We start from the raw sequence: 114,048 nt of genomic DNA, 5'->3' as shown, positions 1-114,048 counted from the left end.
AGCATCTATGTCAAACGTAATTAATTCTGTCTTAAAGGTAGTACCAATATTGGTACCAAGAATAATCCCAATTGATTGAGGAAAAGTCATGATTCTTGCGGAAATTAAGCCGATTGTAATAACCATTACCGCAGAACTGCTTTGCAGGAGTGCGGTTATAAATGTCCCGGTCAGCATTCCTTTTAAAGGTGTACTGGTTAGTTTAATCAGCCATGTCTTAAGTTTGTTGGCGGACAAATTAAATAGTCCAAATCTGATAATTGTCATGCCAAAAATAAATATTAAAATGCAAAGTACAAATAATAATATGTAAAGCATGGTCTATCCTCCCCTCCCTTCATTGTATGGTCAGATAGGGAGGGACATGCCATCTTTAAAAGGAAAATTAAGACATGCTAAAAAATTTTCTGCATAAAATGTACATTCCTTGTCACTTCAATGTGAAATACAGTTGACCTTGCACCTAGGTTATATTATAATTGCAAGGTACATGGATTGAATGTAAGTGTGTTGTGTTTCGGAGGGAGGGAAAGAGAATGTCTAAAACCGTTGTTCGTAAAAACGAATCGCTTGAAGATGCTCTTCGTCGCTTCAAACGTACAGTATCAAAAACTGGTACTTTGCAAGAGGCAAGAAAGCGCGAATTCTACGAAAAGCCAAGTGTAAAACGTAAGAAAAAGTCTGAAGCAGCAAGAAAACGTAAGTTTTAAGAGGGTGTAATAAATGAGTCTTCTCGAGCGTTTAAATAATGACATGAAACAAGCGATGAAAAACAAGGAAAAAGACAAACTTTCTGTTATTCGGATGATTAAAGCTTCGATTCAAAACGAGGCGATTAAGCTTGGTGTAAGTGAGCTGTCCGATGCAGATGAGTTAACAGTCCTTTCTCGCGAATTAAAACAACGCAAAGACTCCCTCCATGAGTTTGATAAGGCCGGTCGTGAAGACTTGGTTGAAAAATTGCGTACAGAGATCGCTATTGTCGAACTGTATATGCCGAAACAGCTTTCCGAAGAGGAACTTTCAGAAATAGTAAAAGAAACTATTGCTGAAGTCGGTGCAAAATCAAAAACGGAAATGGGAAAAGTGATGGCTGCTATAATGCCTAAAGTAAAGGGCAAAGCAGACGGGTCACTTGTTAATAAATTTGTACAACAACACCTTTCATAGTATTCTGACACTAAGACCATAGGTAAATGCCTGTGGTCTTTTACTTTTTAAATGAAACTTTCAGGCCAATAATCCGTAAATATTATTATGAGATGTAAAGAAAGGAGGGCTAGGATGGTTGAGTTTCTTATGAACCCTGTTGTTGTAACCGTTCTCCTGACGATTGGCGGAGTTGGACTGGTATTAGAGCTTTTTTCGCCAAGGTTTGGACTTTCCGGCTTAATTGGGCTATTGGCGCTTGTTTTATTTTTTTATGGGCATTTCATGGCAGGCTATGCCGGTGTTGGCACTCTGGTTCTATTTGCTGGGGGAATCCTGCTGCTTTTCTTTGAATTGTTTCTTCCGGGTGCAGTTGCAGGAACTTTGGGCCTGGCAGCTTTGATTTTAAGCTTCTTTCTTGCCGGGGAGGATGCATTACAAATGGGTGTTTCAATTTTAATTTCAATTTTCTTAACAACCCTCGTGTTCTTTTTAATGATAAAGGTGCTTGGGAAAAAGCTTGTTTTATTCAATAAAATGGTTTTATTTGATTCCGCCAAAAAAGAAGATGGTTATGTTTCCAATATTAATCGTACCGATTTATTGGGGAAAGAAGGAGTCGCATTAACTATTTTAAGGCCTGCTGGTACAGCAATTTTTAATAATGAAAGAGTTGATGTGGTAAGTGAGGGCGGGTTTATAGCCCAAAATGCAAAAATTAAGGTCATCAAGGTTGAAGGTGCACGAATTGTTGTCAGAGAGGTAATTTCATAACAGAAGGGAGTAATGGACTGTGGACGGATCTATTTTTATTATTGGCTTTGTGGTTATTGCCTTAATTTTATTTGGCATCCTGTTATCGTTTGTACCGGTTATGCTTTGGGTTTCTGCGCTTGCTGCGGGTGTTAGAATCAGTATTTTTACCTTAATAGGAATGAGGTTGAGAAGGGTAACACCAAGCAAGGTGGTTAATCCCCTAATTAAAGCCCATAAGGCTGGTTTAAATGTTACCACAAACCAACTCGAAAGCCATTATTTGGCGGGTGGGAATGTTGACCGTGTGGTAAATGCACTTATTGCAGCACATCGGGCAAATATTGAGTTATCATTTGAGCGTTGTGCTGCTATTGACTTAGCGGGACGTGACGTACTGGAAGCCGTGCAAATGAGTGTTAATCCGAAGGTTATTGAAACACCGTTTATTGCAGGTGTTGCCATGAACGGAATTGAAGTAAAAGCAAAGGCAAGAATTACTGTTCGTGCCAATATTGATCGCCTTGTTGGGGGCGCCGGCGAGGAAACGGTCGTTGCTCGTGTTGGCGAAGGCGTTGTCTCCACCATCGGTTCATCAGATAGCCATAGCAAAGTCCTAGAAAATCCTGATTTGATTTCGCAAACGGTACTGGCCAAAGGACTTGATGCAGGCACCGCTTTTGAAATTCTCTCAATTGATATTGCTGATGTCGATATCGGTAAGAATATTGGGGCTGAATTACAAACTGAACAAGCGGAGGCCGACAAAAAGATTGCCCAGGCGAAAGCGGAAGAACGGAGAGCTATGGCTGTCGCCCTAGAACAAGAAATGAAGGCCAAGGTGCAGGAAATGAAGGCAAAGGTAGTAGAGGCCGATGCAAAAGTGCCGCTTGCGATGGCTGAGGCATTGAAATCGGGCAATATCGGCGTCATGGACTATCTTAACTTTAAAAACATCTCCGCCGATACTGAAATGAGAGGGTCAATCGGGAAAATAACAGGGGAAAACAAAGATGGTCAGTAAAATTCATCTTAGGAGGCGGGTGTAATGGAAACGCTGCTTTTCCTAATCATTATTGGAATCATCTCCACGATTTTTCGCAAAGGGAAAAAACCAACGACAAAATATAAACCATTTTCTATGAATACCTTTGAAGATTTAAGAGCTCATTTTCAAAATGAGCCGGTTAAAACGAGTTTTAAACATTCTAAACAAAACAACGAAAAGGATATAGAAAAAGCTTATCAAAAGGCAAAACAGAAGATGGCAACCGGTTCAACCGTCAATCATAGTCAGGAAAAGCCTGCCGAAATCAGCCAGAAAGCAAAGGTAGATCATAATGTAGTTGAGGAGGAAACTGCCATTTCTGTGGAACCAACTCCGCAAAAAATAATCAACGGTATCATTTGGGCTGAAATTCTTGGTGAGCCACGATCTAAAAAAACGTATTACGTAAAAAAGGGTAGAGGGTAATGCCTTAAGAACGCAGAACCCAATACGAAAAAGATGTGCTAGAACCCCTATTCATTTCATAAACATGAGATGAAAGGGGGTTCTTTTTTTATGGCAAAAAAATGGGGCCAACGGATTCGCAACTGGATGGCTAATAAAATGGATCTTCCTCAAGACGTTTTGATGGATTTGCCCCGAATTACGATGATTGGACAAATCCATATTTATATAGAAAATCACCGAGGCTTGCTCGCCTTTACCGATAAAGAACTCCGTCTGCTATTAAAACAGGGGCAGTTACAGATAAAAGGAAAATCTTTCGTCATTAAAACCATCTTACCTGAAGAGATATTACTCGAAGGAAAAATAGATCAGGTTCTGTTTATTAATGATTAATCTGGGAGGAACAAAATGAAGAATTTGTGGATGGAATATTTATTTGGAATTGTCACAGTAAAAGTATCAGGTAAAGGGATGGAGCGCTTTATTAATGTCCTGATTAGGAATGGTTTTTTTATCTGGAGGGTAAAGCGGCATGGAACGGAAACCATTACGTTTAAAATGAGGCTTGAGGATGCCAAGAAAATCAGATATTTTGTTCGTAACAGCGGGTGCAGGGTTTCTTTTTTACGAAGAACCGGCATGCCCTTTTTATTTAAAAGAATGTTGAAAAACAGCGGCTTTTTGATAGGTGCGGGAGTCTTCCTGATCATAATTTTTGTTTTATCAAATGTCATTTGGGGAATCCAAATTAAAGGGGCTAAGCCCGCAACTGAGTATCAAATTCGCAAAGAACTGGACAAGATGGGCGTTAAGATAGGCAAGCTGCAATTTTCGGTAAAAAATGTTGAGGGAATTCAAAGACAGTTAACCAATAACATTGGTGATCTTACGTGGGTTGGTGTGGAATTAAAAGGGACAACCTATCATCTCCAGGTGGTCGAAAAAAACGAACCGAAGAAGCCTGAGCAACTATCTCCGCAAAATCTCGTCGCCAAAAAGAAGGCGATTATTGTTAAAAGATATATTGAAGAAGGACAACCAGTGGTGGATAAGAACGATCATGTGGAGGAAGGGCAATTACTCGTTTCTGGTGTAATCGGAGAAGGGGAAAATTCCAAAATGATCGCAGCAAAAGGAGAGGTATGGGGCGAAACTTGGTATATGAGCCATGTTGAGCTGCCGTTTGAAACCAGCTTTAAAGTCTATAACGGAAACGAGGAACAAAAGCATTCATTATTATTTGGAAAATTTGAGCTGCCAATCTGGGGCTTTGGTAAGCCTGATTTCAAGGAATCTGAAACCGAAACGGTTGAACATAAAATCCATTTCTTAAAGTGGGAGCTGCCCATCTCCTATGTTCATAAAACCATTCGGGAAAGAGAGGAATACACGAGAAATTACACAGAAAAAGAAGCGGAAGAAAACGCACTCGAATTAGCCAGAAAACAAATAAAAAGTCTTTTAGATGAGGATGCTATCATTAAAGATGAAAAAATTTTACACAAAGATAATAAAAATGGTAAGGTTATACTGGACGTTCATTTTAAAATCATTGAAAACATTGCAGTCGGACAACCGATTTCCAAGGAGACTCATGAATGACAGAAAAGTTAACAACCATTAAGGTACAGCTTGAAAATCCTGCAGAAGCAATGGCGCTGCTCGGAACTTCAGACCAACATTTAAAAATTATTGAACAAGAGCTTAATGTTTCGATTATTACAAGGGGTGAGTCGCTCAACCTCTCAGGAGATGAGGAGCAGGTTTCTCTTGCTGGGCAAATACTCGACCGCTTAATGTTTGTCATCCGAAAGGGGATTACCATTAGCGGGCGAGATGTCTTATATGCCGTGCAAATGGCTCAAAAGGGAACCCTTGATTACTTTGTGAATCTATATGAGGAAGAAATCGGCAAAAACGTTAAAGGAAAATCCATCCGTGTTAAAACGCTTGGCCAAAGGGAATATATCAACTCGATTAAGAAAAATGATTTAGTGTTTGGCATTGGCCCTGCTGGTACAGGAAAAACGTATTTAGCCGTTGTTATGGCCGTTAACGCCCTGAAAAATGGACAGGTTAATAAAATCATTTTAACTCGCCCTGCTGTTGAAGCAGGAGAAAGTCTTGGATTTCTTCCTGGCGATTTAAAAGAAAAGGTCGACCCATATTTACGGCCATTGTATGACGCGCTCCATGATATATTGGGGGCAGAACATACAGGAAGGCTTATCGAACGGGGGACAATTGAAATTGCTCCGCTTGCGTATATGAGGGGACGGACGCTTGATGATGCTTTCGTTATCCTGGATGAAGCGCAAAATACGACACATGCGCAAATGAAAATGTTCTTGACCAGACTTGGATTCGGCTCAAAAATGGTCATTACAGGCGACCGGACCCAGATAGACTTGCCTAAAGGAGCTAAATCAGGCCTAGTTGAGGCTGAGGAAATTCTACAAAATATAAAGGGTATTTCCTTCGTCTATTTTGAAGCGGTCGATGTCGTTCGCCACCCGCTTGTCGGAAGAATCATACTGGCATATGAAAAAAAGGAAAAATAAGATGGGCTTGAAAGGGACTCACTGCATATAAAAGTGATTCCTTTTTTTTTGAGGATGAAACTTGACGGAAAAACTGTTATCATTTTACATAAAGCAAGCTTTCATCTAAAATCAATAAATAACATACGTGTAAAGACTTGATCATTCAGGGAAACGTGGTTGGAGGGATATAGTTGGAAAAACTGCAGGAGCATTTCATTCGAATTCGCAAACTGCTGGATAATACATTCTTTCGTATTCTTTTTTTCCTGGTATTAGGAATTGTTCTTTTCACAGCTATGTTTAACAACGTAAAGCCGGAAAAGCTGGATATTGAATTGTTTTCAGTGGCAGGAAAAACGATACGGTCTCCGGGGACAGTCGAGGATAGGCAAAGCACGGAGAAGAAAAGAAAAGAGGCGCGCGACCAGGTTCAGGCTGTCTATACATTAAAAAATGAATATACGCAAAACCGCGTTGACCTAATTACCTCCATTTTCAGCGCTGCGGCTGAAGTAAATGATGAAGTAAAGGATAATAAAAAAAAGCAGGCTGCAGAGGCTTCTGAGGAGCCGCCACAAATTATAGAACCTAGTGTTTCAGAAAAAGTTACGATGCTTAAGTCGAAATTAACGCCGACGGTATCGAAGGATTTATCCGATCAGGTTTTTTCCGCATTAGTTCAGGCAAATAACGAAGAATTGTCCATTGCAAAAGATTTAACGGTTACCGCCATAAACAATGTAATGACAAAAAGAATATCTGCGGATGAAGTCGAAAATGCTAAAAAAAGGGTTGAGGAAGAGGTAAAATATTCAGCATTGAGCGAGAATATGAGAATTGCGGCAATTGATCTTGGCAGGTATGCTGTGATCCAAAATGAATTTTATGACCCTTCTGCAACCGAAGAACTTAGGAGGCAGGCGGCGGAAAGTGTTGAACCCGTTAAGATTCTACAAGGGCAAATTATTGTAGAAGAAGGGAAACTCATAAACCAGGATATTTACCGTCAATTGAAGCTTGTTGGACTGCTACAAAACGAAAAATCCTTTAAGCCGTTCATTGGATTAGTTGTTTTAATAAGTATTATACTTACATCGCTTTATTGTTACTTTTACCAAATGAAATCGCTCCCCGAAAAGAGACAAAACTTTTTGTTATTGTTCGGGATGATTTTCATTCTAACAATTTTTTTATTGAAAATACTCAGTATGCTGCAAGTATTTAATTATTCTGCGATTGGCTATCTATTTCCTGCAGCCTTGGCGGGGATGATGATAAAAATTTTAATTGATGAAAAGCTGGCTATTATGACCTCTATCATCCTTGCAGTTTGCGGCAGTGTATTATTTAATGAAGGCGTATCGGGGACATTAAACTTTTCAGAAGGTATCTATATTTTATTCAGTGCTTTGGGAGGCATATTATTTTTAAGTAATCAAAACCAGCGGTCAAAAATTCTGCAGGCGGGGATATTTTCTGCAGTAGTGAATCTGTTGACCATTTTGGCTTTAATGTATTTGCCAAACGGGCAATATTCCGGTTTGGAATATGGGTATTATTTTATTACAGCCCTTGTATCAGGTATTGCCTCTGCGGTGTTGACGATTGGCTTACTGCCTTTTTTTGAGGCAAGTTTCGGCATACTATCAACCATTAGGATGATCGAATTATCGAATCCAAATCATCCGCTTTTAAGGAAAATCTTAATGGAGGCCCCTGGGACCTATCATCATAGCGTGATGGTTGCAAATTTAGCGGAGTCTGCCTGCGAAGCTATTGGTGCAAATGGTTTGCTGGCAAGGGTAGGAAGCTATTATCATGATATAGGCAAAACACGGCGGCCAAACTTTTTTATCGAAAATCAAATCCACCATGATAATCCACATGACCGTCTGCCGCCGGACAAAAGCGCAAGCATCATCATTGCCCATGTAACGGATGGTTCGAATATGCTAAAGAAGTGCCATATGCCAAAGGAAATAATTGAAATCGCGGAACAGCATCATGGGACCACCTTACTTAAGTTTTTCTATCATAAAGCGCTTCAGGCCGATCCTGATGTAAGGGAAGATGATTTCCGTTATCCTGGTCCGAAGGCACAGTCAAAGGAATCGGCCGTAGTGGGAATTGCAGATAGTGTTGAGGCTGCAGTACGGTCCTTATCACAGCCTACGCCAGAGTTGATTGAGTCTCTTGTGAAAAAAATTGTGGCTGACCGTCTTCAAGATGGGCAATTAAATGAATGTGATCTGACCATGAAGGAAATTGAAACTGTCACTTTCACATTATGTGAAACATTAAAGGGGATCTTTCATTCTAGAATTGAATATCCTGAGCTAATAAAGAAGGTGAAACAAGCATGACATTACTTATTGATTCATTAGATGAAACAGAGCAGCTGTCTGACCAACAGATGCTTGATGTTGAAAGGTTACTAAATTTTGCAGCAAATAAGCTAAGTATTGAAGAACATAGTGAAGTTTCGGTTACCTTTGTGACAAATCAAAGAATCCAAGAAATTAATCGTGAATACCGTGATAAGGACGCGCCAACTGATGTGATTTCATTTGCCATGGAAGAGTTAGGTGAGGGAGAAATAGAAATTGAGGGCGCTGAGATGCCAAGGGTATTGGGAGATATTATCATTTCAATTCCTAAGGCAATGGAGCAGGCAGAAGAATATGGCCATCCTTTCGTAAGGGAACTTGGCTTTTTAGCTGTGCATGGATTTCTCCATTTATTAGGGTATGACCACATGACAGAGGAAGAGGAAAAAGAAATGTTCTCTCTGCAGAAGGAAATTTTAGATGAATATGGACTCGCTAGATAAGCCGAAACGCAGAAAATTTTGGCACACCTTTGCCTATGCCATAGAAGGAATTGTGACTGCCTTAATGCAGGAAAGAAATATGCGGTTTCATGCAATAAGCGCTGTTATTGTGATTGCCTTTGGCTTGTTTTTCTCTATTACTAAAATAGAATGGCTGTTTATTCTCGTTTCAATCGGCGGCATGTTTTCGTTGGAATTACTGAATACGGCCATTGAACGCGTAGTAGACCTGGTAACAAATGAGTATAAACCTCTTGCTAAACAGGCTAAGGACATTGCTGCCGGAGCAGTGTTCATTTTTGCCATTATTACACTTGTAATAGGAATCGTCATATTTTTACCCTATGTCTTGAAAATGTTTTTGTAAGCTTTTGATTATAGGATTTGAATTGGCCGCTTGATTTAGGTAAAATGACTAAACAGCTTCTTCTTAGAAAAAAGCTATTTTTAAGAATATTTCAACTATTTTAAATTTTTTATTTTTTTCTTTACAAATAATGTTTTTTTGGAAAATTTGAGGTAAAATAAAGAAACAGCAGGACTCCTGCTGGAAAGGAAAGAAGACTAGTGAACATCGAACAACTAATCGAAGAAGCTAAAAAAGCAAGAGAAAAAGCTTATGTTCCTTATTCTAAGTTTGGCGTGGGAGCAGCGCTTTTAACAACAGATGGTAAAGTATATCATGGCTGTAATATTGAGAATGCCGCCTACAGTATGTGTAACTGTGCAGAGAGGACTGCTATTTTTAAAGCGTTTTCAGAAGGCGACCGGCAATATCAAATGATGGCCGTTGTTGCTGACACTGATCGGCCATGCTCGCCATGCGGGGCCTGCAGGCAGGTCATTGCAGAATTATGCCCGAGGGAAATGAAGGTGGTTTTAACCAACCTTAAAGGGGATGTTCTAGAGACCACAGTAGAACAGTTATTGCCAGGTGCTTTTTCGCCGGAGGATTTAAATGGTAAATAATACGAGTTCAGGAACAGATTATAAATCAGGGTTTATATCCATTATTGGCCGCCCGAACGTTGGAAAATCAACTTTTCTGAATCGGGTAATCGGCCAAAAAATCGCCATCATGAGCGACAAGCCGCAAACAACGCGCAATAAAATCCAAGGAGTTCTGACCCTTTCAGACGCCCAAATGGTGTTTATCGATACCCCTGGTATCCATAAACCAAAACATAAATTAGGCGACTTCATGATGAAGGTTGCCCAAAATACTCTTAAAGAAGTAGACTTAGTTTTATTTATGGTCAATGCCGAAGAAGGTTTTGGGCGTGGTGAAGAATTTATTCTTGAAAAATTTCAAACCATTAATACACCAGTCTTTCTCGTCATTAATAAAATTGATCAAGTTCACCCTGATGAGCTGTTGCAGATTATTGAATTGTATAAAGAAAAGTATGCTTTTCAAGAAATTGTGCCAATTTCTGCACTGGAAGGAAATAATGTCGAAAGACTGCTTGAGCAAATTAAAGCGATTCTTCCTGAAGGGCCGCAATACTATCCTGCAGATCAGGTAACCGATCATCCGGAACGCTTTATCATTACAGAGTTAATTAGGGAAAAAGCCCTTCATTTAACAAGGGAGGAAATCCCTCATTCCTTGGCTGTTGTTCTTGATAAAATGGAACGGCAGGGGAATAAAGACATTATTCATGTCATGGCAACCATTATTGTCGAACGTGATTCACAAAAAGGGATTATCATTGGCAAGCAGGGAAGCATGCTGAAGGAAATAGGCAAGCGTGCTCGTGTTGATATTGAAAACCTTCTAGGTTCCAAAGTCTTTTTGGAACTGTGGGTAAAGGTTCAAAAGGATTGGCGCAATAGAATGTCCCAGCTTCGTGAATATGGCTTTAATGAAAACGAATATTAGTGAATCACTTTAACTAAAGTATTAACACTCTTTCAAGAATATGCATAATCAGTTTTAACAAAATTTACGTCTTATGATTAATGCGTAGGCAGGCTATGATAATTGTAAGGTTTGAACTGTAACGCTAGTCTAAATATCGAAAGGTGGGGTTTTCATGTTGGATTTTACGTGGAAAATATTTAGCCAAACAGGTAATATTGACACATATCTTCTCTTTAAAGAGCTTGAGAAGGAAAACCAAGAAATACCCGGTAATCTGAATGAAGAGCTAGCTCAAATCGATTTTCCAGTTTCATAAGCAAGTCACGCACCTGAAGAAGGTGACAATCATGCTTCAGAAATGTGAAGGCATCGTCATTAGAACAACAGATTATGGTGAAACAAACAAAATTATTACACTATATACAAGGGAATGGGGAAAGGTTGGCTTTATGGCCCGTGGAGCTAAAAAGCCTAATAGCCGTCTTTCAGCTATTACCCAGTTATTCACTCACGGTTACTTCCTCGTTCAAAAAGGAACAGGCCTAGGAGGCCTTCAGCAGGGTGAAGTCATTTCCTCGATGCGCTCGATTGGGGAAGATATTTTTCTAACCGCATATGCAAGTTATATTGTCGAACTAACGGATAAATGTACTGAGGAGAAAAAGCCTAATCCTTTTCATTTTGAATTGCTTTATCAGACCCTTCACTATATGAATGAAGGCTTTGATGCTGATATTCTTGTGAATATCTATGAGATGAAAATGTTGAATGTTTTAGGATTATATCCTATCTTGAATCAATGTTCCGTTTGTGGAAGCACAGACGGGCATTTTTCTTTTTCGATCCGGGAAGGCGGATTTATCTGTCACCGATGTTTAGCCAAGGATCCTTATCATATAAAACTGTCACAAGCAGCGGTAAAATTATTAAGATTGTTTTATTATTTCGATTTGTCTAGATTAGGGAATATCTCCGTTAAAGATGAAACAAAGGCAGAACTGAAGAAAGTTATTTCGGTTTATTATGAAGAATATTCTGGGCTTCATTTGAAGACAAAGAAATTCCTTGACTCAATGGGGCAGTTTCGTAATCTTTTATAAATGCGATGTTGACATTGTTAAAAGTTTTGGTTAATATTAGCTTTAAAATTAATATTTGCGTTGACAGAAAGTAGTACTTAGTCCCCTCTATAAAAGCGAACCTAGGATAGTGTAAGCTAGGGTATAGAGCATTAAGGAAGGCGTTCTTGAGCAAAGTTGTATTAAGGTGGCTGCTATTTAGGGCAGCAAATAGGGTGGAACCGCGGGTAACTCTCGTCCCTATGCTTATTATAGGCATAGGGACGGGAGTTTTTTTATTTATTAAGAATATGAAAAAGGAGTTATTACGATGAGTGTAACAATGGAACAGATTGTCTCACACGCTAAGCACAGAGGTTTTATTTTTCCGGGGTCTGAAATTTACGGCGGACTTGCGAACACTTGGGATTACGGTCCTTTAGGTGTCGAATTTAAAAATAATATAAAAGCTGCCTGGTGGAAAAAGTTTGTTCAGGAGTCACGATATAATGTTGGCTTAGATGCGGCAATCCTCATGAACCCGAGAACATGGGAAGCTTCAGGGCATATCGGCAACTTTAACGATCCAATGATTGACTGCAAAAACTGTAAAGCCCGTCACCGTGCTGATAAATTGATTGAAAATGCGCTTGAAGAAAAAGGAATTGAAATGGTGGTCGATGGCCTTCCGTTTGAAAAAATGGAAGAGCTGATTAAAGAGCATAATATCGCCTGCCCAGACTGCGGCAGCCACGATTTTACCGGCATTCGCCAATTTAATCTTATGTTTAAAACATTCCAGGGCGTTACGGAAACAAGTGCAAATGAAATTTTTCTTCGTCCGGAAACAGCTCAAGGTATTTTCGTAAACTTTAAAAATGTACAGCGGACAATGCGTAAGAAACTGCCATTCGGTATTGCCCAAATCGGTAAAAGCTTCCGTAATGAAATTACACCGGGTAACTTTACCTTCCGTACAAGAGAATTTGAGCAAATGGAGTTGGAATTCTTCTGCAAACCAGGAGAGGAACTAAAATGGTTTGATTATTGGAAGCAATTTGCGGAAAAATGGCTCATGACATTAGGTCTTAACCAAGAAAACTTAAGACTTCGCGACCATTCCGAAGACGAACTGTCCCATTACAGCAATGCTACAACTGATTTTGAATATAAATTCCCGTTTGGCTGGGGTGAGCTTTGGGGTGTTGCCTCTAGAACTGATTATGATTTGAAGCAGCATATGCAACATTCCGGTGAGGATTTCAATTATATTGATCCGGAAACAAATGAACGATATATTCCATACTGTATTGAGCCTTCCCTTGGTGCAGATCGGGTAACGTTGGCTTTCTTAATCGATGCATATGATGAAGAGCAGTTAGAAGATGGAACATCTAGAACAGTTATGCGTTTCCATCCTGCTCTCGCTCCGTTTAAGGCAGCAATTCTTCCGCTTTCGAAGAAGCTTTCCGATGGTGCACGGGAAGTATTTGAACGATTAGCAAAACACTTTAACGTAGATTATGATGAAGCAGGCTCTATCGGCAAACGATACCGCCGTCATGATGAAATCGGTACTCCATTCTGTATCACATATGATTTTGATTCCCAGGAAGATCAAATGGTTACCGTCAGAGACCGCGACACAATGGAACAAACAAGGGTTCCAATAGCGGAGCTTGCTGCATTCTTACAAGAAAAGGTATCATTCTAAGAAAAAGGTGCGGAAACCCGCACCTTTTCCTATTTGGCTAAAAGGGAATTATAAATTCAACTACGCCTCATGAACCGTCCTATCGGACTTGCCAATCGGCTAGTTTTCATTTGTAGTTCACAGCCGATTCATTTCAATTAGTTAGCATTTAGTATATAATATTGCTAAATAAGAGGCTTCCGGGATACTTTCAGGAATTAAAAGGGTGGTGAGGACAATCGAACTGACAAAACGCCAAGAGCTGATATTAGATATAGTAAAGGAAAATGGACCGATCACAGGAGAGCATATCGCCGACCAATTGAACTTAACCAGAGCTACATTAAGGCCGGATCTTGCTATTTTGACAATGGCTGGTTTTTTAGATGCCAGGCCCCGGGTCGGATATTTTTATACAGGAAAATCAGGAGCGCAATTATTAACGGAAAATCTTCAACGAATATATGTGAGGGACTACCAATCCATCCCGGTTGTCGTAAGTGAAAACGTCTCGGTTTATGATGCTATTTGCACCATGTTCCTTGAGGATGTCGGGACATTATTTGTGGTCGACCAAAATACTGTTTTGGTTGGAGTTCTATCCAGAAAAGATTTGCTTCGGGCAAGTATTGGGAAACAAGAGTTAACGACCATTCCTGTCAATATCATCATGACAAGAATGCCCAATATAACCATGTGCGAGCGGGATGACCTGCTTATTGAAGTTGCGAAAAAGTTAATTGAAAAACAAATAGATGCACTGCCGGTAGTGAGAGAAACCGAAAAAGGCTTTGAAGTGATCGGCAGAGTAACGAAAACGAACATTACCAAAGCCTTTGTTGCATTAGGTGATGATGAATAAATAAGAAGGAGTTGATTTGGGAATGGTCTCGCCAGTGATTTATGTGGTATCAGATTCAGTAGGTGAAACGGCCGAATTAGTAACAAAAGCGGCTATCAGTCAATTTAATGGATCCGGGATGACATTAAAGAGATTCCCTTATGTAGAAGATAAGGAAAATATTGATGAAGTCTTGTCACTAGTTTCTTTGGATCATGCAATGGTGGCATATACACTTGTCAAACCGGAAATGCGTACATACATGAAAGAAAGAACAGATATAGAAGGAATATCAGCTGTGGATTTAATTGGCCCGATTATCGATCAAATTCAAAGCTTCAGCGGCAAAGAACCATTGTGTGAACCAGGGCTTGTCCGCAAATTGGATGAGGATTATTTTAAAAAGGTGGAGGCAATTGAATTTGCTGTAAAGTATGATGACGGGCGTGATCCCAGAGGGATTTTAAAGGCAGATATTGTGCTAATAGGTGTATCTCGGACCTCAAAGACTCCTTTATCCCAGTATTTAGCCCACAAACGCCTAAAAGTGGCCAATGTCCCGCTTGTTCCAGAGGTTGATCCGCCGGAAGAACTTTATAAAGTCCCGAAAGAGAAATGCTTTGGCTTAAAAATTAGTCCGGAAAAGTTAAATAACATAAGAAGAGAAAGACTGCTTTCTTTAGGCTTAAATGATCAGGCTAGCTATGCAAACATTGACAGGATAAAAGAAGAGTTGGATTTTTTTGAAAAGGTAGTACAGAAAATTAATTGTCCTGTTGTTGATGTAACCAATAAAGCAGTTGAAGAGACGGCCAATGTTATTTTAAACTATATTCAAAAAGGCAGGCCATAGCACATAATCTTATGATTATGTGTTTTTTGCTTATTGGGTAAAAAAAATAATAAATAAAAAGTTATGGCAAAATGATAACGAATATACTATAATAAAAAATTGTGATAAAAATATATGTTTTTAGGTTTAGACTTGCATTTGAACGAATAAACTATTTACTGTGAGATGTCAAGGGGACCTACAAAAAAAAATTCGACATAAATCCTTTTTTTCACTCTAAGGAATTTTTTTTTGAAATTCTTATTTTATCGGGAAAATTTCTCCATAACCCGTTTGCCTGCTCGTAAATCGGCGAGTTTTCCCAATAAAATTAATCTGGAAAGAAGGAATATTCGGAGTGATGTAGAATTAATAAAATGGTGAGGGACCACCCGACAATTTATGTCGATGCTGATTCCTGCCCGGTCAAGGCGGAGATTGTCGAAATTGCAAAGAAATTCGCCATTGACATATTTTTTATCGCCTCCTTTGACCACTAAAACAAGGAAAAGTTCCTTAACGCGAAGGCTAGAAGGAAGGGAGTTTACGGTAAAGGTCCAAAACCTTTTCGATTAGCGGATCGGAAAAATTTACGGCGGAATTAACAAAAATTTTGTCGAAATTTGCAGGAATTTAAAATGAAGGTGTTGAATACCTGTATACCAATGGAGTTGTTTTCATGGCAGACCGTATTGCCGAAGAAAAAATAGAACAAATTCGTCAGGCTGTTGATATTGTCGAGGTAATCAGCGATTATGTCGGGTTGAAAAAGCAGGGGCGAAATTACTTCGGATTATGTCCTTTCCATGGAGAGAGCACCCCGTCATTTTCAGTATCGCCTGACAAACAAATCTTCCATTGCTTTGGCTGCGGTGCAGGCGGAAATGTTTTTTCTTTTTTAATGGAACTAGAGGGAATTTCATTTCAGGAAGCGGCTATGAAACTGGCTGCTAGAGGAAATATTAATCTTGAAATAAATTTATCCTCCACTCACTCCGAGAAAAAAATTTCTGATGAACTTCAGGCCATGCTTGATGCTCACGAGCTGTTACGTAAATTTTATCATCACTTGCTGGTAAATACAAAAGAAGGACAGCATGCATTAGAGTATCTGCTTGGAAGAGGATTTACACTTGAGTCGATTGAAAAATTTCAAATTGGTTATTCCTTGAATTCGTGGGATTTTGTTTATAAGTTCCTAACGAAACGGGATTTTTCTCCCGAATGGATGGAAAAAGCCGGACTCATCATTAAACGTGAAAAAGATGGAACATACTTTGATCGATTTAGGGACCGAATTATGTTTCCGATATTCAACAGAAACGGAAATACGATTGCTTTTTCAGGGAGAACACTAGGGGCCGATGAGCCCAAATATTTAAACAGTCCCGAAACAGCAATCTTTAATAAAAGCAAAATTTTATACAATTACAACTTGGCTAAGCCCAGCATAAAAAAATCCCAGCAGGCAGTTTTATTTGAAGGGTTTGCAGATGTGATTTCCGCTGACCGCGCCGGAATAGAAAATGGCATTGCGACAATGGGGACATCGTTGACTGATGATCATATTGCCCTTTTGCGTACAAGCGCGCAAACCATCACTATTTGCTATGATTCAGATAAAGCAGGAATTGAGGCAGCGTTTCGAGCAGGCAACCATTTGAACGATGCAGGCTTTCAAATAAAAGTAGCTTTAATGCCTGATGGCATGGACCCGGATGAATATATAAAGAAGAACAGTCCGGAGAAATTTCGCGGCGAGGTAATTGGAGCAAGTTTAACTTGGATGGCTTTTAAAATTCTTTATTTTCGAAGAGGAAAAAATCTTCAGAATGAAGGAGATAGGCTTGCTTATATCGAACAAATAGTAAAAGAAATCACCAAATTAACAAAAGCCGTTGAAAAGGATCATTATTTGCGGCAAATTGCAGCAGAGTTTTCCCTATCATTAGATTCCTTAAAACAGCAGGAACAGCAGATATATTTTGCGGAGAAGAAAAAGGAAATTGGTAAGAACGAACCAAAATCTAAGCCGATTCTAGTGCAAAAAAAAGTAAATGAATTAAAACCTGCGTATTATCGCGCAGAAAGATGTCTCATTGCCCATATGCTAAAAAGCAGGGATAACACCTATAAGGTACAGGAGTTACTACAGGGCGATACGTTTAACGAAGATGAACATCAGGCAATCATAACCTATCTTTTGGCATTTTACGAAGAACATATTAACCCTGATTCAAGCGCATTTTTATCCTATATTCATGATGAAAATCTAAGAAGAATAGTTGCCAACATCGAAATGATGTCAATTAATGATGAATTAAGTCATCAGGAATTAACTGATTATATCAAACAGGTGTTGAAACATAAAAAATTGTTAAAAATAAAGGAAAAAGAAGCTGAGTTAAAAGAAGCGGAGCGACACAGTGATTTTAGGCTGGCTGCTGCGATTGGAAATGAAATCAATCAATTGCGTAAATCACTATAGAGTAATTTAGTGTGTTTGATTAATTGAAGGAGGGGACCCCCGTATGGCTGCTGAAAAATCAGCACGTGCAAGCGAGGTCGAGAATGAATTGACCCTTGAGCAAGTGAAAGACCAGTTAACCGCATTGGGTAAAAAAGTTGGTGTCCTTGCCTATGATGATATTGCCGAGAAAATGGCAAATTTCGATGTGGAATCCGATCAGATGGATGAGTTTTACGAATTCCTTGGTGACCAGGGAATTGAATTAGTTGGTGATAGTGATGATGAGGACGATGATGATCCAAGCATCAAGGCGCTATCAAAAGATGATGATAGCGATGAATTTGATTTAAATGATCTGAGTGTACCTCCAGGTGTAAAAATCAACGACCCTGTTCGTATGTACCTAAAGGAAATTGGCCGGGTTGATTTGCTTTCTGCTGAAGAAGAAATTAACTTAGCCCACCGCATTGAACAAGGTGATGAAGAAGCAAAGCGGCGCCTTGCTGAAGCAAACCTCCGTCTTGTTGTCAGTATTGCAAAACGCTATGTTGGCCGTGGCATGCTGTTCCTTGACCTTATCCAGGAAGGAAATATGGGTCTGATCAAAGCGGTTGAAAAATTTGATTATCGTAAAGGCTTTAAATTTAGTACATATGCCACATGGTGGATTCGCCAAGCGATTACCCGCGCCATTGCCGATCAGGCGAGAACAATCCGGATACCAGTGCATATGGTAGAGACAATTAACAAGCTTATTCGTGTTCAGCGTCAGTTACTGCAGGATTTAGGCCGCGAACCAACTCCGGAAGAAATTGCCGAAGATATGGACCTGACACCTGATAAGGTAAGGGAAATTTTAAAAATTGCCCAGGAACCTGTCTCACTTGAAACACCAATTGGTGAAGAAGATGACTCACATCTTGGAGATTTCATCGAGGATCAGGATGCTACATCCCCTTCAGAGCATGCTGCTTACGAGTTATTAAAGGAGCAGCTTGAAGATGTTCTCGATACCCTGACGGACCGGGAAGAAAATGTTCTTCGCCTTCGTTTTGGGCTGGATGACGGCCGTACCCGTACCCTCGAAGAGGTCGGCAAGGTTTTTGGTGTCACCCGCGAGCGAATCCGGCAGATTGAAGCAAAAGCATTAAGGAAACTGCGTCACCCAAGCCGCAGCAAACGCCTTAAAGATTTCTTGGAATAAGGCTCAAAAGATAGTTTACTTCTTACAAGAAGTAAACTATTTTTTTTCCCTTTTTTGAAAGCACTTTCTCTTTGTTCTCTATTTTACTGAATTGTCTCTCATTTTGCAAATAGGCCAATTGGTGTTTTCTCCCAAATAACAACCTGATTATTATCGTAAAAAAGGTGAATTAAAGTCGATTTTTCCTGTTCAGATAAGGTTTGTAGTGCTAAATGCCCTACCTGAATGGGTTTATCATCCCATATTCAGATAATATTATATTTTCTAAAATTTATTAAAGTTGAGAATTGTCAGGTGAAAAGAATATAATATATTTGTAAGCGTATACATAGGTGATTAGGGGGAGATGGACTTGAACTTTGACTTAACATCTGAACAACAAATGATTAAAAAGACAATTCGCCAGTTTGCAGAAGAAGAGGTTGCGCCAGATGCAATAGAACGTGACAGAACAAAACAGTTTCCGACAGATGTGTTTAAAAAAATGGCAGAAATGGGAATGATGGGGCTTCCCTTCCCGGAGGAATACGGCGGGGGAGGGGCAGACACCGTTAGTTTTGCGATTGTGGTGGAAGAGTTAAGCAGAGTTTGCGGTTCAACAGGCATCACTTATTCAGCGCATATTTCCTTAGGGGGCGCTCCTTTAAACTTATTTGGTACAGAAGAGCAAAAGCAAACCTATTTAACACCCATTTGCACAGGCGAATCGTTAGGTGCCTTTGGATTGACAGAGCCAAATGCCGGATCCGATGCCGGGGGAACTAAAACAACCGCAAAGGAAACGGAAGGCAAGTTTGTCATCAACGGGAATAAATGCTTCATCACGAATGCCAGTTATGCCAAGCATTTGGCACTAACGGCTGTAACGAATGAAACAAACGGTAAAAAAGAAATCAGTGCCATCATTGTTCCGACGAATACAACTGGATTTACAGTTATTGATAATTACGAAAAAATGGGCTTAAATTCCTCCAATACAACTGAGCTTGTCTTAGAAGATGTCAAAGTACCTGTGGAAAACCTGCTGGGAAAACGCGGAGAGGGTTTTAAGCAATTTTTAATTACCCTTGATGGCGGCAGAATTGGAATCGGCGCCATGGCTGTCGGGATTGCTCAGGGTGCTTACGAGAAAGCGCTAGCCTATGCTAAGGAAAGAAAACAGTTTGGCAAATCAATTTCAACTTTCCAAGCTATTCAATTTAAGCTGGCTGACATGGCGATGAAAATTGAGCTAGCCCGCAATATGGTCTATAAGGCGGCTTGGTTAAAGGATCAAGGAAGAACATTTTCAAAGGAAGCAGCAATGTGTAAATTATACGCATCCGAAATATGTATGGAAGTCACCAGCCAAGCAGTCCAAATTCACGGCGGCTATGGCTATATGAAAGAATATCATGTGGAGAGAATGATGCGTGATGCCAAGCTCCTGGAAATAGGCGAAGGAACCTCCGAAGTTCAGCGGATGGTAATTTCAAGATTAATTGGTTGTTAAAACAGGCCCTATAAAGGCAAAATGTTATTTTTTACACTCTGTTGATTGGAGCGGAAGGGGCGAGACTCCTGCGGGAGTACGGGGCAGGGGAGACCCCGCAGGCGCTAAAGCGCCGAGGAGGCTCCCCGCAACGCCCGCGGAAAGCGAGCCCCTGAAGCGGAAATCAACAGACTATTCATAGCAAAAAAATAATTGGGAAATATAACAAAGAGGCTGAAATAAATAATTATTTTAGCCTCTTTGCTCTTTTTTTAAAAGATTATAGTGATAAAATAACATTAGGGCTTTTCCTTCTGTGCATTTTCAAGTAAAATAGTAGTTGTTTGTAGGCGGTTTTATTTATTTACAGATGTTCATACATAGGGAGGTAAAATTATGAAAAAGAATCCGGTGATTCCTTACATTCTCATCATGGTTTTTGGGATTGTCCTTATGTTCACTTTGTCTTTTAAAGGACTAGGGGATAGTAAGGAGCTTGCTGCTGAGAAAGGTGAAGGCAAAGGCAGTGAGAAAACAGAAGTGGCTGCATCCAAGCCAGAAGACATTTATAAAACAACTTGTATTGGCTGTCACGGCGATCAATACCAAGGGGTTGTAGGTCCTCCGTTAAAAGGTGTTGGCGACAAGCTTTCTAAAGAAGAACTTAAAAACATCGTGACTCACGGTAAAGGCGCCATGCCTGCAGGTCTTGTTCCCGAGGATAAAGCTGCTGCAATGGCAGATTGGTTATCGAAACTTAAATAATTTGACAAAAGGTCCTTTGCATCTGTAAAGGACCTTTTATATTATTAAGGCATACATATTGAAAAGCAGGTGTGTTAATTTGAATGCAGAAAAATTATCAATGCGTTTGACGGCTGTTGCGAAATACGTTCCAAAAGAGGCAAGATTAGCAGATATTGGTTCTGATCATGCCTATCTGCCTAGTTTCTTAGTAAAAAACGCTGGCATTCCGTTTGCCGTTGCCGGTGAAGTAGCGAAAGGTCCATACCAATCTGCAAAAAGCAACGTAATGGCAGAAGGACTTTCAGATAGAATTTCCGTCAGGATGGGAGACGGCCTCGAGGTTATCGAATCTGGTGAAATAGATTGCATTACGATTGCCGGCATGGGTGGCGCTTTGATTGCCAGTATTTTAGAAAATGGAAAAGAAAAGCTGGAAACCGTCAAGAGGCTTGTGTTACAGCCAAACATTAGCGCCATTTCCATCCGTTTATGGTTTTTGGAAAATGAATGGGAGTTGATTGCTGAAGAAATTCTTGAGGAAGACGGCAAAACCTATGAGATTTTAGTTGCTGAAAAAGGTAATGCAAAACGCCCTTATCAAAAGAATAAAATGGAGATGGAGCTGTTAATGGGACCATTTCTCATTCAGAACCAAAATGAGATCTTTAAGAAAAAATGGCTGTCTGAAAGCAGCAATTGGGAAAGAGTTAAAAAACAGTTAGAAAACGCTGCTGCGACCCCTGAAACAGTTGAGAAAAGAAAGGAAATAGAAGATAAGCTAAAACTTGTGGAGGAGGCATTGAAAATTGAAAAAAGCTAATGGTCATGAAATTATTCAGCTGTTTGAAAAATTTGCACCAAAGAGTCTGGCAATGGAAGGCGATAAAATCGGCCTGCAAATTGGACGCCTTAATCAAAAGGTAGAACGGGTAATGATTGCCTTGGACGTTCTTGATTCCGTCATTGATGAGGCTATTAAAAAAAAGGTTCAGCTTATTATTGCTCATCACCCGCCGATTTTCCGACCACTAAAAAATGTTATTACTGATACTGTTCAAGGGCAGATCATTGAGAAATTACTCAAACATGATATCGCCGTATACGCGGCTCATACCAACCTAGATGTGGCCAAGGGCGGGGTTAATGATTGGCTGGCTGAAGCTTTAGGGTTGGAGGATGCTGAGGTTTTAGTTCCAACTTTTGATACAAAACTAAAGAAATTAGTGGTGTTTGTACCTGTCAGTCATGCTGATGAACTAAGACACGCGCTAGGGAATGCCGGTGCAGGTTTTATTGGCAGCTATAGCCATTGCTCCTTTACGGCAAACGGTACTGGCCGATTTTTGCCGGGGGAGGATACGAATCCTTTTATCGGTAAGCCTGGGGAGCCAGAAACGGTCGAAGAGGTTCGGATTGAAACGATTGTCCCTGAGCCTATCTTAAAAAAGGTAATCACCGCGATGATTAAAGCTCATCCATATGAGGAAGTGGCCTATGATGTTTATCCGCTAGAAAATAAAGGAGAGGTACTTGGGCTAGGCAGAATTGGAAAGATCCCGGAAATGACGTTAGAGGAGTTTGCCAAAAAGGTAAAAGTGGCTCTTGAAGTGGACAGGGTCCGCGTGGTGGGCGATATGAAGGCAAGAGTGAAGAAGGCCGCCGTATTAGGTGGTGATGGCAATAAATATTATTCCCATGCCAAATTTAAAGGGGCCGATGTTTATGTGACAGGGGATATTTATTATCACACCGCTCATGATGCGATGATGGATGGCTTGAATATGATTGACCCAGGACATAATGTTGAAAAGGTCATGAAAAAAGGCCTGACCAAAACGTTGCAGACATTATGCCAGGAAGCAGGCTATGAAGTGGAGATTTTTCCTTCACAAATTCATACTGATCCTTTTCAATTCATATAAGAATAGGCTGACTTGTGTCAGCCTACTCACTTAGCTCTCTTTTTTTACCTTCGGCAAGATTTTTGCCAATGGAACGTTTTTCTTGCGTTCCCATGTAGCTTCATTATTTGGATCGAATTGTTCAAGGAACGCGATGACTTCCTTCGTAATTGGTGTCGGAGTTGATGCACCCGCAGTAACAGCCACGTTTTTGGCGTCCTTAATCCAATCGATGTTAAGTTCTGTAATATCAGCAATCCTATATGCTGTTGTACCAGCAATTTCCTCAGAAACCTGAGCAAGGCGATTAGAATTGTTGCTTTTTGGATCACCAACGACAATGGTGACATCCGCTTGTTTAGCCTGCTCGGCAACAGCTTCCTGACGGATTTGGGTGGCGTGGCAAATCTCATTAAATACCTCGACATGAGGATATTTTTCTTTTACCTTTTCCATCGTATCGAAAACGTCCCATTGGCTCATGGTTGTTTGGTTAGTGACAATGAGTTTATCATAATCGAGATTCAATGCTTCGACATCAGCAGGTGTTTCCACAAGGTGGACCATGCCAGGTGCCACTCCAAGTGCCCCTTCAGGCTCTGGATGCCCTTTTTTGCCGATGTAAATCGTTTGGTATCCTTCCCTGGCCTTTTCTTCAATAAGGTCGTGTGTCCTGGTTACATCCGGGCAGGTTGCGTCAATGGCGACTAGCCCTTTCTTTTTCGCAAGTTCCCTTACCTCTGGCGAGATACCGTGGGCTGTAAAAATAACGGTCCCTTTGTCAACTTTCTCTAAGATATCAAGACGATTCTTGCCGTCAAGGGTGATAATTCCTTCTTCTTCAAAGGCATCTGTAACATGTTTATTGTGAACAATCATCCCCAAAATGTAGATGGGACGGGGCAGCGTTTTATCTAATGCCGCATTCCTCGCAATGACCATGGCATCAACAACACCATAACAATAACCACGCGGCGAAATTTTAACGATTTGCATATATGAAGTCCTCCAAAAGGATTTTAGTAGATTATATGTCCATTATATAAAACTAATAGATATATTACAAAGAGACATTTTTCCTGCCCAAAATAGTAAAGAATGCCGGAGGCCGGCATTCTTATGTTAAATATATAATTTTGGTATCGAGGTTCCTTTTGGGTGCTGTCTTTTTTTCGGCGCACTGGTCTTGTGTGTTCTTTTTCTGCTGCTTCCCCTGTCGGAACTGGTTTGCTGGGTTCCTTTTCGGCTCGTTTTTTTAGATGAAGTTTTGGTTGTTCGATTTGTTGATGTTAAGCGGCTGCTAGAGGATTCTTCCCCTGACTGCTTTTTCTTTTCACTCGATTCTTCCTTATCTGAATCAGAGCTTTTTAAGCCGCGATATAACTTCCATAAGGCTGGCAGGTTTCTCACTAATGGACCATACTGCTGGATCATCGGGCCGATTGTCTGGGCCGTCTTTATAACCTGTTGAGTATTGTTAAGAATACTTGATAGTCCTCCCGGGTTAGACAAGGATTGGAGCAATCCGCCGCCTCCTGCGGCTCTGCCGGCACCCTGCATTCCCATCAGGCCGCCTGGTCCGCCGCCGCCCATCATTCCGCCTGGTCCGCCCATGCGGTTTCCTCCGCCGAAAAGCCTAGAGAGTAATCCGCCGCCTCTGCCCATTTGTTGTCCGCCCATTCCGCCAAAGGGATTTCCTTGCGGGCCCATCATTGGATTTCTTCCACCGCCCATCAGTCCACCGCCGGGTCTCATCATTTGATTTCCCCCGCCGAATAAACCGCCCGGTCTGCCCATCATTGGTCCACCGCCGCCAAACGGTCCCATTCCCCCTGGCATTGGGAATCTAGGTCCTGGTTGCATACCATAAAACCTCCTCTCGTTTCTCAGCACATGAAGACACCGTTTTCCCATAAAAAAGAAATTATAAAAGGAAAAAGTGCGGATGGGGAAAACTCTTGAACATGTGCGGAATTTCCACTTTTACCCTCTTGAATTACAATATGCATACACCTTGTTTTTGTTTAGGTATTATACTCAGAATCAAATGAAATTTATGGTTTTAAAACCTGCAGGAAAGTAAAAGATGATAATAACTGGAGATTTACCTTGAACTCTACTATAATTACTTGATGGACGCGAAAATCGCAGGTCTCCCGATCATTTGACTTAAAAATAAGATATTTTTATATAAGGAGTACGTAAATGAAAGAAACTAAATTTGAACGTTTTGATTTTCAAGGCTTTATTAATGAGGCGCTGAACAAGCTGGGCTTCACTCAACCGACGGAAATTCAGGAACGAATGATTCCGTTGGTATTAAAAGGGGAAAGTGCGATTGGCCAATCACAAACCGGAACGGGAAAAACATTTGCCTATGTGCTGCCAATCCTTGATAAGGTGGATGCTTCGAGACAAGTGGTTCAAGCAGTCATCACAGCACCTACCAGGGAGCTTGCCAGCCAGATTTATCAACAAATTTTAAAAATTACTGAGCATTGTCCCTCTGAGAAAACAATTACCGCTAAATTATTTACAGGCGGAACAGACAAGCAGCGGACGATCGAGAAATTAAAAATACAGCCTCATATTGTTGTCGGAACGCCTAGCAGAATTAACGACCTTGTAAAGGAACAGGCGCTATTAGTACATACAGCCCGGATTCTTGTCGTCGATGAAGCGGATATGATGCTGGACATGGGCTTTATTGAGGATGTTGACCGTGTTGCGTCAAGGCTGCCGGAAGACCTGCAAATGTATGTTTTTTCCGCCACCATTCCGGAAAAATTAAAGCCTTTTCTGAAAAAATACATGGAGAATCCAAAAAACATTCAGATTGAACCGACAAGGAAGGTAGCTGAAAACCTGGAGCATTATTTGCTTCCATCAAGACACCGCGATAAGAAGGGGCTTGTTCATGATACTCTTATCGCCTGCAATCCCTATTTAGCCATTGTATTTACAAATACGAAAAAAATGGCTGATGAGGTGGCGGATTATTTATATCAAAAAGGCTTGAAGGTTGGACGAGTCCACGGAGATTTAACTCCAAGAGAACGAAAAAAAATGATGAAGCAGATTCAAGATTTGGAATTTCAATATATTGTTGCGACAGATCTGGCTTCAAGGGGAATTGATATTGAAGGGGTAAGCCATGTCATAAACTATGAAATTCCTTCTGACTTGGATTTTTATATTCACAGGGTTGGCAGAACCGCTAGAGCAGGAAATGCCGGGATTGCCTTAACGATTTATGATTTATCAGACGAAGATGCTTTAATTCGTCTTGAAAAGATGGGCATTCAATTTAAGAATGTTGACTTGAAAAATAACGAATTTGTTGAACTAGAAGGTCGAAACCGCCGGAAAACACGAGTAAAGCCAGAGGATGAGATTGACCATCGTGTAAAGGCTGTCATTAAAAAGCCGAAAAAGGTAAAACCAGGGTATAAAAAGAAAATGCAAACAGAAATAGAGAATATCAAGAAGCGGCAGCGCAGATTAGATAAGAAGAAATAAGAGAGGGAGAGGAAATAATGTTAAAAATAGGGTCGCACGTTTCAATGAGCGGCAAAGAAATGCTTCTCGCTGCAAGTAAGGAGGCCATTTCTTACGGTGCCAACACCTTTATGATTTATACGGGAGCCCCGCAAAACACTAGAAGGAAAAAAATCGAGGATTTAAATATTGAGGCGGGAAGAAGACATATGGAGGAGAATGGAATTTCCGAAATAGTTGTCCACGCTCCCTATATTATCAATATTGGAAATACCACCAATCCGGATACATTTGAATTGGGCGTCCGGTTCTTACGGTCGGAAATCGAACGGACAGAAGCCCTCGGAGCCAAGCAAATAGTCCTTCACCCAGGTGCTCACGTCGGTGCCGGTGAGGAGGCTGGGATTAAAAAGATTATCGAGGGTCTTAATGAAGTGCTAACCGGAAAAGAACAGGTTCAAATCGCTTTAGAAACAATGGCGGGAAAAGGTTCGGAGTGCGGGAAATCATTCGAGGAACTTGCGACGATAATCAATAGTGTCAACTATAATGAAAAACTGTCAGTATGCTTTGACACATGCCATACCCACGATGCCGGCTATAATATCATCGAGGATTTTGATGGTGTTTTAAATGAGTTTGATAAAATTATTGGGGTAGATAAATTAAAGGTGCTCCATATCAATGACAGCAAAAATGCATCAGGTACAAGAAAAGACCGGCATGAAAACATCGGATTTGGCCATATTGGATTTAAGGCACTAAACTATATTGTTCATCATCCGCAATTGATGGATGTACCGAAAATCCTTGAAACTCCGTTTGTCGGTGAAGACAAAAACAATAAAAAGGCGCCATATCGCCACGAAATCGCCATGCTTCGCGAGCAGACGTTTGAAGAGGATCTACTGAATAAAATAATGCAGTCTTAAATTCCAAATAAAGAAGCTGTGCAGAAGATATGCACAGCTTTTCATTTTTTTACTAATTCTGCAAAAAGTTTATTGACCTCCCGGGCTGTTTGCGGGCCGGCGGCTTTGGCAATTTCCCTTACCAATTGGGCACGCTGCAGGTCATCAAAAATATTAATATTTTTTCCTCTTAAGTATTCGGCTATTTTTTTTGCCTGACTGCGGGTTATGGCTATATTAAATTGGTTTGCATATTTTAGCAGTTCATCGGCAGTGATGGTATTTATTTTATGATTGATAATACTTTCAAAAATCTTCACCTTAATCACTCCTCCATGCTAATTTATGAAAAAGAGGCTGGAGTGTGACAGTGACTTATAAAGGCGGTTAAATTAGACATTCGCGAATTGCTCTGCTTTACAAACACAAAATAACTATTGTATACTACATAAAGTTAAATCGGAATGATTCTTAAAATTAAAGTGAGAGTGCGAAATCTATGCAATCAATTATTGATATTAAACAGCTGTCCTATCGATATGAAAAGGACATAGTTCTTGAAAACATCAATTTATCCGTGGAAAAGGGAGCGTTTCTCGCCATTGTCGGCCCCAACGGTTCTGGAAAATCAACACTATTAAAGTTAGTTTTGGGATTGTTAAAGCTGCAAAAGGGAGAAATTTACCTATTTGGCCAAGAAATCAATAAATTTAAAAATTGGGACAAAATCGGCTACGTTTCCCAAAAGGCCAACTCCTTTAACACGGGTTTCCCGGCGACCGTATATGAGGTAGTGGCAAGCGGGTTAACAAAAAAGCTGGGCCTGTTGTCTTTTTTCAAAAAGGAGCACTCGGAAAAAGTATTAGCCTCATTGGATGCAGTAGGGATGAAAAAATTTAAAGACCGAAATATTGGCGAGCTTTCAGGCGGGCAGCAGCAGCGGGTATTTATAGCTAGAGCCTTGGTGAGTGAGCCAGAGCTGTTGATACTTGACGAACCAACCGTTGGGGTTGATGCAGAGAACATAAAGGCTTTTTATGAAATGCTTGATGTGTTAAATAAAAATAAGGCGATTACATTGGTGATGGTCACACATGACATCGGGACCGTTTCCGATAAGGTATCCCATGTAGCCTGTTTAAATAAGCATTTGCATTTTCACGGACTGACAAATGAATTTGAGCAGATGAGAATGGAAGACCTGTCATCATTCTATGGACATGATGTGCAATTGCTGACTCATCATCATGAACACGGAGGCGTATAGTATGATTCAAGGGCTTTTACATTATGAATTTTTACAAAACGCCTTCTTAACTGGAATGTTAATTGGCATCCTAGCTCCATTATTGGGAGTATTTATTGTGGTTAGAAGATTGTCTTTGATTGCCGATGCGCTTAGCCATGTAACTTTGGCAGGGATTGCGGCAAGTCTGTTGCTTGAGCGCTATGTTACCGCACTTACGGGCCTGAATCCATTGTATATGGGCATGGTTTTTTCGGTTGGCGGGGCCTTATTTATTGAAAAGCTAAGAGGAGTCTACAAGCACTATCAAGAGCTGGCGATTCCGATTATTCTTTCCGGAGGAATCGGGCTGGGGGTTATATTTATATCTCTTGCCAAAGGCTTTAATACAGATTTGTTCAGTTATTTATTTGGTAGTGTATCAGCCGTCAGCCGTACCGACCTTTGGGTGATTCTGGTAATCAGTATTGCAGTGGTACTGGCTGTGGTTCTCTTGTATAAAGAGCTGTTTTTATTGTCTTTTGATGAGGAATACGCCAAGGCTTCCGGTATTGCAGCAAAAAGCATCCATTTCATTTTCATTATTTTAGTGGCGCTGGTCATAGCAGCTTCAATGAGAATTGTTGGAATCCTGTTGGTTTCTTCGTTAATGACACTTCCTGTTGCAGCAAGTATCCGAATTGCCAAAGGGTTTAGGCAGGCCATTATTTTATCGGTTATCTTCGGTGAAGCTTCGGTGCTTGGCGGGCTGAGCCTTGCTTATTATTTGGACTTGGCTCCAGGTGGAACAATTGTCATGCTCTCTGTATTGATATTAATATTGGCGATATTTTATAAAAAAATCTTGGTGAATAAAGCATAAGCGAGGTGTGTAAATGATGAATGTACAAGAAGCACTTCAATTTTTAAAGGAAAATGGATTTAAGCAGACAGGAAAAAGGGAAGATATGCTTCAATTGTTTGCTGAAAGCGATAAATATTTAACAGCAAAAGATGTTTTAGATCTATTGAAGGATGATTACCCGGGCTTAAGTTTTGATACTATTTACCGTAACCTTTCCCTTTTTGTTAACATGGGGATACTAGAGATGACGGAGTTGTCAGGCGAAAAACATTTTCGGTTTTCCTGCTCACACACCCATCATCACCATCATTTTATTTGCTTAAGCTGCGGCAAGTCGAAAGAAATTGAAACATGTCCGATGGAGGGCCTCAGTGCAAATTTAAAAGGCTACGACATCTCCGGGCATAAATTCGAAATATATGGCCGCTGTCCGGAATGTGTACAATAAAAAGCTGACCCATGAGCGGAGTAACTGCTCATTTGGGACAGCTTTTTTTATTTTTATTTCATTGACCCAGCCATTTCTCGTATATGTTCCTGCTTCCTAAGCCAGTTCTCCACCCAAATGGCTGCTTCTGCCCAGTCGTTGACCCGGATGACACCTTGTGGAATGGGCTCTTGATTATAGGGAGTATCAAATAAAATGACCGGAATTCCGCATTCTTCATGAAGGGCAACGGCGTTGTCGTGTTTATCCTCAAAAAAGAGATCCACTTTCAGATTTTTAGCCGTATCAACCTTGTCATGAGAGCCAATCAGCTCAATGTGATGGAAGGTTAATCCATGCGCTGAAAACCACTTTTCGGTCACCTCGAGCAGATGCGGTCCACGGGCACTGATAAAAAACAATTCATGTTCATTTTTCCATTTATTTAATACCGGCTTTACGCCTTTAGCAAGTGGAGAACCTTCATATATAATCGGCTCATTTTCTGAAAACCAATGGGCAAATACTTTTTCATCCACTTTCACAAAAGGAGTTAAATCGTATTGGGTGATGTCCTCATAAGCAATGTTCATCCCAAATGCCTTGTTTATAAAAGGCAATAATGATGTAGGGCAGGTAACTGTTCCATCAATATCAATTCCAAATCTTTTTTTCATTTTTAAATTCACCTTCTGTTGTTTCCTCAGTTCTATTTTTATTTTACCAAAGACCGTGAACTGTTTGGCATGAAATATTTTGCGGAATATGAAATAACTAACTAGTTAAGACAAACATTGTCATAGTAAAAAGAATTTAATGACAAACAATAATAAATGCTCCTACATTGAAAGTGAGGGATTAAAGGATGGCAGATGAACGCGACACGAAGGTGCAAGAAGCTCTTCGTGGCCCAATTATCGGTGAAGATATACCAAATTCTCCATCGGATTATCGTGAGGCCACAACTTCCGAAATCGCAACACCTGTAACAACCCAAGCTTCCAAATATAATGAGGAAACGGCAGAGGAATTTGGAGCGTCTGTCCCAATGAGAGTATCTTTAAAGAAAGATGATCCGCCAATTGGGGCATCCGTGCCAATCCGTTCTTCCTATAATGAAGAAACCGCTGCCGAAATCGCTGCCCCCGTACCTATTATAAGAGGCAGGGAAAAAGACGATATTGGTGATAATGGTCGAGGACGTGCGGTCGGCGGTGCCGGACTAGGGACTGTCGCACTGGTCCTTTCCATTTTATCCTTGTTCGTAATGCCAATCCTGTTTGGTGCAGCAGGAATTATTCTGGGATTTGTTGCTAGGCGCCGCGGCTCCGAAGGGCTAGGAGCGTGGGCTATTGGGATTGGAGCGGTATCGATTATCATCGGAATCTTTATTCTTCCGTTCTTTTAACATAGGAGCAAAGAAAAGAGGCTGTCTTTCGGGACGGCCTCTTGTGACGTTTACCTATTTGTTTACCTTTTCTTCTGCTTCCTTCTTGCGGAAATATTCTTCGGCAAGCTGGTCAATTTCCTTTTTGAGTTCTTCGACCATTTGTGATTCTGGCACCTTCCGGACAATCTCGCCTTTTCTAAACAATAGACCTTCACCACGGGCACCGGCAATTCCAATGTCTGCTTCACGAGCTTCACCAGGTCCATTTACTGCGCAGCCTAGAACTGAAACCTTGATAGGTGCTTTAATATGGGAGATATATTCCTCTACCTCGTTGGCGATGCTAATCAGGTCTATTTCAATGCGCCCGCAGGTAGGGCAGGAAATTAAGGTAGCAGCATTGGAGGAAAGGTGGAATACCTTCAAAAGCTCACGAGCTACTTTAACCTCTTCAACTGGGTCTGCACTTAATGAAACCCTTACCGTATTACCAATACCTTTGCTGATAATTGCACCTAATCCAGCTGCACTTTTAATGGTTCCGGAGAAAAGTGTTCCGGATTCGGTTATCCCAAGATGCAATGGATAATCGAAGGTGCGGGCCGCTTTTTCATATGCTTCAATAGCCAGATTGACATCAGAAGCCTTCATTGAAACGATAATATCGTGGAAGTCCAAGTCCTCTAGAATTTTGATATGATGGAGGGCGCTTTCGACCATTCCATCAGCGGTTGGGTAGCCGTATTTATCAAGAATTCGTTTTTCCAATGACCCCGCATTTACACCGATCCGGATTGGAATTCCTTTTTCTTTAGCGGCTTTTACTACCGCTTCAACCTTTTCTTTTCTGCCGATATTTCCAGGATTGATCCTGATTTTATCAGCGCCGCCTTCAATCGCCTTTAGTGCCAATTTATAATCGAAGTGGATATCAACAACAAGTGGAATGTTGATTCTTTTTTTGATTTCAGGAATGGCATTTGCAGCCCTTTCATCTGGGCATGCGACCCGGACAATTTGGCAACCTGCTTCCTCAAGACGTTTGATTTCGGCAACAGTAGCCTCTACATCATGGGTTTTAGTGGTTGTCATACTTTGAATGATGATTTCATTATTGCCGCCGATGGTTAAATTGCCAACCTTAATCGGCCGTGTTTTCGTACGATGTATAATTTCACTCACGTGGAATTCGCTCCTTTAGCTGGATTCGAATATAGGATTAAAAACAATTCACCTTTTATTGTATCAGCCTGCATCTAATTTTGACAAGAATAAGGATTATCCTCATTAGTTTGAGTAATCCGGAAAATGATATGTAGAACCGATTTGGATTTTTTCTGGTGACTTTCCTGGATTTAATGCCTGAAAGTCTTCTATTAACTCAGAAATAGATACAGGAAGAGATTTTCCTAATTGGTGCTCGACAATGGAAATAACAGTTTGACCTGGTTTTACCTTTTCTGTAAAAGAAGGGATGCTGGTACTAGGTTTAGCGGTGTGATTAACATTTGCCTCTACCTGAATGTTTGCTGTAGAAGGTAAAGTGCCGACAGTTAAGTCGAAGTAAATCACATATATGACTAAAATGGCAATTAGAACACCAAACAATTTTTTCATTGGACAAGCCTCCAAACAAAAGTTTCTACAAACCTATGCTTGTCCACCTTTAAATAGAACTCATAAATGAAAAAAGCATCCATGGAATGGATGCTTTAACTACTTTTTTTCGGTTTTGGGATTTCATTTATCGCCAAATATAAAACAATGATAACGACAAACCAATTGATCCAAAAGCTGTTTGGTACGGCTGTTTTCAGTGCGGCCATTATCGTAAAAAATAATGTCGGCAATGTTTCACTGTATGCGGCCATTCTCCATAAATGGCGATAGGTAAGCTTTCTTCCGGCAAGATTTTTTAACACAAGTCCGATTAAAGCAAGAACAGAAACTTCAATGAAACTAGCGGCACTTGAAAACAAATAGATGAATAAGGAGACAATCGGGATAATAATTCCCTTTAGTCCACTAATCGAGTTAATAAAGTCAACGAGATCGTTCTTTGAAAGTTTCAGCCCTTCCATCATGGAATAGGGGTATGTATCGCTTTGGCCGCCGGCTGTCATAACAAACTCATCTTTTAACAGGGCGAACGTATTTCCTTGATCAGCCGCATCTTGACTAGAAACGGCGCCGGTAGGGTCCAAAATAATCGTAAAATTATCCTTATTAATCGTTACAGGGACCTTAGTATCTGCCTCTAATTGTCCATTCTTTATCGTAAAATCAGGAGCTTCCTTTTCCAGAAAGGTTTTGGCAGAATCCAATCCGGTTGTTAACGCTGTACTGAAATAAACAATCGACGGAAGGACGGAAATAAAAGTCAATAAGAAAACAAAAAGAATTGTTTTTCCGATACCTTGGAAACGAAATAAGGCTATGTCCTTCGGTGAGTAGATACTTTTAAATAATTGCTTGAAAATATTCATAATAACCACCTCATATAGATTCACCATTCTATTGTAGCTTTTGAAGCTATGATAGACAAGAACAAGGTAGTTAACACTTTAAATAGAACCGCCATAGAGGCAGATTCAATCAGTTTAAGCCGCAAATTTCCGCAGAACAGTTTTGGCAATCCACGGTTTGCTTGAGGTAGTTGAGATTTCTTATCGTAAATTTTTGATTGTCATAGGAGATAATGTTTTGCTCTCGTAATTCCTTGAGGGCGCGCTGAATCACTTCCCTAGTGCCAAAAGTCAAATTGGCCAATTCTTGGTGAGTCAAGGGTAAATCTATCAGGATCCCATCGGGTGTCATGACTCCATACGAATTACATAGACGGATAAGGATTGAGTAGAGGCCGCCTTTTTTACCGTTCATGATTAAATCCTGGCATTTCATCTGCACCTTCAAATAGCTTGTTGATAGCCATGTGGCAAGTGCTTGCATGGCTTCCGGATCCGTTAACACGAAATTTTCAAAGTCCTCCCGTTTGATGGCAATCACTTCACAATCCGTCAAAGTTTTGGCATAGAACTGATAGCGGGGATTTGTTTTAAAAAGCTGGTATTCAATTATTAATTCTTGGTCATTCACGATTTTTAAAATAAAATCCTTTCCTCTAACGTGCATTCGCCCTAAGGCAATACCGCCATTTAGGAGCAGATATATAAATTCGGCCGGATCTTTCTCATGGAACAGCACACTACCTGCTGTTATCTTTTGTACCGGCTCAGTCTTTTTAAAAAAATAATGTACTATTTCATAAATAGAAAGGCTGTTTTTCTGCATGTCCTGCCACTCCTTAAAACCATGTATATGATGATTAAAAGGAATAAAATCCATCTAGTCAATATGCTGTTTTACAAAATATGTAAATAAAAATAACTGCTATGACATAAATCGTTGACAGCATGCCGATTGCATGATTCATGACAATTTTTCGAAAAGTGGATAGGTGTGAAATGGTAATGTGAAAAAAACTGCATAAAACGCTGAAAAGTGGATATTTTATATATGGTGGTTTAAGCAAATTATTTGATACTTGCCACTCAACTTTGGTAATCTAAAGTCACAAAGCTTTGGAAATATTTTAAAATTCTTTGCGATGAATTTTAGTGTGCCAAGGCCTTTAAAAAATAGTACATAGGGAGGAATTTTTCATGGCATTTGAATTACCAAAATTACCTTACGCGGAAGATGCACTTGAGCCGCATATCGACAAGGAAACAATGAATATTCACCACACAAGACATCACAACACTTATGTGACTAACCTAAACAACGCTTTAGCAGGCAACGAAGAATTGCTTTCTAAGTCAGTTGAAGAAGTTATCTCAAACTTGGATGCTGTTCCAGAAGCAGCACGCACTGCTGTTCGTAACAACGGCGGCGGTCATGCGAACCACTCTTTATTCTGGCAAATTCTTTCTCCAAATGGCGGCGGTGCTCCAAGTGGAGAACTTGCTGATGCAATCAACAGCAAATTCGGCAGCTTCGAAGCGTTCAAAGAAGAATTCGCAAAAGCAGCAACTACTCGCTTTGGCTCTGGCTGGGCATGGCTTTCCGTTAATAACGGCGAATTAGAAGTATCCAGCACACCAAACCAAGACTCTCCATTGATGGAAGGCAAAACTCCAATCCTTGGCCTAGATGTTTGGGAGCATGCTTACTACTTAAAATTCCAAAACAAGCGTCCAGACTACATCGCTTCATTCTGGAACGTAGTAAACTGGGACGAAGTTTCTAAGCGTTACAGCGCAGCTAAATAATAATTTTTATATCTAACAAAAAGGCAGCTCTTTGCAGCTGTCTTTTTTCATCCCCAAATTTGAATAAGAACCAGCCGCTTGTTAAAGACTACCTTTTAAGACAAAGGGGAGTTTTTTATGGCAAAAAAATTTAAGTTTTTAGGGGATGTTGAATTAACAAAGGATTTAACCCTTTTACTGATGATTGGCGGCTTATATTCCTTAAGCGTTGCCTTATCCAACACATTCGTAAATATTTATTTATGGAAGCAAACTGGCCAATACTCCGATCTCGCCTTGTATAACCTTTCCATCGTCGTTTTGCAGCCACTCACATTTATCTTGGCAGGCCGATGGGCAAAGAAAATTGACCGCGTGATTGTTCTACGAATAGGAGTTACTTTTTTAGCGTTCTTCTATTTGGCCGTCTTACTAACTGGGACTAAGGCTGCCACTTATTTGCTGCTCTTAGGGGGACTGTTAGGAGTAGGGTACGGTTTTTATTGGCTAGCCTACAATGTGCTGACGTTTGAAATCACCGAACCGGAAACAAGAGATTTTTTTAATGGGTTTTTGGGAATATTATCTTCCTTAGGCGGGATGATTGGTCCGATCGCAGCAGGGGTGATTATTACCCGATTCGAAAAGTTTACAGGTTATACGATTGTTTTTGGCTTGTCGTTAGGATTATTTGCCCTTGCGGTGCTGTTAAGCTTTTCTTTGAAACCTAGACCAGCGAAGGGGAGATATTGCTTCAAACGAATATTGGAAGAAAGAAAACAAAATGAAAATTGGCGTCTTATCACGAACGCCCATTTTTTTCAGGGGCTCCGAGAAGGGACGTTTTTATTTGTCATTTCTGTCTTTGTGTATATTTCAACAGGCAGTGAAATGGCTTTGGGGACCTTCGGACTGCTAAATTCTGGAATATCGTTTGTAGCCTATTTTCTTGCTTCAAGGCTGATTAAAAAAAGTTATCGGAAAAAGGCCATACTCATTGGCGGACTTATGCTGTATGCCGCAGTCATTCTGATAGCCTGGGAAGTAAACTACGCAAAGCTTTTAATTTACGCTGCTATGATCGCGATTGCCTATCCGCTTTTGCTCGTTCCGTATATGTCAACAACGTATGATGTGATTGGATCGGGTTGGAAGGCAGCGGAAATGCGGATTGAATATATTGTAGTGAGGGAAATTTTCTTAAATGTTGGCCGTATTGTTTCCGTCCTTGCTTTCCTCGCAGCAGTCACCTTATTTAATGAAGAAAAAAGCATCCCATATTTATTATTGATTTTGGGGGCTGGGCATACATTGATTTATCTATTTATCAAAAGGGTCCGACTGCCTGCTGTATAAAGCGAATGAGCGAAGATTTGCTCATCGCTTTTTTATTTTGTAAAAATGGTAAGTCTTCTCCATAGAAAAAAACTACACTTTCTTATACAATTAATTAGGTTATTGACTTAGGGAGGTGCGTTTTGACCTTGAAGAAGAAAAAGAAGAAGCCGGCGGTTCCTTTTCGCTTAAACATGCTTTTCTTTGTCGTCTTTTTGCTTTTTTCCATCCTTGTTTTACGGCTTGGAGAATTACAAATTGTATTCGGAGAAGATTTTAAAAGGGAAATTGAACGAACAGACAATATTACGGTCTCAAATCCCGTGCCTAGAGGGAAAATGTATGACCGAAACGGGAATGTTATTGTAGATAATTCACCGCTAAATGCGATTACGTATACTAAATATCAAAATACAACACCGCAGGAAATGCTGGAAACAGCTAAAAAATTAGCAAAATTAATTACTATGGACACCTCAAAGGTCCGTGAACGTGATAAAAAGGATTTTTGGATCCTAATTCATCCGGACAAGGCAAAAGAAAAAATCACCGATAAAGAATGGACCGAATTTAAAAATAAAAAGCTGGATGATAAAGACATTTATAAACTACAGCTTAAGAGAATTACGGACGAAGATTTGAACAGTCTGACCTCGGATGAGGTAGAAACGCTGGCTATTTATCGGGAATTCAACAGCGGTTACGCTTTAACGCCGCAAATCGTCAAAAATAAAGATGTAACCCCAGAGGAATTTGCTGCTGTCAGCGAAAACCTGGAAAATCTCCCAGGGATTGATACCACCACAGATTGGGCCAGAAACTATGTTTTTGGAGATACCCTAAAATCTATTTTAGGAGATGTATCATCATCTGATTCGGGGCTGCCAAAGGAACAATTGGACAAGTATCTTGCCAAAGATTACAGCCGAAACGATCGGGTCGGAAAGAGTTATCTGGAATTAAAATACGAAGATGTCCTTCGCGGGGAGAAGGCTAAAGTAAAAAATACAACCGATAAGTCAGGTAAAATTTTATCTTCCGAGGTCATATCGGAAGGCAATCGAGGAAAAGATCTTGTCTTAACCATTGATATGGACCTTCAAGCACAAGTAGATAAAATTATTGAAGAAGAGATTTGGAACGCGAAAAAGAGCCCGAATACCGGACTTATGGATAGGGCCTTTGCCGTTATGATGAACCCAAAAACGGGTGAAATCCTAGCATTGTCAGGTAAACAGCTTGTAAAGAATAAGGAAACAGGCAAACTGGAAATGCGGGATTATGCCCAAGGGACGTTTACAAGCTCATACAACATGGGGTCAGCTGTTAAAGGTGCGACCATTTTAACAGGCTATCAAACTGGTGCCATAAGACCGGGATCTGTCCTTCGGGATGAACCTCTAGTCATTAAAGGAACACCTGTTAAAAAATCTTGGAAAACCTTCGGCGACATTAACGATTTACGGGCGCTTCAGGTCTCCTCGAACGTGTACATGTGGAAAACAGTGATTGCCATGGCTGGCGGCCGTTATGTTCCAAATGGACCGCTTGTATTGGATACGGACAAAGGCTTTAACACCATGCGGAAATCCTTTAACCAGTTTGGCCTTGGAATTCGTACAGGTATTGACCTTCCCAATGAAATGAGCGGTTTTCCAGGCTCTGATAAACGGTCAGGTCTGCTTCTTGACTTTGCCATCGGCCAGTACGATACGTATACACCTATTCAACTTGCGCAATACATTTCGACCATCGCAAACGGGGGCTACCGGATTCAGCCGCATGTTGTGAAGGAAATTCGTGAACCAGAATTGGATAACAATGAATTGGGTCCGATTGTGGAGGAAATTCAGCCGAAGGTATTAAATCGTGTTGAAATGAAGGATGAATGGATTAAACGCGTCCAAGAAGGATTCCGAATGGTTATGCAGGTTGGCGACGGTACCGGTACCGGTTTCTGGAGAAGTAAGCCATATAATCCGGCGGGCAAAACCGGTACAGCGGAAGCTTTTTATGATGGCTCTGATAAATCGAAACGTGGAACCGAAGTTTGGAACCTAAGTCTTGTCAGCTTTGCGCCGTACGATAATCCTGAAGTGGCCATTGCTGTAGTGGTGCCATGGGCTTATGAAGGAAACAGCGGCCCAAGTATTAACCATCTAATTGGCACAAGGGCTATGGATGCTTATTTTAACTTAAAAAATGCCCGCCAAAGCGGAATAGCAGCTGCCGGGCAGGATAACACAGCGGTAAACAACCAAAGCGCAGTACAACCACAACATTAATAAAAGTGACACCTGTCTCAAGGATGATGAGGCAGGTGTTTTTTTTTTGCCAGATTGCTAGATTGCGATTTACAAAAACTAAACATTCATTTACATAACCTTTACAAAACATTAAAACTCTATTTACAGTCATCCTTTATTCTTATGTTTGTAAGGCAGAACAAACAGCCAACTCTTAGGGGGAATTAGTAAATGAAAAGTTTAAAAAACATTAGCCTAATGATGTTAATTGCGGCTTTCATGATTATAGCAGCAGCATGTGGAAGTGATTCTTCTTCAGATAAAGATAATGGTGGAGCGAAAGACTCTGGGGAACTATCAGGCTCAATTTCTATTTCAGGATCGTCAGCCATGCAACCGTTAATTGCTGCAGCTGCTGAAGAATTTATGGCTGAAAATCCAAAGGTTGATATACAAGTAAATGCCGGCGGCTCTGGGACAGGCTTATCACAGGTTGCTGAAGGATCAGTACAAATCGGTAACTCAGACGTTTTCGCTGAAGAAAAAGAAGGAATTCCTGCTGACAAACTTGTTGACCACAAAGTGGCAGTGGTGGGGATGACAGCTGCTGTTAACCCTAAAGTAGGAATTAATGATATTAAAAAAGAAGATCTAATCAAAGTATTTACTGGAAAAATTACAAACTGGAAAGAGCTTGGCGGTAAAGACCAAAAGATTGTTCTTGTAAACCGTCCTGATTCATCCGGAACGCGTGCAGTATTCAATCACTTTGCTCTTGATGGTGCGACACCTGCTGAAGGAATTACCGAGGATTCTTCTAACACGGTTAAAAAGATTATAAACGAAACTGAAGGTGCAATTGGATACCTTGCATTCTCCTACTTCACTGATGATTCTGTAACCCCGCTTTCGATTGATGGCGTGAAACCGACTGAAGAAAATGTACAATCCGGAAAATTCCCGGTCTGGGCATACCAGCACTCTTATACTAAAGGTGAAGCAGAAGGTTTAACTAAAGCGTTCTTGGACTATTTAATGTCAGATGATATTCAAAACACTCTTTTAAAGGAACAAGGATATCTTCCTGTTACAAAAATGAAAGTAGAACGCGATGCTGAGGGAAATCAAAAAAATATCTAATAGAAACAACTAGAATGAACTGTTGAAAAATAAAAGAGGGTAAATGCAGAGCGTTTACCCTATTATGACGTATTCAAGAGGAGTTTGGTTTAATATGGAGAAACTTCTTCCCGCAAAAGATAGATTGCTAAAATCAAAGAGAAGCAGGCTTGATGGGGAATTTAGAGGGAAATTAATTGTCATTTTGTGTGCCGTTATCATGATATCGGCTACGATTGCGATTACGATATTCCTCGGAACTAAAGGAATGCAATCATTTACGAAGAACGGGATCAGCATCATCGAGTTTTTAACAAGTACTAACTGGAATCCTACAGATAAAGCAAGCCCGATGTATGGAGTTCTTCCGTTTATTTTCGGATCCTTTGCTGTTACCTTCCTTGCCGCACTTATTGCCGCGCCATTAGGAATTGGCGGAGCGATTTTTATGACAGAAATTGCTCCTTCTTGGGGAAGAAAAATTCTTCAGCCGATTGTGGAACTATTAGTAGGTATTCCATCAGTTGTGTATGGATTTATTGGTTTAACCGTGTTAGTTCCGTTTATCAGAGAAAATGTCGGCGGGCTTGGATTTAGTTTACTTTCCGGGATGATTGTCCTTGCCGTCATGATCTTACCGACAATTACAACGATTGCAACGGATGCAATGAGTTCACTTCCGAATCATCTTCGTGAAGGTTCCTATGCCTTAGGTGCTACAAGATGGCAGACGATTCGCAAAGTGCTTGTCCCGGCAGCAATGCCTTCCTTGCTTACAGCCATCATTCTTGGTATGGCGAGAGCATTTGGTGAAGCATTGGCTGTTCAGATGGTTATCGGAAACGTGAGAGATTTGCCATCAAGCATTTTGGATGCATCGGCGACATTAACGACCATTATTACATTAAATATGGGGCACACCACTTATGGCAGCGTGGAGAATAACACGCTTTGGTCGATGGGTCTTATTTTATTGATTATGTCGTTCGCCTTCATTCTCCTCATTCGTTATCTATCATCAAGGAGGAAGTTACGATGAATAGTAAAGCAACCGATCGAATTGCAACAGGGGTTTTTGTAGCTATTGCCATCACGATCGTAACGATTCTCGCAGGATTGTTTTTCTATATTTTCGTCAATGGATTTAAACATATTTCGCTTGAATTTTTAACAACCCCTTCTAGTAATGTCCGGGCTGGCGGAGGTATTCGCGACCAATTATTTAATTCATTTTATATTTTGTTCATCACGATGCTGATTACCGTTCCGATTGGAATTGGCGGCGGCGTCTATATGGCTGAGTATGCAAAACCGGGTAAAGTAACCGACTTAATCCGGACCTGTATTGAAGTGTTATCGTCATTGCCTTCCATAGTTATTGGTATGTTTGGATTATTGATTTTTGTCAACACAACCGGTTGGGGTTACACCATTTTAGGCGGAGCATTGGCTCTTACAATCTTTAACCTTCCAACAATGGTACGTACAACCGAGGATGCGATCCGGGCAGTACCTCGCGATTTAAAAGAGGCCAGCCTTGCCTTGGGAGTTACCCATTGGCATACGATTAAAACGGTTATTTTACCAGCGGCATTTCCGTCAATCTTAACTGGCGCCATCCTAGCTGCAGGCAGGGTATTTGGTGAAGCGGCCGCATTATTATTTACTGCTGGTCTTTCAACACCAAGACTGGATTATACAAACTGGAATCCACTTTCTGAACAATCACCGTTGAATATTTTCCGCCCTGCCGAGACATTGGCGGTTCATATATGGTCAGTAAATACCCAAGGATTAATTCCTGATGTCGATGAAGTTGCCAGCGGTTCTTCTGCTGTCCTCGTTCTTTCAGTCTTGATCTTTAACCTATTGGCACGCTGGATCGGAAGTTTGATTCACAAACGGGCAACAGCTACTAAATAAAGAGGTGGAGTCGTATGTTGACAGCGATAAAGGAGAGAATGAATGTGGAATTACCTTTTCAAACAACAAGTGAATTCCAGCCTGAAACCATTTTAGCTGTGAAGAATTTAGAAATTTTTTATGGAGAAAAACGAGCGGTAAATGGGATTTCTTTGGATATTGAGAAAAATTCTGTGACTGCCCTAATCGGTCCGTCAGGCTGCGGAAAATCAACGTTTCTAAGGAGTATCAACCGCATGAATGACTTGATCCCCGGGGCAAGAGCAGTAGGGGAGATTATCTATGAAGATCTCAATATTTTATCTGAAGATATCAATGTAGTTGCTTTAAGAAAGGAAATTGGCATGGTGTTTCAAAAGCCAAACCCCTTTCCAAAATCTATTTATGAAAATATTACCCATGGCTTAAAATTTGCTGGGATTAAGAAGAAAAGCAAACTTGATGAAATTGTCGAAGAGAGTTTGCGAAAAGCGGCTCTATGGGATGAAGTGAAGGATAGACTTCATAAATCAGCCCTCTCGCTTTCTGGCGGGCAGCAGCAGCGCCTTTGCATTGCCAGAACGATTGCCATGAAACCGACCGTCATCCTGCTTGATGAGCCATCTTCAGCACTTGACCCAATCTCTAATGCCAAGGTTGAAGACCTAATTGTTGATTTAAAGAAGGAATACTCAATTATTATTGTTACTCATAATATGCAACAGGCTTCCCGGATTTCGGACAAAACGGCTTTCTTCTTAAGCGGTGATTTAATTGAATATGACAGCACGGAAACAATCTTTACTAATCCATCAGTTAAAAAGACAGAAGAATACATTTCCGGCCGATTCGGATAAGGGGGGGAACACTCATGTCCACACAGACATTAACAAGAGATATTTTCGATGTAAAAGATCTTAATTTATGGTACGGTGAGCACCATGCCTTAAAAGGCATCAACTTTCCCATCCAGAAAAAAGAAGTCACAGCGATGATTGGTCCTTCGGGCTGCGGGAAATCAACCTTTCTAAAGACGCTTAACCTGATGAATAAAATGATACCGAATGTAAAAATAACCGGAGAAGTGAACTTTGACGGTGGAAATATTTTAAATCCAAAAACCGACTTAGTGGAGCTGCGTAAACACGTTGGCATGGTCTTTCAAAAGGGTAATCCGTTTCCGCAGTCCATTTATGATAATGTTGCATATGGTCCTAGAATTCATGGAATAAAGAAAAAAACACATCTTGATGAAATTATCACGAAGGCATTAATCGATGTGGCTTTATGGGACGAAGTGAAGGATCGTTTGCATGCCCCTGCGCTTGGTCTGTCTGGCGGACAGCAGCAGCGTCTTTGCATTGCTAGGGCTCTTGCAACTAAGCCGGATGTGTTATTAATGGACGAACCAACCTCGGCGCTAGACCCGATTTCAACCTTAAAAATCGAGGAGTTAATCCTTGAATTAAAAGAAAAGTATACCATTGTCATCGTCACTCACAATATGCAGCAGGCTGCTCGTGTTTCAGACAAAACGGCCTTCTTTCTTATGGGGGAATTAATTGAGGTAGATTTGACACCAAACATTTTTTCAATGCCAAAAGATTCAAGAACGGAAGACTATATCACTGGACGATTCGGATAATGGGGTGAAAAGGATGAATACAAGGTCTAATTTTGATAACAATTTAAAACATTTAAAAGAAATGCTGCTTAAAATGGCCGGGAAATCGGAACAGGCAATTAAAGACGCTATGCTTGCTTTGCTAAATCAAGATCTTGAATTAGCAAACCGTGTCATAAACGGTGATAATGCCATTGATGACTTGGAACAGGAAATACATGAAAAAGCATTAATGTTGATTGCTACAGAATCACCGGTAGCCAGGGACTTAAGAAGAATTAATGTCGCATTGAAGGTATCATCCGAGGTTGAGCGGATGGGGGATATGGCTGTCAATATTGCAAAGTCAGTCGTCCATATTGGGGAGGAAAAATATATTAAAGAAATTGTTGATATCCCGCAGATGATGGAAGCTGCCTTGGAAATGGTGACTGATTCCATAACCGCATTTTATACCGAGGATATCACGATTGCTCAAAAATGTGCGGAAAAAGACGATGCAGTCGACAACATGTTTGGGAACCTAGTTCATGAGTTGATGACCTATATCCCACAAAATCCAAACTCGATGAACCAAATTATCCAATTGTCTTTTATTTGCCGGTTCATTGAAAGAATTGCCGACCACTCAACGAATATTGCGGAAAATGTAATTTACCAAGAAACTGGGAAACGGCTGAATTTAAATAAATAATATGATGAAGGATGGGGCTTTAGGCCTCATCCTATTTTGTTTAGTTGTCGATTTTTAATTGAAATTCGCATAATTTATTAGTTAATAAAAATTTCCCGGCGTCAAACACGCTTTGCATATGGCTTAGGCAAAATACGACAAATTGCGTTCATTGTCTGACTCTCTTTCTGGTGTTACGATTAAATAAACACTGATAGGAATAAATTGTTACTTAATGCATATATTGTTTGTTTGCAGAATGGAGGAAACCATGATTAATGAAATTATCGAATTAAGAAGGAAGGGACTTTCCTTTCGTAAGATTGCCGTAGAACTTAATACTACCGTTGGGAAAGTCCAATACAGCTGGAATAAATGGATGGAAAGCGAGAACCAAGATAATAGTGAAAGTCTCCATGTTCAAAAGAACATGAACCAGGAAAAATCTTCGGTTACATCTACTCCACAAACCTTTGTTCCTCTTAAGGGTGAACTTACAGCCAAGCTTGTTACACCACAAAAAATGTTTCTCTATTGGGATTTTTCAGAAACCCCCAAAAAAATCGTTCGTTTATATTTCAATCAACCTTTTGAGGAGTTAGTTACTGTATTAAGGGTTTACGATGTGAAGGATATCATTTTTAATGGAAAAAATGCACACCATTATTATGAAATTACTGTTCCTTATCAGAACGGGTATTGGTTTGTTAAAGGATTAACAGGAAATAGAAGCTTTATAGCGGAGCTGGGTGTGCTTTTGCCGGAAACAGGATTTTTCCCTCTATACAGGTCCAATTGTATTCAAACACCAGCAGCTGAGATACCAAGTGGGAATGAATTGCATCAGGATTTACTGCAATTCAAACGGTATGAAGACCGCCCTCCAAAGTGGCGAAACCATGTCAGTACGTATAGTTATTATGAAGAATCAACTAAATTGGAGAATAAAAATGCCTAACATGCTTGTCCCTGAGGCTGACTTGAAGCAAAGTCGATTATCTGGAAAAAAGGTAAAATTGCTGATGCTTTGCTGGGAGTATCCGCCGAATGTCGTTGGGGGCTTAGCAAGACATGTATACGGATTATCGATTCATTTGGCGAAAATGGGATACGAGGTTCATGTCATCACTGCCGGAGACAGTAAGCTTCCTGACCATGAAATCGCAAACCAAGTAAACATACACCGTGTTTTTCCCATCAATGAATTTGACGAAAACTTTCTGTCATGGATTGGCGGACTTAATTTAGCAATGGCTTTTCGGGCGGAAAAATTGGCAGAAGAAATCTCTTTTGACTTGATCCATTCCCATGATTGGCTTGTGGGTGCCGCCGCCATTACTTTGAAAGAGTTACTGGACATTCCGCTTTTAACGACCATTCATGCAACGGAGCATGGCCGGAATAATGGGATTTTTACAGGTATCCAAAGATTTATCCATGGAAAAGAAGAGCAATTAATGAGGGAATCAAATCAGCTTATTGTCTGCAGCAGCTACATGAAGGAGCACCTTGCTGGCGCTTTTCAGGCTGATGATAAAAAAGTAATCGTCATACCAAACGGGGTTGAAGAGCCGAGTTCAAATATGGGTGCCGGAGAGGTAATTCCTTGCTTGCAAGAAAAAAAATATATTTTTTCAATTGGCAGAATCGTAAAGGAAAAAGGGTTTGAAACGATTATTGAAGCAGCGGCAATTGCCAAGGTAAAGGGTTTGGATTACTTTTTTGTTGTTGCCGGAAAGGGGCCAATGCTCGAGACTTACCGCCTGCAAGTTCAGGAAAGGCAATTGGCCGGCCAGATTGCTTTTGTCGGCTATATTACAGATGAACAGAGAAATGCGTTAATAGACAAGTGTTCAATGGCTGTTATTCCTAGTTTGTACGAGCCCTTTGGAATTGTTGCCTTGGAAACAATGGCGCTTGGTAAACCAACTATTCTGTCCAATACGGGTGGCATGAAAGGGATCATCAAGCATTTGCAAACGGGCCTGTTGATGAATCCGGGGGATGCGGAAAGCATGCTTGAACAGATCAGCTATCTCGAGGAAAATCCAGCCATTGCCGAGGAAATCGGCTCTAAAGGCAAGGAAATTGTAAAAAACTTATATGGCTGGAGCCGAATTGCTTCGGAGACTGGTAAAGTGATGGGAGATATGGCTCTACAGAAAAAGGTAAACGAAACTATGAAAAAATAATTAGGTGAAAGGTGCAGTGATGAAGGAATTAATCGAGTCCCAAAAAAGTAAACAGAACACGATCCGCCATGGTTTAATGGAGCAGCTGCAAATAGTTCTCGGCATCTGGGTCAATGGAAAATGCTACTTTCTGCATAATAGTGCCGAAAAGGTCATCTATGAAGAAGGCTTAATTCTAAGAATTAAACCGGAACAGGTCCATTCTAAAATTCGCTTCTTCAGCGTTTATATTAGCAATCATAGCGATGTCAAGAAGGACATTAAAGTCATTGTCATGCATCATTTTTCTAATGTCAACACAGACAGCCTCACGTTTATTTCACCAGCAGAAAGCAAAATTTTTCACGCCCATGACCACAAGGTATTTCTTGTCAATGGGAATTTTAATGGGGCGGGATTAAGTGAGTATACAACCATTCCGCTTTGGAGTGCGTATACCGACCAAATTTGGAGTTCATTGGAGAATGGGGCCCTAAGATACCAGCCGATGGCAAAAGGGCCGGCAGCGAGCATATATACCGTTAAAATGTCCCTTGGTTCTCGGGAAACTCAGAAAATGAATGCCTGGGCGATTTCCGGGTCGAGTAAAAAGGAATTAATCTTAATGGAGCAAGCACTTTTAAAAAACCCACTAGCATTTCCAAACGAAAAATGATATTATAGAAAAGTCGTATGAACGAACAGCTTAATCGTTTGGAGGGAAATAGACATGCGTGTAAATATTACGTTAGCTTGCACTGAGTGTGGAGACCGTAACTATATTTCAAACAAAAATAAACGCAACAACCCAGATCGTCTTGAGCTTAAGAAATATTGCCCAAGAGAAAAGCGTACAACTGTACACCGCGAAACAAAATAAGCAACAGGGCTTCCTGTTGCTTTTTTTGTTGCCTAAAAACAAAAAACATGGGGGTGCTCTAAAATGCACGATAAAAATTCCATTCGTCAACAAACGAAAGAATCACTGTCAAAGCTCACAAAACCTATTTATGAGGATTACTCTTATAAAATTGCCAGCAGGCTTTATCAAATGGAAGATTGGGAGCAAGCGCAAGTGATTGGCATTACCATCTCCAGGGCACCTGAAGTCGATACATATCAAATTATTAGAAAAGCATGGGAATCAGGCAAGCAAGTTGTTGTTCCAAAATGTTACCCAAAGGAAAAAAGGTTATCTTTTCGAAGCTTAACTGAGTTTTCTCAATTAGAATCCGTTTTCTATGGGTTGCTTGAGCCAAATGTGGAACAAACTACAGAAGTCAGTCCAGATAAAATTGACCTTCTCATCGTACCCGGGCTTGCCTACACTCGTTCGGGGTTTCGCTTGGGCTTTGGCGGCGGATACTACGACCGGTTTTTATCAGGGTACTTTGGGAACACCCTATCCCTTGCTTTCCAAGAGCAGTTGATTCCTGAATTTCCTGTTGAACCATATGATATCCCAGTAGCAAAAATTGTTACAACAAATGAGGTTATCAAAACTGTATGATTGTACCAATCCTTATCATTATTATCCTCCTTGCAGGAGGTTTAGCTGGTTACCGGGAGAAATCGCTGACAGCCTCAGGTGCTATTGCAGCTGTTTTTGTCGGTCTTGCCATTTATGCTGGATTTGGAATTAAGGGGCTTGTTATATTAGGCGTGTTTTTTGTTTCCTCAAGTTTCTGGTCAAAATATAAAAGTTATGCCAAAAGGGAATTGGAAGAGAAATTAGCAAAAGGGTCTACAAGGGATTGGCGCCAGGTAATCGCCAATGGCGGCATGGCTGCATTATTTAGTATCTGCTATTATTTTCATCCAGGAGAAAGCTGGGTAATTGGCCTTATTGTTTCATTGGCTAGTTCCAATTCTGATACCTGGGCTTCGGAGATTGGCAGTTTAAGCAGGAAAGAGCCGATTTTTATTCGGACATTTAAGCGAGTAGAAAAGGGCACCTCCGGGGCAGTCAGTCTGCTTGGCAGTATGGCAGCACTACTAGGGTCACTGATTATCGCATTGGTTAGTTTTTGGTTATTCCAGTTAAGTCTCGTTAATGTAATGTTGGTATTTTTATTTGGCTATATTGGGAATGTCATTGATACATTATTTGGCGCATTTTATCAACAGGCTTATGTTTGCAAGCAATGTGGAATCGAGACAGAAAAAAGAAACCATTGCGGTCTGCCGACTTCCCGCATTAAGGGCATTTCTCTGGTGGATAATGATATGGTTAATTTTCTATCCGGTTTGTTGGCAGCGGCCTTAGCAATATTTGTCGCTCAAATGCTTTAATAATATGTTGTTAATGGGGGATTTAGTTTGTTGAATCGTGTGAACAGGGTGGTCGTAATCGGAGCAGGGTTTGTGGGTTCAAGCTACGCCTTTGCCCTCTTAAATCAAGGTATTACTGAAGAACTTGTTTTAATTGATTTAAATAAAGAAAAAGCCGAAGGAGATGCGATGGATTTAAATCACGGTCTCCCTTTTGCGCCGTCCCATACAAAGATCTGGTACGGGGACTATTCCGAATGTGGTGAAGCGGACATCGTAGTTATTACAGCCGGTGCTAACCAAAAGCCAGGTGAAACCCGCCTTGATCTGGTTGAAAAAAACACGAAAATTTTTAAAGGTATCGTTGAAGAAATAATGGCCAGCGGATTTAATGGGATTTTTCTCGTTGCTACTAATCCGGTAGACATCCTTACTTATGCTGTTTGGAAATTTTCCGGATTTCCAAAAGAACGTGTAATTGGTTCAGGGACTATTCTAGATACGGCCCGGTTCCGTTTCTTGCTTGGTGATTATTTCGATATTGATACACGTAATGTTCATGCTTATATTATTGGTGAACACGGGGATACTGAACTTCCCGTATGGAGTAATGCTGATATTGCCGGTACAGCTATCTCTAAATGGGCAGAAAGCAAGGACGGGTTTCGGCAGGAAGAACTTGATCAGATTTTTATGAATGTACGTGATGCCGCCTATCATATCATCGAGAAAAAAGGTGCCACTTATTACGGAATTGCTATGGGACTTGTGCGATTAACAAAGGCAATCTTGCAAAATGAAAATTCTGTTCTGACGGTTTCAGCTTATCTCGATGGAGAATATGGACAAAAAGATCTGTATATTGGCGTTCCGGCCGTCGTGAACAGGGATGGTGTAAGAGAAATTGTAGAGCTTGAATTAAGTGAAGAGGAACAACAGAAATTTACTCATTCTGTCGATGTACTAAAGAAGACAATGAATTCCGTATTTCCTGCTGGTAAATAATTTTTCTTATTCGGGTAAATTTTTATTTTTTCTGGAAAGTTTGGATAATCTTTCAGTCAGAATCACAAAATAATGGCAGGAGGGATAAAAATGTCTCGAATGCTGACTTCTATTTTAATGATTGGTTCGCTTGGTTATTTTGCTTATAGGTTTAGATACCGTATTATCAACACACTCCTTTCTTCCGGTTGGTTGAGAAGAATTGCGGTTAGCTCAATGATGAGTCTGCCCGGAATAAAACGACGAATGATGCAATCGGTATTTGGAGGACCATCTGAATGGTGAAAACCACAGATGGTTTTTTATTTTTGACAAAAAATCAACATCTCAGGTTTTTAGAGCCTATTAAACGGTAAAGCCTTTAGTTTCGTTTATAATGAAAGAAACGCGGCAAAAATGAATACAAATATTTATAAAATAATTGTTATGAAAGAAAGCAGGGGAGAGCCATTAATCGAGAGAAATATATTTTTTGGAGGCTTGTCTTTTCTTTTATTTCTGAACAAGACTATCGAATTATTCAATTATTTGAGAACCAAAAGGAAATATGGCTGGAAAAATTAGAAAACAAAAAAGCCCCAATCATTAGAGTTCATCTTGAAAATCTTGATTGGAGCAATGTTATGCAAAGAGATATCGAGTTTGCGGCAGCCAATGGAGAAAAAATACGCAAGCAGTTAGGGCGCCCTCAACTGGATATCGCTAATATTTATATCAGTGAATTCCCACCTGTCGATGAGTATGAATTTAGGCTGAGGAATCCCTACCTTTTTCCTGAAGGAAGTAAAACATCCGTCAGTTCTTTTCTATTAACGAAGGGAGAATGGGAAACAGGCCTGAAGGATCTTGCAGAACGGCTGCAAAAAGACATCCATTTTGATATCCAAAATGATTATTCGGAAAATGAAGTGGAAGAGCTGAAAAGATTAACCTTGGGGACGGCAGTAAATAAGGTAAAAAGGGAAAAGGCTGTCCTTACTTATAGCAAGCCTTTCTTTACTTATGTGTTTATCGTGATTCAGCTGGCCGTTTTTGTATGGCTGGAATTAAATGGGGGAAGCACAAATACTTCGACATTAATCAAATATGGGGCCAAGGTTAATCAGCTAATATATGAAGGAGAATACTGGAGGTTCATAACACCTGTTTTTCTTCATATCGGTTTTTTGCATTTGGCGATGAATACCTTGGCATTATATTTTTTGGGCACGGCTGTCGAACAAATCTTCGGCAGATTCCGTTTTTTCCTTATTTATTTATTTGCTGGTGTAGCTGGCGTCATCGCGAGTCTTTTGTTTAGTACGCATTTATCTGCTGGAGCAAGCGGGGCCATCTTTGGGTGTTTCGGAGCTTTGCTTTATTTTGGCATGATGAACCCAAAATTATTTTTTCGAACGATGGGGCTAAATGTAATTGTCGTTCTCGCTATCAATCTTGTATTTGGATTTTCAGCATCTGGCATCGATAATGCCGGCCATTTAGGCGGTTTGGCCGGAGGATTTCTGGCTGCCGGTGTGGTCAATCTCCCAAAGAAATCAAAGCTTCCGCTTCAGCTCATCTTTTTAATCATGAGTGCAGGTATTGTTTGGGGCTCCTTAAACTATGGATTTAGTGCTGCTGGGCAAAAACAGGATGAAGATTCGCAAATCCTGCTGGCGCAGGAGTATATCAAACAAAACAATTACGATAAGGCATACAGTGTTTTAAAAAGTTTTGAAGATCGGTCAAAGTCCGAAACAGAAAAAACCTACTTTCTTTTATCCTACGTTGAAATAAAAAAGCAAATGCTTACGGACGCCAAACTCCATTTGCAGAAAGCTATTCGGCTTGATCCGAAATTTCATCAAGCTTACTTTAATTTGGCGTTAATAAATCTCGAGGAAAATGATCTAAATGCGGCGAAACTCAATGCTGAAAAAGCAGTCAAGTTAAACCCGAATCAAAAAGAATATACAAATTTGGTTGATGAAATTAATCAACAAATAAAAACATCAGGCAGTGAATAGATTTGCCTTGAGGACAATTTTGGCATAGGTTATACTTTTTGTTGACTAGGAATGAGGGAGACCCACGATGAAAACGGTTTATGAAATTCAACAATTTCTAAAAAGGTTTGGAACCATCATTTATATTGGCGACAGGGTAGCAGACCTTGAGCTGATGGAGGCTGAACTGAAAGAGCTGTATCAGTCTCAGCTTATGGAGCCTAAAGAATATCAAACGGCCCTGTTAATCTTAAGACATGAAATCCAATTCTTAAAAGAAAAAGGACAAAAGAAATAGGTGAGAATATTGTCAGAAAAATGGATAGCGGGAGTTGACCTAGGGGGGACAACGACGAAAATAGCTTTTATCACATTGGACGGGGAAATTATTGATAAATGGGAAATCCCAACCGATAATTCTGATGAGGGCCAGTATATTACGAGTAATATTGCGAAATCGATAGAAGAAAAACTGCTTGAGCTTAATCAGCCGAAAAATATACTGGCAGGGGTTGGAATGGGTGCTCCAGGCCCTGTCGATTATGAAACAGGTGTGATTTTAAATACAGTTAACCTGGGCTGGAAGGATAATTTTCCGCTAAAGGATAGTCTGGAGAAAGCAACATCACTTCCTGCTGCTGTTGAAAATGACGCAAATTGCGCTGCCTTGGGAGAAATGTGGAAGGGTGCCGGCAGTGGTGCGAAGAATCTAGTTTGTGTCACGCTGGGTACTGGAGTAGGCGGCGGTGTGATTTCAAACGGAAACATTGTTCAGGGAGTAAACGGGGCCGCGGGGGAAATTGGTCATATCACTGCTATTCCGTTCGGGGGGGCACCTTGTAATTGTGGAAAAACGGGCTGCCTTGAGACTGTTGCTTCAGCAACAGGAATTGTGCGGCAGGCGTTTGCAGAAATTCAGAAGGATGGAGTTAAAGGTCCGTTAGCGGATGTTTATGCAAAGAATGGGAAGATAACTGCAAAGGATGTTTTTGATACAGCAAGAACGGGTGATGAACTGGCGCTTACTATCCTTCAGGAGGTTGCCTTTCATCTAGGGCTTGCTTTGGCTAATATTGCTAATCTGCTAAATCCTGAGAAAATCGTTTTGGGCGGTGGTGTATCCAAAGCAGGTGAGATTCTATTAGAGCCTGTAATCGAGAATTTTGGGCGGTTTGCTTTTACACCTGTCAGAAACTCCACAAAACTGGCAATCGCGAATTTAGGAAATGACGCTGGAGTGCTAGGAGCAGCCTGGCTTATTAGAAATAAATTGTAAATAATTAGGATGCTTTTAATTTTTGAAAAAAGCCGAATTTTCTGCGGCTTTTTTCCCATTTTTGTAAAGAAATTAATATAATTGAAACAAAGTAGGCTGTTTTTCCGTACTAAGTATAAAGAGGAAATTGGCAGGGGAGGGAAAAAATGATTCAAATAAAGGAAAGCGCTCCTAGAGGTATAGCAATAACTGTGTTTTTAATCGTTTTAGCCCTCCTGCTCGGTGCGTGTTCTGACAATAAGCAGATAAAGTCTAAAGGCTCTGCTGGAACGGAGAAGCCGAAAGCACCGAATACAGAGAAAAGTATTGAGCAGGTGCTCCCCATTTCCATTCCGGATGGTGAATTTTATAAAAGCTTTGGCTGGCTGACAGATGAGGAAATAGTTTATATCACCAATGTCGGACAATCTTCTAATGTATATCGTTATCATCTCTTGACGGGGAAAAGCGAGTTAATCTACAAAAGTGAATTTCCGATTGTCACCGCGCAAATTAGTCCTTCCAAAAGTTTTATTTTAATTCATTCTTCGCCATCTTCCTACGAGGGTTTAGTAACAATAATCGATATGAAGGGAAATGAAAAACTTAAGCAGTCGTTTCCATCCTACGAGTTATCCTTTGAGTGGAATCCGTATGATAACTCAAAAGTGCTTGTATCAACTTTCAGTGAAGATTGGGATTTTAACGTTTTCCTATTGGATTTTAAGTCTGGTGAGACAAAGGAATTGTCACTCCCGCAGCCATTTAATAAATGGATGAATGCAAATGAACTTGCTTTTCTAAATTGGGATCAAGAACATCCTTCTTTATTTGCTCCGCTGATTAAGAAGGGGTTAAATAATGGGATGGAAAAAACATTATTTCAAACTGTTTTACAATTTTCAACATTTAAAGATCTTCTTGTCAAGATTGAGATAAATGACCAAAACCAATTAGCACGTTATTCTTTCTTGGATAAAGAATTGCAGGAAATCTATTCTTTTTCAAACCCACTGCTGACGAAATATTCTGATTGGCTCGTCCCTTATTTTGATTATAACGAGAAGGAGAAGGAATTTATTACTTTAAATGCAGTAAAAGATGGGGAAGCTGATGTGTACACGGAAGGTTTTAATCTTGTTGCATATGATTTGAAGAAAGACAGCAGCCAAAAAATTTTAACCGGCCTTAAAAATGCTCCAATAATGATTTCACCATCAGGAAAAACGATTCTATATGGAGAGCGGTTTGAAAAAATCATTGATTTGAATACCAAGAAAATTTTCGACTTGGTCAAGGAATAATCATAAAAAAGACTGCCAAGGGCAGTCTTTTTTTAGTGGCTTCCTGTAGGGTAACCTGAGTTAATAAGAGTCATAACGGTGAACCAGCCGAAAACTAGAAAGGAAGCGATTCCCCAAAATGCACCTAATAAATTTTTTTTCTTTAGTGAACGAAATCCACCGAATGCTGCTAAAATGGTTACTAACGCGAAAATGATGACCAATCCCATGAATAATCCCCCTTTTCCAATAAAATTAGGTAGTTACCTGCATGATTAGAAAATTATGTAACAATATTATATACATTCGCTTCTTATTTTATATTTTTTTCTTTCATTTGTCGATAGTAAATGAAAGAACAGTTTTATATGCCTTAGCAATATTTTGAATCAGTTCTTTATTATGTGTCTCTGAAAAAAATAAAGCTGTCTCATTATGGATGGTTTCAAACACCAAATGCTCTTCTACCTGATATTTGGCCATCTGAATATCATTTGGGTTTCCTGCGGTAAATGAGAAATAAAGTAAATCTGCTTTAAACAAACAATAGCAATCGTCTAATAACAGAATGCCAAAATCCTCGAAATACGGTCCTGCGATTCCGTTATTAGTAAGAATGACTTGATGCAGTTCCTCAAACAATTCTGCAGCCGTTAAAATTTCTTTTGCATAATCCGCATCATCTGCACGTAGATAAATAAACATGTTATCTTTTTGGAAGGCTATATTTGTCTCCTTTAATATTAACTCTTTAATTTCAGGCAGAAATTCTATTTCTCCCTTAGCTTCAACCGCAAAGGCCGATTTCATTCTCATTCCCCCTTGTATTTCATTCATTTCTTTCTCCAAGACATGAATATAGTGTAAAATAATTCTAATGCAAATCCAAATTGGAGGTAAAGTAATGAAGTGGCAGCAAATTCCCTTAGGGAGCATTCAAACAAATTGTTACATTGTTGAAAACAAAGATAAAACATGCTTAATTGTCGACCCTGGCGGTGATGGAAAAAAGCTGTTGAATCTTTTAAACACAAGAGGATTAAAACCGCTGGCCGTGCTATTGACACATGCGCATTTTGACCATATTGGGGCAGTTGAAGACGTCCGAAACGCTTATCAAATCCCGGTTTATATTCATAAACAAGAAGAAAAGTGGTTAGGGGATCCAGCTCTAAACGGATCACAGTTTTTCCCGTTAATTGAACCTATAAAAGCTAATGCGGCTGATCATCTAATTAAGGATGAAGGGGAAATGAACATCGGTGAATTTACATTCCACGTTTATCATACTCCTGGGCACTCACCAGGAAGTGTGTCTTATTATTTTGCAAAGGAAGGGTTTGTGATTTCTGGTGATGCCTTATTTCAAGGCAGTATTGGACGTACTGACTTACAAGGGGGTAATCATACCCAGCTTTTAAAAAGCATCCATGATAAGCTGTTAACATTACCAGAAGAAACGTATGTATTGTCAGGTCACGGAGCTGTTACCACCATCGCAGACGAAATGGACAGCAATCCTTTTTTAAATGGATTTTAATAAGAAAGCGGTGCAAGCCTGGAGCAGGACATCGGAAATAAATAGAAAGACCCTTTTCCATTTAGGAAAGGGTCTTTCGGGGGATGTTCTATTCATATAATGGGAGGGGATATTGTTAAGCTACTAACTTTACAATATACCAAAGTTTACACCGTGTCAATAGTGTTAATTCAAAAGGAGAAAATATGATTTCGTACATAAAGAGCTTTATTCAACACTCACCAAACCAATTGATTACCTATGCAGATTATATAAGTGCTGCCCTTTACCATCCGGAATATGGGTACTACATGAGAGACCAGCAGAAAATCGGGCGGCAGGGTGATTTTATTACAACCAGCAATATTTCAGATATATATGGCAGGCTGGCGGCAAAATGGTTTGCTTATATTTGCGAAAAAACGGGACTTCCTAATGCCTTTTGCGAAATTGGCGCAGGAAACGGACGCTTTGCCCATGCCTTTTTGCAAGAGTGGCAGGAATCCATAAAAAGACCTTTACAATATGTCATTGTCGAAACAAGCCCCTACCATCGGAGACTGCAAAAAAATTTATTAGATCAATATCCTTCAGTTATTCAGGTAGAGGATATAACGGCTATAAAGGACTTCGAAGGAATGATTTTTTCAAATGAGCTTTTCGATGCCCTCCCTGTTCATGTCATTGAAAAAATAAATGGTGAATTGCTGGAGGTTATGATAGGCATTCAAAACGAAGGATTTGTTGAGCAAAGGGTTCCATTGACCAATCCAGCTATTTTGCAATTTTTGCAGGAAAGCGGGCTGGAATTAAAAGAGAAGCAGCGGATTGAAGTGCCTTTAGCGATGAAGGAGATGTTAGGTTCCATCGCGACTGCCATCAAAAAAGGGCTGATTGTAACGGCTGATTATGGCTATACGAACGAGGAATGGATGCATCCAGCAAGGTCGACCGGAAGTCTGAGAGGATTTTTTCAGCATCGAATGTATGATAATATTTTAGAAAATCCTGGAGCCATGGATGTCACCACGCATATCCATTTCGACTACCTGATTGAAAGAGGGAGACAGTTAGCGTTTGAATTTGTCACCATGCTGCGTCAGGATGAGTTTCTGTTGAAGGCAGGAATCCTTCAGGAGCTTGAGAACCATTATGACCCTAATCCATTTTCTGAGGTCAGCAAAAGAAATCGGGCCATCCGCAGTTTAATTATGCCGGGTGGGATGAGTTCTTATTTTCATATTGTTATTCAGGAAAAAGGAATGGTAACGCGGGATATAAATTTATTTCAAAATCAAAAATAAAAACGCCGTATCGAAACGGCGTTTTTATTTTTCTTAGTGGCCTCCACCAAGCGGCATCATGAACGTAGTCCAATATGTAAAGCCAGCAAAGAAAATAGTTAGATATGCTCCGAACACATACATATACATACGTTCAGACAATTTAAGATAACTAAGTAGAACGAAGAATCCTGTTTGGGCTAGGAAAAGCAATGCTGTTTTGTTTAAATCGCCAAGATATAACATCACAGTAAAAATGCCCGTCCAGAAACCACATACTCTGAACATGCGGTCCATATGTATCCCCTCCTTTTACCCTTTCGATACCATCATTACAATATTATAAGTAAAAGAAGGAATAATGTAAATAATGGTTTCAGAATTAGTTTGTTACAAATGCTTGATAAGAGCAAGTTTCGCAGCCAGCAATCATATTTTCCTTTTCAATCAGGTCAACTGAATCAAACAGCGCTTCAAACATTCCCTTTAAAAATTCATGATGCATATTGCAGACAGCTTCGGTATGTTCTTCCGCTATTTCTTTGAATGGGCAATTGAAAATCGAGAAATAAATTTTCGTTTCATCCCCATTTGCTTCAAATTCCGGATAGAAGCCTGCCAGCGTGGCTGCATTTTTTAATATGCTTAGCTTTTCATCAAAATTTAATTCATCGCCAAGAGCTTTTTTTGCTTTTTCCTGTTCAATCACTTCAACCCCAAAACGCTTCCCTGTTAAATAAAGTGCATCTCTTCCAGCCTCGCCAAGGGAAATCATCGTTTGAATGGCCACTTTTGATAAAAGCATATAATCGCGGAATGGGAAGTGGAGCTGGATTACATCCTCTGACAAACGATATAATCTGCTTGGCCGTCCGCCTTTCCCTGTTTTCTTTGTTTCCGAAACCAGCATGTTCACATCTTCGAGCTTAGAAAGATGCAATCTCGCCACATTCGGGTGGATGTTGAAATTATCCGCGATCTCCTGAACGGTTACTTCCTTGTGGCGTTTCGTAATGTATTGATAAATGTAATATCTAGTTGGATCTGACAACACGTTAGTAATTTTTAACGTTTGTTCCATCTCGTTTCACCTCGGACCCCCATGATTTATTCCATTATAATACAGCGATACTAAAGTGGGAATGAGGTTAACAAGGTAAACACTATATGTTTAGAAAATGTTCACAATTATTGACGATAAATTGTAACAAAATTAGAAATATACTCCTTTTCTTTACAAAAAAACTTTTTTAAAATAAAGAAGGAAGGGTAAGAAGACTGTCGAAATATCAGAAAAGAAAATTTAAAGGCGGTGATTCCCATTGTTAGTTCAATTGAAATGTTAGCTGACAGAATTATTCGTGACGCTGCAAGAAACCAAGCAACTGACATTCACATAATTCCCAGGCAGAATGACACACTCGTTCAAATCCGGTTAACCAACAAACTCATTCCTCGATTATCCCTTCCAAAAGATGAATGCGACAAATTGATCTCCCATTTTAAATTTAAAGCGAATATGGATATCGGCGAAAGAAGACGTCCGCAAAGCGGTGCAATTTTTTGTGAGGTTAACGGACAATTAATGGGGCTTAGGCTATCTACCCTGCCATCCAATACACGCGAAAGCCTTGTCATCAGGCTATTACCCCAGAAGGAGCAAATCCCTTTTCATCAGCTTTCCTTATTCCCGGCAATGACCAGAAAACTTCTAGCTTTATTAAAACATGCTCACGGTTTAATCATTTTTACCGGGCCGACTGGCTCAGGGAAAACAACTACCTTATATTCCCTTTTAAATGAAACCGCCCACCTATTCCATCGCAATGTTATTACACTCGAAGACCCGATTGAAAAAAATTACGATTCCGTTCTGCAGGTACAAGTGAATGAAAAAGCTGGTGTCACTTATGCGGCCGGCCTCAAAGCGATTTTAAGGCATGATCCGGACATCATAATGGTCGGGGAAATCAGGGACGCAGAAACAGCTAGGATTGCTGTACGCGCAGCCTTAACCGGGCATTTAGTACTCAGCACGATGCACACTAGAGATGCGAAGGGAGCGGTGTTCCGCCTGCACGAATTTGGAGTGAATTGGCTGGAGGTTGAACAGACATTAATTGCGGTGACTGCTCAAAGACTTGTTGAATTAACCTGTCCGTTTTGCGAGGGTGAATGCACTCCATTTTGTTATTCGTATGGAAGGTGGAAGAGGGCGAGTGTGTTTGAGCTTTTGGCGGGGAAAAATTTGAATAGCGCCATGAAAGCTGCAAAGGGAGAGAAGGTTGAAACCAGTTATCGGACAATCCGGGATGTCATTAAAAAGGGGATTGCCTTAGGATTTATTCAGGAATCTGAATACGACAGGCTGGTTTATGATGAAGAATCATAAATGGTCTGTAACTGAGCAAGCCAACTTCTTAAAACAAATTGGCGAGCTGTTGGCACGGGGATATCCAATTGCCGAAGCAATTGATTCCATAGCATTGTACTTGCCTCAGAAGAGAAAGGAGGAGTTATATCAATCATTAACAGTTTTAAAAAACGGGCTGCCGTTTCATGAGGTCCTTGAAAGGCTTGGCTTTCACAAGGATTTAACCGGTTTTGTTTACTTTGCTGAGCAGCATGGGAGTTTTGCCGAAGCGCTGCTTGAGGGCAGCCGTCTCGCATTGTTAAAGGAGAAGGATCTGCATAAGCTTTTAAAATTGCTTCAATATCCAGTATTGCTGCTTTTTATTACCGGGATTCTCTTCGTTTTTTTAGAGAATACATTGCTGCCAAGGTTTACAGAACTTTTTTCATCGCTTGGTTTGGAGGAGAATTTTTTTTCAAAGGTCATCTATGCTTTCGATGAAATTTTCCCAATCGTCATTGGTGCTTTGCTTGCATTCTTATTGGCAACAGCAATTTATTATTATTTTATCTTCCGAAACTATCCCATTTTAAAGCAGCGAATGCTGCTCGTGCGTCTGCCCTTTATCGGCAGAATCCTCAAATTGCTGTTTACTCATTATTTCTCCATTCAATTAAGCTTCCTTTTATCTGGCGGAATTTCAGTTTCAGAGAGCTTGGGTCTCTTTGAGGAAAACAAAAGACAGCCTTTTTACAGTGAACTTGGTAAAGAAATTAAGGCCAAGCTTGTAACGGGCGAAAAATTAGAAACCATATTTGCTTCGATGATTTTTTTTGACAAGGGTTTTCCGATGATTATTAAACACGGCCAGGAAAATGGCAAATTGGAACAGGAATTGCTCTTTTTCAGCAAGCATTGTGTGATGAACCTGGAAGTACTAATTGAAAAAAGCCTAAGGACGATTCAGCCCATTCTTTATCTGTTTATCGGTTTATTAGTTGTTTCCATGTATTTAGCGATCCTTTTACCCATGTTTCATATGCTTGATGGAATTTAATAAAAAAATGGAGGTTTAGGAAAATGAAAAATATTAAAAGAGATAAACAGGCTGGTTTCACACTGATTGAAATGATGATTGTTATGCTCGTGATTTCTGTAATTTTAATTATTACAATTCCTAACGTCGCTAAACATAACGCAAATATAAAGACTAAGGGCTGTGAAGGCTTTCAGAAAATGGTCGAGGCTCAGGTACAAGCCTATGAAATGGAAAAAGATGAACCAGCAACAATGGAAAAACTAATAAGTGCAGGATATATAAATAAAGATGCCAAGGGCTGCCCAGGAAAAGAAGTTGTGATAGGGTCGGATGGTTCTGTTACGTTAGAAGAAGCCATCGATACAAAAACTGCATCTGATACCACCACTAACCAATGAAACATAACGAGCAAGGCTTCACTTTAGCCGAGTCATTAGTAGTCCTATCCATTTTCATGATTTTGTCTTCGGTAACCGTTTTTTCGTTAAAACCACAGCATACGATGGTCGAGGATGAAGCCTTATTAACCCAATTAAAAGCGGATTTATTTTATGCCCAGTCCTATGCGATGTCCCACCAGCAGGAAGTGTCGGTCGTCATTTTGCCTAACGAATCAAAATACTCGCTTGTTTTGCGCTCTGACCAGCCGCATCTGCTCGACAGAACTTACTCCTCAAGTTTTCATATCATCGAAGGTTCGATGCCCTTATATTTCAAATTTCAGCCTGATGGAAATGTAAATAAATTTGGTTCTTTCTTCATAGAAACTGAGAAGAAGACTTATCGAATGACCATTTTAATTGGAAAAGGCCGGTTTTATGTTACAGAACAATAAAGGGTTCTTTTTATTAGAATTACTGTTGTCCTTATCGGCTATGTTTTTGATTTGTTTGGTTTTCATTCCGTCGGTCACGGATTTAAGAAAGCAATCCGTAAATTTGCAGATTGAGAAAAAGATGAGGCAGATCATGTATGAGGAACTGGAGGCAAAATTAATTGATAATCGGACATTTGCCAATTATACATTGGTACAAAATGAGATTGGTTATCAAATTACTTGGAAGGACTCCTTCGGGCAAAAGGAGGTTTGCGTTAAAGTTGAAAAAACGCCCTTACATTTGGAAAATGAAATCTGTGGCAGTCTCGAATGAAAAAGGTTTTACGCTCATTGAGGTAATGTTTTCGTTGGTAATTCTTTCAATTATTGTTTTTTATATGACACCTCTCTTTCAACTTATTCTTGACAATAAGGAGAATCAAGCTAGTATTCAGGCAATGGAATGGGAGGTTTTCTGCAGCCAAATAAAAAAAGAAATCCGCTGGTCGACCAAGGCAGAGGTAGTTTCCAATCGGCTGATCCTAACAAAAGACGGAGAAACCATTTATTATGAAATTTACGGCAGCAATTTAAGAAGACGGGTTAACTCGACGGGGCATGAAATTATCCTGCAGAATGTTTCACAGCATTCGTTTGCTTTGGTGAATAATGCCGTAAAGGTAACGGTAAAGGATTTAAAAGGAATAGAGTATTCTGTTACCGCCTATTCTTTAATTGATTGGAATAAGAGCACATGAAAAATAGCCAAAAAGGCTTCACTTATCCCCTTACATTATGTCTGTTGATCATTTTTCTGCTGTTTTTTTCAATGGAGGTGGAAAAGCTTCTGTCGGAGAGAAAGCTAGCGCACGAATCAACCGTTATTTTGCAGGAAGAGTATTATTTCTTGTCATCGGTAAAAAAATTTGAAACTCAGGCTCAGGTGTCAGGAACAATCCCGTCTAAAGGAACGTTTGGGTATCAGAAGGGGAATATGGATTTTCTCGCCGATCCCCCGTCGGGATATGTCCAAAGAGTTTCCTTTACACTCAGGCTTCAGTCGGGAGAATTGGTAAACGGGAAAGGATATTTTGACACGAGGTCAAAAAAGCTAATGAAATGGATTACTTATTGATTTGAAAGGATAAACCTTGGACATACTTGTAATGTAAGTTAAAGGCAGGTGTGTACATGAAAACGAATGATTATGTAAAATATATGACACAAACAATTGTCAAATATGCGGACCAGCCGAAAGACGAACGAAAACGTCAGCGCCTCGAGCGAAAACAGACCAAAGCATCCTTCTGGTATCGCTGGTTTGGCATCCTTCCCTATATTGTGTATTCAGAGGTTAAGAGACGGAAAATGAAAGACAGTGGACTTTAAAAGTAACCCCCAAGCATAATTTCACGGCTTGGGGGGTTCTTTTTATATTGCTTTTTCTGTTAAGTAAAACAGCCCGCCATTGATAAAGGAAATGTGAATTCGCGGCTCATATTGATCCTTGAGAGCCTGTTTTTCTGTCTCATAGCTTTCGTTTTCATCTTCAATGTCCTCGTAAAAATGATTCAGCAGTTCTAAATCCTTCTCCCAGCGTATCTTTGCTTCATCGGCCCAGGTATGGTCATCATTTTCAATGACTGATTTTAAATAATTTTCAATTCTAACCATTCCGCTTTTGGGTTTAACCAGTGGTGATAATGTAAACGAGTAATCAGGGATTTTCGGCGTTAACGAAATTTTAAGCAGGTAATTATGAAAATCCTCCACCATTTTCCCGTTAATAAGCTGAAGGCCGATTGATTTAAAAATATCGCGTTTACGGTCACATTGATAGGAGATTTTTACATTCATGCACAGCCATGGCAGCAAGGGAGTCTGGACGGCGGAGTTGCCGTGATTTTCATAAAGCCTTATATATCTGGCTAAATTTTTTGTAGACTCAAAAATTTGATGCAGGCGGGGCGAACCAAAGTGGATGGTTTCCCCCTTGAGATTTTCAGGTGCTGCCTTTTGGTTGGTGATGAGGGTCAATCTCATTGGATTTGGTATTCCGCCAGTTTTCTCTAAATAATGCCAGTAAAAGGGCCGATTCATTAGTTCCTTATCCATTTCAATTGTTAGTTGGACATCTAAGTATCCAGGGTGATTAGTGACAATGGGACATTCATTTGCCATAAAATAATTTAAAAGAAACTTATGAATTTCCTGCTGCTGCATGTGATTCTCCTTTTTTCATATTTTGTGCAAATTCAATCATTGAAGATAAATTCTCCATTTTAATCCGCATTTCCCCTTCAGAGCAGGAGTCGCCAAAGATATCCATTATATGATCTTCAATATTTCCGAATTCTAGTTTTGTTAGAATATCATCAAGTTCTCCGATGACTCTTTCAAATAAATCAATCTTTTCGTATAAAAGCTTTAAAATATGCTCTTCCACCGTATCTTTGATGGCAAAATTATAAATCATGACATCTTTTTCCTGACCGAGGCGGTGAATCCTTCCGATTCGCTGCTCCAGTCTCATCGGGTTCCACGGCAGATCAAAATTGATAATGTGGTTGCAAAATTGTAGGTTAATCCCTTCCCCGCCCGCTTCAGTGGCAATCAGCACCTGGGCGTGCTTTTGGAACAACTCGCGCATCCAGTCCTTTTTCCCGCGCTTGAAACCGCCGCGGAAAGGAACGGAGGAAATTCCGTGCTGCTTTAAGTACCACTGTAAATATAATTGGGTAGCCCGGTATTCCGTAAAAATAATCACTTTATCATTTATTTTCTGAATTAATTCAAGGGCTTTTACTGCCTTGGAATTTTGCTCGACGGTCTCGACCTTTTTAATTAAAAAGTTGATTTGTTCTTGATAGGCCTGGGTTGGGTTTTCCTTTTTAAGAAGCATGTTTTTTAAGGTATAGAAAACGGCCTCGCGGCTTGAGCATGCTTCACGCTGCAAAGTCATCACAGAAAAACTGCTCGTTTGAACCCAGTCTCCCTCATTTTTAAGCTCTAAGATGGAGTCATACAGGTCGCGTTCCGATTTTGTAAATTCAATCGGAATCGTCTCCACATGCCGTTTCGTCCATTCGATTCCTGTATCGGCACGGCGGTTGCGGATCATGACTTTATTGACTAGCTCTTTTAGATGCTGGTCATCATTTAAGGAACGGGAATCACGTTTATATTTTTCGTAAAAGACAGTTTCATTCCCTAAGTGACCAGGCTTTAATAGGGATACGAGGTTAAAAATCTCCTCAATCCTGTTTTGAATAGGCGTTGCCGTCAGCAATAAACAAAACTTCTTTTTTAAGTTTTGAACAAATTCGTAGTTTTTGGTTTTATTATTTTTTAATTTATGGGCTTCATCGATAATGATGAGGTCATAATCTTGCTTGTAAATGATCTCCCGATGCGGATTTCGTTTCGCTGTATCGATGGAGGAAACAACGACATCACATTGTTCCCAAACATAGCTTTTTCTTTGAGTGACAGCTGGTATATAAAATTTGCTATTTAATTCCTGTGCCCACTGGGTGACTAAGGAGGCGGGAACAAGGATTAACACTTTTTTCACTAATCCGCGAATCATGTATTCTTTTAAAATTAACCCCGCCTCGATAGTCTTTCCGAGACCCACTTCATCCGCAAGGATGGCCTTTCCGTTCATGTTTTCAACCACCTGCTTGGCTGTTTCAAGCTGATGAGGGAGAGGCGTCAAATTTGGCAGATGCTTTGGGGCCTGCAGGCCTTCGAATTCCGGGACCACCAAGTGTTTTTCAATATCGATGGCCAATTTAAAAAGCTCCCAATTCCCCCAAGGTCCATCATGATCAATTTTATGTAAAAAATCATCCTGCCAGGAGGAATCAAATTCCATTTCGACATTCATCCGTTTCAGCTCCTTTTTTTCGATAAATTGTTATTGCCCGATATGTTGTTTTAATGGTAGGATGATAATAGCTTTGAAAGTTTCAAATATTTAAATAAGGTAATCTATTTTTTAAGTATAATTAGTATGACCAAATTGGAAAAAAATATTATAAGTGCGAATGAAAACAAGGGGAGAGACTACTTTTTGTAGCGCCGAAGGAGCAAGCAGCTTATGTGAATCTCTCAGGCAAAAGAACTCTTGTTGGACGCAGCTCTGGAGAGTGCTGGATGATACCAGCCACCAAAGGGGACAGCCGATTTAGGTAAACTTTCAGGTGCAAGGACAGAGACCTTCTTTATTGGTAAAGGGAGGTTTCTGTCCTTTTTTGCACCTTTTTGTTGTTTTTAGGAAAATGGCAAGGAGTTTTCCTATTTTTGTTAATTGGCAATAATTCATTTTTACAAATAATGAACATGTAGTAAATGAAGGGGGATTTATGATGACGGAATTAAAACGCACTCCGCTGTTCGAAGTTTACAAGGAATACGGCGGAAAAACCATCGATTTTGGCGGCTGGGAGTTGCCTGTCCAGTTTTCAAGCATCAAGGATGAGCATGAAGCTGTCCGCACGAAAGCCGGTTTATTCGATGTATCCCATATGGGCGAAGTTGAGGTAAAGGGCCCAGACAGCCTTAACTATTTACAAAAATTGATGACAAATGACATTTCAAAAGTGAAAGACGGCGGTGCACAATATACTGCGATGTGCTATGAAAACGGCGGAACTATTGACGACCTGCTTGTTTACAAGGTTGAAGATAATCACTATTTACTTGTTGTCAACGCATCGAATATTGAAAAGGACTACAACTGGCTGGAGAAGCATCTTGTAGGCGATGTTACAATCGAAAACTTGTCTGAAACAATGGCACAGCTTGCGCTTCAAGGCCCTCTTGCTGAAAAGGTATTACAGAAGCTTGCTTCAGAGACGGATTTAAGTCAAATTGGCTTTTTCAAATTCCAGCAGGAAGTTGTTTTAAATGGGAAAAAAGCACTTGTATCTAGAACTGGTTATACAGGGGAAGACGGCTTTGAAGTATATTGTGATGCCGGTGATGTCGTCGAACTTTGGACTGCCATTCTGGAAGCCGGAAAAGACGAGGGAGTTATTCCTTGCGGCCTAGGTGCACGCGACACACTTCGTTTTGAAGCAAACTTAGCGCTTTACGGCCAGGAATTATCACCGGAAATCTCCCCGCTTGAGGCAGGAATTGGCTTTGCGGTGAAATTGAATAAAGAGGCTGATTTTATTGGAAAAGAAGCTCTCGTGAAGCAAAAGGAAGCAGGTTTGTCCCGGAAGCTTGTTGGGGTTGAGATGGTTGACCGGGGAATTCCGCGACACGGCTATCCAGTTTACAAAGGGGAAGCGCTAATTGGTGAAGTTACCACCGGTACACAGTCCCCAACCTTAAAGAAAAACATCGGTCTTGCCCTCATTTCTTCCGAACATGCAGGACTCGATACCGAAGTGGAAGTTGAAATTCGCGGCAAACGTTTAAAAGCGAAAGTGGTTCCTACACCTTTTTATAAAAGAGAAAAGAAATAGCAGAAGGGAGCAAGGTTTATGAAACATCGCTATTTACCCATGACTGAACAAGATAAGCAGGCAATGCTGGAGACAATTGGCGTTTCCACTGTCGATGAACTATTCAGTGATATTCCTGAAAAAGTACGATTTAAAGGTGAATACAATATTAAACCGGCAAAATCAGAAACAGCTTTGATGAAAGAACTTTTTCAGTTAGCAAGCCGGAATGCTGATTTAAAATCGAATGTGTCTTTCTTAGGTGCCGGAGTTTATGACCACTATATGCCGGTTATCGTTGACCATGTCATTTCAAGATCAGAGTTCTACACAGCCTATACACCTTACCAACCGGAGATCTCCCAAGGGGAACTGCAGGCGATTTTTGAATTCCAAACAATGATTTGTGAATTAACAGGAATGGATGTGGCTAACTCCTCGATGTATGACGGCGGTACCGCACTTGCTGAAGCAGCAATGCTAAGTGCTGGTCACACTAAACGGAAAACCATCCTGGTTTCCGGTGCTGTTCACCCTGAATCCCGTGAGGTTTTGGAAACTTACGCAAAGGGTCAATACCTTGATGTGATTGAGGTTCCTGTGAAGGATGGCATTACTGATGTTGACGCCCTAAAAGGATTGCTAAATGCTGACGTAGCCGCAGTTGTCGTTCAATATCCAAACTTTTTAGGTCGAATTGAACCATTAAAAGAGCTTGAAGAGATTATTCACGAAAATAAAGCAATGTTTGTTGTTTCCAGCAATCCATTATCACTTGGAATTTTGACACCTCCAGGAAAATTTGGTGCAGATATTGTTGTCGGCGATGCCCAGCCGTTCGGAATCCCGACTGCCTTTGGAGGTCCGCACTGTGGCTATTTTGCGGTTACGACAAAGCTAATGCGTAAAGTTCCCGGCCGTCTTGTCGGCCAGACAACAGATGACCAAGGCCGCCGCGGTTTTGTTTTAACACTGCAGGCACGTGAGCAGCATATCCGCCGCGATAAGGCGACTTCTAATATTTGCTCCAACCAAGCCTTAAATGCCCTTGCTGCATCTGTTGCGATGACTGCCCTTGGAAAAAAAGGTGTCCGCGAAATCGCAACAGCCAATTTACAAAAGGCTCATTATGCGAAAATCGCTTTTAAAGAAGCAGGGCTTGAAGTAGTTAATGATGGTCACTCCTTTAACGAGTTTGTTGTCAATTTAAATAAACCGGTAAAAGAGGTTAATCAGCAGCTGCTCCAAAAAGGAATCATTGGCGGTTATGATTTGGGCCGTGACTATCCTGAGCTTGCAGGCCATATGCTGATCTGCGTAACAGAGCAAAGAACGAAGGAAGAGATTGATACATTAGTGAAAGAATTGGGGGATTTGCATGCATAATCAAGACCAGAAGCTGATTTTTGAAGTGAGTACACCAGGCCGGGTCGGATACAGCCTTCCGGAAATGGATGTTCCTGAAGCAGATGTTGCTGCGCTCCTTCCAGAAGGATATTTAAGGGAAGAGGAGCCCCTGCTCCCTGAAGTTTCAGAACTGGATATCATGCGCCATTATACGTCCCTCTCCAGACGGAATCACGGTGTAGACTCCGGTTTTTATCCATTAGGGTCTTGTACGATGAAATACAATCCTAAGATTAATGAGAATGTAGCCCGCTACAACGGGTTTGCGCATATTCACCCGCTCCAGGATGAAAGTTCCGTTCAAGGTGCGCTTGAGCTTTTATATGACCTTCAGCAGCATTTAAAAGAAATTACCGGTATGGATGAAGTGACCTTACAGCCGGCAGCAGGTGCCCACGGGGAATGGACCGGATTGATGATGATTCGCGCATACCATGAAGCAAATGGCGACCTAAAACGGACCAAAGTTATCATACCTGACTCCGCTCATGGTACAAACCCAGCTTCTGCAACAGTTGCAGGACTTGAGACGGTTACAGTAAAGTCGAATGAAAATGGTCTTGTAGACTTAGAAGACTTAAGAAGAGTGGTGGGAGAAGATACAGCTGCGTTAATGTTGACGAACCCGAATACACTTGGCCTTTTTGAAGAACATATTGTCGAAATTGCTGAAATCGTCCACGAAGCTGGCGGTAAGGTTTATTACGACGGGGCGAATCTAAACGCAGTTCTATCAAAAGCCCGCCCGGGTGATATGGGCTTTGACGTAGTTCACTTGAATCTTCACAAAACGTTTACTGGCCCGCACGGAGGCGGCGGTCCTGGTTCCGGTCCTGTCGGTGTGAAATCAGATTTAATTCCGTTCCTGCCAAGACCGGTTATTGCCAAACGAGGCGACGAATATGTCCTAGATTATGATCGTCCACAATCAATTGGCCGCGTTAAGCCATACTACGGAAACTTTGGCATTAACGTCCGCGCCTATACCTATATTCGGTCTATGGGGCCAGACGGCTTAAAAGCAGTGACTGAATATGCTGTTTTAAATGCTAACTATATGATGAGAAGATTGGCGGAGTATTATGATCTGCCGTTTGACAGACATTGTAAGCATGAGTTTGTATTAAGCGGAAGACGCCAGAAGAAATTGGGCGTCCGCACATTGGATATTGCGAAGCGACTGCTTGATTTCGGCTTCCATCCACCAACCATTTACTTCCCATTAAATGTGGAAGAATGTATCATGATTGAGCCGACAGAAACAGAATCTAAGGAAACGTTAGATTCCTTTATCGACATCATGATCCAAATCGCCAAGGAAGCCGAGGAAAATCCGGAAATCGTCCAGGAGGCTCCGCACACAACCGTGGTAGGCCGCTTAGATGAAACGACAGCTGCGCGTAAGCCGGTCTTACGATATCAGAATGCATAAAAAGATTAACAGGCTCTGGATTGCTCCGGAGCCTGCTTTTTTAGCTTTTATATCAAATCGCCAATAGACTGTTGTGATTTTTCATAAAAATCAATATAAAAGGCCCCAGAAAGGTTCTGGAGCCCATTAATGACGATTATTTTTTAGCTTTCACTTTACCAGACCACTTTTTGAACCCGCCTTGAAGCTGGGTTAGATCCTTGTAGCCTTTTTTGTGTAAAAATTGTGCTGCACGAGCACTGCGCATGCCGCTTTGGCAATATAAATAAACAGGCATGTCCGGTCTGATTTCTTTCATGCGCATTCTAATTTGTGACATTGGAATATTACGTGCTCCTAAAATATGTCCGCCTTCAAATTCATTTGGTTCACGAACATCAATCAGCTGAGCCTTTCTGTATCCTGCACGGAATTCCTCTTCTGTTACTGTTTTTACAATCCTTTTTTGATAAAAAAAAGTAAAAACAGAGTAGATGATAACCGCTACGACAATGATTAATAAAACATAAAGTGAATTCAACTTCTATTTGCCCCCTTCAAGCTTGTTGCACTAGTATTTATTATATAAGTCATTTTCTTAAAGATAAAGAAGAATGGACAAAAATCTTCTTAAAAAATTATACCAAAAACATCTCATTTTGAAATTCCCCCTCATTTTGATAGACTAGTAAAAGGAAATTATAAATAAAAGAGGTTTTTCTATGGAAAAAGAAATATGGCGGTTTATCGATTCTGGCAATAGTTCTCCTGCTTTTAACATGGCATTGGATGAAGCCTTGTTAGATTGGCACAGCGAAGGAAAGATTCCACCGGTGATCCGATTTTACGGCTGGAACCCGCCGACGCTGTCCGTTGGTTACTTTCAAAAGGTTGAAAAAGAAATTGATATGGAAGCGGTAAAAACACACAGGCTTGGCTTTGTCAGAAGACCAACTGGAGGCAGAGGGGTTCTCCATGAGCATGAACTGACATACAGCGTCATTGTTTCAGAGGAGCATCCAGCAATGCCCAAAACAGTTACTGAAGCTTATCGTGTAATTTCTGAAGGGATTTTAAAAGGATTTCATCAACTGGGACTAGAAGCATATTTTGCTGTTCCGAAAACAGCAGAGGAACGGGATGCCTTAAAAAATCCTAGGTCCGCGGTTTGCTTTGATGCCCCCAGCTGGTATGAGTTGGTGGTGGAAGGGCGCAAGGTCGCAGGAAGTGCTCAAACACGGCAGAAGGGTGTCATTCTCCAGCATGGCTCGATTCTTTTAGATCTGGATGAAGACAAGCTTTTTAGCTTATTCAAATACCCAAATGACCGGGTGAAGGAGCGGATGAAAAAAGCATTCAAGGATAAGGCTGTTGCCATTAATGCGATTAGTCCGCGAAGGATTACTCTCGATGAGGCCAAGGAAGCTTTTTATAAAGGATTCGCAGAAGGTTTAAATATTGAGCTTGAATCCTATCAGTTGACAGATGAAGAGCTTGCCTATGTTAATAAGCTCGCAAAAGAACGGTATGAAAATGATGAGTGGAATTTTAAGAGATGACTTGCTAAAGCGGCTTTGCCGCTTTTTTCCTATTTCATTGGAGGCAACCGGCGAAAATTGTTAAAATTTCTCGTTTTATAGCGAAAATTGCACTATATCTTTTATTTTCTCGTGAATCTATTTATTTTAAAGTTTGACAAAATAATTGTTTTTTGCATGACATACAATATATAGGGGTGTCGAAAATATTTTCGGTACTATATATTGATTTTTTGTTGCCATGCTATGTTCAGATATGGTAACTTAAATTTATTAAATCAACTAGATAAGCAAAAGCTTACTAGATTCTTACACAAGATAGAGAATATATAGATAAAGGAGTTGTATTCATGTCTGTAGTTTTTAGACAAGAATTGAATATTGATTTTGGGAGGTTGAATGAGGATATCCGCCTATTTCCACAGGTGCACCCGGTCACCCCAGATATGAAAATAACTCACAAGGGTGTTTCGCGTTTAGTCATGTTAGACCGCTACACCTTCAAAGATACTGAAAAAATCACCCTCACAAATGGCGACTTTGTTGTTCTTACGATTAAAGAAGATCCAAAATTCCCGGCACGCGGCCTAGGATACATTCAGGAAATCGATTGGGAGAAGAAGAAAGCTAAGGTTTTAGTAGAAGAGGAATTTAGAGGTGTCCTCGATGGTGAAGCAGCAGAAACTGGAGTTATTTATAGTTCGCTGGATGTCATTGAGAAGCCGTTAGAGCTTTTCTATGAGCAGATTGCTAAACGTGTTGCGACTGGCATTGCTGCTGTAGAAGAGACGGAAGAGAAGCGCATCGAATGGACAGAAAAGTTCTATCAAGAGCTAGTAAGCTTGAACTTCATTCCGGCCGGCCGTGTGCTTTATGGCGCGGGCTCTGGCACTGAGGTAACTTATTTCAACTGCTATGTAATGCCGTTCGTAGCAGATTCCCGTGAAGGAATCTCCGACCACCGCAAGCAGGTAATGGAAATCATGAGCCGCGGTGGCGGTGTTGGAACCAATGGTTCGACATTACGGCCAAGAAACACTTTGGCAAGAGGTGTAAACGGCAAATCGTCTGGTTCGGTTTCTTGGTTAGATGATATTGCGAAGTTGACTCATTTGGTCGAACAGGGGGGCTCGCGCAGGGGCGCCCAGATGATCATGCTGGCGGACTGGCATCCTGACATCATTGAATTCATTATTTCTAAGATGCAAAATCCTAGAATCCTTAGATTCTTAATTGAAAATACATCTGATGAAACAATCAAAAAGCTTGCTAAAGAAAAGTTGAAATTTAAACCATTCACTCTTCAAGAAGAAGCGATGTACCAAGGAATTGTAAATTATAAGAACATTCCTGGTTATGGTGGTTTCAGCGAATCAATTATTGCAGATGCTGAGGAAAAACTCGCAACTGGCGGTACTTATTCAGTTCATAATCCAGAGTTCCTCACTGGGGCAAATATCTCTGTTTGTTTAACAAAAGAATTTATGGAAGCTGTTGAAAACGATGGTGAATATGAACTTCGTTTCCCTTACGTAGAAAACTACGACCAAGAGGAAATGAAAATCTATAATGAAAAATGGCATGAAGTTGGAGATGTTCGTGAGTGGGAAAGACTGGGTCACAAAGTTCGCGTCTACAAAAAAATTAAGGCAAAAGAACTTTGGAACTTGGTTAACATTTGTGCGACTTACTCTGCAGAACCTGGTATCTTCTTCATTGATAATGCAAATGACATGACAAATGCGAAAGCATATGGTCAGCAGGTAGTAGCAACGAATCCATGTGGTGAGCAGCCACTCGCACCATTTTCTGTCTGTAACCTTGCTGCAGTAAACCTTGCAGAAATGGCGGATAAAGAAACTAAAACAGTAGACTTTGAAAAATTGAGAAATACAGTAGCAGTTGGCGTCCGCATGCAGGATAACGTCATCAATGCTACCCCATACTTCTTAGAAGAAAACAAAAAGCAAGCTCTCGGTGAACGCCGCGTCGGTCTTGGTGTAATGGGTCTGCACGACCTGCTTATCTACTGCGAGACTGAGTACGGTTCGCCTGAAGGAAATAAGCTGGTCGATCAAGTTTTTGAAACAATTGCAACTACAGCTTACAAAGAATCTGTTGAATTGGCGAAAGAGAAGGGAAGCTTCCCATTCTTAACTGGTGAAACACTTGAGGAAACAAACCGCTTGCGCCAAGCATTCATTAATACCGGATTTATGAAGAAAATGCCTGAAGAAATCCGTGAATCTATTGTGGAAAACGGAATAAGGAATTCACATTTACTAACTGTTGCTCCAACGGGTTCCACTGGTACCATGGTTGGCGTTTCAACTGGATTAGAGCCTTATTTCTCATTCTCATATTTCCGCAGCGGACGCCTTGGTAAATTTATTGAAGTAAAAGCAGACATCGTTCAAGAGTATTTAGACCGTAACCCAGAAGCAGATTCAAATAACCTGCCAAACTGGTTTGTGACTGCAATGAATCTTGCTCCTGAGGCACACGCAGATGTCCAATGTGTCATCCAGCGCTGGATTGACAGTTCCATCAGTAAAACAGTTAATGCACCAAAAGGATACAGCGTTGAGCAGGTTGAAAAGGTATACGAGCGTTTATACCGCGGCGGTGCAAAAGGTGGTACTGTCTATGTAGACGGTTCACGCGATTCTCAGGTTTTAACATTGAAAGCTGAAGAAAACACAAATGAACAATTATCTATCTTTGAAAAAGAAGAAAAGCAGCATGTAGTCTTAGTCGAAACCATCACTGATCTTCGTTCAACGGATGTAACGATTGGTTCTGAAGTCGGCAACACATGCCCGGTATGCCGTAAAGGAAAAGTTAAGGAAATCGGCGGTTGTAATACATGTACTAACTGTGGTGCACAGTTAAAGTGTGGACTTTAATAGTTAAAAAGGGATGGAGAGTAATTTCTCCATTCTTTTTTATTTGAATAAGAATATATCGACATAACTTTGTGATCGAATTGTAATTTCCTTTTTGTTAAAAGTAAAATATTCCTATATTTTCACCCCAACTAACGCCATCTTCAAACGAAAAAGGCAAATTAAATTTGACCGTTTCATGACACATAAAAAACTACATACGGTCTTTATATTGTTTTGCTAGATTAAAAACATAAACAAAGCAACAGCAGCATATGTGGACATTTTGTGAAACCCAAACAAAGTACTTTACATAGGGTAGGGGGGTATAGTAATCTAAAATTAGATATCAAAAATAGCAAATACATTTTTGAAAGGATGATTAACATGGAAAAAGTAACATTAAACGTAAAAGGAATGTCTTGTGGACATTGTGTAAAGGCGGTTGAAGGAAGCGTTGGGACCCTGGATGGTGTCACTGCCGTTAAGGTGAATTTAGACGCAGCAAAGGTTGATGTCGAGTTCAACCCGCAAACCGTCAGCCTCGATCAAATCAAAGAAACAATCGATGATCAAGGCTATGATGTAGTTTAAAAAGATAATTTCAACTCACTATATGAGGAGTTGACTTACTATGAGTCAAACTATAAAAGAAACAAGCCTGCAAATTTCCGGTATGACCTGTGCAGCCTGTGCGGCCAGAATTGAAAAGGGTCTGAAAAAACTAACCGGAGTAGAAACAGCAACTGTCAATCTTGCATTAGAAAAATCGGCAATTAAGTACGATCCTTCCCAAATAAAACTGGAAGAAATCGAACAGAAGATTAAAGATTTAGGCTATGATGTCGTAACCGAAAAAGTGGAATTTGATATTACAGGAATGACTTGTGCAGCCTGCTCGGCACGGATTGAAAAGGGCTTAAATAAGCTAGAGGGCATCACAAAGGCAAACGTTAACCTGGCACTTGAAAAAGCAACTGTAGAATACAACGGTTCCGCCCTGACAACTGCAGACATCATAAAAAAGGTTGAAAATCTTGGCTACGGGGCAAGACTCAAAGAGGAAACAAAAGATCAAGTAGACCATCGCCAAAAGGAAATCGAAAAGCAATCAAAAAAATTTATCTTCTCGGCAATTTTGTCTTTTCCGCTTTTATGGGCAATGGCAGGGCATTTTTCGTTTACATCTTTTATTTGGGTACCGGATATGTTTATGAATCCATGGTTTCAACTGCTCCTCGCTACACCGGTTCAATTCTTAATTGGCGGCCAGTTTTACATCGGTGCCTATAAAGCCTTAAAAAATAAAAGTGCCAACATGGATGTACTTGTTGCCTTAGGTACATCGGCAGCTTACTTTTACAGTTTATATTTGTCGATCACCACGATTGGCAAAGGTGTTCATATGGTGGAACTCTATTATGAAACCAGTGCTGTTTTAATCACCTTAATCATATTAGGCAAGCTTTTTGAGGCAAGAGCAAAGGGACGATCCTCAGAGGCAATCAAAAAATTGATGGGGCTCCAAGCCAAAACGGCTACTGTAAACCGCGATGGCCGCGAAATGGAAATCCCGATTGAAGAAGTCATTGTCGGCGATATCCTTTACATCAAGCCAGGCGAAAAAATTCCTGTTGACGGCAGAATTGTAGAGGGCCAATCTGCTATCGATGAGTCAATGCTGACCGGTGAAAGTGTTCCGGTTGATAAAAAAATTGGCGATGAAGTCATCGGAGCCACGCTGAACAAAAATGGTTTTCTAAAAGTTGAAGCAACAAAGGTTGGCCGGGATACCGCTTTAGCACAAATTATTAAAGTGGTTGAAGAGGCGCAGGGCTCCAAAGCCCCTATCCAACGGCTTGCCGACAAAATATCCGGAGTTTTTGTTCCAGTTGTCGTGACCATTGCTGTAATAACCTTTATGATTTGGTATTTGTGGGTAGAACCCGGTAATTTCGCTGAAAGCTTAGAAAAAATGATTGCTGTATTAGTGATTGCCTGTCCGTGTGCTTTAGGATTAGCGACACCTACCTCAATCATGGCCGGTTCCGGTCGTTCCGCTGAATATGGAATTCTTTTTAAAGGCGGCGAACATTTGGAAATGACCCACCGCATCACAACGGTGGTTTTGGATAAAACGGGTACAGTAACAAATGGGACACCAGTGTTAACTGATGTCCGCCACACCAATTCAATTACTGAGGAAGAATTTTTAAGCTTGGTTGGTTCGGCTGAAAAGCAATCAGAACATCCGCTTGCCCAGGCCATTGTGCAGGGAATTAAAGACAAGGGTGTATTATTAAAGGAGCCAACCGATTTTGAAGCCATCCCCGGTTTTGGAATAAAAGCGTCAATGGAAGGAAAGCAATTAATAATTGGTACAAGAAAGCTTATGACGAAATTTAATGTGGAAATAGAAGCTGTACTTCCTCAAATGGAGGAACTCGAAAGAGCCGGGAAAACTGCAATGTTAGCGGCTATCGACGGGCAATATGCAGGAATTGTGGCGGTCGCAGATACAATTAAAGCAACCTCCAAAACAGCCATCAGCCGCCTCAAAAAGATGGGTCTTGAGGTTATCATGATTACTGGTGATAATCAGCAGACAGCAAAGGCCATAGCAGGCCAAGCAGGAATTGACACCATCATCGCGGAGGTTTTGCCTGAAGGAAAAGCAGCAGAAATTAAAAAGCTGCAAGCGGAAGGCAAGAAAGTGGCAATGGTCGGGGACGGCATTAATGATGCACCTGCTCTCGCCGTGGCAGATATTGGAATGGCCATTGGGACAGGCACCGATGTCGCCATGGAAGCGGCTGATATCACCCTCATTCGCGGTGACTTAAACAGCATTGCAGATGCTATCTTCATGAGCAAAAAAACAATCACAAACATAAAGCAGAACTTATTCTGGGCGATGGCCTACAATTCCTTGGGCATTCCGATTGCAGCCCTTGGGTTCCTAGCTCCTTGGCTAGCTGGGGCAGCAATGGCGTTCAGTTCGGTGTCTGTTGTCCTGAACGCACTTAGATTACAAAAAGTTAAACTATAAATTTCTAAAAGGCTGACACACAATTGTCAGCCTTTTCCTGCGTTTTCACCATTGCCAGCAAGTATACTTTACTTATCAAAACAGTAATCAGGTGATTTCAAATGAACCAAATTTTATTGATTGAGGATGAACGAAGCGTATCAGATGTAATCAAAGCTTATTTAGAGAAGATCGGCTACAAAGTCTACTGTGCTGGCAATGGATCAAAAGGATTGGAAATCTTTAAATCAGCGAATATAGACCTTGTTATTCTCGACCTGATGCTCCCCGATATGGCTGGAGAGGATGTTTGCAAAATGATGCGGCAAACATCAGATGTCCATATTTTTATGCTGACAGCAAAAGGTTCTCTAAATGACCGTGTTGAAGGATTAAATATTGGCGCCGATGAATATCTAGTTAAACCCTTCAGTCCAAGGGAATTGACAGCAAGGGTCAATGCTCTTTTCCGCAGATTAAACGGCACAAACTCATCAGTCTGGATGATTTTTGATGATGGGAACTTATCCATTCATTTTGAAAAAAGGCTAGTTACCGTGAGGGGAAAAGAAATCCCGTTCACACCGAATGAATTTGATATTCTCTGGGCATTAGCGGCTAGTAAGGGCAAGGTATTATCAAGAGAGCAGCTAATTGGGAAGGTATATGGTGAAAATTTTGATGGCTTTGATCGGACTATTGATGTCCATATCAAGAATATCCGCAAGAAAATTGAAATGGATACGAGAAACCCAAAATATATTATCACAGTCCTGAAAGCAGGCTATAAATTTGGCGGTGAGCTAAAATGCATTCCATTAGCCGCAGATTAAGTTTATTTTTTATTGCTTGCACCATTGCCTCTATCCTGCTTGTGACATTGACTGTAAATCTTACAGTTACCAATAAATTTAATCAATACATGATGGACATTCAAAACAAGAGGTACGAAAGAATTATTGCCTATTTTGAAGATGCCTATAAAAAAGATGGCAGATTAACAGAAAACACCGGAGTTGAACTCATGCATGAGGCCTATATGGGCAATTATTGCATTACGTTAAGGGACCAGCATGAGCAAACGATTTGGGGAATGGACCCGAAGGAAATCCAAAACCAATTAAACATGGGGACAATGCCAGTCCAGCAAAAAGGAGTCTATACCACAAAGACATTTAAGCTTAATGAGGAAGATAAAGTAGTCGGCTATGTGGATATCGGCCAGTATTCTTCTGTCCTCCTAACGGAGGAAGATCAAAACTTTAAATCGTCCATAAATAAAAGCATAATTGCCAGCGGACTGTTGACCCTCCTCATCATAACTGGTTTAAGTCTCTATTTTTCGAAGCAATTTTCGAGTCCTATTAAGGAAGTGGCCAAGCTTTCTGTTGACTTGTCCAAGGGGAATTTTAACAGTAAATCCGTTGTGAAAAGCAACATTCACGAGCTAGAGGACTTGCGAAAAAGTGTAAACATATTGGCTGGTAAATTACAGTTTCAGGATATGCTCAGACAGAGATTAATCTCAGATATTTCACATGAAATAAGGACACCGTTAAATGTCCTGCAAAACAATCTAGAAGCCATGATTGACGGGGTATATCCAGTTACGCAAGAAAAGCTTCATTATCTAAATGAGGAGGTAATCAGGTTTGGCAGGCTGATTAACAACTTAAATGTCTTAAAGGAATTTGAGTCTGAAAGCACCAAGCTGAGTTATGAAATCATCGAACTTGAACAATTGCTTTTGGAGCTTTGTCGTGATTTTCATGCACCTTCTGAAAAGAAAAAACTTAAAATCGATCTCGCCATCCAACCGGATAAAAAGTTTTCAATTACCGGAGACAAAGATAAAATCAAGCAGGTATTTGTTAACCTGCTGGCAAATGCCATTAAATTCACTACTGCAGGCGGCAGGATTCTTGTCCAATTATATGAAAAGAATGATGATATTACTGTGGAAGTAGTTGATACTGGCATTGGTATTAACAAAGAGGACCTCCCTTTTATTTTCGAAAGATTGTACAGGGGAGATAAAAGCAGGCAGGAAATTGAGGGAAATGGAATTGGCCTGACCATTGTTAAAAACATTTTACAACTGCACGATGCCTCCATCGAAGCAGAGAGTGAAGAAGGAATAGGCAGTAAATTTACCATCTGTTTTCCGAACATAAAAAAGCCTTAAGCGCCCAAATAGGGTCTTAAGGCTCTTTTAGCTAATAAGAAAGTATAAATTCAACTACGCCTCTGTCATCGTCCTTACGGACTCGCCAATCGGCGAGTTTTCATTTAACAATTAAGCTCTTGATACGTAAGTACCTTCAGCTGTGTTGATGATCAAGCGGTCACCTTGGTTAATGAAGAAAGGAACCTGAACAACAAGACCGGTTTCCATCGTAGCCGGCTTGGAGCCGCCTGATGCAGTGTCACCTTTAATGCCAGGCTCAGTTTCAGTTACTTCAAGTTCAACCGTGTTTGGCAGTTCAACTCCAAGTGTTTCGGTCTGGAACATCATGATATGAACTTCCATGTTTTCCTTTAAAAACTTTAATTCATATTCAATGCTTGCAGCAGGCAGTTCAACCTGCTCGTAGGAATCCATGTCCATAAACACGTGTTGGTCGCCGCTTGCATACAGATACTGCATTTTACGGTTATCAATTTGTGCTTTTTCTACTTTTTCGCCAGCACGGAATGTTTTTTCCTGCATGGCTCCGGTACGCAGGTTACGCAATTTGGAGCGGACAAACGCTGCTCCTTTACCAGGTTTTACGTGCTGGAAGTCCATGACGCGCCATAAGCCGCCATCCACTTCAATGGTTAATCCAGTACGGAAGTCGTTAACAGAAATCATTGGCAAATCCTCCTAAAATAGTTACAAAATAATTAAGTCTTTTGTAGAATGTGTGAGCCTTTCGTTATGATCCTTCGTAATAAGCGTATCGTCTTCAATTCTAACGCCGCCCAGTCCAGGAATATAAATGCCCGGTTCACAAGTTACAACCATACCTGGTTCTAAGATAATGTCAGATTTTAATGAAAGAGCCGGTCCCTCGTGAACCTCAAGCCCAATCCCATGTCCGGTGGAATGTCCAAAGTACTCTCCGTACCCTTGCTCTGTTATGTAGTCCCGAGTTAAAGCATCCGCTTCTTTTCCTGTCATTCCAGGTCTGAAACCATCGATGCCGCGTAATTGAGCGTCGAGGACAATCTGATAAATTTCCTTCAGCTTGGCGTCAGGCTCGCCGACAGCAACAGTCCTTGTAATATCGGAAACATACCCTTTATAATAGGCACCAAAATCAAGGGTGACCATATCCCCTTTTTCAATGACCTTATCAGAGGCAACACCATGCGGAAGGGCCGAGCGATACCCTGAAGCGACGATGGTATCAAAGGAAGAAGATACTGCTCCGGCTTTTCTCATAAAGAATTCCAGCTCATTCGATACTTCCAGCTCCGTTTTTCCCGGCCGAAGGAAGTCTAAAATATGTTTAAATGCGGCATCAGCTATATCCGCTGCTTCCTTTAATATCTTAATCTCTGAATCGGTCTTTATCAAGCGTAACTTTTCGATTAATCCCGAAACAGGGACAAGTTCAGCTTCTACCTCTTTTTCATATACTTTAAAGGAGGAGTAAGTTAAATAGTCCTCTTCAAAACCTAATTTTTGAATCCCTATTTTTTTCGCCTGTTCAGCAACTTCTTTAGGAAGCGTATCTGAAAATTTAATGATTTCAAACCCTTCACATTGCTTTTGGGCTTGTTCAACATAACGAAAATCTGTAATAAATAGAGCTTTATCAGCACTGATTAAAACAATGCCTGCTGTACCTGTGAAATTTGATATGTAACGGCGGTTATAGGGGCTTGTAATAAGTATGCCATCGATTCCCTCTGCTGAAAAACTTGACCTTAATTTTTCTAATTTCTCCATCGTGTCCACTCTCCTTTTCCAATCCGTTAACGGACACAATTATTTTATCATAACCACACAAATACCACTAATAACAGTTTAAGTGGCTGGTTCGTTTTTTTGTACTTCTTGATTTTGATATTCATAGCTGATCGAGTAACCAACGAAAATCCCATACAGAATATAGAGACAAAGGGAAGACAGGATGGTATCTCTGCTTAAATCGAATATTGGTTTCATCCCAGGAAAAAGAGGATTCAGAACAACAAAAACAATTAAAAATAAAATGATTCCATATCCGAAGCCAATCCACATACCTTTCAGCTTTTTTAATAACGCATAATATAGGTAGGCTGCACCAACTGATAGGACGCCCATGATGAGAATGGACAAAATCGTTCCTTTCCAGCCATATTTCCAGTTCCCCAGCATCCATGGTTCAAGGATTATATTTGGACGAATTTCCGTTAGACTAAAGTAGCTTGCAAAAAAACCAATCGTTCCCCAAAAAACACCTCCAAATAAACCAGTCCAAAAGACCATTACCGGCAAGGACATCGGCTTAGGATATTTTCCCGCTTTTTTTTCAGAAGCCATTACAACAACCTCCATAACTTTTTGATACAAATTATTGATTCGTACCTTAATAAATACCAATTTTATTATGCCCCTGTAACAACAATCCTTGCATAAAAAAATTTTTTTCTAATTTAAATGGAAAATGTATGTCATTTCCTAGAGGTTTTTTCGTTTTTCTAGTAGAATACATTTAAGTACATACAGATTTATCATTTCTGCTATCGTGCTACTATTGCATAGGTTGGTGTTCTAGCTAATGTCTGATACACAAAAGAATGTTTATGGCGGTCAAGCCGTGGTTGAAGGAGTTATGTTCGGCGGTAAACATCATTATGTTACCGCAATAAGGAGAAAGGACCATTCGGTCGAATATTTCCATCTGCCACGTAAAACGAATCCTTATTTAACAAAAATTAAAAAAATTCCGTTTATTCGTGGAATCGTTGCTATAATAGAAGCAAGTGCCAATGGTTCTAAACATTTAAATTTTTCAACTGAAAGATTTGATTTAGACCCAAAGGAGGATGACACCTTAAAGGAAAAAGAAGTTTCTAAAATGACGATGTACCTGGGTGTGGCGGTAATCGGGGTTATTTCATTTTTATTTGGTAAATTTGCCTTCACGCTTATTCCTGTTTTCTTAGCGGAATTGACAAAGCCCATTTTTTCATCGGATTTTTCCCAGGTCATGATTGAAGGTTTCTTCAAGCTTATCCTTCTCCTTTCCTATATTTATTTTGTTTCCTTAACTCCGTTGATTAAAAGGGTGTTTCAATATCATGGTGCTGAGCATAAAGTAATAAATACCTACGAGTCCGGAGCTGAGCTGACAGTAGCTAACGTCCAGGCCCATTCAAGGCTTCATTACCGCTGTGGAAGTAGTTTTATCCTATTTACTGTCTTTGTCGGTGTTTTTGTATATTTGATGGTACCGACCTCGCCGTTGTGGTTGAGGATTGTTGACCGCCTTTTATTAATACCGGTAGTGTTGGGGATTTCCTTCGAAATTCTCCAATTTACAAATAAACTAAGAGACGTTCCTGTCTTAAAATATCTAGGTCTGCCAGGTCTTTGGCTTCAGCTTCTTACAACCAAGGAGCCAAATGATGAACAGGTGGAAGTAGCCATACTCTCCTTTAAGGAATTATTAAGAAGAGAAGAGGAAACAGACAGATTCGTCAAACAAGAAGAAATTGTCTAAATCGTTGTTAGGAAGTGTTTAAAAGGATAAAAAAATGCTTATGATGCTCTTAGGGAGGTGGCTTTCTTGAAAAATCGGACATCCGCATATATTGTGGGGGTACTAATTATCCTTGCTTTACTTGGGCTTTATGGTTCTTTTACGGCTGACCCGGCTGCATTTTTGCAAAAAATAGCTGTCTTCGTTTTAATTGGTTTGGTCATATATTTTGTTGTTCGCAAGTTTTCAAATTCGAGCCCTCAGAAAAAAGAGCAGCGGGCATTTCTTAAAGCAGCAAGAAGGTCTAAAAAACGCTTGCAGCATCGAAGTGGAGAGACAAATGCAAAAGGTTCCACTTTAGGTACATTGACGACATTAAAGAAAGGCAAGGTCAAAAAGAAATCTCCTGCCCATCTTACCGTCATTGATGGAAAAAAAGGAAAAAAGAAAAATCGGGCGTCTTTTTAAACGCTCGATTTTTCTTTTTTCTAACTGCTTTATTAATAACTCCATTTATTCAAAAATTTCTTCGCCCGTTCTCTGCCTAAGTTTACAAGCTCCTGTTTCTTTGCCTCGGTTAAATGAAATTCAATGGTCATTATCCCTTCTGTAGGGATAAATATAATATTTTCTGCATGTTTTTTGGAAATATATCTGGAATCGTGAGCATCCTTCATGGTTTCAAACAATGCCCCGAAAAGCTCAATCGCGTTGTTTATTTTATGCTTTTCATGTTCGTATTCACTTGGACTTAATTTGATGCCGAGGACAGGTCTTGTTTTTTTAATATTCTCCTGGTCAAAAAGCCACATTGGAAAATTGCTTAATACCCCTCCGTCCACTAAAACATTAGTCCCGTCCTTTGTCCGTAATCTTACAGGTTCAAAGAAATATGGGATGCTGCAGCTCATGCGGATGGCCTTGGCAATTGGAAAAGAGCCCGGTGAAATTCCGTATTTCGGTAAATCATCAGGAATAACAACCATTTGTCCGGTAGAAAGGTCTGAAGCGATAATTCTTAACGTTTGAGGCGGTAAATCGGAAAATGTTCTCAGTCCTTTGGCCTCTAATTTTATCCTAAGCCACTTTTCCAATTCGTTTCCTTTGTAGAGCCCTAATCTCCAATAAAGTAAAAGCCATTTGGCGAGTTTAAAAGGTATGATGGTTTTGCGGGTATCAAGCAGTTTAGTTAGATCCACTTCGTCAAGAAGCTGATAGATTTCTTTGCTTGTATAACCAGCGGAAATTAAAGCGGCTATTATGGAGCCAGCACTGGTTCCAGCGACTCTGACAAATTTAAAACCTCGTTCTTCAATTTCTTCACACGCCCCGATAAGCGCAAATCCCTTTATTCCTCCTCCGGAAAAAACTCCATCAATATTCATGGCAGCCACTCCCAATGATGTACTCATTGTTACATCTTTAAGCGGCTGTTTTACAAAATAGTACGGGAGACAAGATAAATATTTTAGTGGATAACCCCCTTTGGGCAGCTTGAAGGTTGTTCAAGAATTAGAAAAATTATGTCCACAAATTGGTCACCAGGCCCTTATTTTTCTTCATACCACCAACATATCGGTTTTTTATACTTTAGCTATCAAGAAGGTAAAGGAATTCGTTTAAAGGCTGGTGGCCGCTATGAATGTCAAACGGATCAGATTAAAGGTTTACGATATGACTTGTTCGTCCTGCGAAAAACGGGTAGAAAGAACCGTGAAAAAGCTAGAGGGGGTAAAAAATGTTCAAGCAAGTTTCAGTGGTCAATTTGCTGATATTGAATTTGACGAAGACCAATGTACTTTAAGCTTGCTGAAAGACGCAATCCGACAGGCCGGATACAGTACGGAGGGTTCAAAGGGTTATAAATTTATCGGCATATTTATCATTGTTGCTGCTATTGTCCTCCTTGGCATCAATACCGGCAGTTTTAATATGGAGGAAAAACTTAACTCAGCCTCGTATGCCGTTTTGTTTGTCGTTGGGTTAATAACCTCGCTCCACTGTGTAGGGATGTGCGGTGGCATCATGCTCTCCCAGACAATTGGTAAAGAAAAAAATAATAGATGGGATGCCGTAAAGCCATCGTTTCTTTATAACCTAGGTAGGGTGACTGCTTACACCAGCATTGGCGGAGTTATTGGAGCAATCGGGTCGGTGTTTGACCTTTCGTTGGCAGCCAAAGCCGGACTTCAGATATTTGCAGGGGCATTTATGATGATTATGGGCTTTAATATGGCCGGATTCCGCGTCTTTAGAAAGCTGCATTTTAAATTGCCTGCTATCACTTGTAAGACGGTGAAAATGCCAAGAACGCCCTTTCTGGTTGGGTTTCTTAATGGCTTAATGCCCTGCGGACCGTTGCAGACGATGCAAATCTATGCGCTTGGTACGGGTAGTGCCTTAACTGGGGCATTGTCCATGTTTATGTTTTCCATTGGTACGGTCCCGCTGATGCTAAGCTTTGGAGCTCTTTCGGGACTGTTAAGCAACGGGTATACAAAGAAAATCCTTAAATTCAGTGGAGTTCTCATTATTGTGCTCGGGCTGATTATGAGCAACAGGGGGCTGGCACTTGCCGGTGTGCAAACTGGTCCGCTGGACATCATGGCAAGCGTTGGCGGAACCAGCTCAAATTCGTCGGCGGATTCCACTGATGCGATTAAAGCAACCATCAAGGATGGCGTGCAGGTTCTAAATATGACGGCGGACGTATACGGCTACACCCCAAGAGTTTTATATGTAAAAAAAGGGATGCCCGTCAAGTGGGTCGTTGATGTCAAACAGCTTACCGGATGCAATAATACGATCGTGGTTCCTGATATGAATGTGCAGCAAAAGCTGCAAAACGGTAAAAACGTTATTGAATTTACACCGGGAACTGAAGATATCCCATTTAGCTGCTGGATGGGAATGAAGCGGGGCATGATCAAGGTGGTTGATAATCTTGGGGAAATTTCTGCTTCAAGCAGCAATGCGGACGGAATCGATGCCTCGACTAAGGCAACAGCCGAAAGCTCTTCCGAGACAAAGGCAAGCATATATGGAAATGATATTAGCAAGGTCCCAACTGAGCGTCTGGTAAAGAAGGCTGAGGTTACTAATAATCAACAATCTTTAGCTGTCAAAGGAATTGGCTACGAGTTTGAACCTTTAGTTATGGTGGTTAATAGAGGAATTAGGACGAAGCTGACAATCGATTTATCACAATTTGATCAAGCTGCCGGGAGCTTTTTAATCCTGAATATGAAAACAAAGCAAATTTCCGCTGAATTTACCGGTAAGGAGGCGATTGCCGAAGTTGATTTCACACTGGACCGCACTGGAACTTATGGAATTTATCTTAATGAGGAGGAATTACTAGGGATTATTGAAGCTGTTGATGATGTAACGGCTGTTGACTTAGAGGTAGTGAGAAAGCAGTTTCTTAAATAATATAGAGTATTTGATAGGAGAGAGAAATTATGAACATGACACATTATATGGGATTGCTTGCTGATAATCAGCCCTGGAATTTAATTATCTTTATGGCCATTCCAGTCATATGTGCGGAAACAATCGCTGTTACTGAACTGGGAATCTTATTTTCCCGTAAGCTCGATGGTTCCTTAAAGAAAATAAATAAGGCAGTCAGCATTTTTGCCGGGATTTATTTCACCGGAATATTTTTATATCTCTTAATGAATGCGTATATCCCGCTGACGGCTAACGGCGAATGGAAGGGATGGATTGACGTAACCGCCGTTACCTTCTATCTGCTGGGGGTTGTGCCGTTATTAGGCATGGCGCTTCTTGACCTGGGTATCGTCTTTAAAAATAAAAACGCTGTTGAAAAACTAAAAACACATGCCTTTTTTGTAGGGATGTTCTTAGTAGTTGCACATGTGGCAATGATATTTGGAATGGTTGACCCATCCATTGGTACAAGCACAGGCGGTCACATGATGAACATGTAGATTCCCATCGTCGGAAATTCCTTTTGGAGTCTCCGGCGATTTATATTTTTTTCATTGAATCTATTATTTGTACTTTATCAAGCTTAAAAACTTCACTAAATAGTAAGAATTAGCGTCTGATGGCTGTCTTTCTTTTTGTTAAAATAAATTTGTGATATCAAGCTGGAAGGGGTGACAACTTTTGAAAAGAATACCTTCGCTTTTTGCTCTTTGTTTTGCTATTGTCCTTATAGCAGCTGGGTGCGGATCCAATGTCAGTGATAAAAAATGGGCCCTTGATAAAAAGCACGAACCGCTGCCTGATTATGTGTTAAATTCATCTGATCAAATTAAAGAAACCTATATTATGGCAGCTACATACCCAAAGGTACTGGCGCAGGTCCCATGCTATTGTGGCTGTTTTGCGCAGGATGGCCATGAGAGTAACCTCGATTGCTTCGTTGACCAATTCGGGTCTGGTAATGTCGTAAAAGAATGGGATTCGATGGGAATATCGTGAGACGTCTGTATAGATATCGCCCGGGAGGCGGTAGAGATGCATCTTGACGGTAAAAGCCCTAAGAAGATTTATGACCTAATTACGACGAAGTACGAAGATTTTGGGGAACCGACTCCTACACCTGAACCAAAATAAGGAGCAGCCCATGAAGAAAATTTTAATCGGAATCTATATTTTAATTACAATTGGCATTGTCTTTTGCATTGCCAATAGCGGCATTTTCAGCAGTGAAAATTCCAAGGCCATTGCGGAAGGTGAAAAAGTGTATGCAAAAAACTGTCTTGCCTGTCATGGCGAAACAGGAAAAGGTGAAGGAGCTAAGGACGGGACAGCGATCAATAATCAACATTTTTTAAGTTCCGTTTCAGATCAAGACCTTTACAATTATGTGAAATATGGGCGTGAAGGGACAAGCATGCCCTCCTATGAAACTCGTTTGTCTGACAAGGATTTGAAGAATCTAGTTGCGTTTATGAGAGAATGGCAGACTGAAGAACTGGACTTAAAAGTATCGGCAACTGTATTAGGAGACCCTGAACGAGGCAAGGAACAATATAAGCTTTATTGCCTCTCCTGCCACGGGGAAAATGGAGCAGGAAAAATCAAAATGGGAACAGTCCTTTCCAGTCCCCAATACTTAAAATATACAAGTGACAAACAAATTTGGATTGGGACAGCTTATGGGCGAGAAGAAACCCGGATGGGACCATCATTGAAAGGCCTAGAAGGCGCCCGACAACTCACCGAACAGGATATTTCTGACATAACCGCCTATATCCGATCACTAGAACCGAAATGACATAAAAAACAGCCTTGAATCTTTTAAAGGATTTTGGGCTGTTTTTTTATTTTGTAAAAAATATCCCCTTTTTACAAATGTGAACAATTTATGGTTATTTTTTGACGGAAAGGTAACGATTTTTGCCGGTTAACAAAATGTTCAATAGTCCATCAACAATAGGCAACCGAGAAAGATTATATTTATTTCAAAGAGGACTATAGTGAAAAAGTCACGGTTTTAACGAGCTTTTTGATTCAAGGAGGATAACTATGCGGAAAAAGAAATGGATGGCATTATTCGTTATTTTAGCATTTATGACAAGCCTGATCGTACCAAAGGCAAGCGCAGAGACAGTATTTCAGCCGGAAAAGTTTCCATATAAGAGTATGCAGGTTCAAGTCATGCCGGAGTTTGACTATCCGGAGGATTGGCCGTCGAGGGAGATTCCTTCCTTGCTGGTCGGAATGTACGGAACAATTACCAATAAAAGCGGGCAAGATTATGATGGGAAAATAGAAATTCCTGTTCCTGCAAAGGATAAAGGGTTTGAGGCCTTCCTAGTAGCCGAATTTCCAGAAAAAGATAAGCCGGAGGTTCAGCGGCCGTATGATGTTGACAAAGACAAGGGAGTGGTTGTCTGGAAACCGGGTAAGACCATTAAAAATAACGAAACCTATCAATTCGTAATTGAATACTATACGCAGTCTATTGATGTGAAAGACCAAAAAAGTTTTACATACGAATTTACAAACAGAGCTGAAACAGAACAGCTTGATGTTGTGTTTTACGCGCCGATGAATGCCAAGGATATTCAAGCTGAGCCAAAGGCGCAGGAGAATTCAAAAAATGAATATGGAGAAGAACTCTATTTTTATCAATATAAAAATGTAAAAGCCGGTGAAAATTTAAAATATTCCTTTTCTTACAAGAAACCGGGAACAGAATCAACGATGGAAGCGATGAGCAAGGTTCAACCACCAAATGATGAAAACCATTCCGGCGTGAAAGGCAGCGCGACAGATCAAGTTTTAGATGGCAATGGTACTAAGGACACTGAAAAACAGCCTATTATCGGCATCGGCGGAGCGTCTATTATCGGAATCGCCCTGATTATTGCCGGAGCATTCGTCTACCTAGGAATGAAGGCAAATGTTCAAAGTGCGGCCAAAAAACAGAAACAAACAAAACCCCAAGTTATGAAACAAGCTTCGAGCAAAAAGGAAAATAAGACAATGAATGTTGAAGCTAAAAAGGATCTTAGGAAAAAGCTGTTAACAGGCAAGATTGATCAAGAAACGTACGATGAGGAAATGAAAAAATTAATTTAATGAGGTGAGAAGAATGAAGAAAAATACGTTAGTTCTCCTCGGGGGATTTATCATTGCCGGTGCAATTATTTTTCTCTTAATGGCTGCCACTCCAGGTTCGAGCGGAATTGAATTAACCTTAAAAGATCTCTTGGCCACCCAAGATGAGCACAAAGATGATTTTGTAACCGTTGAAGGACTTTTAATCGAAGACTCTATTAAATGGAATCCTGACAAAATAGAGTTGAAATTTGATGTGAAAGACAACGAAGGACATATCATGCATGTCATTCATAATGGGCCAAAGCCAGACAATTTCTCTGAAGGGGTAATCACCATTCTCCAAGGCTCGCCGACCAAAAAAGATACTTTCGCTGCTGAAACAGTGAAAACGAGATGCCCTTCCAAATATGAAGGAAAAGACATGAAGAACTACGATCCGGAAACCCATAAGGACAAGCTGAATCAGCCACCGAAAGAAAAATAACAGGCAAACATAAGAAGGTGACGAAATGTATCTATTTGCTAATGCGGCCATTTATATTGGATTTGCGGTTGCAATCTATTCACTGTTAGTTATAACACTGGGAATCAGCACGAAAAATCAAAAGCTGATAAATAGTGGAAAAGGCGGAACTGTTGCATTGCTAGTTTGTACGTCAATGGCTATGCTGTCGATGTTCTACCTATTAGCTACTTCCCAATTCCAATTTGAATACGTAAAAGACTATACAAGCAGCGAACTACCGATTATTTATAAACTGACTGCCCTGTGGGCAGGTAATGCCGGCTCCTTGTTACTTTGGACATTCTTCTTAACTTTATACACCGTCATGATTGTGTTTTCAAGGAAGATGAAAGGGAACCCAATGGTTCCATACATTTCAGCGATCCTGATGGCCAATGCGGTTTTCTTTTTCTTTATCTTGGGATTTGTTGCAAAGCCATTTGTGTTACTTGATGAGATCCCGCTTGAAGGAAAAGGATTAAACCCAATGCTGCAAAATCCAGGGATGATTATCCACCCTGTCACACTTTACCTTGGTTATGTAGGTCTTGCCATCCCATTTGCATTTGCAATGGCGGCCTTAATCATGAAAAACGTCGATGATTTCTGGATTAAAATGACAAGACGCTGGACCATTATCGCGTGGTTATTCTTGAGTCTCGGAAATATCTTTGGCGGCCAATGGGCCTATGTAGAGTTAGGCTGGGGCGGCTACTGGGCCTGGGATCCGGTTGAGAATGCTTCGTTTATGCCGTGGTTGACAGCTACTGCCTTCCTGCATTCTGTGATGATTCAAGAGCGGAAGAACATGCTGAAGATCTGGAATATCTGCCTAATTATCGTTTCCTATGCCCTGACACTATTCGGCACATTCCTAGTTCGAAGCGGAGTATTGACATCAGTGCATGCCTTTGCGAATTCCAATTTGGGATTATACTTCTTAATCTTTATGGCTATTGCCGTAATTGGTGCATTGTATGTGCTAATGAGCCGCTATAATCTGCTAAAACGCAGTGCGGGAGAATTTCAATCCTTTGTCTCAAAGGAAAGCAGCTTTTTAGTTAATAACTTACTTCTTGTTGGTGCAGCCTTTGCTGTTTTTTGGGGAACGATTTTCCCGCTCGTTTCAGAAGCAGTTCGCGGCACAAAGGTAACGGTCGGCTTGCCATTCTTCAACAAAGTAGAAGCGCCGATTCTATTGTCCATGATGTTTGTGATGGCAGTTTGTTCGCTCTTGGCTTGGCAGCGTTCAAGCGTGAAAAATCTTAGGAAGAACTTTTTGATTCCTGCCATTCTTGCTGTTATCGCTATGGTTTTAATGGTGGTGCTGGGTATTCAGAAAGCGTGGGCCGTCATTGGCTACGGAGTTATTACTCTATTATTTATCACTCACTTCTTAGAGTTTTATAGAGGGGTTCAGGCAAGAAGAAAAATGACGAAGGAAAAACCGTTTACTGCCCTTTACCGCCTGATGATTCGAAACCGTCGCCGTTACGGGGGATATATTGTCCACCTTGGAATTGCCTTTATCACCATGGGGATTATTGGTTCACAAAACTATGATGTTGAAACAATGAAAACTGTACCATTAGGCGGTTCGCTTGAGATTAATAATTACCGTCTAAATTACGAGCGGCTTGATCAAAAACGGGAAGGAATAAACGATATTGTTTACGCTGATGTAACGGTATTTAAAAATGGAAAAAGATTAGGCACTTTCCAGCCCGAAAAAGTTTTCTATGGGAACTGGGAGCAGCCTTCTTCTGAAGTGGCGATTATCTCCTCAATGAAGGAAGACTTATATATTGTTTTAAGTGCCTGGGAGGATGATGGGAAAGCCACATTTGTGGTAAAGGTTAATCCGATGATGAACTGGTTATGGATGGGATCATTTATGATTGTCATTGGTGCACTTTTCGCCGTTTGGAACGGAAAATATGGAAATGTTACTCCGAGATACACCGGGGTACGCAAAGAGGTGGCATAGCATGAGAAATAAAATTTATCTGGGGCTCCTCCTTATTGCGTTTATCTTCCAAGGTTCAATCTTTCATGCCGAAGCAAAAGAATTTGACTATAAATCACCAGAATTTAAAGCCGTTGCACAGCAGTTTGCCTGCACATGCGGGTGCGGACAGGACCATTATGAATGCGATCCTAATACTTGCCAATTAACAAAGGATTTTAAATCTGACCTGGTCGATATGATGAATAAGGGCTGGGATAAGGACAAGATTCGGGACTATTACGTGAATATTTATGGCGAAGAAATTTTAACAGCGCCTGAGAAAAACGGATTTAGCTTGACTGCCTGGGTACTGCCGTTTGTGGCATTAGGTACCGCTGGTGGTGGATTGTTCTTTGCTATTCGTAAATGGGTCAAACGAAAAGGGACGGAAGAACCAGTGATGGAAAATCAGACGGCTGAGGAAGAAGTGGAAGGCGAAATTCTCTCTTCCATAATTGATGAAGAACGTAAAAAGTATCTATAGGATGTGAACAAAATGCACGATATCTCCATCATTTCAATGATTTTTTCCGCTGCCTTGGCGTTAACTTGCTTGTTTCTAATTTTGTCACCGTTATTTAAGTGGGATACGTACTTACATCTCGGTTCGAAAAATCAAGACTTAGCCTCAACAAAGGAAGCCCTATTGACTACGTTAAACGAAATAGAGTTTGAGTACAAAATGGATAAGATTTCCCCTGCTGATTATAAAAATTTAAAAAGACAATATGAAATAGAAATAGCGAGCATTATGAAGGAAGAAGAAATAATCAGCGGCACCACAGATAAAGATTTAATGGCAGAAGTGGAAAAAGAAATTGAAGAACAAATGAAAAGTTACAAAAGCAAAAGGAGGGATGAAAAGTGATTCGTAAAATCACCGTTATCCTCCTGGGCCTGATGCTGTTTATTCCTGTAAAGGGTTTGGCAGCATCCGACGCCAATATTTTAATTGATATGCATTACCTCGTTGTCAGTCCGGCCGAAGACGGTTCAACAAATCTGATGAATATGGTCGATTACACCAATAAATCGGCAGAAGAGTATAAAGGCGATGACCAGAATGAAGCGGTACTAACTGTAACGCTGCCAGAAGGGGCCAAGGATTTAAATTTTCTAGATAACAAAATTGCGTTTAAACAGGTGGATAAAGGATTTATTACAACTACGTCGATTCCAGGCAACCAAACCATGGTGCTGCCATATAGCTATCGGATGCCAAAGGATAAAGAAATCAATCTTACGGTGGACTACCCGGTTCAGATGCTCCAAATTCTCGTACCAGAGGGCAGGGGAAGCATTGAGATAAAAGGGGCACAATCAACCAATCAGGGTCTGTTTAAATTTGATGATCAAAATTATTGGGGATACAGTATTGAAAATTTAAAAGCAGGTCAGTCCTTTAAGCTGGAGTATAACAAGGATATCCAGCCCAAAGCTGATAGTACCTCGCAAACACAGGAAACTGGGGGAACCGCTAAAAATACGTCCGTTACCCACACTGCACCGGCTTTCCATAATCCGGGCCACCTCAGGATGTGGGCGCAATCACCATTGCATCGTTTTAATCCGCATATTTTTCTGATTATTTTAGGGGCAATCGTGATCGCAGGATTATCCTATTATGCCTACTTTAGAAGAAAAGCGAGATTTGAAAGTGAGCGACTTGGTGCTGATAAGGAGGAAAAAGCCTTTAAGCTGTTAATGTCAAAGCAGAAAGCGATCATGGATAAGATTATTGAATTGGAAGAAACCTTCGGTGATGGAAAGCTGACTGAAGAGGAATATCATGCCAAGCTTGAAGCTTACAAACAGCACTTGGTTCAGGTGAAATTAAATTTACGCAATTTTGTAGAATAGCAGCTGGAGTGGGAGGGATGCGCAAATGATAGAAATTAAAAAACTGACGAAGCAGGCTGACAACAAGCTGATCTTACGTGGTGTTGACCTCTCTATCCATAAAGGGGAAACTGTCGGGATTCTTGGTCCAAACGGGGCAGGAAAGAGCACGCTACTAAAGGTGCTGGCCTCATTAATTAAACCAACATCAGGAATGATCAAGATCAATGGTTTGGACTTGAAGAAAGATTCGCTTGAAATAAAAAAAATATTAGGCTATCTGCCTCATTCCAGCTTGCTTTACGACCATTACTCCCCATTAGAAAACCTCGTCTTCTTCGGGAATATATATGGGGTTAAAAATGTAGAACAAAAAGCGGCCGAGCTTGTTAAAGAAGTGGGCTTATCCTTCTTTTTAAATGAACCGGTCAAAAATTTCTCGCGCGGCATGATCCAACGAATTGCCATTGCCAGAGCGATTATTCATGAACCTGAAGTATTGTTGCTGGATGAGCCGCATACCGGTCTGGACCAGGGCGCTATTGCCATTTTAAACAATGTGATTCTCTCCATGAAAGAGAAAGGAACGACAACCTTAATGGTCACCCATGATTTCAAGCAGGCAGCCGAAATCTGCGACCGCATTGTTATTGTCAAAAACGGCAAAATTGTCGATGACTTCAGAATTGAAAATTCAAGCTTGGGATATGTTTCACAAAAATATGAGCTGCAGGTGGAGGGTGTATCATGAATCTATTTCGCACAGCCTTCTTGCTTGCCCAAAAAGATTTATATTCAGAGTTAAAAACAAAACAAATTTTGGTCACGCAAATTATCTTTGCCGGACTCGTCATCGTTGTATTCAGTTTTGCCTTTGATCCGGCCAATAACACGACAAAGGCTGTAATCCCCGGGATTATTTGGGTTATTATTGTGTTTTCCGGTATTTTGGGTCTTAACCGGTCGTTCATTTCGGAGCAGCGGAACGATACGATGCAGGGGCTGCTTGTTTCACCGATGGAGGCCGCCAGTATTTACTTAGGCAAGTTCTTGGCAAACTTTGCGATGATATTAGTTGTTGAAATTGTTTCTGTTCCGTTTTTATTCTTATTATTTGATTTTAAATTTCTTGGCAGTTTTCCGTATTTTCTATTGGTGATTTTTTTAGGAAGCTTTGGCTTTATTGCCATCGGGACTTTTTTGGCAGCTCTTGCGGCGAATTCCAAAAGCAGTGAAATGCTGCTGCCGCTGTTGTTATTTCCAATTACCACCCCTATTTTAATCGGTGTGGTTCAGGCAACTAAAATCATTTTAACGAACATGGATCAGTTTTCGAGCGCTTTGGCGTGGATTCAGCTGGTTACAGCGTATGATGTGATTTTCTTTGTTGTTTGTTTCTTATTAATTGATTATGTGCTGGAGGTTTAAGTGATGAGTATGAATCTCGAACGGGAAAAAGCGGTCCTGCCCCCTTCGCAATTGACAGACACGAAAAGTGTTAACCTAGGAAAAGTATTGTTTGGCGCAACCATCATATCGATGTTTACGGCACTATATTTTATCTTTATTTTTGCAGATGAAGAAAAAACCATGAGGGCTGCGCAAAAAATTTTCTATTACCATGTAAGCTCAGCGTGGCTTGCCTTCTTGGCGTTTTTTGTAACATTCGTTTTCAGCATTTTATTTTTAATAAAGCGGAAAAGAATTTATGATACGTATGCCTATGTTTCCGCAGAAATTGGTGTTGTTTTCACGATTATCGTTCTGACAACAGGTCCAATCTGGGCAAGATCCGCTTGGAATACCTGGTGGGTATGGGAACCGCGCCTTATTACAACGCTCATTCTATTCTTTATTTACATTGCCTATATCATGATTCGGCAAATGGATGGGGTTTGGGATAAGAAAGCAAGACTCGCCGCAGTCTTCGGAATTATTGGCTTTGCCGACGTACCGATTGTCTTCTTTGCAATCCGCTGGTGGCAGACAAAGTTCCACCCAATTGTTTTTGGTGATGGACCTTCTCAAAAAGGCGGCGGAATTGAGGATACAATGCTTGTCTCCTTGCTAGTCACGATTACAGCTTTTACTATTCTTTATTCCTATCTACTTCATAAGGGTGTTTCTTTTGAAAAAATGAAAATAACAATAGAACAATATAAGGAAAGATTAAGAGAGTCATTAGATAAATAGGAGGAACCAATCATGAATTATGAATATATGTTAGGTGCTTATTCTGTTGCTTGGGTTGTGATTTTTGCGTATATGCTCATTATTGGAAAACGGCATGACAAGCTGAAAAAGGAAATTGAGTTTTTAAAGCAGTTAGATAAATAGGAAGGAATAAGGCTGGGAGACAGCCCGTCAGGAGGAAGTGCGAATGAACCAGCGGGTTATTAAACCACTTGTGTTGATTCTTATTATCGCGATGTTCGGATTTTTTGGTTATAGCCTTGTCACAAAAGGCAAACATACCGATGTTGGCGATAAAGCCTTTAATTTTGAACTGCCTAATTATGATGGCGGAACGACAAAGCTTTCAGAGTATAAGGGTAAAGTCGTAATTTTAAACTACTTTGCAAGCTGGTGCAAGCCTTGTAAGGATGAGTTCCCGGAATTAGCAGCCTTTCAAAAGGATTATGGCGGCAAATATCCATTGCTTATGATAAACCGTGGCGAAACCATTGAACGAATTAAAAAGGTAACAAATGACAATAAAGAAGGAATGGTTTATTTATTCGACTATAATGCCAAAGTTTCCAAGCAATATAACGTAACTGGCCAGCCTGAGACTTTTGTCATTGATAAGCAAGGAATTATAAGAGAACACTACAATGGTCCGGTTACCGAAATGCAAATGTATAACTGGATCAAGAAATACGATAAATGATGCACGGGGACGGTTCTTCTGCTTTTGAGCAGAAGAACTGTCCCCGTTTTTCGTTTCTATTAAATAGATGTAAAAAAATAGAGTGAAAGCAATTTTTAGAAGATTTGTCAGTCATAATGTGTCCAAGCAGGCATACATTTTAATTAATGAGAAGGGTAAATCAAGGAGGAAGCTTTCGTGGAAACCTTACTTAATTTTTTACCAAGAAAAATCGCCGACCTGATCAATCAAATCCCTCCTGTCCAAAAAAAGGAAATCGAAGAAATTCGGATTCGTATTAATCGGCCCATCGAATTAACGATGAGGGGAGCGCCAACCTTTCTATCGTATATTATTCAGCCTGAAGATGCCGTTCAGTTAATGAATAAAATTAGCCATTTTTCCATTTATACCTTGGAAGAGGAGCTTAAGCGCGGATATATCACTGTTTCAGGCGGCCATCGAATCGGTCTAGCCGGAAAAGTCATTCTGGAGAATGAAAGAGTAAAGGCGATAAGGGATATATCTTCGTTTAACATTCGAATTGCGAAAGAAAAGCTCGGCAGTGCCGAACCTATTATTCCCTACATCTGCAATGGAAACTGGATGAACACGATGATTATCGGGCCGCCGCAAACAGGAAAAACAACACTGCTGCGGGATGTTGCAAGGATTATCTCAACAGGTTACCGGAACATTGCTGCTTCCAAAGTAGGCATTGTCGATGAGCGGAGTGAAATAGCGGGATGTGTAAATGGAATCCCGCAATTAACCTTCGGGTACCGTGTGGATGTTCTTGATGCCTGCCCTAAAGCGGAGGGAATGATGATGATGATCCGCTCGATGAGCCCGGAAGTTCTGGTCGTAGATGAAATTGGCCGTAAAGAAGATGCCGAAGCAATCCAGGAAGCCGTTCATGCCGGCATCAAGCTGTTTATGACGACACATGGGACGAGCCTGGAAGAAATCAGCAAAAGGCCTTCGTTAAAGGAAATACTCAGCCAAGGAATCTTTGAACGGTTAATAATCCTTAGCCGTAAGGCTGGTCCGGGGACGATCACGGAAATTTTGGATGGAAGCGGACAAAAATTGAACCAAAAAGCGAGCGTGACATAGATGGTTAAGCTGATTGGTGCCATTTTTATTGTTGTTGCCACTACCTTCACAGGCTTTGAGGCCGCAAGAAACCTTAGCGAGCGGCCGAAGCAGCTGCGAGCTTTGAAATTTGCCCTGCAATCCCTTGAGGCTGAAATCATGTATGGGCATACGCCTCTTCATGAAGCCGCAAGACGGCTGGCAGCCCAGATGGCTAAGCCTCTATCCACTTTTTTTGAGAGCTTTGCAGGGAAGTTGACCAATTCAGAGACAACTGTAAAAGAGGCTTGGGAATCGAGCCTAAAGGAAATATGGAAATCGACTGCATTAAAACAGGGCGAATATGAAATTATGAGGCAATTTGGCGAAACCCTTGGCCGACATGACCGCTTTTCCCAGCAGAAACACATCATGCTTACCCTTTCCCATCTGGAAAGAGAAGAAGCAGAGGCTGTCCAAGCACAAGCGAAGTACGAAAAAATGGTCAAGAGTCTTGGATTCTTATCAGGATTATTGTTGATAATTTTATTATTTTAGGGGGAAAAGCAATGGGTTTAGAAGTGGATATTATTTTCAAAATAGCAGGTGTCGGCATTGTGGTCGCCTTTTTGCATACAGTTCTTGATCAAGTTGGGAAAAAGGAATATGCGCAATGGGTAACCTTGTTTGGCTTTATTTATATTTTATTTCAAGTGGCATCCATCGTAGATGATCTGTTCCAAAAAATAAAATCGGTCTTTTTGTTCCAATAGAAAGGGGGGCTTTGCCATTGAAATTATTAAAATAGTTGGAATTGCCCTCGTCGCTACCTTTCTTGCCTTAATTATTAAGGAACAAAAACCGAACATTGCCTTCCTATTAATTGTCTTTGTTGGCTGCTCGATATTCCTTTTTCTGGTGGACAAGATCTACGAAATCATTCATATGCTCGAAAGACTGGCCATAAATGCAAAGGTGAATCTCGTTTATGTTGAGACGATTCTTAAAATAATCGGGATTGCCTATATCGCCGAATTTGCCGTTCAGATTACAAAGGATGCTGGCCAGGGGGCCGTCGCCTCAAAAATCGAATTAGCAGGAAAAGTCATTATACTCGCCATGGCTATACCAATTCTTACTGTATTAATCGAAACCATAATCAAACTAATTCCGAATTAATCGTTTTCGGGAAGAGGTGTTAGTAAAAGATGAAGCAGTGGCTGCAGATTATTCCAATTATCATTCTCTTAGTCTTTTTTTGCTATAGTCCAAGTGTCCAAGCTGCACAGGGGTCAGAGCCCACTCAAGCCAATACCAGCCCTCTTTCGCCGCAGGAGCTGGTGGATTCACAGCTAGAAAGCTTGGATTTAACAGAGCTTAAACAGTTTTGGGAAGATATTAGCAATAAATACGGCGGTTTTCTTCCGGAGAGTCAGAAGGGAAGCTTGTATGACTTTATCAAAGGCGAGAAAGAGTTTTCGTTTAAGCAGTGGGGTATGGGATTTCTAAAATTCCTTTTCCATGAGTTCCTGGCCAACGGCAAATTGCTCGGTTCATTAATCATGCTATCGATATTCAGTATGTTTCTGCAAACGATGCAAAATGCCTTTGAAAAAAGCAATATCAGCAAAGTGGCCTATGCGATTGTTTATATGGTGCTCGTGATTATCGCTTTAAATAGTTTTCATATCGCCATTTCCTATACAAACGAAGCGATTGGAACAATGATCTCCTTCGTTCTGGCCTTGATTCCTTTGCTGCTCGCTTTGATGGCTGCATCGGGCGGACTGGTGTCGGCAGCGTTTTTTCACCCCGTTATCTTGTTCTTGATGAATATGAGTGGATTATTAATGCAATACGTAATCCTGCCGCTTTTGTTCCTGGCAGCTTTACTAAGCATTGTCAGCACGATGTCTGATCAATATAAGGTCACTCAATTGGCCGCGCTGTTAAGAAACTGGAGCATCGGTTTAATGGGACTGTTTTTAACCGTATTTCTAGGGGTAATTTCCGTCCAAGGAGCATCTACAGCGGTAACAGACGGAATTACGATACGGACTGCTAAATTTATTACCGGAAATTTCATCCCGGTTATTGGCAGGATGTTTACCGATGCGACTGATACGGTTGTCAGTGCCTCAGTGCTTTTAAAAAATTCAGTCGGGATTGCCGGAGTGGCCATTTTGCTGATTATAGTTGCCTTCCCTGCATTTAAAATTTTGATGATTTCATTTATCTATAAATTTGCTGCCGCCATCCTTCAGCCGTTAGGCGGAGGGCCCATTATCACTTGCCTTGATATTATCAGCAAAAGTGTCATCTATGTTTTCGCCGCATTAGGGATTGTCTCATTGATGTTTTTTCTAAGTATAACAGTCATAATCGCAGCCGGAAATTTGACGATGATGATGCGATAGGGAGTGGGTGAGCAAAATGGAATTTTTAAAAGAGTGGGTTACAAATATCATTCTATTTATCCTGCTGGCCACGGTGATTGATATGCTGCTGCCAAATTCAAGCATGCAGAAATATACGAAGATGGTGACGGGCCTTTTGTTAATTGCCATTATTCTAACTCCTCTCTTCAAGATTATTTCAAAGGATTTTGAGGGAGCTATTGCAGCTATTCCTTCTTATCAGGCTCCTGAAGAAAAAAATATGAAAAATTTAATAGATTCGAAGAAAAAAGAAATACAAGCCTCTCAGCATGCATATATTTTAAAAGAAATGGCTGTCCAGCTAAAAAAGGGTGTAGAGGGGGAGTTAATGGAGCAGTATGGATTGGAAATCGCACAAATTGATGTAGAAACAAATGCAGAAAGTGACCGAGCATTCCCTGAAAACCTCCAAAAGGTAATGGTTCTTCTGAAACAGCCAGAAACAGGCGAAAAGACAGTCGAAGCAGTTAAACCAGTAGTAATCAACACAGAAGCACCTCTTCCATCTAAAAAACGGGCAGATGAAACAGAAAAAATTGCCGCATTTCTCTCTAAAAAATGGAACGTAACAGAAGAAACAGTTGATGTTTCGATTGAAGGGGGGATCCAGAAGAAAAATGGGTAATAATAAAGGGCCAATTTCATGGCTGAAAAAACTGCTTAGAATGGATGAGCAGGATGAAAAATCAGGTAAAAAGCCGGGAAAATTCCAGTATATGCTTCTTGTTCTGTGTATTGGAGCAAGCCTAATGCTTGTTGGAAATATCGTGTTAAAAAATGACACTGGCTCCACGGCCATTCCGGCAGCCACAACCGCAAAGACGGGTGGCGATGAGGATGTCGCCGCTTTTGGTTTGAATAAAAGCTCTGGCAATAAAACCATTGCTGAATATGAAGAAAAATATGAGGACCAATTAAAGAAAGCACTCCAGGAAATGCTGGGTGTCGATGATGTTACCGTGATTGTTAACATTGATTCTTCAGACAAGAAAATTTTCGAAAAGAATCGGTCAAACAAATCGCAAACAACCGAGGAATCGGATACTCAGGGCGGCCAGCGCAAGGTTCAGGATAATACCGTTGATGAGCAGCTGGTGATTATCCGAAATGGCGAAAAAGAAGTGCCGGTTGTCGTGGAAACCAAGAAGCCGGATATCCGCGGTGTCTTAGTCGTAGCGAAAGGTGCAGAAAATATTCAAGTGAAAAAATGGATAGTCGAAGCTGTTACACGGGTTTTAGGAGTTTCGAGCCATCGTGTATCAGTTGTTCCTAAAAAATAAAAGGGGGATTTTTAGAATGCTATTGAAAAAGCAAACAGTTTGGTTATTAACGATGTTGAGTCTGGTCGTGGTATTGTCGGTTTATTACATCACTTCTCCAGAGCAAAAGAGCACAGACCTTGCCTCTGTGGAGAAAAATGTGAAGAACGAGGTGGCAAATAAGGATACTAAAACGAAAACCGAAGCAAAGGATGGAAAAACAGTCGTTTCTACAGTTGCCGGTGATGCGGAATTTGAAGAGCTTCGCTTAAAGCTTGATGAACTGCGTGGCGAACAGAAGGAAGAATTAACAGCTACTATGGCTTCCACTGATCTTCCAGCAGAAGAGCGGATGAAAGCGAAGGATCAAATGCAAAAGCTGAATGACATTGCCCAAAAGGAAGAATTATTAGAAACGATGATTAAAACAATGGGCTATGAGGATGCATTGGTAAGAGCTGATGGTGAAAAGGTAAGAGTAACTGTTAAATCCAAGAAAAAGCCATCTGCTTCAGCTGCAAATAAAATAATCTTAGAAGTGAAAAAGGAGATCGGTGAAAGTAATTTTGTAGCCGTTACTTTCCAGCCGTCCAAATAAAGAGAGGTTAGGAAAGCGCTTTTGCGCTTTCCTGTTTTTGTGTTTTATAATTAAGAATATTGAACTCTTATTAAGTATTAAGGTATAGTATTAGTAGCAAGTAATAATTTTAATTTGAACAAGAGGGTGTTATTCAATGTTAAAGGTTCAAGAAATTCGCGAATTAATTAAACTTGTTGACCAATCCAGTATTGAAGAATTTGTATATGAAAACGAAGGCTCTAAAATTCAAATGAAAAAGAATAATGGTGTAACTGTTGTTCAGCCTGCTGTACAACCGGCAGCTGCGCTAGCTCCTGTGGCCGTTCAAGCAGCCCCAGTGCCGGCTCCGGCCCCGGAGGCACCTGTTCAAGCTGTTAAACAGGAAGCACCAAAGGCTGCAGCTGTTGAAACAGAGGATACGAATTTACATAAAATTACTTCACCAATGGTAGGAACATTCTATGCTTCCCCAAGTCCAGATGCAGAGGCTTATGTAAAAGCAGGTTCAAAAGTGACGAAGGATTCCATCGTTTGTATTGTAGAAGCGATGAAGCTATTTAATGAAATTGAGGCAGAAGTAACCGGAGAAATTGTCGAAGTGCTAGTTAAAGATGGCCAATTAGTCGAGTACGGACAGCCGTTATTTTTAGTTAAGCCAGAATAAGGAGCGTAACGGAATGATAAAAAAACTGTTAATTGCAAACAGAGGAGAAATTGCAGTTCGGATTATCCGCGCCTGCCGCGAAATGGGAATTGAATCGGTTGCGGTATTTTCTGAAGCGGACCGTGAAGCATTGCATGTTCAGCTGGCTGATGAAGCTTACTGTATTGGACCAACGTCATCAAAAGACAGTTACTTAAATGTTACCAATATTATAAGTGTCGCAAAATTAACAGGCTGTGATGCGATTCATCCTGGTTATGGATTTTTAGCAGAAAACGCCGATTTTGCCGAGCTTTGCCGCGAATGTAATATTACCTTTGTGGGCCCAAGTCCTGAAGCGATTACAAAGATGGGAACCAAGGACATCGCAAGAGAAACCATGCGGGAAGCAGGGGTTCCAATTGTTCCTGGATCGAAGGGGATCATTAATGATATTGACGAAGCTCTTGAGCTTGTCAAAAAGATCCAGTATCCGGTGATTATTAAAGCAACTGCCGGCGGTGGCGGTAAAGGAATCCGCGTAGCCAGAAACGAGCAGGAATTAATCAAAGGCATCAATATCACACAGCAGGAAGCGGCGACAGCCTTCGGAAATCCGGGCGTTTATATCGAAAAGTTCATTGAAGATTTCCGCCATGTCGAAATTCAGGTCCTTGGTGATAATTATGGGAATACCATTCATTTAGGTGAAAGGGATTGCTCGATTCAGCGCAGACTTCAAAAGCTTCTTGAGGAGACTCCTTCTCCTGCCCTTGATGGAGAGATTCGTGCGGAAATGGGAAATGCTGCTGTAAAAGCTGCAAAAGCGGTTGATTATTCAGGTGCTGGAACGGTAGAATTTATATATGACTACCGCAATCGGAAATTTTATTTCATGGAGATGAACACAAGGATTCAGGTAGAGCATCCTGTAACTGAAATGGTCACTGGAATTGACCTTATTAAAGAAATGATTCGCGTAGCAAATGGTGAAAAACTATCGTTAACCCAAGCGGATGTGACCTTCAATGGCTGGGCGATTGAGTGCCGGATCAATGCCGAAAATCCGGAGAAGAATTTTCTTCCTTCAGCTGGAAAGATTAATATGTACTTACCGCCTGGCGGGCTGGGAGTTCGGATTGATTCTGCTGCCTATCCGGGATACACCATTCCACCTTACTACGATTCCATGATTGCAAAGGTAATTGCATACGGCAGCACCAGGGAGGAAGCAATCGCAAGAATGAAACGTGCCTTAAGCGAATTTGTTGTGGAAGGAATTCACACAACGATTCCATTTCATTTAAAGCTTCTTGAGCACGAAAAATTCGTCGAAGGCCAGTTTAATACGAAATTCCTGGAGTTGTATGATGTGATGAAGTCAGTATAAATCTGGAGGGATCGCACGATGAGCGAATTTAGCATTTTGGAAATGGAACATGAGAACAATGGCCTGGGGAAAATCGAAATTGCTCCTGAAGTGATTGAAGTGATTGCCGGTATTGCCGCATCCGAGGTTGAAGGTGTAGCCGGAATGCGCGGAAACTTTGCAACAGGTGTGGTGGAGCGTCTAGGCAAGAAAAATCACGGAAAAGGCGTAAAGGTAGAACTGACAGAGACAGGAATCAAAATTGATGTTTACTGTTTAATGAAATTTGGAATTTCTATTCCATCAGTGGCAGGGAAAATTCAAGAAAATATCCGCCAAGCACTACTTAACATGACTGCACTCGAAGCAGAAGAGGTAAACATCCACGTAGTCGGCGTCCAATTCGAAACACAGAAAGTAGAACCAATTGTGGATGAAGAAGTATAAAAGCAAAAACCAAAGGATTCGCTCCTTTGGTTTTTTGTTTGCTAATAAGAAAGTATAAACTTTCTGTCGAAAGCTTTATACTTTCTTAACGCATAAATTCAACTACGCCTCTGTCTTCGTCCTATCGGACTCGCCAATCTGCGAGTTTACATTTATCCGGAGAAATCGATTTCAAAGTGCGAATCAATTTTAATTATGCTATTATCAATTTATGTCTAAGGTTTCGACATTATTTTAATACTATAATATGGATGAAAAATAGTCATAAATTACTTAAAATCCCTAAAGGAGTTAACGGTATAATGAAAAGAAGAACTGCAAGAGAAAAGGCTTTACAAGCACTCTTTCAAATTGATGTCTCACAGAGCGAGCCATCCTCTGCAATTGAACACGTATTAGAGGGGGAAGCAGGCGACGATTATCTATCCCGGCTTGTTCTCGGAGTAGTCGAGCATAAAGAAGAAATTGACAAGCTAATCATTGAGAACTTAGAAAAATGGTCCATTGATCGTTTGGCAGCAGTTGACAGAAATATTTTAAGAATAGCTGCCTATGAATTAAAATTTATGCAGCCTGATGTCCCTGAAAATGTAATTTTAGATGAAGCAATTGAGATTGCCAAAATATATGGAGATGACCAATCAAGCAAGTTTATTAATGCTATTCTTTCAAAAGTAAAACAAAAGCTTGTTATGGAATAACTAATGGATGGATAACGGGAAGGGAGAAAAGGAAAATGACAGCTGTTATTATCAATGGAAAAGAAGTCGCAGACAAAAAAAAGCATGAAATCGCCCAAGCGGTCTCAAGTCTGAAAGGTCAGGGGGTAACTCCGGGTTTAGTGGTTATCCTTGTCGGCAATAATCATGCATCCCGTACTTACGTCACCAATAAAGAGAAAACATGTAAAGAGCTTGGCATGAACTCATTATTAATTGAAATGCCGGAAGAAACGTCAGAGGCGGAACTTCTTGCAAAGATTGAAGAACTGAATAATGATGCTGCGATCCATGGCATTTTGGTCCAGCTTCCACTGCCAAAGCATATTGATGAGACAAAGGTCATCGAAACGATTTCGCCTTTAAAAGATGTTGACGGCTTTCATCCCATTAATATCGGCCGAATGATGACTGGACAGAAAACGTTTTTGCCATGTACACCATATGGAATTATGGTATTGCTCGAAGAATATGGAATTTCTGTTGCCGGTAAACATGCAGTTGTCGTCGGCAGAAGCAACATCGTCGGGAAACCGGTTGGCCAATTACTGCTTAATCAGCACGCTACTGTCACCTATTGCCATTCAAGAACGAAGGATTTAGCCGAGCAAACAAGACAGGCAGATATTCTGGTTGCAGCCGTGGGAATTCCAAACTTTATTACTGCTGAACATGTTAAAGAGGGGGCAGTGGTTATTGATGTTGGAATTAACCGAAATGAGGCAGGAAAGCTTTGCGGCGATGTGGCATTTGCTGAAGTTAGTGAAAAAGCTGGATACATAACTCCTGTTCCAAAGGGTGTGGGTCCGATGACGATAACAATGCTTATGTATAATACCTTACAGTCTGCGAAGGAAAGTATGAACCGCAAATAAGTCTAAGAAATTGTCCTTATCTATGATGATTAGCCCTTATGTTCTTTTTGCGGACAAACCGGGGGGCTAATTATATAATGGATAGGGACAGTTTTTATCTTGTGGACTTAAAAAGGAGAACTTATGCAGGAACAAAGATATTTATCTGTGAATGCTTTAACCAAATACATAAAAAGAAAATTTGATGCCGACCCGCATTTAAGGGATCTTCATGTGCGCGGGGAAATTTCGAATTTTAAGCAGCATTCAAGCGGGCATATGTACTTTACGCTAAAGGACGAAAAGGCGCGAATTCTAGCTGTTATGTTCTCAAGCCACTCCAGGGCAATGAGATTTCAGCCGGAAAATGGGATGAAAGTGATTGTCAAAGGCGACATCTCCGTTTATGAACCGAGTGGACAGTATCAAATTTATATTAAAGACATGCAGCCTGATGGAATTGGCGAATTATTTCTCGCTTATGAACAATTAAAACAAAGGCTTGAAGCAGAAGGCTTGTTTGCACCGGAGAGAAAAAAGGCACTGCCTCTGTTTCCAAAAACAGTGGGCGTCATAACCTCACCAACTGGTGCAGCCATCCGTGATATTATCACAACGATTAAAAGGCGATTTCCAATCGTCAATATTCTGGTGTTTCCTGCCCTTGTGCAGGGGGATAACGCAGCTCCTTCTATTGCAAAGGCTATTGAAAAAGCCAATAATAAAGACATTGATGTTTTAATAGTCGGCCGCGGCGGCGGTTCGATTGAGGAGCTTTGGGCATTTAACGAGGAACTTGTGGCTCGGGCCATCTACCAATCAGCCATTCCAATCATCTCTGCTGTTGGACATGAAACGGATTTTACCATTGCTGATTTCGTTGCTGATTTAAGGGCACCTACTCCGACTGGTGCCGCAGAACTTGCTGTTCCACATATAGAGGAATTGCTGGATCGAACCCTGCAGCGGCAAACACGACTTATTCGCGCTATGCAGGAAAAATTCCGCTATGAGAAAGAACGATTAAATCGCGTCCAAAAATCTTATGCTTTTCGTTATCCGCAGCGCCTTTATGAACAAAAGCTTGAACAGGTTGATAAGGAGACAGAAAGACTTGTGCGCGGCATATCGCGATTATTTTTATTAAAAAATGAGCAGTTAACTAATTTGGATAAATCACTCGAGCGAAACCACCCAAGTGAGGCATTGCAGGAAGCAGGAAAACATCTCGAACGTACCCATAAAGAATTGAACCGGGCATTAAAGCAAATCCTGACTAAAAAACAAACTGATTTTGACCATATGCTTTCGACCTTGCAGGCGCTTAGCCCTCTAAAAATTATGGAGCGGGGCTATAGCTTGTCTTATACAGAAGATAACAGACTTGTTAAAAGCGTCAATCAAGTGAGTGTGTCTGATCAGGTCCAAATCCAGCTGACTGATGGCAGTCTATTCTGTAAAGTGGAAGAGATAAAGGAGAGGGATAAAAGTGACAAATGAACAAAAGTTAACCTTTGAAGAGGCAATGAACAAGCTCGAACAGCTTGTCGGGAAGCTTGAGGAAGGAGATGTCCCATTAGAGGAAGCGATTATTTATTATAAAGAGGGCATGGAGTTATCTAAGCTTTGCCACGATAAATTGAAAAGTGTTGAGGAACAATTAACGCAAATTATTACGGAGGATGGACGTACGGAGAATTTCTCCGTGATTGAGGAGGAATAGATTTGGAAACCGGACAGTTAGAGGCATTTGCAAAACAATATAAGCAGCTGCTTGAAAGCAATCTTCGTTCTCTGGTTGGAAAGCTGGATGCACCGGCGATAATAAAAGAATCTATGATCTATTCCCTTGAAGCAGGCGGTAAGAGGATTCGACCTCTCTTAGTTTTTGCTACAATAGATGCATTTGGAATGGATCCGAAAAAGGGGCTTTCTGCAGCAGCAGCGATTGAAATGATCCACACTTATTCTTTAATTCATGATGATTTGCCAAGCATGGATAATGATGATCTTAGACGAGGAAAGCCGACAAACCATAAAGTTTTCGGTGATGCTGTTGCAACTCTGGCCGGGGATGCTCTGTTAACCTACAGCTTTGAGGTGCTTGGAAATATTCCAAATGACTCTATTACTGCTGAAACAAGACTAAAACTAATCGTGGAAATGGCTAAGGCAGCCGGCACGGAAGGAATGGTTGGCGGCCAGGTGGCGGATATGGAGGGAGAAGGAAAATCCCTGACCCTTCAGGAACTTGAATATATTCACATCCATAAAACTGGAAAGCTGTTAGGATTTAGTGTTTTAGCTGGTGCATTGATTGCCGGAGCGAATCAAAGTCAAATAGAGAGTCTGTCTGCATTCGCCCATCACTTGGGACTTGCCTTTCAAATTCAGGATGATATTTTGGATGTAGTTGGAAATGAGCAAGAAATCGGAAAACCGGTAGGAAGTGACACAACCAATTCAAAAAGCACCTATCCCAAATTGCTATCTCTTGATGGCGCGAAGGCGGCCCTCCGAGAGCAGACTCATCGAGCCAAAGAAAATCTGGCGAAAACCGGTTTAAATACGACATTATTAATGGAAATTACCGATTTGGTCGCTTCCCGAAACCATTAAAAAGCAGTGATTTGAGGCAATAGATTAAGTATGTTATAATTGTTTCCATGTGGAAAACGTTGTCAATCTGCCGTTATCACGATTGTGTTAGCGGCTATTTTATCATTATCTGTAAAGACACCTTAGAACGAAAAAGTATGAAAGTGAGTGGTCCATAAATGGATCTATTATCAATAAAAGACCCATCCTTTTTAAAAGGGATGTCCAATAAAGAACTGGAGGCTTTAAGTCAAGAAATTCGCCAATTCTTGATTGAAAAGCTGTCTGCCACTGGTGGGCATATCGGTCCAAATCTTGGGGTTGTTGAATTAACCATTGCTTTACATAAATGCTTTGACAGCCCAAAGGACAAAATTCTTTGGGATGTCGGTCACCAATCCTATGTCCACAAAATTCTAACCGGAAGAGCCTGTGAATTTGATACGTTGAGACAATTTAAGGGCTTATGCGGCTTTCCGAAACGGATTGAAAGCGAGCATGACGTGTGGGAGACAGGACATAGCTCTACATCTCTTTCGGCGGCTATGGGAATGGCAATTGCAAGAGACTTAAAAAAGGAAAAGAGCTTTGTCTTACCGGTGATTGGCGATGGGGCCTTAACAGGAGGTATGGCACTCGAGGCATTGAATCACATCGGCCATGAAAAAAAGGATATGATCGTTATTTTAAATGATAATGAGATGTCCATTGCCCCGAATGTCGGCGCGCTTCATAACATCCTTAGCCAATTGCGGACAGCGGGCAAATATCAATGGGTCAAGGATGAGCTTGAAGTCCTTTTGAAGAAGGTGCCTGCAGTCGGCGGAGTATTGGCTGCTACTGCGGAACGCATTAAAGACAGCCTAAAATATTTGCTGGTTTCCGGTATGTTTTTTGAAGAGCTGGGATTTACGTATCTTGGTCCGATTGACGGCCATAATTTCGAAGATTTATTTGAAAACTTCAGCTACGCCAAAAAGACCGAAGGACCTGTACTTCTTCACGTAATCACAAAGAAGGGGAAAGGCTTTAAACCGGCAGAGACCGATAAAACAGGGACATGGCATGGGACGGGCCCATATAAAATGGATACCGGCGATTTTGTTAAACCAAATAAAAAGCAGCCACCAGCCTGGAGCAGTCTTGTCAGTGAAACTGTGCGCAGGATGGCACGAAGCGATGAAAGGATTGTCGCGATTACTCCAGCCATGCCTGTTGGCTCAAAGCTTGAAGGTTTTGCAAAGGAATTCCCAGACCGAATGTATGATGTCGGAATTGCCGAACAGCATGCGGCTACTGTTGCGGCGGGCTTGGCAACCCAAAATATGAAGCCGTTCTTGGCGATTTACTCGACCTTCCTGCAGCGGGCATATGACCAGGTGGTCCATGATATTGCACGGCAGAATTTAAATGTTTTTATCGGTATTGACCGGGCGGGACTAGTCGGTGCAGATGGCGAAACCCATCAAGGTGTGTTTGATATTGCCTTCCTAAGACATGTTCCAAATATAGTGCTAATGATGCCAAAGGACGAAAACGAAGGCCAGCACATGGTTTATACGGCATTGACCTATGATGACGGCCCGATTGCCATGAGGTTCCCACGCGGCAATGGTTTAGGGGTTCCGATGGATGAGGATTTGCAGAGTCTTCCGATTGGGTCCTGGGAGGTTTTAAAAGAGGGCGATGATGCTGCTATTTTGACTTTTGGCACGACTGTTCCAATGGCCATGGAAGCGGCTGAAATTCTTGGAAAGCAAGGAATTTCAGTAAAGGTAGTAAATGCTCGTTTCATTAAACCTATGGATGAAAAAATGCTAAGCGGCATCTTGGACGAAAATATCCCTATACTCACCATTGAAGAGGCCGTTTTACAGGGCGGGTTTGGCAGCTCGGTTCTTGAATATGCACACGATAAGGGATATTATTATTCGCAAATTGACAGAATGGGCATCCCTGACCAGTTTATTGAACATGGGGATGTCGGTTCCCTTCTTGAAGAAATCGGGTTAACAACTGAAGAAGTTGTGAAACGGGTTTCCATTTTGGCCAGGAAAAAACAACAAAGGGCATAATCAATGAAAAATAAAGAGCGTTTAGATGTATTATTGGTGGAAAAAGGTTTATTTGAAACCCGTGAAAAAGCCAAACGGGCAATTATGGCAGGGCTCGTTTATGGAAATGAAGAGAGGCTTGATAAGCCTGGTGAAAAAGTAAAAATTGATATTTCACTAAGCGTAAAGGGAAATGTGCTCCCATATGTAAGCCGAGGCGGGCTAAAGCTTGAAAAAGCCCTCAAGGTTTTTGATGTAAGTGTCACGGATAAGGTTCTGATCGATATTGGTGCATCAACTGGAGGGTTTACTGATTGTGCCCTGCAAAATGGCGCCAAGAAGTCATATGCCTTGGATGTCGGTTATAATCAGCTGGCGTGGAAGCTGCGTCAAGATGAGCGGGTGGTAGTGATGGAAAGAACGAATTTCCGTTATGTCACACCTGCTGATTTAAGCGGGGAAATGCCCAATTTTGCTGTAATCGACGTTTCTTTTATATCCCTAACCTTAATTTTGCCTGTACTAAAAACACTTTTAGTCCCGGACAGCGACATAATTGCGTTAATTAAACCTCAGTTTGAGGCGGGCCGTGAACAGGTAGGCAAAAAAGGTATCGTACGTGATGAAAAAGTCCATTTGCAGGTTATTGACAAAATTATTGATTTTTCGATTACCCAAGGCTATACGGCAGCCAATTTATCCTTCTCTCCGATTACTGGCGGGGATGGAAACATTGAATTTCTTCTTCACCTTAAATGGGTAGGCGAACGGGAGGCAGGCGTTAACTCCCTGCCTGCAGAACCTGAGACAATAGTCAAAGAAGCACATAAAGAATTTCATACAAAACAACAATAAAAGGATGGGCGAATGCCTATCCTTTTTTGTTTGGCTTTTGTATATTACTGTATTTTTATGAAGAAAAAATGTACAAGTCTTCAAAAATGGGCTAACATATGAGTAGAAGTGCTCATTTTTTATTTAAACAGGAGTGGAAGAATGAATAAAGGTCAACGTCACATTAAAATAAGAGAAATTATTGCGGGAAATGATATTGAAACGCAGGATGAGTTAGTCGAGGAACTAAGAAGTGCCGGTTATAACGTAACCCAGGCGACAGTATCTCGTGACATAAAAGAATTGCATTTGGTAAAAGTTCCGTTAAGCGACGGGCGTTATAAATACAGCCTGCCTGCGGACCAAAGGTTTAATCCGCAGCAAAAATTGAAACGGGCTTTAATGGATGCCTTTGTCCGTATTGATTCGGCAGGCCATATGCTCGTGATGAAGTGTCTTCCCGGCAACGCAATGGCAATTGGCGCGCTGATTGATCACCTTGATTGGGATGAAATTCTTGGAACCATCTGCGGTGACGATACGATGCTGATTATTTGCCGGACACCGGAGGATACAGAGGTTATTACAAAGCGTTTTTTAGATATGCTTTAATTTGGGGGAGAGTCTCTTGTTGTCAGAACTATCGATTAAAAATTTCGCGATTATCGAAGCCTTAACGATTTCTTTTGAAAAAGGTTTAACTGTTTTAACGGGGGAAACGGGCGCGGGAAAATCGATTATAATTGATGCCATTCATTTGCTAGCAGGAGGTAGAGGGTCGGCTGAATTTGTCCGACATGGCGAAGATAAGGCAGAAATCGAAGGTTTGTTTCAAATTGACGAACCTCAGCATCCGGTCTACTTAAAGGCGCTTGAATTTGGCATTGATATAGAGGAAGGTATGGTCATATTGCGGCGGGATATTTCCCGCTCTGGCAAAAGCGTCTGCCGTATAAACGGTAAGCTCGTAACCATTTCAACATTAAGGGAAATCGGTTCCGCTCTTGTTGATATCCATGGCCAGCATGAACATCAGGAACTGATGGATGAAACGAGGCATCTGCCGCTTCTCGACCAATTTGGAGCAGAAGAAATCGTCGCCTCTTTAGAAGAGTACCAGGAGGTTTTTGCACGCTTTGAGAAGACGCGCCAGAAACTTAAAGCGTTAAGTGAAAACGACCAGCAGATGGCCCATCGTCTAGATTTGATTCTTTTTCAGTTAAATGAAATTCAAAAAGCCGATTTAAAGCTCCATGAAGATGAAGAATTAGCTGAGGAGAAAAGGAAATTGGCGAATTTTGAAAAGGTCTATGGGGCTTTTCAATTAAGTTATTCCGCATTAAACGGCGAGCAAAAAGGACTTGACTGGATTGGCATGGCTATGGGCCATCTTGAGGATGCCGGTTCCCTTGATAGCAACTATAAAGCATTATATGAACTAGTATCAAATTGCTATTATCAGTTGGAAGATGCGGCTCGTTCCTTAAGAAATGAAATGGATGACATGGAATTTGATCCGCAAAGATTACACGAAATCGAAGACCGCCTGAATGAAATTAACCAATTAAAACGAAAATACGGCAGAAGCATTAAGGAAATATTAGAATATGCCGCAAAAATAGAAGAAGAAATTGAAACATTGCAGAATAAAGAAACGCATATCAGTGAATTGGAAAAAGAATTGGCTTCCATCAATAAGGATTTAATTCTAGAGGCAAAAGAATTATCCGCCCTTAGGCAAAAGTGGGCTAAGAACCTCACTGGTCTTATACATACAGAGCTGAAGGAATTGTATATGGAAAAAACTGTTTTTGAAATACGAATCGAAACAGAGCCCCAGCATTTTTCAAAAACAGGAATAGACCATGTTCAGTTCTATATTTCCACAAACCCTGGCGAACCGCTAAAGCCATTGTCAAAAGTGGCATCCGGAGGGGAACTATCACGCATCATGCTGGCGTTAAAAAGTATTTTTTCCAAACATCAGGGAGTTACTTCGATTATCTTTGATGAAGTTGATACGGGTGTAAGCGGAAGGGTTGCCCAAGCGATTGCTGAAAAGATTTATAAAGTATCAGTAAATTCACAGGTTTTATGTATTTCCCACCTGCCGCAGGTTGCAGCGATGGCGGATACTCACCTATATATATCGAAACTGATTAAGGGTGGAAGAACGACGACTTCGGTTAAGCCGCTAAATGAACAAGAAAAAATAAAAGAGGTTGGCCGCATGATTTCGGGGACCGAAATTACGGAGTTAACGAAGCAACATGCGAAAGAATTATTGCAAATGGCAGAAGAAAATAAAAAAATTTGAAAAGCTATCCATCTTGGGTAGCTTTTTTATATAGAACAAAGTTATAAATGGTTGTCAAGGAGGCAAAATTATAGATGTAGCCATTTCAATTGCAGAAAAAGAAGCGAGGAGAGTGAAAAGATTTGAAATTAGAAATCGTTAGAAAAATAATTGGTGGAATTCTCCTTGTTTCATTATTCAGCCTTATTTTTTTTCAGCCTATGCGTGAGTATGTAAGTGTTCCGAAGAATATTACCCTTTTTGAGGGGCAGGATTTTAGCTTTAAAAAGGCTGCATTTGTTTCAGCTACGGTCCAATCACCCAATTCTAATATCACACTTGATCAGGAAAACCATTCAGTCGCTGTAAAAGCATCGGAAAACGGTAAGAACGAAATGCTATTAGAATTTGCAGGTATCCCCATTAAAAAGGTCGATGTAAACGTCTTAAAGGATTTTCGA

128 protein-coding genes, 1 pseudogene and 2 riboswitches (2 of these 131 running past the window's edge) are annotated in these 114,048 nt (G+C 40.7%); of the genes and pseudogenes, 109 read left to right on the top strand and 20 right to left on the bottom strand.

What is annotated here, in order from left to right; translation table 11 throughout:
* On the bottom strand, positions 1-318 hold the 5' end (the start) of the coding sequence (locus V5M37_RS21875) for a Na/Pi symporter (protein WP_213144810.1). It extends 627 nt beyond the left edge of the window; only the first 318 of its 945 coding nucleotides appear in the window; it begins with the start codon at positions 316-318; its stop codon lies beyond the left edge, outside the window.
* Between the two features lie 218 nt (positions 319-536).
* On the opposite strand from V5M37_RS21875, the gene rpsU reads away from it, so the two are divergent.
* The 25 genes and pseudogenes from rpsU to V5M37_RS21750 all read left to right on the top strand — a co-directional run bounded on the left by rpsU (position 537) and on the right by V5M37_RS21750 (position 22,833).
* The gene (rpsU, locus tag V5M37_RS21870) at positions 537-710 is read left to right on the top strand and encodes a 30S ribosomal protein S21 (RefSeq protein ID WP_007087607.1); all 174 of its coding nucleotides are present in this window, start codon (positions 537-539) and stop codon (positions 708-710) included.
* 13 nt (positions 711-723) lie between these two features.
* Positions 724-1,170, top strand: a complete 447-nt coding sequence (locus V5M37_RS21865) for a GatB/YqeY domain-containing protein (protein WP_213120130.1) — start codon at positions 724-726, stop codon at positions 1,168-1,170.
* 114 nt (positions 1,171-1,284) lie between these two features.
* Positions 1,285-1,923 (top strand): NfeD family protein, encoded by a 639-nt coding sequence (locus V5M37_RS21860; protein WP_423799129.1) that lies wholly within the window; start codon positions 1,285-1,287, stop codon positions 1,921-1,923.
* Between the two features lie 31 nt (positions 1,924-1,954).
* A complete protein-coding gene (floA, locus tag V5M37_RS21855) occupies positions 1,955-2,926 on the top strand; it encodes a flotillin-like protein FloA (protein WP_372447637.1) in 972 nt (323 codons plus the stop codon).
* Between the two features lie 24 nt (positions 2,927-2,950).
* Positions 2,951-3,376, top strand: coding sequence for a hypothetical protein (locus V5M37_RS21850; RefSeq protein ID WP_423799128.1), 426 nt, complete (start codon positions 2,951-2,953; stop codon positions 3,374-3,376).
* A 90-nt stretch (positions 3,377-3,466) separates the two neighbouring features.
* Complete coding sequence (yqfC, locus tag V5M37_RS21845) at positions 3,467-3,751, top strand: sporulation protein YqfC (protein ID WP_213144813.1); 285 nt, start codon at positions 3,467-3,469, stop codon at positions 3,749-3,751.
* Positions 3,752-3,766: 15 nt separating this feature from the next.
* Positions 3,767-4,960, top strand: coding sequence for a sporulation protein YqfD (gene yqfD, locus V5M37_RS21840; protein ID WP_423799127.1), 1,194 nt, complete (start codon positions 3,767-3,769; stop codon positions 4,958-4,960).
* Positions 4,957-5,919: a PhoH family protein gene (locus V5M37_RS21835; RefSeq protein WP_423799126.1), complete on the top strand. Its 963-nt coding sequence runs from the start codon at positions 4,957-4,959 to the stop codon at positions 5,917-5,919. Before yqfD ends, V5M37_RS21835 begins: the two co-directional genes overlap by 4 nt.
* 173 nt (positions 5,920-6,092) lie before the next feature.
* Positions 6,093-8,264 (top strand): HD family phosphohydrolase, encoded by a 2,172-nt coding sequence (locus tag V5M37_RS21830; protein WP_423799125.1) that lies wholly within the window; start codon positions 6,093-6,095, stop codon positions 8,262-8,264.
* Positions 8,265-8,314: 50 nt separating this feature from the next.
* On the top strand, positions 8,315-8,731 hold the full coding sequence (gene ybeY / locus V5M37_RS21825) for an rRNA maturation RNase YbeY (RefSeq protein ID WP_423802664.1): 417 nt from the start codon (positions 8,315-8,317) through the stop codon (positions 8,729-8,731).
* A complete protein-coding gene (locus V5M37_RS21820) occupies positions 8,709-9,098 on the top strand; it encodes a diacylglycerol kinase family protein (protein WP_423799124.1) in 390 nt (129 codons plus the stop codon). The genes ybeY and V5M37_RS21820 overlap by 23 nt, the downstream gene beginning before the upstream one ends.
* Positions 9,099-9,298: 200 nt before the next feature.
* The gene (locus V5M37_RS21815; RefSeq protein ID WP_423799123.1) at positions 9,299-9,700 is read left to right on the top strand and encodes a cytidine deaminase; all 402 of its coding nucleotides are present in this window, start codon (positions 9,299-9,301) and stop codon (positions 9,698-9,700) included.
* Positions 9,690-10,613 (top strand): GTPase Era, encoded by a 924-nt coding sequence (gene era, locus V5M37_RS21810; RefSeq protein ID WP_217033700.1) that lies wholly within the window; start codon positions 9,690-9,692, stop codon positions 10,611-10,613. Before V5M37_RS21815 ends, era begins: the two co-directional genes overlap by 11 nt.
* Before the next feature lie 154 nt (positions 10,614-10,767).
* Positions 10,768-10,911, top strand: coding sequence for a YqzL family protein (locus V5M37_RS21805; RefSeq protein WP_213120142.1), 144 nt, complete (start codon positions 10,768-10,770; stop codon positions 10,909-10,911).
* A 31-nt stretch (positions 10,912-10,942) separates the two neighbouring features.
* Positions 10,943-11,695: a DNA repair protein RecO gene (gene recO / locus V5M37_RS21800; protein ID WP_213144821.1), complete on the top strand. Its 753-nt coding sequence runs from the start codon at positions 10,943-10,945 to the stop codon at positions 11,693-11,695.
* Positions 11,696-11,984: 289 nt separating this feature from the next.
* Positions 11,985-13,367 carry a glycine--tRNA ligase gene (locus tag V5M37_RS21795; protein WP_423799122.1) on the top strand — a complete coding sequence of 461 codons (1,383 nt, stop codon included), beginning with the start codon at positions 11,985-11,987 and terminating at the stop codon, positions 13,365-13,367.
* Positions 13,368-13,572: 205 nt separating this feature from the next.
* Positions 13,573-14,208: a helix-turn-helix transcriptional regulator gene (locus tag V5M37_RS21790; protein WP_338088285.1), complete on the top strand. Its 636-nt coding sequence runs from the start codon at positions 13,573-13,575 to the stop codon at positions 14,206-14,208.
* A 22-nt stretch (positions 14,209-14,230) separates the two neighbouring features.
* Positions 14,231-15,040 (top strand): pyruvate, water dikinase regulatory protein, encoded by an 810-nt coding sequence (locus tag V5M37_RS21785; RefSeq protein ID WP_423799121.1) that lies wholly within the window; start codon positions 14,231-14,233, stop codon positions 15,038-15,040.
* 356 nt (positions 15,041-15,396) lie between these two features.
* Positions 15,397-15,516 (top strand): annotated as a pseudogene (locus tag V5M37_RS21780) (hypothetical protein); the annotation flags it as partial.
* A gap of 182 nt (positions 15,517-15,698) precedes the next feature.
* Positions 15,699-17,507, top strand: a complete 1,809-nt coding sequence (dnaG, locus tag V5M37_RS21775; RefSeq protein WP_423799120.1) for a DNA primase — start codon at positions 15,699-15,701, stop codon at positions 17,505-17,507.
* A 43-nt stretch (positions 17,508-17,550) separates the two neighbouring features.
* The gene (gene rpoD / locus V5M37_RS21770; RefSeq protein WP_213144825.1) at positions 17,551-18,693 is read left to right on the top strand and encodes an RNA polymerase sigma factor RpoD; all 1,143 of its coding nucleotides are present in this window, start codon (positions 17,551-17,553) and stop codon (positions 18,691-18,693) included.
* 352 nt (positions 18,694-19,045) lie between these two features.
* A complete protein-coding gene (locus V5M37_RS21765) occupies positions 19,046-20,185 on the top strand; it encodes an acyl-CoA dehydrogenase (protein WP_423799119.1) in 1,140 nt (379 codons plus the stop codon).
* Between the two features lie 375 nt (positions 20,186-20,560).
* Positions 20,561-20,929, top strand: coding sequence for a cytochrome c550 (gene cccA / locus V5M37_RS21760; RefSeq protein ID WP_423799118.1), 369 nt, complete (start codon positions 20,561-20,563; stop codon positions 20,927-20,929).
* Between the two features lie 79 nt (positions 20,930-21,008).
* Positions 21,009-21,731, top strand: a complete 723-nt coding sequence (locus V5M37_RS21755; RefSeq protein ID WP_423799117.1) for a tRNA (adenine(22)-N(1))-methyltransferase — start codon at positions 21,009-21,011, stop codon at positions 21,729-21,731.
* Positions 21,718-22,833: a Nif3-like dinuclear metal center hexameric protein gene (locus V5M37_RS21750; RefSeq protein ID WP_423799116.1), complete on the top strand. Its 1,116-nt coding sequence runs from the start codon at positions 21,718-21,720 to the stop codon at positions 22,831-22,833. The genes V5M37_RS21755 and V5M37_RS21750 overlap by 14 nt, the downstream gene beginning before the upstream one ends.
* A 30-nt stretch (positions 22,834-22,863) precedes the next feature.
* Here V5M37_RS21750 and V5M37_RS21745 read toward each other — a convergent pair whose 3' ends face one another.
* Both V5M37_RS21745 and vrrA read right to left on the bottom strand, forming a co-directional pair.
* On the bottom strand, positions 22,864-23,808 hold the full coding sequence (locus tag V5M37_RS21745) for a 4-hydroxy-3-methylbut-2-enyl diphosphate reductase (RefSeq protein WP_423799115.1): 945 nt from the start codon (positions 23,806-23,808) through the stop codon (positions 22,864-22,866).
* A gap of 126 nt (positions 23,809-23,934) precedes the next feature.
* The gene (gene vrrA, locus V5M37_RS21740; protein WP_423799114.1) at positions 23,935-24,675 is read right to left on the bottom strand and encodes a VrrA/YqfQ family protein; all 741 of its coding nucleotides are present in this window, start codon (positions 24,673-24,675) and stop codon (positions 23,935-23,937) included.
* A 342-nt stretch (positions 24,676-25,017) separates the two neighbouring features.
* Here vrrA and V5M37_RS21735 point away from each other — a divergent pair, with 342 nt between their 5' ends.
* Together V5M37_RS21735 and V5M37_RS21730 are read left to right on the top strand one after the other, a co-directional pair.
* The gene (locus V5M37_RS21735; protein WP_423799113.1) at positions 25,018-26,331 is read left to right on the top strand and encodes a DEAD/DEAH box helicase; all 1,314 of its coding nucleotides are present in this window, start codon (positions 25,018-25,020) and stop codon (positions 26,329-26,331) included.
* Positions 26,332-26,348: 17 nt separating this feature from the next.
* The gene (locus V5M37_RS21730; protein WP_423799112.1) at positions 26,349-27,242 is read left to right on the top strand and encodes a deoxyribonuclease IV; all 894 of its coding nucleotides are present in this window, start codon (positions 26,349-26,351) and stop codon (positions 27,240-27,242) included.
* 41 nt (positions 27,243-27,283) lie between these two features.
* Here the strand turns inward: V5M37_RS21730 and V5M37_RS21725 are convergent, their stop codons facing one another.
* Positions 27,284-27,541, bottom strand: a complete 258-nt coding sequence (locus V5M37_RS21725) for a DUF2624 domain-containing protein (RefSeq protein ID WP_423799111.1) — start codon at positions 27,539-27,541, stop codon at positions 27,284-27,286.
* Between the two features lie 179 nt (positions 27,542-27,720).
* On the opposite strand from V5M37_RS21725, the gene V5M37_RS21720 reads away from it, so the two are divergent.
* From V5M37_RS21720 to V5M37_RS21710, 3 genes are read left to right on the top strand one after another with little or no spacing between them, the layout of a single operon-like run.
* Positions 27,721-28,488 carry a metal ABC transporter ATP-binding protein gene (locus V5M37_RS21720; RefSeq protein WP_378584072.1) on the top strand — a complete coding sequence of 256 codons (768 nt, stop codon included), beginning with the start codon at positions 27,721-27,723 and terminating at the stop codon, positions 28,486-28,488.
* A gap of 1 nt (position 28,489) precedes the next feature.
* Positions 28,490-29,329 (top strand): metal ABC transporter permease, encoded by an 840-nt coding sequence (locus V5M37_RS21715; protein WP_423799110.1) that lies wholly within the window; start codon positions 28,490-28,492, stop codon positions 29,327-29,329.
* 16 nt (positions 29,330-29,345) lie between these two features.
* Positions 29,346-29,759, top strand: a complete 414-nt coding sequence (locus V5M37_RS21710) for a Fur family transcriptional regulator (RefSeq protein WP_423799109.1) — start codon at positions 29,346-29,348, stop codon at positions 29,757-29,759.
* 53 nt (positions 29,760-29,812) lie between these two features.
* On the opposite strand, the gene V5M37_RS21705 is transcribed toward V5M37_RS21710, so the two are convergent.
* Positions 29,813-30,415: a 5' nucleotidase, NT5C type gene (locus V5M37_RS21705; protein ID WP_423799108.1), complete on the bottom strand. Its 603-nt coding sequence runs from the start codon at positions 30,413-30,415 to the stop codon at positions 29,813-29,815.
* Positions 30,416-30,786: 371 nt separating this feature from the next.
* On the opposite strand from V5M37_RS21705, the gene V5M37_RS21700 reads away from it, so the two are divergent.
* A complete protein-coding gene (locus V5M37_RS21700; RefSeq protein ID WP_213145293.1) occupies positions 30,787-31,146 on the top strand; it encodes a DUF4190 domain-containing protein in 360 nt (119 codons plus the stop codon).
* Positions 31,147-31,200: 54 nt separating this feature from the next.
* Here the strand turns inward: V5M37_RS21700 and ispG are convergent, their stop codons facing one another.
* The 4 genes from ispG to V5M37_RS21680 form a co-directional block, all read right to left on the bottom strand.
* Positions 31,201-32,301: a flavodoxin-dependent (E)-4-hydroxy-3-methylbut-2-enyl-diphosphate synthase gene (ispG, locus tag V5M37_RS21695; RefSeq protein WP_213145294.1), complete on the bottom strand. Its 1,101-nt coding sequence runs from the start codon at positions 32,299-32,301 to the stop codon at positions 31,201-31,203.
* A gap of 114 nt (positions 32,302-32,415) precedes the next feature.
* A complete protein-coding gene (locus V5M37_RS21690; protein ID WP_423799107.1) occupies positions 32,416-32,745 on the bottom strand; it encodes a hypothetical protein in 330 nt (109 codons plus the stop codon).
* Positions 32,746-32,840: 95 nt separating this feature from the next.
* Positions 32,841-33,614: a DUF1189 domain-containing protein gene (locus V5M37_RS21685; RefSeq protein ID WP_423799106.1), complete on the bottom strand. Its 774-nt coding sequence runs from the start codon at positions 33,612-33,614 to the stop codon at positions 32,841-32,843.
* Between the two features lie 109 nt (positions 33,615-33,723).
* A complete protein-coding gene (locus V5M37_RS21680; RefSeq protein ID WP_423799105.1) occupies positions 33,724-34,419 on the bottom strand; it encodes a Crp/Fnr family transcriptional regulator in 696 nt (231 codons plus the stop codon).
* 371 nt (positions 34,420-34,790) lie between these two features.
* Here V5M37_RS21680 and V5M37_RS21675 point away from each other — a divergent pair, with 371 nt between their 5' ends.
* The 21 genes from V5M37_RS21675 (at position 34,791) to V5M37_RS21575 (ending at position 54,268) form a co-directional block, all read left to right on the top strand.
* A complete protein-coding gene (locus tag V5M37_RS21675) occupies positions 34,791-35,399 on the top strand; it encodes a superoxide dismutase (protein WP_423799104.1) in 609 nt (202 codons plus the stop codon).
* A gap of 117 nt (positions 35,400-35,516) precedes the next feature.
* Entirely contained in the window at positions 35,517-36,734 is a 1,218-nt protein-coding gene (locus V5M37_RS21670; protein WP_423799103.1) for an MFS transporter, read from the top strand.
* 173 nt (positions 36,735-36,907) lie between these two features.
* The gene (locus V5M37_RS21665) at positions 36,908-38,998 is read left to right on the top strand and encodes a peptidoglycan D,D-transpeptidase FtsI family protein (RefSeq protein ID WP_423802663.1); all 2,091 of its coding nucleotides are present in this window, start codon (positions 36,908-36,910) and stop codon (positions 38,996-38,998) included.
* A 192-nt stretch (positions 38,999-39,190) separates the two neighbouring features.
* On the top strand, positions 39,191-40,099 hold the full coding sequence (locus V5M37_RS21660; protein ID WP_423799102.1) for a phosphate ABC transporter substrate-binding protein: 909 nt from the start codon (positions 39,191-39,193) through the stop codon (positions 40,097-40,099).
* Between the two features lie 94 nt (positions 40,100-40,193).
* The gene (gene pstC / locus V5M37_RS21655) at positions 40,194-41,117 is read left to right on the top strand and encodes a phosphate ABC transporter permease subunit PstC (RefSeq protein WP_423799101.1); all 924 of its coding nucleotides are present in this window, start codon (positions 40,194-40,196) and stop codon (positions 41,115-41,117) included.
* The gene (gene pstA / locus V5M37_RS21650) at positions 41,114-42,001 is read left to right on the top strand and encodes a phosphate ABC transporter permease PstA (protein WP_423799100.1); all 888 of its coding nucleotides are present in this window, start codon (positions 41,114-41,116) and stop codon (positions 41,999-42,001) included. The genes pstC and pstA overlap by 4 nt, the downstream gene beginning before the upstream one ends.
* A gap of 38 nt (positions 42,002-42,039) precedes the next feature.
* Positions 42,040-42,837 (top strand): phosphate ABC transporter ATP-binding protein PstB, encoded by a 798-nt coding sequence (pstB, locus tag V5M37_RS21645; protein WP_423802662.1) that lies wholly within the window; start codon positions 42,040-42,042, stop codon positions 42,835-42,837.
* 14 nt (positions 42,838-42,851) lie between these two features.
* Entirely contained in the window at positions 42,852-43,625 is a 774-nt protein-coding gene (pstB, locus tag V5M37_RS21640) for a phosphate ABC transporter ATP-binding protein PstB (protein WP_423799099.1), read from the top strand.
* 13 nt (positions 43,626-43,638) lie between these two features.
* On the top strand, positions 43,639-44,298 hold the full coding sequence (gene phoU, locus V5M37_RS21635) for a phosphate signaling complex protein PhoU (protein WP_423799098.1): 660 nt from the start codon (positions 43,639-43,641) through the stop codon (positions 44,296-44,298).
* 250 nt (positions 44,299-44,548) lie between these two features.
* Positions 44,549-45,235 (top strand): DUF4912 domain-containing protein, encoded by a 687-nt coding sequence (locus V5M37_RS21630; protein ID WP_423799097.1) that lies wholly within the window; start codon positions 44,549-44,551, stop codon positions 45,233-45,235.
* Positions 45,228-46,469, top strand: a complete 1,242-nt coding sequence (locus tag V5M37_RS21625; RefSeq protein ID WP_423799096.1) for a glycosyltransferase family 4 protein — start codon at positions 45,228-45,230, stop codon at positions 46,467-46,469. The genes V5M37_RS21630 and V5M37_RS21625 overlap by 8 nt, the downstream gene beginning before the upstream one ends.
* A 16-nt stretch (positions 46,470-46,485) precedes the next feature.
* Complete coding sequence (locus V5M37_RS21620) at positions 46,486-47,124, top strand: hypothetical protein (protein WP_423799095.1); 639 nt, start codon at positions 46,486-46,488, stop codon at positions 47,122-47,124.
* A gap of 54 nt (positions 47,125-47,178) precedes the next feature.
* Entirely contained in the window at positions 47,179-47,328 is a 150-nt protein-coding gene (gene rpmG / locus V5M37_RS21615) for a 50S ribosomal protein L33 (RefSeq protein ID WP_082692947.1), read from the top strand.
* A gap of 63 nt (positions 47,329-47,391) precedes the next feature.
* The gene (locus V5M37_RS21610) at positions 47,392-47,958 is read left to right on the top strand and encodes a 5-formyltetrahydrofolate cyclo-ligase (RefSeq protein ID WP_423799094.1); all 567 of its coding nucleotides are present in this window, start codon (positions 47,392-47,394) and stop codon (positions 47,956-47,958) included.
* Positions 47,955-48,740 carry a DUF92 domain-containing protein gene (locus tag V5M37_RS21605; RefSeq protein ID WP_423799093.1) on the top strand — a complete coding sequence of 262 codons (786 nt, stop codon included), beginning with the start codon at positions 47,955-47,957 and terminating at the stop codon, positions 48,738-48,740. Before V5M37_RS21610 ends, V5M37_RS21605 begins: the two co-directional genes overlap by 4 nt.
* Before the next feature lie 27 nt (positions 48,741-48,767).
* Positions 48,768-49,724 (top strand): L-lactate dehydrogenase, encoded by a 957-nt coding sequence (locus V5M37_RS21600; protein WP_423799092.1) that lies wholly within the window; start codon positions 48,768-48,770, stop codon positions 49,722-49,724.
* Positions 49,725-49,814: 90 nt separating this feature from the next.
* Positions 49,815-50,009 carry a hypothetical protein gene (locus V5M37_RS21595; RefSeq protein ID WP_213120176.1) on the top strand — a complete coding sequence of 65 codons (195 nt, stop codon included), beginning with the start codon at positions 49,815-49,817 and terminating at the stop codon, positions 50,007-50,009.
* Between the two features lie 338 nt (positions 50,010-50,347).
* Positions 50,348-51,730: a rhomboid family intramembrane serine protease gene (locus V5M37_RS21590; protein ID WP_423799091.1), complete on the top strand. Its 1,383-nt coding sequence runs from the start codon at positions 50,348-50,350 to the stop codon at positions 51,728-51,730.
* A 67-nt stretch (positions 51,731-51,797) separates the two neighbouring features.
* On the top strand, positions 51,798-52,007 hold the full coding sequence (locus tag V5M37_RS21585) for a YqgQ family protein (RefSeq protein ID WP_423799090.1): 210 nt from the start codon (positions 51,798-51,800) through the stop codon (positions 52,005-52,007).
* Positions 52,008-52,016: 9 nt separating this feature from the next.
* On the top strand, positions 52,017-52,985 hold the full coding sequence (locus tag V5M37_RS21580) for an ROK family glucokinase (protein WP_423799089.1): 969 nt from the start codon (positions 52,017-52,019) through the stop codon (positions 52,983-52,985).
* Positions 52,986-53,131: 146 nt separating this feature from the next.
* Positions 53,132-54,268: a hypothetical protein gene (locus V5M37_RS21575; RefSeq protein WP_423799088.1), complete on the top strand. Its 1,137-nt coding sequence runs from the start codon at positions 53,132-53,134 to the stop codon at positions 54,266-54,268.
* A 32-nt stretch (positions 54,269-54,300) separates the two neighbouring features.
* Here V5M37_RS21575 and V5M37_RS21570 read toward each other — a convergent pair whose 3' ends face one another.
* Together V5M37_RS21570 and V5M37_RS21565 are read right to left on the bottom strand one after the other, a co-directional pair.
* Positions 54,301-54,477 carry a DUF2759 domain-containing protein gene (locus V5M37_RS21570; protein WP_423799087.1) on the bottom strand — a complete coding sequence of 59 codons (177 nt, stop codon included), beginning with the start codon at positions 54,475-54,477 and terminating at the stop codon, positions 54,301-54,303.
* A gap of 103 nt (positions 54,478-54,580) precedes the next feature.
* Entirely contained in the window at positions 54,581-55,057 is a 477-nt protein-coding gene (locus tag V5M37_RS21565; protein WP_423799086.1) for a hypothetical protein, read from the bottom strand.
* A 94-nt stretch (positions 55,058-55,151) separates the two neighbouring features.
* On the opposite strand from V5M37_RS21565, the gene V5M37_RS21560 reads away from it, so the two are divergent.
* Positions 55,152-55,787 carry an MBL fold metallo-hydrolase gene (locus tag V5M37_RS21560; protein ID WP_423799085.1) on the top strand — a complete coding sequence of 212 codons (636 nt, stop codon included), beginning with the start codon at positions 55,152-55,154 and terminating at the stop codon, positions 55,785-55,787.
* Between the two features lie 185 nt (positions 55,788-55,972).
* A complete protein-coding gene (locus tag V5M37_RS21555) occupies positions 55,973-57,070 on the top strand; it encodes a class I SAM-dependent methyltransferase (RefSeq protein ID WP_423799084.1) in 1,098 nt (365 codons plus the stop codon).
* A 33-nt stretch (positions 57,071-57,103) separates the two neighbouring features.
* Here the strand turns inward: V5M37_RS21555 and V5M37_RS21550 are convergent, their stop codons facing one another.
* Together V5M37_RS21550 and V5M37_RS21545 are read right to left on the bottom strand one after the other, a co-directional pair.
* The gene (locus V5M37_RS21550) at positions 57,104-57,346 is read right to left on the bottom strand and encodes a DUF2626 domain-containing protein (RefSeq protein WP_213120184.1); all 243 of its coding nucleotides are present in this window, start codon (positions 57,344-57,346) and stop codon (positions 57,104-57,106) included.
* Between the two features lie 85 nt (positions 57,347-57,431).
* Positions 57,432-58,130 (bottom strand): helix-turn-helix transcriptional regulator, encoded by a 699-nt coding sequence (locus tag V5M37_RS21545; RefSeq protein ID WP_213144859.1) that lies wholly within the window; start codon positions 58,128-58,130, stop codon positions 57,432-57,434.
* 258 nt (positions 58,131-58,388) lie between these two features.
* Between V5M37_RS21545 and comGA the strand changes: the two genes are divergently transcribed.
* The 8 genes from comGA to V5M37_RS21505 are packed head-to-tail and all read left to right on the top strand — an operon-like array spanning position 58,389 to position 62,647.
* A complete protein-coding gene (gene comGA, locus V5M37_RS21540) occupies positions 58,389-59,441 on the top strand; it encodes a competence type IV pilus ATPase ComGA (RefSeq protein ID WP_423802661.1) in 1,053 nt (350 codons plus the stop codon).
* Positions 59,428-60,459 carry a competence type IV pilus assembly protein ComGB gene (gene comGB, locus V5M37_RS21535; protein WP_423799083.1) on the top strand — a complete coding sequence of 344 codons (1,032 nt, stop codon included), beginning with the start codon at positions 59,428-59,430 and terminating at the stop codon, positions 60,457-60,459. The genes comGA and comGB overlap by 14 nt, the downstream gene beginning before the upstream one ends.
* Positions 60,460-60,482: 23 nt before the next feature.
* Positions 60,483-60,839 (top strand): competence type IV pilus major pilin ComGC, encoded by a 357-nt coding sequence (comGC, locus tag V5M37_RS21530; protein WP_423799082.1) that lies wholly within the window; start codon positions 60,483-60,485, stop codon positions 60,837-60,839.
* The gene (comGD, locus tag V5M37_RS21525; protein WP_423799081.1) at positions 60,836-61,276 is read left to right on the top strand and encodes a competence type IV pilus minor pilin ComGD; all 441 of its coding nucleotides are present in this window, start codon (positions 60,836-60,838) and stop codon (positions 61,274-61,276) included. Before comGC ends, comGD begins: the two co-directional genes overlap by 4 nt.
* Positions 61,260-61,592, top strand: coding sequence for a competence type IV pilus minor pilin ComGE (gene comGE, locus V5M37_RS21520; RefSeq protein WP_241113857.1), 333 nt, complete (start codon positions 61,260-61,262; stop codon positions 61,590-61,592). Before comGD ends, comGE begins: the two co-directional genes overlap by 17 nt.
* Positions 61,540-62,016, top strand: coding sequence for a competence type IV pilus minor pilin ComGF (gene comGF / locus V5M37_RS21515; protein WP_423799080.1), 477 nt, complete (start codon positions 61,540-61,542; stop codon positions 62,014-62,016). Before comGE ends, comGF begins: the two co-directional genes overlap by 53 nt.
* Complete coding sequence (gene comGG / locus V5M37_RS21510; RefSeq protein ID WP_423799079.1) at positions 62,013-62,393, top strand: competence type IV pilus minor pilin ComGG; 381 nt, start codon at positions 62,013-62,015, stop codon at positions 62,391-62,393. Before comGF ends, comGG begins: the two co-directional genes overlap by 4 nt.
* Before the next feature lie 56 nt (positions 62,394-62,449).
* A complete protein-coding gene (locus V5M37_RS21505; protein ID WP_213120191.1) occupies positions 62,450-62,647 on the top strand; it encodes a YqzE family protein in 198 nt (65 codons plus the stop codon).
* Between the two features lie 42 nt (positions 62,648-62,689).
* On the opposite strand, the gene V5M37_RS21500 is transcribed toward V5M37_RS21505, so the two are convergent.
* Together V5M37_RS21500 and V5M37_RS21495 are read right to left on the bottom strand one after the other, a co-directional pair.
* Entirely contained in the window at positions 62,690-63,481 is a 792-nt protein-coding gene (locus tag V5M37_RS21500; protein ID WP_423799078.1) for a YqhG family protein, read from the bottom strand.
* The gene (locus V5M37_RS21495) at positions 63,459-65,147 is read right to left on the bottom strand and encodes a DEAD/DEAH box helicase (RefSeq protein WP_213144865.1); all 1,689 of its coding nucleotides are present in this window, start codon (positions 65,145-65,147) and stop codon (positions 63,459-63,461) included. The genes V5M37_RS21500 and V5M37_RS21495 overlap by 23 nt, the downstream gene beginning before the upstream one ends.
* 160 nt (positions 65,148-65,307) lie before the next feature.
* Positions 65,308-65,397: riboswitch (glycine riboswitch) on the top strand.
* 3 nt (positions 65,398-65,400) lie between these two features.
* A riboswitch (glycine riboswitch) is annotated at positions 65,401-65,477 on the top strand.
* 151 nt (positions 65,478-65,628) lie between these two features.
* On the opposite strand from V5M37_RS21495, the gene gcvT reads away from it, so the two are divergent.
* The 3 genes from gcvT to gcvPB are packed head-to-tail and all read left to right on the top strand — an operon-like array spanning position 65,629 to position 69,553.
* On the top strand, positions 65,629-66,735 hold the full coding sequence (gene gcvT / locus V5M37_RS21490) for a glycine cleavage system aminomethyltransferase GcvT (RefSeq protein WP_423799077.1): 1,107 nt from the start codon (positions 65,629-65,631) through the stop codon (positions 66,733-66,735).
* A gap of 18 nt (positions 66,736-66,753) precedes the next feature.
* Positions 66,754-68,100 carry an aminomethyl-transferring glycine dehydrogenase subunit GcvPA gene (gcvPA, locus tag V5M37_RS21485; RefSeq protein WP_423799076.1) on the top strand — a complete coding sequence of 449 codons (1,347 nt, stop codon included), beginning with the start codon at positions 66,754-66,756 and terminating at the stop codon, positions 68,098-68,100.
* The gene (gcvPB, locus tag V5M37_RS21480) at positions 68,093-69,553 is read left to right on the top strand and encodes an aminomethyl-transferring glycine dehydrogenase subunit GcvPB (RefSeq protein WP_423799075.1); all 1,461 of its coding nucleotides are present in this window, start codon (positions 68,093-68,095) and stop codon (positions 69,551-69,553) included. The genes gcvPA and gcvPB overlap by 8 nt, the downstream gene beginning before the upstream one ends.
* 136 nt (positions 69,554-69,689) lie before the next feature.
* Here gcvPB and V5M37_RS21475 read toward each other — a convergent pair whose 3' ends face one another.
* Positions 69,690-70,073, bottom strand: coding sequence for a rhodanese-like domain-containing protein (locus V5M37_RS21475; RefSeq protein WP_213144868.1), 384 nt, complete (start codon positions 70,071-70,073; stop codon positions 69,690-69,692).
* 181 nt (positions 70,074-70,254) lie between these two features.
* On the opposite strand from V5M37_RS21475, the gene V5M37_RS21470 reads away from it, so the two are divergent.
* The 6 genes from V5M37_RS21470 (at position 70,255) to V5M37_RS21445 (ending at position 79,168) form a co-directional block, all read left to right on the top strand.
* The gene (locus tag V5M37_RS21470; protein ID WP_423799074.1) at positions 70,255-71,091 is read left to right on the top strand and encodes a lipoate--protein ligase family protein; all 837 of its coding nucleotides are present in this window, start codon (positions 70,255-70,257) and stop codon (positions 71,089-71,091) included.
* Positions 71,092-71,420: 329 nt separating this feature from the next.
* Positions 71,421-73,976: a vitamin B12-dependent ribonucleotide reductase gene (locus tag V5M37_RS21465; protein WP_423799073.1), complete on the top strand. Its 2,556-nt coding sequence runs from the start codon at positions 71,421-71,423 to the stop codon at positions 73,974-73,976.
* 366 nt (positions 73,977-74,342) lie between these two features.
* Positions 74,343-74,549, top strand: coding sequence for a copper chaperone CopZ (gene copZ, locus V5M37_RS21460; protein ID WP_423799072.1), 207 nt, complete (start codon positions 74,343-74,345; stop codon positions 74,547-74,549).
* A 40-nt stretch (positions 74,550-74,589) separates the two neighbouring features.
* On the top strand, positions 74,590-77,004 hold the full coding sequence (locus V5M37_RS21455) for a heavy metal translocating P-type ATPase (RefSeq protein ID WP_423799071.1): 2,415 nt from the start codon (positions 74,590-74,592) through the stop codon (positions 77,002-77,004).
* Positions 77,005-77,105: 101 nt separating this feature from the next.
* Positions 77,106-77,816 (top strand): response regulator transcription factor, encoded by a 711-nt coding sequence (locus V5M37_RS21450; RefSeq protein ID WP_423799070.1) that lies wholly within the window; start codon positions 77,106-77,108, stop codon positions 77,814-77,816.
* Positions 77,792-79,168: a sensor histidine kinase gene (locus V5M37_RS21445; protein WP_423799069.1), complete on the top strand. Its 1,377-nt coding sequence runs from the start codon at positions 77,792-77,794 to the stop codon at positions 79,166-79,168. The genes V5M37_RS21450 and V5M37_RS21445 overlap by 25 nt, the downstream gene beginning before the upstream one ends.
* 111 nt (positions 79,169-79,279) lie before the next feature.
* Here the strand turns inward: V5M37_RS21445 and efp are convergent, their stop codons facing one another.
* The 3 genes from efp to V5M37_RS21430 form a co-directional block, all read right to left on the bottom strand.
* Positions 79,280-79,837, bottom strand: coding sequence for an elongation factor P (gene efp, locus V5M37_RS21440; protein WP_213144875.1), 558 nt, complete (start codon positions 79,835-79,837; stop codon positions 79,280-79,282).
* Positions 79,838-79,858: 21 nt separating this feature from the next.
* The gene (locus V5M37_RS21435; RefSeq protein ID WP_213144876.1) at positions 79,859-80,920 is read right to left on the bottom strand and encodes a M24 family metallopeptidase; all 1,062 of its coding nucleotides are present in this window, start codon (positions 80,918-80,920) and stop codon (positions 79,859-79,861) included.
* 78 nt (positions 80,921-80,998) lie between these two features.
* Positions 80,999-81,496, bottom strand: a complete 498-nt coding sequence (locus tag V5M37_RS21430) for a YqhR family membrane protein (protein ID WP_423799068.1) — start codon at positions 81,494-81,496, stop codon at positions 80,999-81,001.
* A gap of 238 nt (positions 81,497-81,734) precedes the next feature.
* Between V5M37_RS21430 and V5M37_RS21425 the strand changes: the two genes are divergently transcribed.
* On the top strand, positions 81,735-82,679 hold the full coding sequence (locus V5M37_RS21425; protein ID WP_213144878.1) for a DUF1385 domain-containing protein: 945 nt from the start codon (positions 81,735-81,737) through the stop codon (positions 82,677-82,679).
* A 57-nt stretch (positions 82,680-82,736) separates the two neighbouring features.
* A complete protein-coding gene (locus V5M37_RS21420; protein WP_423799067.1) occupies positions 82,737-83,126 on the top strand; it encodes an SA1362 family protein in 390 nt (129 codons plus the stop codon).
* Between the two features lie 32 nt (positions 83,127-83,158).
* Here the strand turns inward: V5M37_RS21420 and V5M37_RS21415 are convergent, their stop codons facing one another.
* The gene (locus V5M37_RS21415) at positions 83,159-84,043 is read right to left on the bottom strand and encodes a patatin-like phospholipase family protein (RefSeq protein ID WP_423799066.1); all 885 of its coding nucleotides are present in this window, start codon (positions 84,041-84,043) and stop codon (positions 83,159-83,161) included.
* Positions 84,044-84,296: 253 nt separating this feature from the next.
* Between V5M37_RS21415 and V5M37_RS21410 the strand changes: the two genes are divergently transcribed.
* From V5M37_RS21410 to spoIVB, 36 genes are all read left to right on the top strand, one after another.
* Entirely contained in the window at positions 84,297-86,090 is a 1,794-nt protein-coding gene (locus V5M37_RS21410) for a sulfite exporter TauE/SafE family protein (RefSeq protein ID WP_423799065.1), read from the top strand.
* A gap of 29 nt (positions 86,091-86,119) precedes the next feature.
* On the top strand, positions 86,120-86,611 hold the full coding sequence (locus V5M37_RS21405; protein WP_423799064.1) for a DUF6803 family protein: 492 nt from the start codon (positions 86,120-86,122) through the stop codon (positions 86,609-86,611).
* Positions 86,612-86,792: 181 nt separating this feature from the next.
* Positions 86,793-87,245, top strand: a complete 453-nt coding sequence (locus V5M37_RS21400; RefSeq protein WP_423799063.1) for a PCYCGC motif-containing (lipo)protein — start codon at positions 86,793-86,795, stop codon at positions 87,243-87,245.
* A gap of 10 nt (positions 87,246-87,255) precedes the next feature.
* On the top strand, positions 87,256-87,909 hold the full coding sequence (locus V5M37_RS21395; protein ID WP_423799062.1) for a c-type cytochrome: 654 nt from the start codon (positions 87,256-87,258) through the stop codon (positions 87,907-87,909).
* Between the two features lie 251 nt (positions 87,910-88,160).
* On the top strand, positions 88,161-89,219 hold the full coding sequence (locus V5M37_RS21390) for a hypothetical protein (RefSeq protein WP_423799061.1): 1,059 nt from the start codon (positions 88,161-88,163) through the stop codon (positions 89,217-89,219).
* Between the two features lie 13 nt (positions 89,220-89,232).
* The gene (locus V5M37_RS21385) at positions 89,233-89,685 is read left to right on the top strand and encodes a cytochrome c maturation protein CcmE (RefSeq protein WP_423799060.1); all 453 of its coding nucleotides are present in this window, start codon (positions 89,233-89,235) and stop codon (positions 89,683-89,685) included.
* Between the two features lie 25 nt (positions 89,686-89,710).
* Entirely contained in the window at positions 89,711-91,693 is a 1,983-nt protein-coding gene (locus V5M37_RS21380; RefSeq protein ID WP_423799059.1) for a heme lyase CcmF/NrfE family subunit, read from the top strand.
* A 1-nt stretch (position 91,694) separates the two neighbouring features.
* Positions 91,695-92,198, top strand: coding sequence for a cytochrome c-type biogenesis protein (locus V5M37_RS21375; protein WP_423799058.1), 504 nt, complete (start codon positions 91,695-91,697; stop codon positions 92,196-92,198).
* A gap of 12 nt (positions 92,199-92,210) precedes the next feature.
* Positions 92,211-92,582, top strand: coding sequence for a hypothetical protein (locus V5M37_RS21370; protein WP_213144888.1), 372 nt, complete (start codon positions 92,211-92,213; stop codon positions 92,580-92,582).
* Positions 92,579-93,574: a hypothetical protein gene (locus V5M37_RS21365; protein ID WP_423799057.1), complete on the top strand. Its 996-nt coding sequence runs from the start codon at positions 92,579-92,581 to the stop codon at positions 93,572-93,574. Before V5M37_RS21370 ends, V5M37_RS21365 begins: the two co-directional genes overlap by 4 nt.
* 25 nt (positions 93,575-93,599) lie before the next feature.
* Positions 93,600-94,304, top strand: coding sequence for an ABC transporter ATP-binding protein (locus V5M37_RS21360; RefSeq protein WP_213120223.1), 705 nt, complete (start codon positions 93,600-93,602; stop codon positions 94,302-94,304).
* Positions 94,301-94,981: a heme exporter protein CcmB gene (locus tag V5M37_RS21355; RefSeq protein WP_423799056.1), complete on the top strand. Its 681-nt coding sequence runs from the start codon at positions 94,301-94,303 to the stop codon at positions 94,979-94,981. The genes V5M37_RS21360 and V5M37_RS21355 overlap by 4 nt, the downstream gene beginning before the upstream one ends.
* 3 nt (positions 94,982-94,984) lie before the next feature.
* On the top strand, positions 94,985-95,746 hold the full coding sequence (locus tag V5M37_RS21350) for a cytochrome c biogenesis protein (protein ID WP_423799055.1): 762 nt from the start codon (positions 94,985-94,987) through the stop codon (positions 95,744-95,746).
* A 12-nt stretch (positions 95,747-95,758) separates the two neighbouring features.
* A complete protein-coding gene (locus V5M37_RS21345) occupies positions 95,759-95,890 on the top strand; it encodes a CcmD family protein (protein WP_213144893.1) in 132 nt (43 codons plus the stop codon).
* Positions 95,891-95,933: 43 nt separating this feature from the next.
* Positions 95,934-96,443 carry a TlpA family protein disulfide reductase gene (locus V5M37_RS21340; protein WP_423799054.1) on the top strand — a complete coding sequence of 170 codons (510 nt, stop codon included), beginning with the start codon at positions 95,934-95,936 and terminating at the stop codon, positions 96,441-96,443.
* A 177-nt stretch (positions 96,444-96,620) separates the two neighbouring features.
* Positions 96,621-97,538: a stage III sporulation protein AA gene (spoIIIAA, locus tag V5M37_RS21335; RefSeq protein WP_423799053.1), complete on the top strand. Its 918-nt coding sequence runs from the start codon at positions 96,621-96,623 to the stop codon at positions 97,536-97,538.
* Positions 97,539-98,054 carry a stage III sporulation protein SpoIIIAB gene (spoIIIAB, locus tag V5M37_RS21330; RefSeq protein ID WP_213144896.1) on the top strand — a complete coding sequence of 172 codons (516 nt, stop codon included), beginning with the start codon at positions 97,539-97,541 and terminating at the stop codon, positions 98,052-98,054.
* Positions 98,055-98,065: 11 nt separating this feature from the next.
* Positions 98,066-98,269 carry a stage III sporulation protein AC gene (gene spoIIIAC / locus V5M37_RS21325; protein WP_007084610.1) on the top strand — a complete coding sequence of 68 codons (204 nt, stop codon included), beginning with the start codon at positions 98,066-98,068 and terminating at the stop codon, positions 98,267-98,269.
* Between the two features lie 25 nt (positions 98,270-98,294).
* Positions 98,295-98,675 (top strand): stage III sporulation protein AD, encoded by a 381-nt coding sequence (spoIIIAD, locus tag V5M37_RS21320; protein ID WP_241113860.1) that lies wholly within the window; start codon positions 98,295-98,297, stop codon positions 98,673-98,675.
* 29 nt (positions 98,676-98,704) lie between these two features.
* Positions 98,705-99,913 (top strand): stage III sporulation protein AE, encoded by a 1,209-nt coding sequence (spoIIIAE, locus tag V5M37_RS21315; protein WP_213144897.1) that lies wholly within the window; start codon positions 98,705-98,707, stop codon positions 99,911-99,913.
* A 16-nt stretch (positions 99,914-99,929) separates the two neighbouring features.
* Positions 99,930-100,559: a stage III sporulation protein AF gene (gene spoIIIAF, locus V5M37_RS21310; RefSeq protein WP_423799052.1), complete on the top strand. Its 630-nt coding sequence runs from the start codon at positions 99,930-99,932 to the stop codon at positions 100,557-100,559.
* A complete protein-coding gene (gene spoIIIAG, locus V5M37_RS21305; RefSeq protein ID WP_378584028.1) occupies positions 100,552-101,214 on the top strand; it encodes a stage III sporulation protein AG in 663 nt (220 codons plus the stop codon). Before spoIIIAF ends, spoIIIAG begins: the two co-directional genes overlap by 8 nt.
* A 16-nt stretch (positions 101,215-101,230) precedes the next feature.
* Complete coding sequence (locus tag V5M37_RS21300; protein WP_213144900.1) at positions 101,231-101,791, top strand: SpoIIIAH-like family protein; 561 nt, start codon at positions 101,231-101,233, stop codon at positions 101,789-101,791.
* A 136-nt stretch (positions 101,792-101,927) separates the two neighbouring features.
* Positions 101,928-102,437, top strand: coding sequence for an acetyl-CoA carboxylase biotin carboxyl carrier protein (accB, locus tag V5M37_RS21295; RefSeq protein WP_423799051.1), 510 nt, complete (start codon positions 101,928-101,930; stop codon positions 102,435-102,437).
* Between the two features lie 13 nt (positions 102,438-102,450).
* Positions 102,451-103,806, top strand: coding sequence for an acetyl-CoA carboxylase biotin carboxylase subunit (gene accC / locus V5M37_RS21290; protein ID WP_213144902.1), 1,356 nt, complete (start codon positions 102,451-102,453; stop codon positions 103,804-103,806).
* An 18-nt stretch (positions 103,807-103,824) separates the two neighbouring features.
* Positions 103,825-104,232 (top strand): Asp23/Gls24 family envelope stress response protein, encoded by a 408-nt coding sequence (locus V5M37_RS21285; protein WP_213120236.1) that lies wholly within the window; start codon positions 103,825-103,827, stop codon positions 104,230-104,232.
* Positions 104,233-104,534: 302 nt separating this feature from the next.
* Positions 104,535-104,933 carry a transcription antitermination factor NusB gene (gene nusB, locus V5M37_RS21280; RefSeq protein WP_213144903.1) on the top strand — a complete coding sequence of 133 codons (399 nt, stop codon included), beginning with the start codon at positions 104,535-104,537 and terminating at the stop codon, positions 104,931-104,933.
* Positions 104,934-104,968: 35 nt separating this feature from the next.
* Positions 104,969-105,826, top strand: coding sequence for a bifunctional methylenetetrahydrofolate dehydrogenase/methenyltetrahydrofolate cyclohydrolase FolD (gene folD / locus V5M37_RS21275; protein WP_423799050.1), 858 nt, complete (start codon positions 104,969-104,971; stop codon positions 105,824-105,826).
* A gap of 123 nt (positions 105,827-105,949) precedes the next feature.
* Entirely contained in the window at positions 105,950-107,305 is a 1,356-nt protein-coding gene (gene xseA, locus V5M37_RS21270) for an exodeoxyribonuclease VII large subunit (RefSeq protein ID WP_423799049.1), read from the top strand.
* A complete protein-coding gene (locus V5M37_RS21265) occupies positions 107,295-107,528 on the top strand; it encodes an exodeoxyribonuclease VII small subunit (protein ID WP_423799048.1) in 234 nt (77 codons plus the stop codon). Before xseA ends, V5M37_RS21265 begins: the two co-directional genes overlap by 11 nt.
* Positions 107,529-107,530: 2 nt before the next feature.
* Positions 107,531-108,424: a polyprenyl synthetase family protein gene (locus V5M37_RS21260; RefSeq protein WP_423799047.1), complete on the top strand. Its 894-nt coding sequence runs from the start codon at positions 107,531-107,533 to the stop codon at positions 108,422-108,424.
* A 158-nt stretch (positions 108,425-108,582) separates the two neighbouring features.
* The gene (gene dxs, locus V5M37_RS21255) at positions 108,583-110,478 is read left to right on the top strand and encodes a 1-deoxy-D-xylulose-5-phosphate synthase (protein ID WP_423799046.1); all 1,896 of its coding nucleotides are present in this window, start codon (positions 108,583-108,585) and stop codon (positions 110,476-110,478) included.
* Between the two features lie 3 nt (positions 110,479-110,481).
* Positions 110,482-111,312, top strand: coding sequence for a TlyA family RNA methyltransferase (locus V5M37_RS21250; protein ID WP_213144909.1), 831 nt, complete (start codon positions 110,482-110,484; stop codon positions 111,310-111,312).
* Positions 111,313-111,453: 141 nt separating this feature from the next.
* A complete protein-coding gene (gene ahrC, locus V5M37_RS21245; RefSeq protein ID WP_213120243.1) occupies positions 111,454-111,903 on the top strand; it encodes a transcriptional regulator AhrC/ArgR in 450 nt (149 codons plus the stop codon).
* A 16-nt stretch (positions 111,904-111,919) separates the two neighbouring features.
* Entirely contained in the window at positions 111,920-113,608 is a 1,689-nt protein-coding gene (recN, locus tag V5M37_RS21240) for a DNA repair protein RecN (protein ID WP_423799045.1), read from the top strand.
* A 122-nt stretch (positions 113,609-113,730) separates the two neighbouring features.
* Positions 113,731-114,048: the start of a SpoIVB peptidase gene (gene spoIVB, locus V5M37_RS21235; RefSeq protein ID WP_423799044.1), read on the top strand. 972 nt of this gene lie beyond the right edge of the window; 318 of the gene's 1,290 nt are visible here — the first part of the coding sequence; it begins with the start codon at positions 113,731-113,733; its stop codon lies beyond the right edge, outside the window.

Source organism: Neobacillus sp. SAB-20_R2A (genome assembly GCF_049568635.1).
GTDB lineage: Bacteria > Bacillota > Bacilli > Bacillales > Cytobacillaceae > Neobacillus > Neobacillus citreus.
This window is presented reverse-complemented; position numbering and strand designations above follow the sequence as displayed.

Excerpts from the sequence above, each read along its gene's own strand:
- rpsU (WP_007087607.1), top strand. The coding sequence starts at position 537 with ATGTCTAAAACCGTTGTTCGTAAAAACGAATCGCTTGAAGATGCTCTT.
- V5M37_RS21865 (WP_213120130.1), top strand. The coding sequence starts at position 724 with ATGAGTCTTCTCGAGCGTTTAAATAATGACATGAAACAAGCGATGAAA.
- V5M37_RS21860 (WP_423799129.1), top strand. The coding sequence starts at position 1,285 with ATGGTTGAGTTTCTTATGAACCCTGTTGTTGTAACCGTTCTCCTGACG.
- V5M37_RS21850 (WP_423799128.1), top strand. The coding sequence starts at position 2,951 with ATGGAAACGCTGCTTTTCCTAATCATTATTGGAATCATCTCCACGATT.
- yqfC (WP_213144813.1), top strand. The coding sequence starts at position 3,467 with ATGGCAAAAAAATGGGGCCAACGGATTCGCAACTGGATGGCTAATAAA.
- yqfD (WP_423799127.1), top strand. The coding sequence starts at position 3,767 with ATGAAGAATTTGTGGATGGAATATTTATTTGGAATTGTCACAGTAAAA.
- V5M37_RS21835 (WP_423799126.1), top strand. The coding sequence starts at position 4,957 with ATGACAGAAAAGTTAACAACCATTAAGGTACAGCTTGAAAATCCTGCA.
- ybeY (WP_423802664.1), top strand. The coding sequence starts at position 8,315 with ATGCTTGATGTTGAAAGGTTACTAAATTTTGCAGCAAATAAGCTAAGT.
- V5M37_RS21820 (WP_423799124.1), top strand. The coding sequence starts at position 8,709 with ATGAATATGGACTCGCTAGATAAGCCGAAACGCAGAAAATTTTGGCAC.
- era (WP_217033700.1), top strand. The coding sequence starts at position 9,690 with ATGGTAAATAATACGAGTTCAGGAACAGATTATAAATCAGGGTTTATA.
- V5M37_RS21805 (WP_213120142.1), top strand. The coding sequence starts at position 10,768 with ATGTTGGATTTTACGTGGAAAATATTTAGCCAAACAGGTAATATTGAC.
- recO (WP_213144821.1), top strand. The coding sequence starts at position 10,943 with ATGCTTCAGAAATGTGAAGGCATCGTCATTAGAACAACAGATTATGGT.
- V5M37_RS21795 (WP_423799122.1), top strand. The coding sequence starts at position 11,985 with ATGAGTGTAACAATGGAACAGATTGTCTCACACGCTAAGCACAGAGGT.
- V5M37_RS21785 (WP_423799121.1), top strand. The coding sequence starts at position 14,231 with ATGGTCTCGCCAGTGATTTATGTGGTATCAGATTCAGTAGGTGAAACG.
- dnaG (WP_423799120.1), top strand. The coding sequence starts at position 15,699 with ATGGCAGACCGTATTGCCGAAGAAAAAATAGAACAAATTCGTCAGGCT.
- rpoD (WP_213144825.1), top strand. The coding sequence starts at position 17,551 with ATGGCTGCTGAAAAATCAGCACGTGCAAGCGAGGTCGAGAATGAATTG.
- cccA (WP_423799118.1), top strand. The coding sequence starts at position 20,561 with ATGAAAAAGAATCCGGTGATTCCTTACATTCTCATCATGGTTTTTGGG.
- V5M37_RS21745 (WP_423799115.1), bottom strand. The coding sequence starts at position 23,808 with ATGCAAATCGTTAAAATTTCGCCGCGTGGTTATTGTTATGGTGTTGTT.
- vrrA (WP_423799114.1), bottom strand. The coding sequence starts at position 24,675 with ATGCAACCAGGACCTAGATTCCCAATGCCAGGGGGAATGGGACCGTTT.
- V5M37_RS21735 (WP_423799113.1), top strand. The coding sequence starts at position 25,018 with ATGAAAGAAACTAAATTTGAACGTTTTGATTTTCAAGGCTTTATTAAT.
- V5M37_RS21730 (WP_423799112.1), top strand. The coding sequence starts at position 26,349 with ATGTTAAAAATAGGGTCGCACGTTTCAATGAGCGGCAAAGAAATGCTT.
- V5M37_RS21720 (WP_378584072.1), top strand. The coding sequence starts at position 27,721 with ATGCAATCAATTATTGATATTAAACAGCTGTCCTATCGATATGAAAAG.
- V5M37_RS21715 (WP_423799110.1), top strand. The coding sequence starts at position 28,490 with ATGATTCAAGGGCTTTTACATTATGAATTTTTACAAAACGCCTTCTTA.
- V5M37_RS21710 (WP_423799109.1), top strand. The coding sequence starts at position 29,346 with ATGAATGTACAAGAAGCACTTCAATTTTTAAAGGAAAATGGATTTAAG.
- V5M37_RS21705 (WP_423799108.1), bottom strand. The coding sequence starts at position 30,415 with ATGAAAAAAAGATTTGGAATTGATATTGATGGAACAGTTACCTGCCCT.
- V5M37_RS21700 (WP_213145293.1), top strand. The coding sequence starts at position 30,787 with ATGAGAGTATCTTTAAAGAAAGATGATCCGCCAATTGGGGCATCCGTG.
- V5M37_RS21690 (WP_423799107.1), bottom strand. The coding sequence starts at position 32,745 with ATGAAAAAATTGTTTGGTGTTCTAATTGCCATTTTAGTCATATATGTG.
- V5M37_RS21685 (WP_423799106.1), bottom strand. The coding sequence starts at position 33,614 with ATGAATATTTTCAAGCAATTATTTAAAAGTATCTACTCACCGAAGGAC.
- V5M37_RS21680 (WP_423799105.1), bottom strand. The coding sequence starts at position 34,419 with ATGCAGAAAAACAGCCTTTCTATTTATGAAATAGTACATTATTTTTTT.
- V5M37_RS21675 (WP_423799104.1), top strand. The coding sequence starts at position 34,791 with ATGGCATTTGAATTACCAAAATTACCTTACGCGGAAGATGCACTTGAG.
- V5M37_RS21670 (WP_423799103.1), top strand. The coding sequence starts at position 35,517 with ATGGCAAAAAAATTTAAGTTTTTAGGGGATGTTGAATTAACAAAGGAT.
- V5M37_RS21665 (WP_423802663.1), top strand. The coding sequence starts at position 36,908 with ATGCTTTTCTTTGTCGTCTTTTTGCTTTTTTCCATCCTTGTTTTACGG.
- V5M37_RS21660 (WP_423799102.1), top strand. The coding sequence starts at position 39,191 with ATGAAAAGTTTAAAAAACATTAGCCTAATGATGTTAATTGCGGCTTTC.
- pstC (WP_423799101.1), top strand. The coding sequence starts at position 40,194 with ATGGAGAAACTTCTTCCCGCAAAAGATAGATTGCTAAAATCAAAGAGA.
- pstA (WP_423799100.1), top strand. The coding sequence starts at position 41,114 with ATGAATAGTAAAGCAACCGATCGAATTGCAACAGGGGTTTTTGTAGCT.
- pstB (WP_423802662.1), top strand. The coding sequence starts at position 42,040 with ATGAATGTGGAATTACCTTTTCAAACAACAAGTGAATTCCAGCCTGAA.
- pstB (WP_423799099.1), top strand. The coding sequence starts at position 42,852 with ATGTCCACACAGACATTAACAAGAGATATTTTCGATGTAAAAGATCTT.
- phoU (WP_423799098.1), top strand. The coding sequence starts at position 43,639 with ATGAATACAAGGTCTAATTTTGATAACAATTTAAAACATTTAAAAGAA.
- V5M37_RS21630 (WP_423799097.1), top strand. The coding sequence starts at position 44,549 with ATGATTAATGAAATTATCGAATTAAGAAGGAAGGGACTTTCCTTTCGT.
- V5M37_RS21625 (WP_423799096.1), top strand. The coding sequence starts at position 45,228 with ATGCCTAACATGCTTGTCCCTGAGGCTGACTTGAAGCAAAGTCGATTA.
- rpmG (WP_082692947.1), top strand. The coding sequence starts at position 47,179 with ATGCGTGTAAATATTACGTTAGCTTGCACTGAGTGTGGAGACCGTAAC.
- V5M37_RS21610 (WP_423799094.1), top strand. The coding sequence starts at position 47,392 with ATGCACGATAAAAATTCCATTCGTCAACAAACGAAAGAATCACTGTCA.
- V5M37_RS21605 (WP_423799093.1), top strand. The coding sequence starts at position 47,955 with ATGATTGTACCAATCCTTATCATTATTATCCTCCTTGCAGGAGGTTTA.
- V5M37_RS21595 (WP_213120176.1), top strand. The coding sequence starts at position 49,815 with ATGTCTCGAATGCTGACTTCTATTTTAATGATTGGTTCGCTTGGTTAT.
- V5M37_RS21590 (WP_423799091.1), top strand. The coding sequence starts at position 50,348 with ATGCAAAGAGATATCGAGTTTGCGGCAGCCAATGGAGAAAAAATACGC.
- V5M37_RS21585 (WP_423799090.1), top strand. The coding sequence starts at position 51,798 with ATGAAAACGGTTTATGAAATTCAACAATTTCTAAAAAGGTTTGGAACC.
- V5M37_RS21575 (WP_423799088.1), top strand. The coding sequence starts at position 53,132 with ATGATTCAAATAAAGGAAAGCGCTCCTAGAGGTATAGCAATAACTGTG.
- V5M37_RS21570 (WP_423799087.1), bottom strand. The coding sequence starts at position 54,477 with ATGGGATTGGTCATCATTTTCGCGTTAGTAACCATTTTAGCAGCATTC.
- V5M37_RS21565 (WP_423799086.1), bottom strand. The coding sequence starts at position 55,057 with ATGAAATCGGCCTTTGCGGTTGAAGCTAAGGGAGAAATAGAATTTCTG.
- V5M37_RS21560 (WP_423799085.1), top strand. The coding sequence starts at position 55,152 with ATGAAGTGGCAGCAAATTCCCTTAGGGAGCATTCAAACAAATTGTTAC.
- V5M37_RS21555 (WP_423799084.1), top strand. The coding sequence starts at position 55,973 with ATGATTTCGTACATAAAGAGCTTTATTCAACACTCACCAAACCAATTG.
- V5M37_RS21550 (WP_213120184.1), bottom strand. The coding sequence starts at position 57,346 with ATGGACCGCATGTTCAGAGTATGTGGTTTCTGGACGGGCATTTTTACT.
- V5M37_RS21545 (WP_213144859.1), bottom strand. The coding sequence starts at position 58,130 with ATGGAACAAACGTTAAAAATTACTAACGTGTTGTCAGATCCAACTAGA.
- comGA (WP_423802661.1), top strand. The coding sequence starts at position 58,389 with ATGTTAGCTGACAGAATTATTCGTGACGCTGCAAGAAACCAAGCAACT.
- comGB (WP_423799083.1), top strand. The coding sequence starts at position 59,428 with ATGAAGAATCATAAATGGTCTGTAACTGAGCAAGCCAACTTCTTAAAA.
- comGC (WP_423799082.1), top strand. The coding sequence starts at position 60,483 with ATGAAAAATATTAAAAGAGATAAACAGGCTGGTTTCACACTGATTGAA.
- comGD (WP_423799081.1), top strand. The coding sequence starts at position 60,836 with ATGAAACATAACGAGCAAGGCTTCACTTTAGCCGAGTCATTAGTAGTC.
- comGE (WP_241113857.1), top strand. The coding sequence starts at position 61,260 with ATGTTACAGAACAATAAAGGGTTCTTTTTATTAGAATTACTGTTGTCC.
- comGG (WP_423799079.1), top strand. The coding sequence starts at position 62,013 with ATGAAAAATAGCCAAAAAGGCTTCACTTATCCCCTTACATTATGTCTG.
- V5M37_RS21505 (WP_213120191.1), top strand. The coding sequence starts at position 62,450 with ATGAAAACGAATGATTATGTAAAATATATGACACAAACAATTGTCAAA.
- V5M37_RS21500 (WP_423799078.1), bottom strand. The coding sequence starts at position 63,481 with ATGCAGCAGCAGGAAATTCATAAGTTTCTTTTAAATTATTTTATGGCA.
- V5M37_RS21495 (WP_213144865.1), bottom strand. The coding sequence starts at position 65,147 with ATGAATGTCGAAATGGAATTTGATTCCTCCTGGCAGGATGATTTTTTA.
- gcvT (WP_423799077.1), top strand. The coding sequence starts at position 65,629 with ATGACGGAATTAAAACGCACTCCGCTGTTCGAAGTTTACAAGGAATAC.
- gcvPA (WP_423799076.1), top strand. The coding sequence starts at position 66,754 with ATGAAACATCGCTATTTACCCATGACTGAACAAGATAAGCAGGCAATG.
- gcvPB (WP_423799075.1), top strand. The coding sequence starts at position 68,093 with ATGCATAATCAAGACCAGAAGCTGATTTTTGAAGTGAGTACACCAGGC.
- V5M37_RS21470 (WP_423799074.1), top strand. The coding sequence starts at position 70,255 with ATGGAAAAAGAAATATGGCGGTTTATCGATTCTGGCAATAGTTCTCCT.
- V5M37_RS21465 (WP_423799073.1), top strand. The coding sequence starts at position 71,421 with ATGTCTGTAGTTTTTAGACAAGAATTGAATATTGATTTTGGGAGGTTG.
- copZ (WP_423799072.1), top strand. The coding sequence starts at position 74,343 with ATGGAAAAAGTAACATTAAACGTAAAAGGAATGTCTTGTGGACATTGT.
- V5M37_RS21455 (WP_423799071.1), top strand. The coding sequence starts at position 74,590 with ATGAGTCAAACTATAAAAGAAACAAGCCTGCAAATTTCCGGTATGACC.
- V5M37_RS21450 (WP_423799070.1), top strand. The coding sequence starts at position 77,106 with ATGAACCAAATTTTATTGATTGAGGATGAACGAAGCGTATCAGATGTA.
- V5M37_RS21445 (WP_423799069.1), top strand. The coding sequence starts at position 77,792 with ATGCATTCCATTAGCCGCAGATTAAGTTTATTTTTTATTGCTTGCACC.
- efp (WP_213144875.1), bottom strand. The coding sequence starts at position 79,837 with ATGATTTCTGTTAACGACTTCCGTACTGGATTAACCATTGAAGTGGAT.
- V5M37_RS21435 (WP_213144876.1), bottom strand. The coding sequence starts at position 80,920 with ATGGAGAAATTAGAAAAATTAAGGTCAAGTTTTTCAGCAGAGGGAATC.
- V5M37_RS21430 (WP_423799068.1), bottom strand. The coding sequence starts at position 81,496 with ATGGCTTCTGAAAAAAAAGCGGGAAAATATCCTAAGCCGATGTCCTTG.
- V5M37_RS21425 (WP_213144878.1), top strand. The coding sequence starts at position 81,735 with ATGTCTGATACACAAAAGAATGTTTATGGCGGTCAAGCCGTGGTTGAA.
- V5M37_RS21415 (WP_423799066.1), bottom strand. The coding sequence starts at position 84,043 with ATGAATATTGATGGAGTTTTTTCCGGAGGAGGAATAAAGGGATTTGCG.
- V5M37_RS21410 (WP_423799065.1), top strand. The coding sequence starts at position 84,297 with ATGAATGTCAAACGGATCAGATTAAAGGTTTACGATATGACTTGTTCG.
- V5M37_RS21405 (WP_423799064.1), top strand. The coding sequence starts at position 86,120 with ATGAACATGACACATTATATGGGATTGCTTGCTGATAATCAGCCCTGG.
- V5M37_RS21395 (WP_423799062.1), top strand. The coding sequence starts at position 87,256 with ATGAAGAAAATTTTAATCGGAATCTATATTTTAATTACAATTGGCATT.
- V5M37_RS21390 (WP_423799061.1), top strand. The coding sequence starts at position 88,161 with ATGCGGAAAAAGAAATGGATGGCATTATTCGTTATTTTAGCATTTATG.
- V5M37_RS21385 (WP_423799060.1), top strand. The coding sequence starts at position 89,233 with ATGAAGAAAAATACGTTAGTTCTCCTCGGGGGATTTATCATTGCCGGT.
- V5M37_RS21380 (WP_423799059.1), top strand. The coding sequence starts at position 89,711 with ATGTATCTATTTGCTAATGCGGCCATTTATATTGGATTTGCGGTTGCA.
- V5M37_RS21375 (WP_423799058.1), top strand. The coding sequence starts at position 91,695 with ATGAGAAATAAAATTTATCTGGGGCTCCTCCTTATTGCGTTTATCTTC.
- V5M37_RS21370 (WP_213144888.1), top strand. The coding sequence starts at position 92,211 with ATGCACGATATCTCCATCATTTCAATGATTTTTTCCGCTGCCTTGGCG.
- V5M37_RS21360 (WP_213120223.1), top strand. The coding sequence starts at position 93,600 with ATGATAGAAATTAAAAAACTGACGAAGCAGGCTGACAACAAGCTGATC.
- V5M37_RS21355 (WP_423799056.1), top strand. The coding sequence starts at position 94,301 with ATGAATCTATTTCGCACAGCCTTCTTGCTTGCCCAAAAAGATTTATAT.
- V5M37_RS21350 (WP_423799055.1), top strand. The coding sequence starts at position 94,985 with ATGAGTATGAATCTCGAACGGGAAAAAGCGGTCCTGCCCCCTTCGCAA.
- V5M37_RS21345 (WP_213144893.1), top strand. The coding sequence starts at position 95,759 with ATGAATTATGAATATATGTTAGGTGCTTATTCTGTTGCTTGGGTTGTG.
- V5M37_RS21340 (WP_423799054.1), top strand. The coding sequence starts at position 95,934 with ATGAACCAGCGGGTTATTAAACCACTTGTGTTGATTCTTATTATCGCG.
- spoIIIAB (WP_213144896.1), top strand. The coding sequence starts at position 97,539 with ATGGTTAAGCTGATTGGTGCCATTTTTATTGTTGTTGCCACTACCTTC.
- spoIIIAC (WP_007084610.1), top strand. The coding sequence starts at position 98,066 with ATGGGTTTAGAAGTGGATATTATTTTCAAAATAGCAGGTGTCGGCATT.
- spoIIIAE (WP_213144897.1), top strand. The coding sequence starts at position 98,705 with ATGAAGCAGTGGCTGCAGATTATTCCAATTATCATTCTCTTAGTCTTT.
- spoIIIAF (WP_423799052.1), top strand. The coding sequence starts at position 99,930 with ATGGAATTTTTAAAAGAGTGGGTTACAAATATCATTCTATTTATCCTG.
- spoIIIAG (WP_378584028.1), top strand. The coding sequence starts at position 100,552 with ATGGGTAATAATAAAGGGCCAATTTCATGGCTGAAAAAACTGCTTAGA.
- V5M37_RS21300 (WP_213144900.1), top strand. The coding sequence starts at position 101,231 with ATGCTATTGAAAAAGCAAACAGTTTGGTTATTAACGATGTTGAGTCTG.
- accB (WP_423799051.1), top strand. The coding sequence starts at position 101,928 with ATGTTAAAGGTTCAAGAAATTCGCGAATTAATTAAACTTGTTGACCAA.
- accC (WP_213144902.1), top strand. The coding sequence starts at position 102,451 with ATGATAAAAAAACTGTTAATTGCAAACAGAGGAGAAATTGCAGTTCGG.
- V5M37_RS21285 (WP_213120236.1), top strand. The coding sequence starts at position 103,825 with ATGAGCGAATTTAGCATTTTGGAAATGGAACATGAGAACAATGGCCTG.
- nusB (WP_213144903.1), top strand. The coding sequence starts at position 104,535 with ATGAAAAGAAGAACTGCAAGAGAAAAGGCTTTACAAGCACTCTTTCAA.
- folD (WP_423799050.1), top strand. The coding sequence starts at position 104,969 with ATGACAGCTGTTATTATCAATGGAAAAGAAGTCGCAGACAAAAAAAAG.
- xseA (WP_423799049.1), top strand. The coding sequence starts at position 105,950 with ATGCAGGAACAAAGATATTTATCTGTGAATGCTTTAACCAAATACATA.
- dxs (WP_423799046.1), top strand. The coding sequence starts at position 108,583 with ATGGATCTATTATCAATAAAAGACCCATCCTTTTTAAAAGGGATGTCC.
- V5M37_RS21250 (WP_213144909.1), top strand. The coding sequence starts at position 110,482 with ATGAAAAATAAAGAGCGTTTAGATGTATTATTGGTGGAAAAAGGTTTA.
- ahrC (WP_213120243.1), top strand. The coding sequence starts at position 111,454 with ATGAATAAAGGTCAACGTCACATTAAAATAAGAGAAATTATTGCGGGA.